This window comes from Microbacterium sp. Ld4, assembly GCF_045066555.1.
Taxonomy (GTDB): Bacteria; Actinomycetota; Actinomycetes; order Actinomycetales; family Microbacteriaceae; genus Microbacterium.
Genome location: NZ_JBISHE010000008.1, coordinates 1 through 112,353, shown reverse-complemented (window position 1 = coordinate 112,353; position 112,353 = coordinate 1). Strand labels below are relative to the sequence as shown.

Genomic DNA, 112,353 nt, shown 5'->3' with positions numbered 1-112,353 from the left:
TTCTTCGCCCACGTGCGGAAGCCGCACGAGCCGTCCATCGGCGAGTCGGCTCGCTGGTCGGCCTTCTACATCGGTCTCGCGCTGCTGTTCGGCGTCGGGATCGGCATGGTGTCGGGATGGAGGTACGGCGGTGAGTACTTCGCCGGCTACTTGACCGAGAAGGCGCTGTCCGTCGACAACCTCTTCGTCTTCCTGATCGTCATGACCGGGTTCGCCGTCCCGAAGATCTATCAGCAGAAAGTGCTGATGATCGGCATCGTCATCGCACTGATCATGCGCGGTGGTTTCATCGCGATCGGTGCGGCCCTCATCGCCAACTTCTCCTGGGTCTTCTACATCTTCGGCGCCCTCCTCCTCTTCCTCGCGTACCGCCAGGCGTTCGCCCACGGTGAGTCCGACCCGGCCAACGGCCGCTTCATGAAGTTCGTCCGCCGCCACCTCCCGGTGACCGACGACTACCACGAAGACAAGCTCACGGTGAAGAAGAACGGCCGACGGTTCGTCACGCCGATGCTCCTCGTCATCATCACGATCGGTTTCGTCGACCTGATCTTCGCGGTCGACTCGATCCCCGCGATCTACGGTCTGACCGAAGAGGCGTACATCGTCTTCACGGCCAACGCATTCGCCCTCATGGGCCTGCGCCAGCTGTACTTCCTCATCGGCGGCCTCCTCGAGCGCCTCGTGTACCTCGCCCAGGGCCTGGCCGTCATCCTCGCCTTCATCGGCGTGAAGCTCGTCCTCCACGCGATGCACGTCAACGAGCTGCCGTTCATCAACAACGGCGAGCCGATGCTGTGGGCTCCGGAGATCCCGATCTGGCTCTCGCTACTCGTGATCCTCGCGACCATCACGGTCGCCACCATCGCGAGTCTCTACAAGACCCGCAACGACCGCCCCAAGAAGAACCGCGATGAGATCCGCGGCGAGGAGATCACGACGGCCGAGGACTCGCCGCGATGAGCGGCGATCTCCTCTGGAACATCGCACTCGTCTTCATCTTCGTCCTCGTCGGCGGCGTCTTCGCTGCCACGGAGATGGCGCTGGTCACTCTTCGTGAGAGTCAGATCAACGCCATCTCCGCCCGCGGGAAGCGGGGGGAGAAGGTCGCCGCGCTCGCGCGGAACCCGAACACCTTCCTTTCCGCCGTTCAGATCGGTGTCACCGTCGCCGGCTTCGCGTCGGCGGCGTACGGCGCCACCTCGATCGCACCCTCGGTCGCCCCCCTCTTCGTCGTCTGGGGGGCGGCCGAGCCGCTCGCGCTCACGATCGCGACGCTCGTCCTCACGCTGATGATCGCGTACCTCTCCCTCGTGCTCGGTGAGCTCGTGCCCAAGCGACTCGCCATCCAGCGGAACGTTCAGTTCGCCTACGCGATCGCGCCCATCCTCGACCGGTTCGCCCTCGTGATGCGACCGGTGATCTGGCTGCTGTCGGTGTCGACCAACGCGCTGGTGCGCCTGCTCGGCGGCGATCCGCACAAGGCGAGCGAGCAGCTGAGCGATGAAGAGGTCCGTGACATCGTCGCGACCCACGAAGGTCTTCCCGAGGACGAGCGGCGCATCCTCGACGATGTGCTGTCGCTCCGCGGCCGGCAGATCAGCGAGGTCATGCGACCCCGCCCCGAGGTGACGGCACTGGACGAAACGGCGACGATCGCCGAGGCCGTCCTCCAGGTGCGGGAGCTCCCGTTCTCGCGGTACCCGGTCGCCGATCAGTCGATCGACGACATCACCGGTTTCGTGCATGTCCGCGACCTGTTCGAGCTCGTCGCGGTGGAGCCGGAATCGTCGCTGACGCGCGTCCTCCGCCCGATCTCCTACTTCCCGTCGACGGCGCGGGTTCTGCCCACCCTGACGCGCATGCGCGCGGAGGGCCACCAGATCGCAGTCGTCGTCGATGAGTACGGCGGCACCGACGGCATCGTCACGCTCGAGGACCTGGTCGAGGAGGTCGTCGGCGAGATCTTCGACGAGTACGACCCCGCCGCCGTGCCCGCCTCGGCCGAAGGCCTCGTCGACGGGCGGTTGAACCTGCAGGAGTTCGAGGAGCGCACCGGCGTGGAGCTCCCCCGCGGCTCGTCCGACACGGTGGCCGGCTTCGTGACCGAACGTCTCGGACGCCTCGCCGTGACCGGCGACACGGTGGATGTCAACGGGGCGGTCATCCAGGTGACCGCGATGGATCGCCGACGCATCGCCGAAGTTCGCGTGTCACCTCGAACCGACACCGACGAGACCCCCGACTGAGCCTGGCCCCTCCGCCGACGAGCCGGGTCAGCCGATCGACGGTGGCGCGGTCGATTCCCGCCAGACGACGCCCGTCAGCAAGGGCTCGGGCTCCCCGGAGGGCGCGTTCGAGCGCACCGCTGCGATGAGACGGCGCATCGCGTTGCGCCCGAGACCTTCGAGGTCCACGTCGACCGTCGTCAGGCTCGGCACGCCGAACTGCCCGAGCACGTGATTGTCCCAGCCCGTGACGCTGAGATCTCCGGGCACGGTCCATCCGCGTTCCCACGCGCCCCGGATGACACCGGCTGCGACCACGTCGTTCGCGGCGATCACGGCGGTCGGACGGTGCCGTTCATCCATCGCGCGAACCGCGCGGATTCCCGATTCACCGCTCCAGTCACCCTCGTACACCGCTGTCACCTCGAGTCCGGCCTCCTGCACCGCGCGAGTGAAGGTGTCGGCGCGAGCTCGCGCCGAGGCGAACTGGGGCGCTCCTGCCACATGGGCGAAACGGGTGTGGCCCTGGGCCGCGAGGCCCGCGACGAGCTCGACGACAGGCGAGGCGTCGGCCAAGGCGCTCACACCGCGCATCTCCTCGTCGAAGTCGTCGCTGACGACGACCGGCACCGCGGTGTGCGCGGCCGACGACGACCCCGCAAGCGGCGACAGAGACAGCACGCCCTCCACCTGACCTGAATCGGCCAGCTCCAGCGCGCGCTGCGTGCGCTCCGCCGCGCCGCCGACGCTCACCACCTCGATCCCGAAGCCGGCCTCCGCCGCAGCGGCGGCCGCCCCGGCCACCATGCGCGCCGGGTCGTACGTCATGCGCGGCAGAACGACGGCAAGGCGTCCGGTTCGGCGGGTCCGCATCGAGCGGGCAACCAGGTTCGGCCGGTAGTTGAGCTCGTTCACCGCGCGGTCGATGCTCTCCCTCGTCGCCGGACGGAGGCCGCCTTCCGCGCGGAGATATCGGGAGACCGTCTGATGCGAGACCCCCGCCAGCCGCGCGACCTCCATCATGGTCGGTCGCTTCGCGTCTCGCGGCTGAGCCTCGGTCATGTCCTGCATCCCTTCGACGGCTCGGAGCGTCGCCGATGTGTCCCCAGACTAGCGGCGTGCGCGGTCCGGAGCGGCACGCACGACCGGCCTCACGACGCCGCCCCGCGTGGGGGTCACCGCGCGCATGAGCCCGGTCACCGGATCGACGTCGAGCCGGTCGATGGCGGTCTCGCGGTGCATCCCGTCACCGTCGGCACCGGCGAAGCGGTGGTAGACGATGTACCACTCGTCGGTTCCCTCGACGCGGAGGATGGAACTGTGTCCCGTGCCGAAGATCCCTGCATCGGGGCGCTGTTCGAGGAGGACACCGCGATAGGTCCAGGGCCCCGAGAGACTCGTCGCCGTCGCGTATCCGACCCGATACTCCTTCCAGCGCGTGTCTCCGATCGAATAGGTCAGGTGGTAGATCCCCTCCCGATAGTTGACGAAGATGCCTTCGCTGAACAGTTCCAGACCCGCCGGCTTCATCAGCGTCTCCGGCCGGATGCCTCGGAGATCATCCGTGAGCTCGGCGAAGATGGCATCGGTGTTCCCCCAGAACAGGTACGCCTGCCCGGTGACCGGGTCGACGAACGCCGCCGGATCTATCGCGTGACCGACCCGAACCTCCTCGGTGTTCGTGACGAGCGGCTCGGGATCGGCGATGAACGGACCGAGCGGGGAATCGGCGGTCGCAACGCCGATGCAGTGATCTCCTCGCCGTGGATCCATTCCACAGAAGTAGAAGAAGTAGGTCCCGTCCCGCTCGAGGATCGTGGGAGCCCAGGCCTTTCCGGACGCCCACGGGACGTCGCCCCCGGGCCCGAGGCGCAGCACCGGCTCCGGGGTGCGATGCCAGGTCTGCAGGTCGTCCGACCACCATGCGAAGAACTCGGTCGCACCCCATTCCGCGACACCATCGGTCGTCGGGTAGATGTAGAAGCGACCATGGAACTCCGCGATGTTCGGGTCCGCCCACAACCCGGGCAGGGCCGCTCCGGCGCGCGAGGGCTCGCTCACTTCAGACCTGTCGTCGCGATGCCTCGGATCAGGAAGCGCTGACCGAAGAGGAACACGAGGAAGACGGGGATCAACGTCACCACCGACATCGCGAACAGCGATCCCCACGAGGCACCGCTCGTCGAGTCGACGTAGTTGCGCAGGGCCACCGTCGCGGTGATCATCTCCGGCTTGGTGAGATACACCAGCTGCGAGAAGAAGTCGTTCCACGTCCAGATGAACGTGAAGATCGCCGTCGTCGCCAGGGCGGGGACCGACAGCGGCAGGAGGATGCCGAAGTAGATCCGCCAGTACCCGGCCCCGTCGATCTTCGCTGCCTCGTCGATCTCCCGCGGGAGCCCACGGAAGAACTGCACCATCAGGAAGATGAAGAACGCGTCGGTCGCCAGGAACTTCGGCACGATCAGCGGAAGGAACGTGTTGACCCACTCGAGGTTCGCGAAGATCACGTACTGCGGGATGAGAACCACTTGAGCCGGGAGCATGAGGGTGATCAGCATGACCGCGAAGGCGATGCCACGCCCCCGGAACTCGAGCCGCGCGAAGGCATACGCCGCCATCGAGCAGGTGAGCAGATTTCCCAGGAGGCTCCCGAGGACGATGATCGCCGAGTTCATCAGGTAGAGGCTGAACGGGTGCGAGAGCGCCTCCCATCCGTTCGGATAGTGGCTGAGGTCGATCTCTGCCGGCAGAAGCGACGGGTCACGGAAGATCAACGCGTCGGGTTTGAACGAGCTCGACACCATCCACAGGAGCGGATAGATCATCACGATGCCGAAGACGATCAGCAGCGCGTGCTTGACGATCGCCCGGACGCGTCCGACCCGGCGGCGCGGCCTCATCCGTCCGCCCACGGCATCCGGCTTCGGAGGGGTCACAGTCTCTTCGAGCAGATCAACGGTCACCGTAATGCACCCATCGCTTGGAGAAGTAGAAGTTGATGGCCGTGAACACCGCGATGATCACGAGCAGCAGCCACGCCATCGCAGAGGCGTAACCCATGTTGAGTCGTCCGCCGAAGGCCTGGTCGTAGAGATACAGCGAATAGAACAGCGTCGAATCCGACGGACCGCCGGTACCGCCGCTGACGACGAAAGCCTGTGTGAACGTCTGGAACGAATTGATCACGCCCAGCACGAGGTTGAAGAAGATGATCGGCGTGAGCAGCGGCAAGGTGATGTGCCGGAACTGACGCCACTCGTTCGCACCGTCGATCGCGGCCGCCTCGTAGTACTCCTCCGGTATCTGACGCAGACCGGCGAGGAAGATCACCATCGACGCGCCGAACGTCCAGACGTGGAGCACGATGATCGTCATGAGCGCGGTGTCGGGGTTCGACACCCAGCCCGGGCCTTCGATCCCGAAGAGGGCGAGGAACTGGTTCACGAGCCCCTCTTTGCCGAAGACCTGACGCCACAGCACGCCGACGGCGACCGAGCCTCCCAGCAGCGAGGGAAGGTAATAGACGGAACGGTAGAACGCGAGACCGCGCACACCCTTGTTCAGCAGCAGCGCGAGCGCGAGCGCGACGATCAGGAGCGCGGGGACTCCGATCAGGACGTAGAGGAACGTGACGCCGAGCGCGGTGTGCAACCGCGTATCGGCGAGCATCTTCGCGTAGTTGTCGAGGCCGAGCCACTCGGGTGCGCTGAGCAGGTTGTAGTCCGTGAACGAGAAGTAGAGCGAGGCGATCATCGGGCCGACGGTGATCGCGACGATGCCGATGGCCCAGGGCGCGAGGAAGCTCCATGCCGCGCGCTCCTCGGCGCGTTTCATGCGGGAACGGGCGGGTCGCCGCGGCGCGGCGGTCGCCCGCGGAGCGGGGGCGGTGACAGTCATGAGGGGGTCTTCTCCTTCGAAGGGAGCGGGGCATGGATGACGGCAACGCCTCGCACGGCAAGCGTCAGGATCGATCCCGCGGCGTAGGTCGAGTCGGTGAGCAGGTCGAGGCCGCCGCCCGCCAGCGGCACGTCGACCGGCGAGCCGCGGTGGTTCAGGAAGAAGGTGAACGTCTCCTCGCCGTTCCGTCGCTCCACCACCTCGACATCCGCCGGTGCGGCGTGGGGCGCGCGGACGTCCGCCTCGGCGAGGAAATCGCCGATCGTCGCATCCAACAGTTCCGGCGAGAGCTCGGTCCCGAGGTAGGTCACCTGACCGAGCCCGCAGCGATGCACGAGTACGGCGGGTTCGCCGAGGAGGTCGCCGTCCGCGTACTCCCAGAGGACCGTCGCCTCGTCGAGCGCGAGCTCCTCCTGCCAGCGCGTGGCGTGACGCCCCGGGGCCGCCGGAACGCCGCCGGGTGCCCGAAGCGCCAGCACTTCGCCGTCAGGACGAGCGGCCAGGTCGAGGATCCGTGCGCCGATGAGAGGGCGGAGGCCCGGCGCGTAACCGGGCAGTTGGACGCGGTCGTTCTCATCCACGATGCCCGAGAAGCTGCCGAGGAGGATGTGCCCGCCGCCCTCGACGTAGCGCTGCAGCGCCGCCCGCCGGTCTTCGGAGAGCAGGTACTGATTGGGAACGACGATCGCGCGGTAGCGGGAAAGATCGCCCTCCCAGCCGATCACATCGACGCCGATGTTCCGCCGCCACAACGACGAGTGGTACTCCCGGACGAGCGCCCGGTAGTCCACGTCGTTGCGCGGATGGGCGACGCCTTCCACCGCCCACCAGTTCTCCCAGTCCCACACGATCGCGGTGTCGGCGGATGTCTCGGAACCGGCGACGGACTCGAGACGCTCGAGCTCCGCGCCCAGCTGTTCGATCTCCCGCCAGGTGCGGGTCTGCGTGCCACCGTGGGGCAGCATCGCGGAGTGGAACTTCTCGTGTCCGGCGCGCGACGCGCGCCATTGGAAGAACATCACGGCATCCGCCGCATGGGCGACTGCCTGGAGCGATCCCTGTCGCATCTGGCCGGGGCTCTTCGCGACGTTGACCCGCCACTGGGCGACACCGCTCGGAGCCTGCTCCATCAGCATCCATGGCCGCCCCTCGCCGAGAGAGCGCATGAGGTCGAACTGGAGCGCGGCGGAGACGTGAGACCCGGGCACGCCCGGGTCGGGGTAGGAGTCGAACGCGACGACGTCCCAGGCGTCTGACCACCTCCGGTAATCCCCCAGCGGATAGTTCTGAAGCAGGTTCGTCGTCGTCGGGATGCCGGGTGTCGCCGCCTGGAGGATCGCACGCTCCGCCCGCACGAGGTCGGCCTGCACGTCCGACACGAACCTCGAGAAGTCGAGCTCGCGCGCCGGGTTGACGCTCCCCCGCACGGGGCGGGGGACGTGGACCTGGTTCCACTCGCTGTAGCGCTGACTCCAGAACATCGTCCCCCACGCCTCATTGAGCGCAGCCAGAGACTCGTACCGACTCGCCAACCACTCTCGGAAGGCAGCGTCGCAGAGGTCGCAGAAGCAGTGGGCGTGGTACTCGTTGCCGATGTGCCACATCGCGAGAGCCGGATGCGAGCCGTACCGCTCTGCGAGCGCACGTGCGATGCGGCGACTGCGATCGCGATACACCGCCGACGACGGACAGAAGTGTCCGCGACTCCCGATCGACACTCGCGTTCCGGAGCGCTCCACGAGCAGTGTCTCGGGATGCCCCTCAGCGAGCCACGGCGGGGGCGCGGCGTTGGGTGTTGCCAGGTTCACAGAGATACCCGCGTCACCGAGCAGTCCCATCACCTCGTCGAGCCAGCCGAAATCGAACTCGCCGTCGCGCGGCTCGAGCGCCGCCCACGAGAACACTCCGAGGCTCACCAGGCGCACCCGAGCGCGTCGCATGAGTTCGACGTCCTCGCGCCACGTCTCCGGGCCCCACTGCTCGGGGTTGTAGTCGCCGCCGTAGACGATGCCGGGAAGCCGGCGGCGGAAAGCCGCCATCGGTGCGCCGTCGGCCGCGCGGCTCTGATCGAATTCCCCCCTCGTCACGGCGACGTCACATCTCGGCGCGAAGCTCGGCGATGAACTGCTCCGCCGCCTGCTTCGGGGTCAGACGGTCGAAGAGCACGTCCTGGTTGAGGCGGGCGAACGTCGGCGATGCGATCGCACCCGCGTCGATGTTGGCGCGCGAGAACGGTGCCGGATCCTGCTCCTCGATGCGCTGCATGTACTCCGCGACGCGCTGCTCGGCCTCACTGAGCTCGGGCGTGATCGCTTCGAGAACGTCGGCGTTGGCCGGAACGCCGCGGTCGAACTTGAACAGTTCTCCCACCTCGGGAGAGTTCGCCAGGTAGTCGACGAGCATGGCCGCTTCCTCCGGGTGGTCGCTGCCCGCCGACACCCCGTAGAAGAGCCCCGGCTTGGAGAAGATCCCCGTCGACTCCGCCTCCGCCTCGCCCGGGAAGAAGAGAAGTCCGACTTCGTGTCCGACTGCTTCCTCGAGGAGAGCCTGCTGTCCGCTGAGCCCGATCTGCATGGCTCCGACCTGCGTACCGATGGCCGACTGCTCGACGCTTCCGCCTGCCGATTGCCGCTCGATCGATTCCTCGACACTCGGCACACCGCCGTTGTCCCGCAGGTCCAGCAGCCACTCCCAGTACGCGGTGGCCGTCTCGGCGGTGAATCCGACGTCGGTGGAGTCGCCGTTCCAGAAATCCTCGCCTTGCTGTCGGATCCAGACGGTGAAGGTCTGCTCGTCGAGCGGCAGCGCGCTCCCCTCGATGTCGGGCAGCGCCTTCGTGATGTCGGCGGAGATGTCGATCCAGTCCTGCCACGTCCACGTCTCGTCATCGGGGAACTCCACCCCGGCCTTCTCGAACAGGGTCGGATCGGCCGACACACCGAACGCGGTGAGTCCGGCCGGCACGCCGTAGATCCCGCCATCCGTCTCCACGAAGGAGAGCGCCTGCTCGGTGAATCCGTCGAGCGGGAGCTGCTCGGAGACCGTGGTCAGGTCCAGGAGCTGGCCGTTGTCGATGTACGAGTACATGAAAGGGTCGACGATCTGCAGAACGTCGGGAAGATCACCCGAGGCGGCACCCGTCGACAGCTTGTTCCAGTAGTCGGCGTAGTTGGAGTACTCGGCCTGGACGGTGATGTTCGGATGTTCCTTCTCGAAGAGGTCGATAGCCTCCTGCGTCAGGGCGTGACGCGCATCGGATCCCCACCAGTTGAATCGCAGGGTGACCTTCTCCTCACCCGAGCCGCTCGAATCGGCGGCGGCGCATCCCGAGACCAGGACGGCAGCAACGCTGCCCAAGGCGATGAAGGATGCCGCTCGGCGGCGCTGACCATGACGCATGATGCTCCTTTGCTTGACGTGCGTCCCTATAGTGAACGTTCACTATTCTGGGTGCGAGCAACGATAGTGAACGTTCATCTTCGTGTCAACGGATCTCCGACGCGAGCGCACTGGACGACCCCGGGAAGGTGACGGGCCCCCCGATAGACCGCGTCTGGGTCCGGGGCGGAGCGACGGCGCGGGACGATCGACCCGAGTGGACCTGGCGCCGCCGGGTCACGCCTCAGGCCGCGGTGGGCCTCCGAGCCGGGGGGACGCTCAGTCGCCGACCGTACTCGCCGGCTGGGCGCGGCGGCGCGTGAAGACCAGCACCGCCACCCCGAGGACGATGGCCACCAGGCCCAGGATGCCGAGCGGGAACACGTCTGGCGCGAAGAGGTTTCCGCCGCCCCCTTCGCGGTCGACTCGATCAATCTGGGCATAGATGTTGACCTGCACCAGGACGAGGAGAGCGAGACCGATAACGATGAGGACCACTCCGCCCGCCATACCGAGCACCTTGTTCATGTCGTCCCCCTCTCGTCGCCGCACGCTCCGCATATCCCCACGCGATGCCGCCTGTCCTGTGATCGGATGGTACTCGTGGCGAGTCGTCAGAGGTAGCAACTCTCACAGGGACTCCCGGATCGAGAGCCTCGTCCGCGGCGCGGAGCCTTTCGGATGGAGACCGCTGTGAGTTACTCTCGCGCAATGCACCCCCGCCTCGCGGCTCCCATCGCCATGGTCCTTCTTGCGACAATGGCTCTGACCGGCTGCGTAGCAGATACCGGCACATCGCCGTCGAATGCACCGACACCGTCACCCTCCATCACCTCTGAGGCGGGAATCGACGCATCGCCGTCGAATGCACCGACACCGTCACCCTCCATCACTTCTGAGGCGGGAATCGACGCATCGCCATCAAATGCACCGACACCGTCACCCTCGATCACTTCTGGGCCGGTGCAGCCCGACACAGGGCAGATGATCGCGGACTGCGTCGCGAAGGCGTCGGAGGCTGGACCAGGTCCAGCCTCGCAGTTCGTTCGATCGGAACTCCTGTCTTCGGAGGTCCGCACGGCGTTCAGACCAGACGACCTCTGGTACTTGTCGGTTCCCCTCGACGATCCGATGGCCCCCGGAGATCAACTCGACGAGCTGCAGTGCCTGCTTACTCCCGAGGGCGTTGTGGACACGGCGTTCGTGCGCGCGAAGCCGGCCGTTGACGACTTCGACCTATGGGCCTCGGCGCAGAATTATGAAGGCGGGCTGTGAACGGCGGACGCGTCCGCGGTCTCGGTGCCGGCTACAGGACTTGAACCTGCAACCCCCGTATTACAAGTACGGTGCGCTACCAATTGCGCCAAGCCGGCAAGATCGCCCAGTCTACCGACAAGGCGCTGCGGTCACGGTGTCGCGGACGGCGTGGGAGTCGGCGTCGCGAGCTCGGCCTGTTCCTTGTAGAACCGGTCGCTCGCACTGGTGAGCACGAACTGCGAGAACTCTGCGGCATCCGTCAGAACGCCCATGTACGGCTGACCGTTGACGAGGATCATCGGCGTGCCGGTGAGGGTGAGCCCGTCGGTGTCGGGGATCCCCTCGATCGCGCGCTCGGTGGCATCCTTCGCCCACTCGATGAAGTCGCCGTCCTCGATGCAGCTGCGCACCTCGTCGGGGTCCGCGGCGCCGATCGCCTGCGCGATGTCGGCGAGCTCCGCGTCGCTGAAGCCGTCGGAATCGATGGCCGGCTGCCGCGACAGGAGTTCGCTGTTGTATGCGAAGTAGACGTCTTCGGCGTGCGAGGCGACGCAGGCGGATGCCGCGGCGGCTCGAAGCGAGTACTTCGTGCCGTTCGACTTCGCCGTGAGCATCGAGACCGGGTGATACGTCAGCGTCGCCGCGCCTTCGTCGACCCAGGTCGACAACTGCTGGACGTTGGCGAGGTGCCATTCGCGCGCGCCGGGCGAGAGGTAGTCCACGTAGACCCGGATGTCGACGGGTGCGGCGGTGGTCGCGCTCGGGTCGGGAGTGGGCGTCGGCTTCGTTTCGCCCTCGGGAGTCGGGCTCGGGTCGGTGATGACCGCCTGATCGGAGGTCGCGCCGGCGACCGAATCGATCGCGAAGCCGTCGGCAGTGATGTTCTCGGGCGAGAGATCGCGCCCACCCATCGTCGACATAACCGACCACGCCACGACCGCGACGATCGCCGCGACGGCTCCCGCTGCCAGGGCGCTCAGCCCGATCCGGCGTGCGAGACGGGCACGCGACTGGCGCGCTCGAACGAGCTGGGCCTTCTCTCGTACGGCCTCGCGTCGGTCGGGTGCAGCCGGCGTGGGCTCGCCAGAGTCAGTGGACATGGAACCTCGGGTGTTCGGTGGAGCGGCCGGATCGCGGCCTGACGCCCGGGCGTGCCGGACCTATCGATGGTAGCCACGCGGGCTGGAAATACGCTGACGGGACGCGACGGACAGCGCACGACCACCGTGTGCCGCCGTCCGGCGCATCATGCCATACTGAAGACGCACCCAATGATGGGTGTGCGGGGAGACCCCCGCTCGCTTCACAACGGATCGTCCGGCACGTACCTGCCGGTGAAGGAGAAGAAACGATGGCGTCCGTCACATTCGACAACGCAACCCGCCTGTACCCCGGTGGCACTCGCCCTGCCGTGGACAAGCTGAACCTCGAGGTCGCCGACGGCGAATTCCTCGTCCTGGTCGGACCTTCCGGTTGCGGTAAGTCCACCTCGCTGCGCATGCTCGCGGGCCTCGAAGAGGTCAACGCCGGCTCGATCCGCATCGGCGACCGCGACGTCACCGATGTGCCGCCGAAGGACCGCGACATCGCGATGGTGTTCCAGAACTACGCGCTCTACCCCCACATGACGGTCGCCGAGAACATGGGCTTCGCGCTCAAGATCGCGGGCATCGGCAAGGAAGAGCGCGCCACCCGCGTTCTCGAGGCAGCCAAGCTCCTCGACCTCGAGGAGTACCTGACCCGCAAGCCGAAGGCTCTCTCAGGTGGTCAGCGTCAGCGCGTCGCCATGGGCCGCGCCATCGTCCGTCAGCCCCAGGTCTTCCTCATGGACGAGCCGCTGTCGAACCTCGACGCCAAGCTCCGCGTCCAGACGCGCACCCAGATCGCGTCGCTGCAGCGTCGCCTGGGCGTCACGACGGTCTACGTGACCCACGACCAGACCGAGGCCCTCACGATGGGTGACCGCATCGCGGTCCTCAAGGACGGTCTCCTCCAGCAGGTCGGCACGCCCCGCGACCTGTACGAGAAGCCGAACAACGTGTTCGTCGCCGGCTTCATCGGCTCCCCCGCCATGAACCTGTTCCCGGCCGACCTGGCCGAGGGCGGCGTCCGCTTCGGCACCGAGGTCGTCCCGCTCGACCGCGACACCGTGGGCCGCGCCCATGGCAGCCAGGTCACGGTGGGCGTGCGCCCCGAGGACATCGAGGTCGGACCCTCCGACGGCAAGGGCCTCACGGTGCAGGTCGACCTGGTCGAGGAGCTCGGCGCTGACGGCTACCTCTACGGTCACACCGACATCAACGGAAAGCGCGCCGACATCGTCGCCCGCGTCGACGGCCGCAACCACCCGAACGCGGGCGAGACCGTGACCCTGGCTGCGAAGCCGGGTCACGTCCACGCCTTCGACCTCGAGTCGGGCGAGCGTCTCAACGACAAGGCGATCGCTTCGGCCTGATCGTCATCAGCAGCAGTGTCGCGGCGCGGGTAGGTCCTCGGACCTCCCGCGCCGCGGCGCGTCACCGGAAGGCCCACGAGTGGTCACCTCTCTGAGCATCACCGCCAGCAGCGTCGACGCCGGTCTCCTGGCCCTGCCCTGGTCGACCCCGCTGGGTGAATGGCCGAGCGAGACGATCGTGTCGCTGCCCAAAGGCCTCTCTCGCCACCTCGTCAGGTTCGCGAACCTGTCGGGTCGCGTGGTGGCCGTGAAGGAGACGACGGCTGAGATGGCCCGTCGCGAGTACGAGATGCTCGGCTCCCTCGCCCGTCTCGACGTTCCCTGCGTCGGTCGCGTCGCGGTGATCGACGGACGGCGGTCGCCCAAGGGCGAGCCCCTGCCCGCAGCGCTCGTGACCGCGCACCTCAAGTTCTCGCTGCCCTACCGCGCACTGTTCACCCAGGTGCTCCGCCCCGACACGGCCAACCGCCTGGTGGACGCCCTCGCGGTGCTTCTCGTGCGGCTGCACACGGTCGGCTTCTTCTGGGGCGATGTGTCGCTGTCGAACACGCTTTTCCGACGGGATGCCGGAGCTTTCGCGGCGTACCTGGTCGACGCCGAGACGGGCGAGCTGCACGAGAGCGGCCTGACGCGCGGACAGCGCGAGCACGACCTCGACGTCGCGCGCACCAACATCGCCGGCGAGATCATGGATCTCGAAGCGGGCGGCCGCCTCGAAGGCGGCATCGACGCCGTGGCGATCGCCGACGGCATCATGTCGTCGTATCGGTCGCTGTGGAACGAGCTCACGAAGACCGAGGTGTTCGCCGCAGACGAGACCTGGCGCATCACCGAGCGGGTGCAGCGCCTCAACGGACTCGGATTCGACATCGGCGAGATGTCCATCGACGGTACGGCCGACGGCGCGACGGTCCTGATCCAGCCCAAGGTCGTCGACGCCGGTCACCACCAGCGGCGACTGCTGCGGCTCACCGGACTCGACGTCCAGGAGAATCAGGCCCGCCGGCTGCTCAACGACATGGACGAGTTCGCCGCGCGCGTGTCACGCCTCGGCAGCGACGAGGAGATGGTCGCTCACGAGTGGTTGACCCGCGTCTTCGAACCCGTGATCAAGGCGATCCCCTGGGATCTGCGCGCGAAGCTGGAGCCGGCCGAGGTGTTCCACCAGGTGCTCGAGCACCGCTGGTACATGTCGCAGGCGCGCGGTCGGTCGATCCCGATCGCCGAGGTGCTGTCGTCGTACATCGACGACGTGCTCCGCCATCGCCGTGACGAGGCGACAGTCATGGGGCCGCCGACGGAGACCTCCGCGCTCCCCGTGATCACCGGCGACGTCCCCGTCAGCGAGGCGGACGAGGACGTCGACTGGCGCGATCTCGTCTAGTAACCGACGGTGAAGCGCTCCCGGCTGTGCTGGGGCGATTCGATCTCGTCGACGATGGCGACCGCCAGGTCGGGCCCCGAGATGAAGGACTCGCCCTTCTCATCGGTGACGAGCACATCGCCGCCGTCGCGGTACGAGCCGGTGCGCTCTCCGGGAGCCCACACGCCGAACCCTCCGGCGGGGTGGATGTAGAACCAGTCGTGGCCCTTGTCGTCAGCCTGGAGGTCTTCCAAGATGCCGATGGCTTCGAGTGCCTCGGGCTTGAACTCGTCAGGGAAGTCCGTGTCGATCAGACGCGGACCACCGGGGGCGACGAGACTGCCGCCCGCGCCTCCGATGACGCCGACGCGAACCGTGTCGGGGAGGAGCGCGACGACCTGGGCGATCGACTCGCGCATCTTGCCGGCCATGTCGCCGCGGGGCGAGGTCGCGAAGACGACGACGTCGACCCCCTCGAGCTCGGCGACGAGCGCGGGCGCGTCGAGGAGCGTTCCCTCGACGTATGTCGCACCCTCGACGCGTTCGGCTGCGAGCTTGCGTGAGACGGCGACGACGGTGTGACCGCGGGTGACGGCCTCGGTGACGATGTGACCGCCGGCGTAGCCGGTGCCGCCGATGACAGCGATGCGTGACATGGGGGGTGTCCTTTCGGTTGTGTCTGCGAGTGTGGCAACACTCCCTATGCGGACACTATCCCCCGGCTGTCACTCCGCGGCGGCTCTGAGGGTGGTGACCTGGTACAGCGCGACGGATGCCGCGATGCCGGCGTTGAGCGATTCGGTCGCCGCGGTGATCGGGATCGAGACGATCTGGTCGCACGTCTCGGTGACCAGGCGCGACAGGCCCTTGCCCTCGGAGCCCACCACGATGACGACGGGGCGGTCGGCGAGCTGGAGCGCCGGCAGCGACACGTCGCCTCCGCCGTCGAGTCCCAGGACGAACACGCCCTGCTTCTTGAACTCCTTGAGGGTCGTGGTCAGGTTCGGAGCGATCGCAACGGGGACGCGCGCGGCAGCGCCGGCGCTCGTCTTCCATGCCGCCGAGGTGACGCCGGCGGAGCGGCGCTGGGGCACGATGACGGCCTGGCCGCCGAACGCCGCGGTCGACCGGATGATCGCGCCGAGGTTGCGGGGGTCGGTGATGCCGTCGAGTGCGACGAACAGCGGCAGCTGACCCTTGTCGATGACCTCTTCGAGCAGGTCCTGGGGGTGCGCGTACTCGTACGGCGGCACTTTCAGGGCGACGCCCTGGTGCACGCCGTCGAAGCCGGCCATGCGGTCGAGCTCCTGACGGGTGACTTCGAGGACGGGGATGCCGCGGTGCGTCGTGATGGACAGCATCTCCTTGACGCGGTCGTCCATCTCCACCCGCTGGGCGATGTAGAAGGCCGTCGCGGGGATCTTCGCGCGGAGCGCCTCGAGCACGCTGTTGCGGCCCGTGACTGTCTCGGTGTCATCGGCCTTCGACTTCGGGGAGCGGTTCACGTTGCCCTGTCGGGGGGCGGACTTGCCGCCTGCCGCGGCGAATCGCTCCTGGGCGGCCTTGCGTTTGCCGGCGGGGTGCCAGGCGCGATCTTCCGCCTTGGGGGTCGGGCCGCGACCCTCCAGCGAGCGACGGTTCTTGCCGCCGGTGCCCTTGAGGGGGCCCTTCTTGCCGCGTCCTGCGGAGGGGTTTCCAGGCTTAGCCATTGTTCAGACTCCAATGGGTCCCGTCGGGACCGTCTTCGAGGACGAGGCCGGCCGCCGCGATTGCGTCGCGGATGCGGTCGGCTGCCGCCCAGTCTTTCTCCGCGCGGGCATCCGCGCGCTGAGTGATCATGGTGGTGACGAGGCGGTGCAGCGCCCCTGCTGCGGAGCGCGCCACGGGTGCGCTCCATTTCGCGTTTGTCGGGTCGATGTCGAGGATGTCGGCCATCGCCGCCACCTGACGGAGGGCGATCTCCGTCGCGTCGTCGTCACCGGCGTCGAGGGCGGCATTGCCCGTACGCACGGCGTCGTGGAGGGCGGCGAGAGCTTGAGGAACGCCGAGGTCGTCGTCCATCGCGGCCGCGAAGCTCGCGGGGAGGTCCGACGCGAACGAGCCGAACGAGCCGCCGCGCTGCCGGATCGCCCGCTGCAGGAACGATCGGATGCGATCCAGCGCCGCCCGCGCCTCGGTGAACGTCGTCTCCGAGATGTCGAGGCTCGAGCGGTAGTGCGCGGCGATGAGCGCGTACCGCACGACCAGCGGGTCGTTCTGAGCGAGGACGTCGGAGGCGAGGAGGAAGTTGCCGAGCGACTTCGACATCTTCTGATCGCCCACGGTGACGAGGCCGTTGTGCACCCAGTAGCGCGCGAAGGCGTCTCCGGCCGCGGCGGACTGCGCCAGCTCGTTCTCGTGATGCGGGAAGCGCAGGTCGAGGCCGCCGCCGTGGATGTCGAACTCGGGCCCGAGATAGCGCCTGCTCATCGCAGAGCACTCGATGTGCCAGCCCGGCCGGCCGGTGCCCCAGGGCGACGCCCATGCGGCATCCGCGGGTTCGTCTGCTTTGGCGCCCTTCCACAGGGCGAAGTCGCGAGGATCGCGCTTGCCGCGCGGATCGGCGTCGGCGGCGGGCTCCATGGCGTCGATCGACTGATGGGTCAGGGCGCCGTAGGCGGGCCAGGAGCGCACGTCGAAGTAGACGTCGCCTTCGGCCGCGTACGCGTGGCCGGCGTCGATCAGGCGCTCGATGAGCTCCTGCATCTGGGGGATGGACGCGGTCGCCCGGGGCTCGTAGGTCGGCGGGAGGACGCCGACCGCGGCGTACGCCGACGAGAACTCGAGCTCCATGCGGTACGCCAGCGCCCACCAGGGCTCGTCGGGCGTCGCGTTCGCGATGACCTTGTCGTCGATGTCGGTCACATTGCGGACGAAGGTCACCCGGTCGTACCGGTGGGCGAGCCAGCGGCGGAGGACGTCGAACCCCAGCGCGGCGCGGACGTGCCCGATGTGCGGCCCTGATTGGACGGTCGGGCCGCAGACGTAGATGGAGACGTTCGACGGGTCGACGGGCGCGAAGTCGCGGAGCGCCTGCGCCTGGGTGTCGTAGAGCCGGATCGTCACTCCCCCAGCCTACCGGCGGGTCCCGCTCGTCGTGGTGCGGCCGGGTGCCCTCGTTGCCGGTAGAAATGAGGGATGCTGCCCGTGATCGCCGTCCTCGTCGCGGCGCTGCTGTTCGGGACGACCGGCACCGCTCAGGCGCTCGGACCCGACGGCACCACTCCCCTCGCCGTGGGCGTCGCTCGGATGGTGGTGGGCGGCACCGCCCTGGCGCTCGTCGCCTTCGTCCTCGCGGCGCGCGCCCGGCGGCGCGGCGCGGCGCGGCCCGCTCTCACGGCGCGCCCGCTGGTGCTGATGGCGGTGACCGGCGTCGCGCTCACCGTGTATCAGCCCCTCTTCTTCCTCGGCACGGAGACGAACGGCGTCGCCGTGAGCACCGTGATCGCCCTCGGCTCGGCTCCCGTCATCGCGGGCCTGGTCGAGTGGGCGTTGACCCGCCGCGTCCCCTCGGGGGTGTGGCTGAGCGCTACGGGCCTCGCGACGGCGGGCGTCGTGCTGCTCGGCATCGGCGGCGGCGAGGCCGGTGCCGCCGACCCCGTCGGCGTGCTGGCGGCCGTCGGGGCGGGCGCCTCCTTCGCCGTCATCGCGAACGCGCAGCGCGCACTCCTCGACGACGGGTGGGATCCGTTCACCGTCGTCGGCGCGATGGGAGCGTCGTCCGCGGCCTTGAGCGCCGCCGCCGTCCCGTTCGTCGACCTGGCATGGGTCGCGGACCCCCGCGGCATCCTGATGACCCTCTGGCTCGGCGTGGCGACCATCGCCGTCGCCTATGCGCTGTTCACGTGGGGGCTTCACGGCCTCACCGCCGCGACGGCCGCGACCCTCACCCTCGGGGAGCCGCTCACCGCCACGATCCTCGGCGTCGCCGTTCTGGGCGAGCGACTGTCCCTCCTTGCGATCCTCGGGCTGGTCGTCCTGGCCTTGGGGCTCGCGACCCTCGCCTGGGGATCGCGTCGCGCCCGAGACCCGATCCCCTTCGCCGTCGAAGGATGATCCCGCCGGCACGAAGGAGACCCTCGGCATGACCCCACTCACCATCCGCCGCGACGACCTGACCGGCCGGGACACCCTCGAGCTGATCGAACACCATCTCGCGGGAATGCGCGGCCAGACGCCGCCGGAGAGCGTCCACGCACTGGGTGCGGCTGAACTGCGGAGCCCCGGGGTCACGGTGTGGTCGGCCTGGTCGGGCGAGCGCATCGCGGGCGTCGCCGCCTGGCGGAGATTCGGCGACTCCGATGCGGAGATCAAGTCGATGCGGGTCGCCGACCGCTTTCTCGGCACTGGGGTCGGTCGCGCGCTCCTCCGGCACCTCCTCGCAGAGGCCCTCAGTACGGAGGTGACCCGCCTGTGGCTCGAGACGGGGTCGGGCGATGACTTCCGCGCCGCCCGCGGCCTCTACGCGAGCGAGGGATTCACCGAGTGCGCGCCGTTCGGCGACTACCGCGCCGACCCGCTGTCCACGTTCATGACGCGGGCCGTCTGACACCGCGCAGCGGGGATCCGCGTCAGACCGCCACGACCAGAGCGACCGCGAACGCCGCGACGCCTTCGCCGGCACCGGTGAAGCCGAGCCCGTCGGTCGTCGTCGCCGTCACCGTCACGGGTGCGCCGAGCGCCGCCGTCAACACACCCTCGGCCTCGGAGCGACGTGCCGAGAAGCGGGGACGGTTCGCCTGCACCTGCACGCTCACGTTGCCGATCGCGAAACCGGCGTCGGCGAGCAGCTGACGCGTCCGCTCCAGGAATGCGGGCGCGTGGGCACCGGCGTACTCGGGCTGAGCCGTTCCGAAATGGGTGCCGATGTCACCGAGCCCCGCGGCGGCGAGCAGGGCGTCGACGATCGCATGCGCAACCGCGTCGCCGTCGGAGTGTCCTTTCAACCCGGACTCCCCCGGCCACTCGAGCCCGGCCAGCCACAGCGCGCCGTCGCCGCCGTAGGCGTGCACGTCGGTGCCGACGCCGACCCGTGGCAGTCCGAGCACGGCGCGAGGCGGCGCGAGCATCGCTCGGGCTCGGGCGAGATCGGACGGCGTCGTGATCTTGAAGGCGCGCTCGTCGCCGGCGACCGTCCGGACGGATCCGCCCGCGGCCTGCACGAGAGCGGCGTCGTCGGTGTGACCCGCGGCAGCGTCGCGGTAGGCGGCATCGAGCACAGCTCGGCGGAACCCCTGCGGAGTCTGCGCAGCCGCGAGCGTGTCACGATCGACAGCCGCCACGACGGCGTCGGCGTCGACCTGCTTCAGCGTGTCGATGACCGGAACGACGGGGATGACGGCGTCGGACCCTGCCTCGACCGCCTCGACGACACGCTCGAACACCGCAGGTGGGGTGAGGGCCCGCGCCGCATCGTGGACGAGGACGACCTCGACGTCCGGCCAGACAGCATCCAGCCCCGCCGCGACGGACTCCTGACGGGTGCTCCCGCCGGCGACCACCGACACCAGGTCGCGCCGCTCCCCCGCCGCCTCGAGGGCCTCCGTGAGGGCATCGCCGACACGCTCGGCGGGCGCCACCACGACGACCTGAGCGGAGGGAGCAGAGAACACCCCGGTCAGGGCGTGGCGAAGGATGCTCCGGGCGTCGATGCCGACGAACGCCTTGGGCGCCCCGCCGTCCAGCCGGGTGCCCGAGCCCGCCGCGACGATGATGACGGCGACGGTCGGCACGGGGATGAGGCTCATGCGTCCGAGCGTACCGACGGGCGCTCACGAGTCGGCCGCGCCCCGCGCAGAAGAACCACCGCCAGCGCGAGGCTCACCGCCCCGCCCACGGCGATCCACACGTCGAGGAACCACTGCATGACCGCGAACGGCGGCGCGAACGCGAGCAGCCAGCCGCCTGCGACCTGGGCTCGAGAAGGAGTCGGGCCGAGCCGGCCGAGGCCCTCCCACCGGGCGATCGCCAGGGAGAGGGAGAGAAGGACGGCGAGGACCGCGACGAACATGACCGGCCGGGTGTTCCACCATGCCGCCGATGCCGGGCTCGGGGCGGCGCCCGGGATGAGGAGGCTCAGCCCCGTGAGGGCGAGCATGACCGGCAGATGCCAGAGGTAGATCGTCATGAGCCGGGAGCCGAGCACGAACACGATCCCGCGCATCGGTCGCGTCGCCATCAACCGGCCGAGCGCGGGTCGCGCGAGACGGAGCAGACATGCCTGAGCGACACCGAGGATGACGAGCGGGAGGGTCGGCGGGTTGAGGTTGCCGAGCATGCTGGCCGAGTAGGGGCCCCACGCCGTCAACGGCCAGAGCAGGAGGTAGCACGCGGCGGCGATGCCGAGCAGGGTGAGCGGATGCCGTCGGTCGAACCAGCCGTCGGCGTACCAGAACCCGAACTGCTGGATCAGGGGCCAGACGAAGAGGAGGTTGAGGAGCCCGACCTCGGGGATCCCGCTCCCGAAGCGGGCCGCGTCGACCACGATCACACCGACGACGAGCAGCGCGAGCGTCCGCCGGGGCGCGGCGGCGTGAGCGGCTGCCGACCATGGCACCGCCGCCTGGCAGATGAGGTAGGCAGCGAGGAACCAGAGCGGTGATCCGGCGCCGACGGCGGCGTCGGCCACGAGCTGCGGAGCGAGGTTCAGCAGCGTCGCCGCGACGAGGACCACGGCGAAGAAGACGAAGAGGGGCAGGGCGGGCTGCGCGAGACGCAGCGCCCGGGTGCGGACGAATCCCGCGGCGTCGCCGCCTTTCGCCGTCCAGGAGCGCCAGCCGGTGGCGGCGGCGAAACCGCCCACGACGAAGAACAGCGGCATGATCTGGCCGGCCCATGTCGCCCCGGTGAACCACGGTTGCTGTTCCGCGGGTCGCGACGAGACGAGTGCGCCGTCCGGGCCGGGTCCGATGCCGATCTGCACCAGGTGGACCACGATCACGAAGAGAACGCAGACCACGCGAGCGAGGTCGAGCGTGAGATCGCGCTTCGACAGGTCGATCTGCGGCATCGTCTCGCGAGTGGTCATCGCCTCATCATGGCGGCCCCGCCGCGTCGATGCGACCGGAAATGCCGAACGGCCGGGGGTACCGGCCGTTCGGGGAGTCTCAGGAGGCGAGGACCTCGTCGAGAACGGCTGTCGCCTTCTCTTCGTCGGCCTTCAGGGCCAGGGCGATCTCGGAGGTGAGGATCTGACGCGCCTTGGCCAGCATCCGCTTCTCTCCGGCCGACAGGCCACGGTCCTGATCGCGGCGCCAGAGGTCGCGGACGACCTCGCTGACCTTGATCACGTCGCCCGACGCCAGCTTCTCGAGGTTCGCCTTGTAGCGACGCGACCAGTTGGTCGGCTCCTCGGTGAAAGGTGCGCGCAGGACGTCGAAGACCTTCTCGAGCCCGTCCTTGCCGATCACATCGCGGACACCCACCAGATCGACGTTGTCCGCAGGGACCTCGATGACGAGGTCTCCCTGAGTGACGTTGAGCTTCAGGTATTTCTTCGTCTCACCCTTGATGACGCGATCTTTGACCTCGATGATCGTCGCGGCGCCGTGGTGCGGATAGACGACTGTTTCGCCAACCTCAAAAAGCATGCAGTTGTGTCCTTTCGGCAACCTCCAGAATACCACAGGGGACATGCGCTAGAGTTCGCCGCCCCGTCTGCGCGAGACCCCTCGACCGCATAGGATGACAGGGATGCCGTTCGCTTCAGCTGGAGGATCTGTGAAATCGCGTTTTGCCGCGTCCATCGCCCTGGGTGCCGCTGTCATCCTGGGTGCCACGGGATGCAATCTGGTCGCTCCGCAGGCCACCACGATCGACTACTCCGCGTCGGACGGCCGCAACGTCCCCGAATCGGGACCGCTCAAGATCCGCAACGCCATGATCATCGCGAACGAGGACGGCTCTCTCGGCAACCTCATCGCGGGGATCGTGAACCCGACCGATGACGTCGTGACGCTGAATGTCGGCGTCGACGGCGCCCTCCAGACCGTCGAGGTGCCCGCCCGCGGCACCGTCAGCCTGGGCGTCACGTCGGCCCCCATGCTCTTCGAGGGCCTGGGATCCAAGCCCGGCTCCGACGTCGAGGTCTCGTTCCAGTCCGGCGAGGGAACCGGCGTCGCCGTGGCCATCCCGGTGCTCGACGGCACGCTGCCCTACTACGCGCCGTTCGTGCCCACTCCGCTTCCGACGGCCACGCCGCTTCCGGCGCCGACTCCGGCCCCGACGGCCACATCGGCCGGCTGACACGGCTCGCACGTCACGGCGAACGCCCCTGCGGATTCCGCAGGGGCGTTCGTCATCTCACGCGATCAGGCTTCGAAACGGTAGCCGAGACCGCGCACCGTGAGGAGCATGGTCGGTTCGCTCGGGTTGACCTCGATGCGCGAGCGGATGCGCTTGATGTGCACGTCGAGGGTCTTCGTGTCGCCGAAGTAGTCGCTCCCCCAGACGCGATCGATGAGCTGACCGCGGGTGAGCACCCGGCCGGCGTTGCGCATGAGCAGCTCGAGGAGCTCGAATTCCTTGAGCGGCATCGCGATCTCGGAGCCGCCGACGGTCACGGTGTGGCGATCGATGTCGAGCGTGACACGGCCGCCCTCGATGATGCCGTCGTCGATGTCGAGCTCGTCGACGTCGCTGCGACGGATCACGGCGCGCATGCGGGCGAGCAGCTCGCGTGAGGAGTACGGCTTCGTCACGTAGTCGTCGGCGCCCAGCTCCAGGCCGACGACGATGTCCACTTCGCTGTCCTTCGCGGTGAGCATGATGATCGGCACCCGAGAGGTGGTGCGGATCACGCGGCACACCTCGGTGCCGGGCATGCCCGGCAGCATGAGATCGAGGAGGACGATGTCGGCACCGCGGGCGGTGAAGGCGTCGAGGGCGATGCCGCCGTCCTCCGCGATCTCCACCTCGAAACCTTCTCGGCGCAGCAGATACGCCAACGGATCGGCGAGGTCGGGTTCGTCTTCGACGATGAGAACGCGGGTCATAGTGCTCCCCTGTCGGCCGACGCTCGCGCGCCGGGGGCCTTGGTCTTCTTGATCTTCTTCTTCGCTCCCGGGAGGGGCTCAGGAGCCCCGACCAGCGGCAGACGCACCGTGAAGGTCGAGCCGCGCCCCGGGCGCGACCAGAGCTCCACGGAGCCGCCGTGACGCTGCACGGCGTGCTTGACGATGGACAGCCCGAGCCCGGTGCCTCCGGTGCGGCGCGACCGGGCCTGATCGGCGCGGTAGAACCGTTCGAAGATGCGCTGCTGGTCTTCCTCGGCGATGCCGATGCCGTGGTCGGCGATCGCGATCTCCACGGCGCCGTCGGCCTCGCGCACGCCGACGCCCACCTGGGCGCCCGCGGGAGAGTAGGCGATCGCGTTGGCGACCAGGTTGCCGACGGCCTCGGTCAGGATCTGCGGATCGCCTCGGACGTAGAGGCCGCGCTCGCCCCCGCGGGCGACCGTGATGCCGGATGCCTCGGCGGTGATGCTCTGCGATTCGATCGCCGTCGTGACCACCTCGTCTATCGACACGTCGCGCATCTCGGTGATGTCGTCGGAGGACTGCAGTCGCGAGAGGTTCATGATCCGGGAGGTCAGCTGGCCGAGGCGCGACGCCTCCCCGGTGAGCCGGCCGGCGAAGTGGCGCACCTGATCGGGGTCGTCCGCGGCGGACTCGATGGCCTCGGCGAGGAGCATGACCGCGCCGACCGGCGTCTTGAGCTCGTGCGAGGTGTTGGCGACGAAGTCGCGGCGCATCTGGGCGACCCGCTCGCGTTCGGTGATGTCTCGGATGACGATGAGGGTGAGGCGCGGAGTGATCACGCTGGCGCGCGCGGCGACCAGGCGCGGTTCGACGCCGCGGTTGAGCTGCATGGTCTCGGTGCTCGCCGCGCCGCTCGCACGCACCGACCGCACCAGCGCTCTGAGCTCGTCGGCATGGAGGGTGTCGCCGACCCGGAGCGAGAAGACCTCTGCGGGCGCCGACGAGGCGAGCACGAGCAAGGAGGCATCGACGATGACGGCCGCATCGTCCATGCCCTGGAGCACTGCACCGGTGCCGTCGGGGACCTCGACCGACGTGACCCGCCTCGTCTGGTCGCGCGACCGGACGGCGAAGACGATGAGGCCGACGGCGAATGCGCCGATGATCGCCCCGACGATGAGGGCGAGCAGCGCAAGCTGCGTCGAATCCATGCCCCCAGCGTAGGGTGGTCGCAGACCCGCCACCGGACGGATTCGACTCGGTGAGGCGTCGATGGCCGAGTGTTCACCACGTCGGCACCGTTCGTTAACCTTCGCGCGGGAGGATCGCCGAGGCTTCGGTGCGTTTCATCGCGCCCCTGGTTCTCCCGCCCCACGCTCCCAGAAAAGGTGCCCAGATGCGTGAAGTTTTCCACCAGTCCCTCGAGGACGTGCAGACGCGCCTCGTCGAGATCGCCGACCTCGTCGCGGTCGCCATCGACAGCGCCACCCGCGCCTTCGGCACCGGTGACGTCGCCCTCGCCGAGGACGTCATCGAGAAGGACGACGTGATCGACGAGAAGGCGATCGAGCTCGACGAGCTCGCGATCGAGATCCTCGCGCGTCAGCAGCCCGTCGCCCGCGACCTCCGCATCGTCGTGGCGGCGCTCCGCGTCAGCGCCTCCCTCGAGCGCATGGGTGACATCGCCGAGCACATCGCCCAGCTGACCCGCATGCGGTTCCCCGAGCGCGCCGTCCCGAAGGGCCTCAAGGGCACCTTCGCGAAGATGGGCGAGATCGACGGTGAGGTCGCACGCACGCTCGCCGACCTCCTCCGCACCGAGGACCTCTCGCTCGTCAACCGGCTGCACGAGCTCGACGACCAGCTCGACGCGCTGCACCTGTCCGTCTTCGAGAAGGTGCTCGGCGACGCCTGGCAGGGCGAGGCCTCGGCCACAGTCGATGCCACGCTCGCCTCCCGCTACCACGAGCGGTTCGGCGACCACGCCCTCTCCGTCGCCAAGAAGGTCTCCTACCTCGCGACCGGCACCTGGGCCGCCGACATCGAGAACACCGACCCGCAGATCTGACCCCCTCGGGCCCGGCCCGGAACGACGAAGAGCGGATGCCGACCGGCATCCGCTCTTCTCGTTCGTGCGTGAGAAGGGTTACTTCTTGCCCTGCGAGGCGACGGCGGCGGCTCCCGCGGCAGCGGCCTCGGGGTCGAGGTACTCGGCCGGCTCGATCGGGGTGAGGTCTTCGCCGAGGCGGTAGACGAGCGGGATGCCGGTGGGGATGTTCAGCGCGGCGATGTCGTCGTCGCTGATGCCGTCGAGGTGCTTCACGAGCGCGCGGAGCGAGTTGCCGTGGGCGGTGACGAGAACCGTCTTGCCGGAGGTCAGGTCGGGGACGATCGACTCCTCCCAGTACGGCAGCAGACGGTCGATCACGATCTTCAGCGACTCGGTGCGGGGCACGTCGCCGTCGACGCCGACATAGCGCGGGTCGTGGACCTGCGTGAAGGGGTCGTCGTCGGAGATCTCGGGCGGCGGCACGTCGAAGGATCGGCGCCAGAGCATGAACTGCTCCTCGCCGTACTCGTCGAGGGTCTGCGCCTTGTCCTTGCCCTGAAGAGCGCCGTAGTGGCGCTCGTTGAGGCGCCACGAGCGCGTAACCGGGATCCACAGGCGGTCGGCGGCGTCGAGCGCGATGTTCGCGGTCTGGATCGCGCGCGACAGGAGCGAGGTGTGCAGGATGTCCGGCAGGATGCCCGCTTCGCGCAGCAGCTCGCCGCCGCGCTGGGCCTCGGCCTTGCCCTGATCGGTGAGGCGCACGTCCACCCAGCCGGTGAACTGGTTGGACTTGTTCCACTCGCTCTGACCATGACGGAGGAGGATCAACGTGTACGGGGCTGTCATACCCGTCATCCTACCGGCGGAGCCGGTGGGATCATGGGGTCATGACGCGCACCGGGACCGTCGTCGGCCAGGTCACGCGGGGCACGACGAACACGAATCGCCTGCGCCGCGTCGATCGCTGGATCGCCCGGCATCCCGTGCTCCGGCGGGCCGATGATCCGCTCGTGATCGACCTCGGATACGGCGCCAGCGGGGTCACCGCGTTCGAACTCGAGGCCCGTCTCCGACGCGCCCGCCCCGACGTCGAGGTGCGCGGACTCGAGATCGAGGCGTCGCGCGTCGAGAGGGCTCAGCACCAGCTCGCGCAGGTCCGTGCCGGCGCGACGCCGTTCGCCGCCGATGCCCGGGTGTCGTTCGGGCGCGGCGGGTTCGAGGTCCCCGTGCACGGCGGGCGGCGGCCCGCCGTCATCCGCGCGTTCAATGTGCTACGCCAGTACGACGAGGCCGACGTCGCGGACGCCTGGGGCCGGATGGCGTCGCGCCTGCAGCCGGGCGGGCTGCTGGTCGAGGGCACGTGCGACGAGCTCGGCCGGGTGTCGACCTGGATCGCGGTCGGCCCGGATGCCGCGCCCCGAAGCCTGACCATCTCCCTCCGGCTCGCCGGTCTCGACTCTCCCTCGATCGCCGCCGAGCGCCTGCCGAAGGCCCTCATCCACCGCAACGTCGCCGGCGAGCGGGTGCACGACGCCCTCGCGGCTCTCGACGCGGAGTGGACGCGGGCCGTCTCGGCATCCGCGTTCGGACCGGAGCAGCGCTGGCGAGCGGCCCTCGCCGCACTCGTCGCCGCGGGGTGGCCGATCGGCGACCGCAGCAGGTGGCGTCTGGGTGAGCTCACCCTGCCGTGGAGCGCCGTCGCCCCGCGATGAGCCGCGCCGGCAGGAGCGGGGCTCCGGTGCGCGCGGCCGCGATCAGGCTCGGGGCAGGAACGCGCGCGCCTCGGAGGAGGTGAGCCCGGTCGCGGTGAGCAGATCGGTCGCGAGCGGCCGCAGGGCACTGATGAGCGTCTGATCGCCGATCGACCCGTCGGGCACGAGTGCGACCGGATCGAGCCGTCCTGCCACGGCGCGGAGCGCTTCGCGGGCGAGGGGCTCGTCGGCGATGTCGCGGAGCGACGAGGCGAGCAGGTCGGCGCCGCGCGCGAGCTGCACCAGCAGATCGGCAGCGACCTCGCGCGGGACGCCGTCGTCGCTGAGATAGGTGGCCCGGCGCGCGACGACCCGGAGGTTGCGCACCGCGAGGTCCATGCTCGCGCGAATGCGCTCCTGGCGCTCGAGCTCGGTGCGCTGACGCCGCGCGAACGGCGAGATGCGCGCGATGGCACGGCCGGACTCGAGGGACGTCCGCCACTCGTCGAGCGGCTGCTGCAGGTCGCGGGCCTTCTCGAGCCCTCGCTCCGTCCGCACCCGGCTCCCCCGCCGGAGCCCCTGCACGAGGGTGCCCGCGGCCGCGTCGAACGCGGCGAACAGACGCGCGGCGTCGGCGAGGGCCGTGCGCATGGGGCTCCTCGGGATGAGCGCCGTGACGAGCAGGGCGACCGCCCCGCCGATCGCGCCGTCGATGAGTCGGAGGAACGGCGCCGTGGCGGGCACGATCACGACGATCACCGATTGGATGGCGGCGGCCGTCGCGAAGCTCGCCTGCGGAGACACGAAGCGCGCGACCGAGAGGCTCGCGGCGATCGTGACGCCGATCTGCCACCAGCCGCTTCCGGCGGTGAAGACGACCAGCTCGGCGACGAAGATGCCGAGGATCATCCCGATGACCGTTTCGAGCACGCGCACGGGCCGGGCGTCGCGGACGAGACCGAGGCTCGTGATCGTCACGGTCGCCGCGAGCAGCGGCGCAGGGTGACCCAGCCCGTAGTGCGCGATCGCGAACGCCGTCGTCGCAGCGATCGCGATCTGCGCGATCGCGACCCCCGATCCGGCGACGCGGCGCAGACCCGCCCGCGGGAAGCGCTGCGCCGACCACCGCGTCGGCACCGGTCCGGTCGGCGGTGGCGCGCTCGTCATCGTCAGCGTCGCTGCGACAGCCGGGGCAGTCGCGGGATGGATGCCGCGCGTCCGGCATCCGGGGGCACGACGACCTCCTGGGCCGCGGCGATCGCACCATCGTGCACATCGACGGTCAGCGGCGCGTCGACCGCGACCGAGCGCTTCACGATCGCGAGGGCGATGGGGCCGTCCTCGTGGTGGCGGGCGGCCGAGGTGATCGCGCCGACCTCGACGCCGTCGAGGCGGACCGCTGCGCCGGGCACCGGGAGCTCGGCATCCGAGCCGTCGAGCTGCAGCGCGACGAGGCGCCGGGGCGGATGACCGAGGTTGTGGACCTTCGCGACGGTCTCCTGGCCGCGGTAGCAGCCCTTGTCGAGGTGCACGGCGGTGCGGAGCCAATCGACCTCGTGCGGCAGCGTGCGGCCGTCGGCCTCGGCCGCGGCACGGGGACGCCAGGCGGCGATGCGGAGCGCCTCGGCGGCAAGGTAGCCGGCGAGCGGCTGCTCGCCGCGGACGGCGGCTGCGGCCAGGTCGTCCAGAGCGGCGACCGGGACGATCGCCTCGGCCCAGTCGCGGCCCAGCCCGGGGTGCGGATCTGCCGGCGAGTAACCCCAGCCGCCCTGAGCGACGTACGGCCACGGGTCCTGCCAGACGGCCGCGGCAGGCAGCTCCGCGACGGCGCCCCGGGTTCCGCCGACGACGGCGAACTGCTCCGAGACGTCCTGCGGGTCGACTCGGAGCCGGAACCGCATGCGCCGGAGCCAGCCCACGAGTCCCTCCGCGCGGGGCCCGTCCACGATCATCCAGGCACGCTCGCCGTCATCGACGACGGATGCCGCGTACTCGACGTGACCCTGCGGGTCGAGGACGAGCAACTCGGTCGCGACCCCGGGGGTCAGCGCCGTGAGAGCCTGCGACGTGATCGAGTCAAGCCAGCTGAGGCGATCTTCGCCGGCGACCGTCAGCACGGCGCGGTCGAGGAGCGGCGCGAGGGCGCGGCCGGAGATCAGGTCGCGCTGTTCGCGCACCGGGCTGCCGAGGTGGGAGAGGCCATGCTCGTCGACGACGGCTCCGGGCACACCGGCGAACACGGCGGCCGGCGAGCCGGCGACGTCGCTCACTGCATCCTCGCGAGGCGGGCGGACGCGTGCGAGCCGAGCTCGCGGCCGAGGGCGGCGATGTCCCACGCCCACAGCAGGTGACCTTCGACGAGCCCGTACATGCGGGTGGCTGCGGAGTAATGCTTGGCTCCGACGGGGCGGACGACCGCATCTGTCGCGATGTCGATGCGAGGTCCGCGGACCTGCCCGAGGTAGAGCTCGCTGATGCCGTCGGAGTGGACCAGGGCGACCTCGATCTCGAACCCGCCGGAGTCGGCTCGGAGCGCCTCCACGTCGTCTGCCGTCCGCGGAGCACCCGCGGTCACGGCCGGAAGCAGGGCCGGCCCGGCATCCGCGTCGGTCGACGGCCGCGAGAGACGCCAGAATCCCGTCTCGGCGACGAGGTCGCGGCGGGCGCCGTCGGCATCCTGCATCCAGGCCGTCGCCGAATAGTTCAGCGCATTGCCGCCGTCATGGCTGAAGCTGACGCGCTGGGCGAATTCACCGGTGAAGGTGCGACCGCCCGCCTCGTACTCGATCACGCCGGTGCCCTCCCAGACCCCGAGGAGCCAGGAGAGCGGGACGAGGTCGGCGGGGAGATCGGTCGGAAGGTCGATCACGGTGTCAGCGCTGGCCGCGGTAGAGGTTCCACACGACGACGCCGGACACGAACGCGATGGCCAGCGAGGCGAGACCGAGCAGTCCGACGAAGAAAAGCTCGAGAGCGATGAGGTCCATGTCCGCCACTTTACCGGCCCGCGGGCCGCGCGCGGCGAGCCGGGGCCGTCAACCCGCGAAGAGTGCGGCCAGCGCGAAGCCGGCGCTCACCAGACCCATCACGACCATCGCCCCGAGGACGCTCGCGGCAACCCGGATGATGAACCCCTGCGAGCGCCCGTAGGCGAGCTGCGTGGCGAAGGAGAGGAAGAAGCAGACGCCGAGGCCCACCGAGAGCCAGGCGCCGCGCCAGTCGGGTTCGGCGAACACGCCGATGGCGAGCGCGATCACGCCGGCGATACCCCAGACCACCAGCACGCCGCCGATGCGAGTGCGCGGCAGGGCGTGGGGATCGGTCATAGCGTCCATTGTTGCGCACGGCCCGGCCCGCCGCACCGGCAGCGCACCGCGACATCCGGCATCCCGCTGCGCCCCTAGGATGAGATCGGTCCGTATCGGGAGGGATCCCCTTGGCACAGCTGCTCGTTCTGAGCTCCGCCGCACCTGGCGATGCGGTGCTGCCTGCGCTCGAACTGCTCAGTCACCGCGTCCGGCAGATCCCCGCCGTCCCCGCGCAGCTGGTCAACGCGCCGAGTGCGGACATCGTCTTCATCGACGCCCGCGTCGATCTGGTGGGCGCCAAGTCGCTCTGCAAGATCATGAACACGACAGGGCTCGACTCGCCCCTCGTCCTCGTCGTCACCGAAGGCGGGCTCACCGCCGTCTCCCCCGACTGGGGCATCGACGACGTGATGCTCGTGACCGCAGGCCCCGCCGAAGTCGACGCGCGCATCCGGCTCGCGATCGGACGTGCGTCGAAGGAGCAGGTCTCGACGCGCATCCAGACGTCCGGGATCACGATCGACGAGTCCTCGTACTCGGCCAAGGTCCACGGTCGCCCGCTGGATCTGACGTACAAGGAGTTCCAGCTCCTCCACTTCTTCGCCACGCACCCCTCACGGGTGTTCACCCGCGAGCAGCTGCTCAGCGAGGTGTGGGGCTACGACTACTTCGGCGGCACCCGCACGGTCGACGTGCACGTCCGGCGGCTGCGCGCCAAGCTCGGCGACCTCGAGCAGCTGATCGGCACCGTCCGCAACGTCGGCTACCGGTTCAACGTCTACGAGGACGACCAGCTTCCGGGCTCACCCGCCTGATCTCCGCGCGCGGCGCGTTCACGCGGACGACACCTCCCCCTGCAATGATGTGGAGATGATCGACACCCAGGTTCACGACTCCGGGCTGGGCGACGCCGACGACGATGACTTCGACGGCGCCGTCGAAGCGTACGACTCGCAGCTGCCCGACAACCGCTACCTCGACCGCGAGCTCAGCTGGCTCGCCTTCAACAAGCGGGTGCTGGAGCTGGCCGAGGATCCCGATCTTCCGGTACTCGAACGCGCGAACTTCCTCGGGATCTTCGCGAGCAACCTCGACGAGTTCTTCATGGTCCGCGTCGCCGGCCTCAAGCGCCGCATCGTGACGGGCCTCGCGATCCCGACGAACGTGGGCCGCTCGCCCCAGGACGTCTTGTCCGACCTCTCCACCTCCGCCCACACGCTGCAGGTGCGCCACGCGCGCGCCTGGTCGGAGCAGGTGCGTCCGGCGCTCTCCGACGCCGGCATCGAGGTCGTCTCGTGGGCCGATCTGTCGGATGCCGAGCGCTCGGCGCTGTACGACTACTTCCAGGGCCAGGTGTTCCCTGTCCTGATGCCCCTCGCGGTCGACCCCGCGCACCCGTTCCCCTACATCTCGGGGCTGTCGCTCAACCTCGCGATCCGCATCCGCAATGCCCGGACGGGCCGCCAGGAGTTCGCCCGGCTCAAGGTGCCGCCGATGCTGCCCCGCTTCGTCGAGGTCCTCAAGGACGGCACCCGCGTGCGGTACCTGCCGCTCGAGGAGCTCATCTCGGAGAACCTCGCCGACCTCTTCCCGGGAATGGAGATCCTCGAGCACCACACGTTCCGCCTCACGCGCAACGAGGACATGGTGATCGAGGAGGACGAGACCGAGAACCTCATCCAGGCCCTCGAGGCCGAGCTCCTGCGCCGCCGCTTCGGCCCGCCGATCCGCCTCGAGATCACCGAGGACATGGACGACGTGACGCTCGACCTCCTCGTGAACGAGCTCGACATCAGCGAGGCCGACGTCTACCGTCTGCCGGCGCCGCTCGACCTGCGAGGACTCTTCGCCCTGTCGCAGATCGACCGGCCCGAGCTGCGCTACCCCAAGCACGTCCCGAAGACGGCGGTGGCCTTCCAGCCGGCCGAGCAGAACGGCCGCGCCGATCTGTTCGCCGCGATCCGCGAGCACGACGTGCTGGTGCACCACCCGTACGAGTCGTTCACGACGAGCGTCGTCGCCTTCCTCGAGCAGGCCGCGCGCGACCCGCACGTCCTCGCGATCAAGCAGACGCTCTACCGGACCTCCGGGGACAGCCCGATCATCGAAGCGCTCATCAACGCGGCCGAAAACGGCAAGCAGGTGCTCGCCCTCGTCGAGGTGAAGGCGCGCTTCGACGAAGCTGCGAACATCGTCTGGGCGCGCACGCTCGAGAAGGCCGGCGTGCACGTCGTCTACGGCCTCGTCGGGCTGAAGACCCACTGCAAGCTCCTCCACGTCATCCGCGAGGAAGACGGCGTGCTCCGCAGTTACAGCCACATCGGCACGGGCAACTACAACCCGAAGACGAGCCGCATCTACGAGGACTTCGGCCTCTTCACCGCGAACGAGCAGGTCGGCCGCGACCTGACACGCTTGTTCAACGAGCTCAGCGGCTACGCGATCGAGAAGAAGTTCAAGCGCCTCCTCGTCGCGCCGCTGCACCTCCGGAAGGGCCTGCTGCGCCTGATCGACGGCGAGCGCCGCAACGCGCTTGCCGGCAAGGACGCGCACATCCGCATCAAGGTCAACTCGATGGTCGACGAGCAGATCATCGACGCGCTCTACCGGGCGAGCCAGGCCGGCGTGAAGGTCGACGTGTGGGTGCGCGGCATCTGCTCACTCCGCACCGACCTGCCCGGCGTCAGCGACAACATCACCGTGCGGTCGATCCTCGGCCGGTACCTCGAGCACTCGCGGATCTTCGCGTTCCACCGCGACGGCGACCCGCACATCTTCATCGGCAGCGCGGACATGATGCACCGCAACCTCGATCGCCGCGTCGAAGCGCTCGTCCGGATCGTGGAGCCGGTGCATCTGAAGGAGATCACCGACCTGTTCGACTTCGCGATGTCGGATGCCACGAGCTCGTGGCGCCTCGGAGCGGAGGGCGCCTGGACGCGTCACAGCCACGACGAGGAGGGCGCGCCGCTGATCGACCTGCAGGACAAGACCATGGCGCAGGTCCTCCGCCGCCGGCGCGCGCGAGCGGTGCGATGACGGCGACAGCCGTCTACGCCGCCGGCGGCGTCGTCTGGCGCCTCGTCGATGGCAAGCTGCACGTCCTGGCGATCCATCGCACGGCCTACGCCGATGTGACGCTCCCCAAGGGCAAGGTCGAGCCCGGCGAGACGCTCGCCGAGACCGCGGCGCGCGAGATCTTCGAGGAGACCGGCATCCGGGTCTCGCTCGGCATCCCCGTGGGCATCTCGAAGTACCGTCTGCCCAGCAAGCGGCAGAAGATCGTGCACTACTGGAGCGCCGAGGCGACGGAGAAGGCGATCCGCGCGTCGGCGTTCGTGCCGAACAAGGAGGTCGCGGCGGTCGAGTGGATGACCCCGCGGAAGGCGCTCGACCGGCTGAGCTATCCGGTCGACATCGAGATCCTTCAGAACTTCCTCACCTTCGTGGACGACGGCGTCCTCGCCACCTTCCCCGTCGTCGTGCTCCGCCACGGCAAGGCGCTCGCCCGCGAGGACTGGGACGGAGCGGATGCCGACCGCCCCCTGACCGAGCGGGGTCTCCGCCAGGCATCCGCCGTCGTCGGACCGCTTCGCGCCTTCGGCATCCGGCGCGTGGTCTCGAGCACCGCCGAGCGCTGCCTCGAGACGGTCGCTCCCCTCGCCACCGCGCTCGACACGGATGTGCGCACGACGGATCTCCTCTCGCAGGACGCCTGGGAGGCGGGCACGGCGGATGTCCGCCGCGTCGTCGGCAAGAGGGTCCGCGCGGGAAAGCCCGTCGTCCTCTGCTCGCACGGCCCGCTGCTCCCGGCGCTGATGCGCGAGCTCGCCCTCGCCACCGGCACATTGCCCGGTGCCTACATCGGGAGCTCGGCGGACCTCGAGACCGGCGCCTTCTCCGTGGCCCACCTCTCGGCGACGAACCCCGGCTCGGGGATCGTGGCGATCGAGACGCACCAGCCGAAGGTCTGATCGGTCAGGCAGAACCGTTCGGACGTGGTCCGTTCACCTGTCGTTCACCTCGAGACCGGAGTCTGGTCATCGGCGGACTTTAGCGTCGAGCCAGCTCCTGCACCAGGGGCGTTCCCGATCATCCGAAGGATTACACGTGAAGCTCAACCGCATCGCCCGTCTGGGCGCTGTCGCAGCCGTCGCCGCTCTCTCGCTCACCGCTTGCGCGGCCAACGAGCCGGCAGCGAACCCCTCGCAGGGCGGCTCGGAAACCACGACGCTTTCCGGCACCGTCAAGGCGACCGGCGCGTCGTCGCAGGGCGCCGCGCAGCAGGCATGGACCGCCGAGTTCCAGAACACGCACGGTGACGTCACCATCAACTACCAGCCGACCGGTTCGGGCACGGGCCGCGACAACTTCCTCGCCGGCTCGAGCCAGTTCATCGGCTCCGACCGCGCCTACGACGCCGACGAGCTGGCCGCGGGCGGCTTCGGCGCGTGCGCGACGGACGAGATCGTCGAGGTTCCGGCTTACATCTCCCCCGTGGCCGTCGTCTTCAACCTCGAGGGCGTCGACACGCTGAACCTCACCCCCGAGCTGATCGGCCAGATCTTCGACGAAAAGATCGAGAAGTGGAACGACCCGGCCATCGCCGAGGTCAACGACGGCGTCGAGCTGCCCGACCTGCCCATCACGCCCGTCTACCGTGGCGACTCGTCGGGCACCACCGGCACCTTCACCGAGTACCTCGCGTCGGTCGCACCCGACGCCTGGCCCTACGAGGATGGCGACGAGTGGCCCGTCGACGTGACCCGCTCCGAGGCAGCACAGCAGACCTCGGGTGTGGAGTCGGCCGTCAACGGCGGCCAGGGCACGATCGGCTACATCGACGCCTCGCGCGTCGGTGACCTCGGCTCCGCCGCCGTCCAGGTCGGCGACGAGTTCGTCGAGTTCTCGGCCGACGCCGCCGCACAGCTCGTGTCGGCATCGCCGCTCGAAGAGGGCCGCGGCGAGGGTGACCTCGTCTACGCCATCGACCCGGCATCCGCACCGGCCGGCTCGTACCCGATTGCGCTCGTCAGCTACCTGATCGGCTGCGTCGACTACGAAGACGCCGCCGTCGCCGACGTCGTCCGCGAGTACTTCGCGTACATCGTCAGCGAAGAGGGCCAGGCTGCATCGCAGGAGGCCGCCGGCTCCGCTCCGCTGGCCGACGAGGTCCGCACGCAGGCCGAGGCAGCGATCGCTCTGATCGGCGCCGCCGAGTAATCCCCTCGCTGCTGGTGTCTCCCGTGCCCGCGGGAGACACCAGCAGCAGTCACGTCCCGCCCGCTTCCAACCCGAGGACTGCGATGCCCCCCACCCCTGCCACGGTCGAAGACCAGGCACCCCCGAGGCGAACCGTCCGCCGCCGCGGAGACCTCGTCTTCTCCAGCAGTGCGCTCGGCGCCGGCATCATCATCCTGATCGTCCTCGCCGCCGTCACCGTCTTCCTCATCGTCGAGAGCATCCCGGCACTGACCGGCGATCCCGACGAGACCCAGTTCCTCAACGGCAACCCCTTCTGGGAGTACGTCTGGCCGTTCGTCTTCGGCACCCTGTGGGCGTCGCTGATCGCCCTCGCGGTCGCCACGCCCCTGGCCATCGGCATCGCGCTGTTCATCTCGCACTACGCGCCCCGCCGCATCGCCGCCCTGCTCGGGTACATCATCGACCTGCTCGCGGCGATCCCCTCCGTCGTCTACGGCCTCTGGGGCGCGCTGGTGTTCTCGCAGATGCTGAAGCCCTTCTACGTCTGGCTCAACGACAACCTCGGCGGCATCCCCCTCTTCGCCGGTGCGGTCTCGCAGACCGGCCGCACGATCCTCACCGCATCGCTCGTACTCGCCGTCATGATCCTGCCGATCATGACGGCCATCATGCGCGAGGTCTTCCTGCAGACCCCCACCCTCCACGAGGAGGCTGCCCTCGCCCTGGGCGCCACGCGATGGGAGATGGTGCGCATGGCTGTCTTCCCGTTCGCCCGCGGCGGCATGGTCTCTGGTGCGATGCTCGGCCTCGGCCGTGCGCTCGGCGAGACCATGGCCGTCACGATGGTGCTCTCGGCCACGGGTGCGGTGACGTTCCAGGTGCTCACCTCGAACAACCCGACCCCCATCCCCGCGAACATCGCCCTCAACTTCGGTGAGGCCTACGGCGACGGCGTGAACGTCCTGATCGCCACCGGCCTGATCCTGTTCATCGTCACCTTCGCGGTCAACGCGATCGCGCGCTGGGTCGTCAACCGCCGCGCCGAGTTCTCGGGAGCCAACTGATGACCACCCTCACTCGCACGCGCACGGCTGCGCCGGTGGGCAACTCGCTCACCGCCGGTCAGCTGCCGAAGTGGATGCCGTGGGCCCTGCTGCTGGCGAGCCTCGTCCTCTCGGGCGCGGTCTTCGCCATCATCAACTCGGGCGGAGAGGTCGCCGACTTCAACATCGCCGGCGCGGTGGTCGTGGGCGTCGTCGTCTTCGCGATCGTCCTCGTCGCTCTCTCGAGCGTCGTCGAGACCCGCCGCCGGGCGACCGACCGTCTCGCAACGGTCCTCGTTTCGATCGCCTTCACGATCGCACTGCTGCCGCTCATCTCCCTGCTGTTCACAGTCGTCGCCAACGGCATCGCCCGCTTCGACGGCACGTTCTTCTCCTTCTCGATGCGCAGCATCGTCGGCGAAGGCGGCGGCGCGGTGCACGCGATCTGGGGAACGCTCATCGTGACCGGCTGGGCAGCGGTCATCTCGGTGCCGATCGGCCTCATGACGTCGATCTACCTCGTCGAGTACGGCCGCGGTCGGCTCGCGAAGCTCATCACCTTCTTCGTCGACGTGATGACGGGCATCCCGTCGATCGTCGCCGGTCTGTTCATCGTCGCCGTCGCGGCGCTCGTACTCGGCCCGGGCGTCAACACGGGCTTCATGGGTTCGCTGGCGCTCTCGGTGCTCATGATTCCCGTCGTCGTCCGCTCCAGCGAGGAGATGCTGCGCCTCGTGCCGAACGAGCTCCGCGAGGCGGCGTATGCGCTCGGCGTGCCGAAGTGGCTCACGATCGTCAAGGTCGTCCTCCCCACCTCGATCGCGGGCATCACCACGGGCATCATGCTGTCGATCTCGCGCGTCATCGGCGAGACCGCTCCCCTGCTGCTGACGGCCGGCTTCACGCAGTCGCTCAACCTGGACGCTTTCAACGGCCCGATGATGACCCTCCCGGTCTTCGTCTTCGACCAGTTCCAGAACCCCGGCACCGACGTCGCGGCCTACCTCGACCGTGCCTGGGCCGGCGCGCTCACCCTCATCATCATCGTCATGGCCCTGAACCTCATCGCGCGCTTCGTCGCGAAGCGGTTCGCGCCCAAGTTCGGCCGCTGAGCGGCATCCGACAGAAAGCACCCGACGTGTCCAAGAGCATCGAAGTCAACGACCTCAACGTCTACTACAGCGAGTTCCTCGCCGTGGAGGGCGTCTCCCTCGACATCGAACCCCGCAGCGTGACGGCCTTCATCGGCCCGTCGGGCTGTGGCAAATCCACCTTCCTCCGCACCCTGAACCGCATGCACGAGGTCATCCCTGGCGCACGCGTCGAAGGCGAGGTCCTGCTCGACGGTGAGGACCTCTACGGCCAGGGCGTCGACCCCGTGTTGGTGCGCCGCCAGATCGGCATGGTGTTCCAGCGTCCGAACCCGTTCCCGACGATGTCGATCCGCGAGAACGTGCTGGCGGGCGTCAAGCTCAACAACGCGCGCATGTCGAAGTCCGACTCCGACGGCCTCGTCGAGAAGTCGCTTCGCGGCGCGAACCTCTGGAACGAGGTCAAGGACCGTCTCGAAAAGCCCGGTTCGGGTCTCTCCGGCGGTCAGCAGCAGCGTCTGTGCATCGCGCGTGCGATCGCCGTCTCGCCCGACGTGCTGCTGATGGACGAGCCGTGCTCGGCCCTCGACCCGATCTCGACCTTCGCGATCGAGGAGCTCATCCAGGAGCTGAAGAAGGAGTACACGATCGTGATCGTGACCCACAACATGCAGCAGGCGTCGCGCGTCAGCGACAAGACGGCCTTCTTCAACATCGCGGGCACCGGCAAGCCCGGCAAGCTCATCGAGTACGACGAGACCGGCACGATCTTCACCAAGCCCTCCGTGCAGGCCACCGAGGACTACGTCTCGGGCCGCTTCGGCTGAGCCCCCTCTCCGGCTGAGACCGGAGTGCCGCCGCGGTCGGGCCGCGGCGGCAGACCCACCTCGCGTCCGGGTCGGGCCGCGACGCCGGGTGGACGCGATGCGCCGGTGTGGAGTCCACTCCACCGGCGCATCGCCGTATCCGGGACCAGCTCGACGGGCATGGTCTTACGTGATCAGCCCGCCGGGCTACCGACGAGCTCAGTCCCGCGGACTCAGCAGGTAGGCGTTGAAGGATGCCGTGAGCTCTGCGTCGACGGCGAGGTCGCGGTCATCGACGGCGGTGACCGGGGCGGCGAGCCGCACGCTGGAGACGAGCCACGCGGCATCCGCGTCGTGCAGCGCCTCGACCGGGACGGTCTCGTATGCGGTCGCGAACCCGCGCGATTCCAGGTGCTCGAACAGGCTCAGCTGCGTCGTGCCATGGAGGATGCCGCCGTTCGGGGCCGGCGTGACGAAGGTGTCTCCCCGCCGGATGATGAGCGACGCGGTCGGCGCCTCGAGCACGAAACCGTCGGAGCTGACGAAGACGGCGTCGTCGGCGCCTCGCCGCTTCGCCTCGCGGATGGCCGCCATGTTCACGGCGTACGAGAGGGTCTTCGCGCCGAGCAGGAGCCACGGCGCGCGCGCTGGCAGGTCGATGCTGTAGCCGCGGTCGAGGACGGCCACCCGGATGCCCGCGGTGCGCGGCCGGGTGAAGTCGGCCGCTGTCGCCACCGTGACCCAGGCGGTCGGCGTGGGACCATGCTCCACGCCGCGGCTCAGGATCAGCTTGATGACGGCTTCACCGTCGCCGCTGGCGGCCTGCGCCTGCGCGACGGCCTCGCGCCACTGGGCGAGGTTCGGCGCGGGCAGTTCGCAGATCTCCGCGGAGTGTGCGAGCCGCTGCAGATGCGCTTCGACCTCCTGCGCGTGCCCGTTCACGACCCCGATCGACTCGAAGATACCGTCGCCCCGCTGGGTGCTGAGCTCGCCCACGGTGAGCGCGGGCGCCGAGGGGTCGACCTCCGAGAACGTGTCGGAGAAGTCGGTGCGAGTGTCGTCCGACCCCGCCGGGTCGATCATGAGAGCGAAGCGCCAGGCCATGGGGATGAGCCTACGCTCGGCGCCCCCGTGACCGGGCTCGGCACCGGCCGCGACACGCCCGAACCCGTTTCAGGGGCCATCTCCGCGGAATACCTCGGCGCTGCATCCGTTAAACTTGACGTGCCGGGCCGCAGTAACCCCGGGCTCCATCTTCAGCCGCTTCGAGCGGCCACGCGCCGAGAGGCGTTCTGCGGCCCGGCACTTCTCTGCCCGGATGCCGGTGCCTCCAGGCCCCTCCCCGAGTGCGTCAGCGGCAGATGGCTCAGGTCAGACCTTCCCGTCGCCAGAGGCCGGCGGCCGACACGAGGTCACCCGCGTAGGTGTCGAGCCGCAGCGCTCGCGTCGTGAACTGCGAGGCACGGCCGGGCTCCGATTGGTCGTAGTCGTCGGCGAGGTCGGTGGCGCCCGCCGCGACGACGCGCGAGAAGGCGGCAGCACGTTCGAGGGCGAGCGCGAAATCGCCCGCGAAGACGCCGCGGAGGATCTGATCGATCAGGGCGACGAGCTCGTCCGGTCCTGCGGGGGCGGGCGCTCCCGCCACGACGACGTCAACGGACGCCAGTCGTAGCCGTCCGCGCTCGTAGAGCAGGGCGGACGTCTCGGCATCGTCGTGGATCATCAGCTGCAGCAGATAGAGCCGCCAGAGTGCGCCGGGGAGCGAACGCGCGGGCGAGTGAGACCAGAGCTCGGCGATCGTCGCGATGCCGTGCGAGTCGGTGAAGCTCACCAGTCGCTCGATCACGTCGTCGGCGGGAGCCTCGCGCACGCGTGACAGGAGTGCCGACGCCGTCGCATGAGCGACTCGACTCGATTCGGCGGGGTCGTCGGCGGCGAAGTTGCGGTCGAACGAATCGGGTGAGCGGCGGACCGGTTTGTGGAAGTCGCGGGACGCGTCGGACATCGTTCCAGGCTACCCGCGCCCGGCCTGCCGGGACCTGATCAGAGGTCGCCGGCGTCGGTCGGGATCGCGACGATGGGGGCGGTGGTGGGCACGCCGTCGGGTGAGCCGCCTGCCGCCTCGACCGTGACCGCGATGAGGTCGCCGGCCTGCATGTCGCCGTCGAGAAGAGCGGTCACCTCGTCGCCGGGCTCGAAGGTCCCGGCGGAAATCGGCGTCTCGTCGCGGACGTACCAGAGTTCGAAGGTCCGGTCCGCGTCGATCTGCGGGGCGTCGTCGGTGGTGAGAACGGCCTTGCCGACAGACGCCGACCAGTGCACGACGGCTTCGCCGCCATCGGCGAACTGACCGCTCGCCGACTGGGCGTCGGGAGCCGCTTCGATCTCGTCGAGGGCCTGCACCGAGACCGGTGTCCGCAGTTCCTCGACAACTGTTCCGACTCCCCAGCCGATGCCGACGAGCAGAACGACGGATGCCACGAGGGCGAAAAGTCCGCGGGTCCACGAGCGACGCTGAATGGTCTGCACCATGTCGGTCGGCGGGTGGTCGGGAACCGTGTCCGAGTCGCCGGGAGCCGGCGGCTCGGACGCGGGGGCCTCCGAAGCGGAGACCTGGTTCGATGTCCCGGCCGGAGCGGCATCCGTTCCCTGCGGGAGAGAAGCGATCTGCTCGAGCAGGTGAGCACGCAGTGCCGGCGGCGGGGTCTCTTCGGCCGCACCTTCGCCGAGGAAACCGGCGACCTGCGCGTCGGCGACGACCAGCTCATCCCATTCGGGGTGGGCGGCCAGCGCCTCGGTGTAGGCGCGTTCATCCTCGGGAGACAGCGCATCGAGTGCGTGTCCGGCCGAGAGTTCGGCAAATTCTTTCTCGTTCACAGTGTCACCCCCATTTCCTGACGTAGACGGGTCAGACCGTCACGCATTCGCGTCTTGACGGTTCCGAGCGGCGCTCCCACCAGCGCCGCTATCTCACTTTGGCTGTATCCCCCGAAGTAGGCGAGAGTCAGAGCTTCGCGCTGCGGGTCGGGCAGAGTTCCGAGGGCTCGCACGACTCGGCGGCCTTCGATCCTCATCTCGACCTGCTCCGCTACCCCTTCCTGGGGAGTGTGTGCGTCTCGCGATCCGATACGCACATCCCGGTCTGCGCTCGCTTGTGACGCTCGCACCCGGTCCACAGCCCGACGATGCGCGATCGTCAGGATCCAGGATCTCCCTTGGCCCTTATTCGGAGCGAAGGAGGATGCGGATTGCCAGACTTCGAGAAAGACCTCCTGGAGGACTTCTTCGCTCTGCGAGGCGTCGACCAGCACCCGTCGGATCAAGCCGAAGACCCGTGCGGAGAGCATGTCGTAGAGCTGCGCGAAAGCGGACTGGTCACCGTCGGCGACGCGCACCAACAGCTCAGCAGCAGTGTCTGCCGCCGCCCCCTCTTCGGGAACTTCTAAACCGTCGATGACCATCTCGACAAGCATGCCCTATCAGGCCGTTCTCAACCGAACGTGACCGAGGTGACTCGCCGCCTCGGAGGCGCCTCGAGAGCGACGATCACGCGGGTCGGCCGTACCCCTGAACATCTCGTATGAGTGCGGGCAGCGGGCCCGTCGCCGGCCTTCTCCGCCACGGACGACGGAGCCACTCGAAGGGAGGGGCCTTGAGGCAGAGTGGCGCACCCCGGGAGCATCCCCATAGATAGCCCCCCGCGGCATCCCTATAGAGGGAGTGCGGCGGAGCCGGAATTGCACCGCGATGAGCCCACAAAACAGGCGTCTTCGGATTGATTGCAAACTATTTCTCGTTTTCTCCCATCCGTTTGACGTGGGGTTCCGAATCCCTTGCATCACCGCCCCGAAAGGCGGACAGACAAACCGGAGGCAATCATGCTCAGCACGAAGAAGAAGATGACGGCAGCACTCACCCTGACTCTCGCCGGAGCCTTCGCGCTCTCGGCCTGCTCGACGGGTACGACCGGCGGCACGGCTGAAGAGTCGACCGCCCCCAGCACTCCCATGGAGACCATGGCCCCCGAGGCCACCGAAGACGCCATGGACCCGGCGGCCAACCTCGTCGGCGCCGGCTGCGCCGACTACGCCGAGGCCGTTCCGGACGGCGCGGGCTCGGTTGCCGGCATGGCAGCGGACCCGGTGGCAGTCGCGGCATCCAACAACCCGCTGCTGAAGACGCTCACCGCTGCGGTCAGCGGCCAGCTGAACCCCGACGTCGACCTCGTCGACACGCTGAACGGTGACGAGTTCACCGTCTTCGCTCCCGTCGACACGGCGTTCGAGAAGATCCCCGCCGAGACCATCGAGGGCCTCAAGACCGACGCCGACACCCTGTCGTCGATCCTCACGTACCACGTTGTCCCCGGCCAGATCGCGCCGGACGAGATCGCTGGTATGCACACCACCGTTCAGGGCGGCGACCTCGAGGTCACCGGCTCGGGCGACGAGCTCATGGTCAACGACGCCAAGGTCATCTGCGGTGGCGTCCAGACCGCGAACGCAACCGTTTACCTCATCGACACGGTGCTGATGCCCCCGATGTGATGACGGTCATCTAGACCGGCGAGGCCGCGCGACTTCTGGGGGAAGTCACGCGGCCTCGCCTATTTGTGCGCCCGGAACTCCCCCACGCGACGGATGCCGTGGGCACGAGGCGTGCGTATCGTCGCCCGCATGGACAGCGACGAGAAAGACACCTCAGGGTCGGGTACCGGCATCGCGATGGGGATCGCGCTCGGCCTTCCCCTCGGCGCCGCGATCGGCATGCTGGTCTTCGACAACATCGCCCTCGGCGCCGGCATCGGCATGCTCGTCGGCATCGTCGCGTGGAGCATCGCCGGCCTCTGGAAGAAGCCCTGACGTGCGGATGCCGCCCGTGCGAACTATTAGGCTTGTCTGCTGAGGGCCTCTAGCTCAGTCGGTAGAGCATCGGACTTTTAATCCGCGGGTCGTGGGTTCGAGCCCCACGGGGCCCACCTCTGGAGTAGCGTCGATTTTCCTGATTTTCCGGGGAAGTTCGGATGCTTGACCGCCTGGCGGCTACAGCGTGACAACAAAATGACAACAGCTCAGACACGTCGGATGCTGGTGCCAACCATCGATTCGCAGTACATCAGGTCGCCCATGTCGTCGCTAGCATCCATGGCATGGAGCCCTACACCCCGAAAGAACTCGCTCGGCTACTCGGTTACCGCAACGAAGATCGGCCAGGGCTGGTCGTCCGGAACTATCTGCGCGCGACCTACCCCGATCACGAGAAGTGGTCCCGCTGGGAGCTGAGTGAGGCGCAGGCAGCCGACATCCTCGCGAACGTGCCCCGTTTCACCGAGGCCTGATCAGCCGCGATTGAGTACGTCGCCAATCCCCGCATTCTCCGTAGCACGGTCGAGCGCGTCGGCAACGTTGTCGAGGTCATCGTCGAACAGATCCGCATAGGTATCGAGCGTCATCGCCGCGGACGCGTGTCCGAGCATCCGCTGCACGGCCTTAACGTTCGCTCCCGCGCTGATCGCGAGCGATGCGGCTGTATGGCGGAGGTCATATGGTGTCACCCGCGGGAATGGATCGGGCGGCCGCTCCCCCACACCCGTCGTAACTTTGATTCGCTCCTGCGTCTCACGAACGATCTGCATGACCGCGCTGTTGAACTATCCCGTCGTCGCCTTGGCCCTACGGATGAAGTAATCACCGTCGCCGAATAGCCACGCGTCGCGCGGACGCGTGGCGACGAGGTGCTCGATCGTCGGCGCGAGGAACGCCGGGTATCGCACCTGGCGCTCTCGTGCGTCTTCGGCGTCCCGACGATGACCTGGCTGCCGACCTCGACGGCGTTCTCCTCGACGCGCACGCGGCGCCGTGACGTGTCGACGTGCTTGATGCGGAGCGCAGTCGCTTGTCCCCTTCGGAGTCCCGGTAGGCGAGAAATACCAAGAGGTCGGGATGCTTCGCGATTGCAGCGAGCTGAGCGACGTGCGTATGGCTGAGGTACGCGCGCTCCTTCCCGACTTTCCTGGGAAGCTTGATTTCCCGTGCGACGTTGCGAGCGAGCCGACGGTCGAGAAGTGCAACTTCGAGCAGGCTGGCAAGCACTTCGTGGCATCGCCGAACGGTCGTGGCGCTGTGGGTCTTGGAGAGCTTCGCAACTCAGTTTTGGATTTCCGGGTGGCGGATGGACCCGATCTGCCGGTCGCTCCATTTCGACTCGACGTGGATCCGCCACGGGGACTGAATAGTGCGTTGCGTCGAAGGCTTGAGATCTCCGGATCGAGAGTCGATCCGTAACCAGGTTGTCACTCTCGACCTCTGCTCACAACGCACCCGCAAACCCCACTGGAAGGTGCCTGCGTGCATACCGACTCGAGCTATTTCTGCGCTCTGGCGAATCGTGCTCGAGATGAGGCCCGAGCGGTGATCGGGGCAGTAATGGTGTTCGGCATGCGAGACACGGCTCAAGTCCGTACCTCGAATGAACGAACTGATGACTCGACAAGCCCCGCAATTAGCGCGCCGGAGCGCGAACGGCTCAGGTCCGACATTCGGATGTACCTGAACTCAGCCCGCTCTCCTCATCAGTTCTCGATAGAGCCTCTCCAAACCCGTCGGAACTGCCCGTCAGCTCACCCGACTCCACCGCTGCGGCGTTGGATACTTCTGCAGCCGTACTCGCCTGCCCTGAAAACATCTTGTGCAGACCCGACTGAGCGATATCCGACCAGTCAATGACGTCCTTATATTCATCAATCGCTCTGTGAACGTTGAACATCAACGAAGCCGAGTTCAGCGTGTCGTCGTCATAAAGCATGAAGTGGACGGATGAGTTTTTCTGAAAACCGCGAAGACGTTCATGGTTCTCCTTCCAGTCATCCGACCAGAAGCCCTCGAGCGCTGACTCGAGAGATCGGGACAGGTAGTAGACGTCGCCGAGCGTCTTCGCCTTCGTGTATAGCAGGGACAGCGCGATCGACTTCGAGATCACGGCGCGCAGAGGTACCTTCTCCCTCATGCCTATCGAGGTCACTCCGCTGTCAGGAATGCGCCAGCGCCTCTTCCGCGACGACAACTTGAGTCGACTCCGCCCAGCGACACGTGCTGCTGCTCGCAGCTCGATAACGCCCTTTGGACTGGGGCGATGTGAGCGGACCAGATCCCAGTAGTTCACCAAGAGGGTGACGACGTCGCTCGGCTCGATGCGGAACTGGTCGCCTTCGGCGTAGACCCGCTCGCTCTCTTGATTGGGAGGACGGATTGGAGTCGGGACGCTCGTGTGGCGAACCCGGCGGCGCCACCATCTGTCCTTCTTCCTCCTGCCGAGCCATCGGAAACCAATCTCGTAGACCGTCATAGGGTTGCGGCCGGCGTTCTCGATGACGATCTCTGCGAGTTCGATCACTTCACCGGGATCTGGCTGTTTCAACGCCGCCCCCTGGCTCATCGTGGGGATCGGCCACTGGCCACCGTGATAGGTGATGTGACCGTTGAACAGCCCGACGTTGAACAGGACCGGACGAACGCTGACCTTTGCGCGGGGCCCATCGAGATAGCGAAGGAAGACCGTGACCAGGATGCCAACGATCGAGAGGGTGAGCGCGATCCAAGCGGTGGGGTCGAAGTCGCTCGCGGAGCCGGCTGAGCCTCCTGCCGCTCCCGCGCTTCCGCTGCCTCCTTGAGCGTCAGCAATCACTCCCAGCACCGCACCAAACATGCAGATCCCTTCTTTCTTCTCTCGGAGACTGGCAGACACCGGCTACGCTCATGCGCGTGACGCGCGCGAGGGTGGACTCCACTTCAATCCTCGTGGGGCATGTCACAACGCGCTCTCGGGCGGCTGGGTTAGCTCTCTGCCGGCCCGCTCTGACTCGCGGACCGCGCGTAGCGCACCCCCATCGCAGGACGGCTATAAGAGCGGTGCACGCGCTCAAGGGGCCTGGGGCAGGCGACCTGCGAGGAGAGCCTGCTCACGCTCCGCGCGCTGCGCACCCACCGTCTGCTCCGCGATGAAGAATTCCGAAAGCTCTGTGACCACGACTGAAGCGATGCCGGCGACGAGTCCCGTTGTGAGCGACCCAAGCCACGCGGAGCTCGGATCGATTTTCAGCACTGGCCACGCGATAAGCACGAGCGCGAATGAGACGCCCAGTGCCGCGATGGGGGTCCAGAATCGCCACCGACGCACGAGCCGCTGATCGGTTGCGTCCCAGATGTTTAGGTCTTTAGCGAGCGCTGTTAGCGTGATGCCTAGCTTCGTCCGCTCATTTGAGACCGGGAGAGCAGCATGCGCTTGACCGAGCACCCGTATGCGCGCCAATAGACGCCCTTCCTTGGTCCACCGCGGCCCCACCCAGCCGACGACAGCGATGAGGGCAACTGCTACAGCGCCGAGCACTGAGCCAAGTTCGATTGTCACGATCCCACGCTATCGATACTGCCCGACTCGGCGCCAAGCCAACGCCCGCAAGCGCTCGATGAGCTGTCGAGCTCATCACTGCGACCCGCGCCGACGTCGAAAGATTCCACCCTTCACACGTCGGCTCGGGTCGCCAAAGTAGTTTGGAACCTCGATCTCCTCGCGCCCGTCTACCGCCTGTGCGAGGACTTCCACACAGGCCCACAGAGCGTCATACTCTGCGCGGAGTTGGAGCTCCGTATTGCCGCGAACTCTTTCCTGCTGGTCCTGCAGACGGAGCTTGATCAGGTGCAGCGATTCCTCGAGACTCATATCAAAACCTAAGCATGGGACTCCTAGCCGCATCAGACTCCTAGCGTGTTCGCGAGGCCACCTTCGAAGCGCTTCTCGCGAGGTAAGCGGTACAAGCAGGTGCGAGTCCATCGGATGATGCGCCGCTCTTGTTCGACAGCGCAAACGCGGTCATCGGTGCACCACGTGCAGACACCGTATTGACGTCGCGACAGCGATCCCAGTTGCAGCCGCCTTCTTGCTCCACGCACGCCAAGACGACTAGTACGAGAAATCTCATCAAGCGGCTCGCGAGGACACGAGAACGCCCGCCTTGCGCCGGAGAGAACACGCCGCCGACAATCACGTCGATAGTGTTGGCACGTTCGACAGCTTGATACATGGGGGACTTGTGCGACTGGAACGGCTTGAGATCTCGGGGTTTCGCGGCCTCGACACCGTCATCGACTTCAGCTCACAGCTTTCACTGCTTGTGGGAGCGAATAACGCGGGCAAGTCTCGGACAATCGACGCCCTCCGAACGCTTCTGCAGCCCTTCTCGGACGGCGCCGGCAATCGATGGATCAAACCCCACGACTTCACTCGTCCGATGGATGGTCAGCCTCACCTCGATATAGAGATCACCGCCGTCTTTGCGGAAGTACCGAACGAACACCTCGGGTCGTTGATCTCCATACTCGCTCCATCGCTGGGCCCTGCTCGCGTTCGGCTCCGCTTGCACTCAAGGCTGAGCCAAGAGGGCCGACCGTACACACGGTGGTATGGCGGTGACCTCGGCCAGAACGAGGTTGAGCAGATCGCGCGCGATTCCATCCGCTTTATCTATCTCCCCGCCCTTCGTGATGCCGCTGGCGAGCTCACACCGGGACCAGGCAATCGTCTTGCGCACCTCGTTTCATCACTTGCCCCCGTTGGTCACGCAGACCGGGACGCACTGGTTGACATCATGAAGCGAACCAACACGGAACTGGAGACCGTGGGCAGTGTGGTTGCCGCAGCGGGGGCGATCGCAGAGCGCCTGGGGCGAATCACGGGTAGCGGTCCATACGCGCACGCATCATCCGTGAAGTTCTCGGAGTCGCGATTCGAGCGGATTGTGTCGAGCCTCCAGGCTCTCGCCGGGTCGGGCAGTGATCTCGGGCGGCTGATCGACAATGGCCTCGGATACAACAATCTACTGTTCGTTGCCGTGTTGCTCTCCCTTATTGAGTCCGACGACGCTGTGCCACTCAATCTCCTATTGGTTGAGGAACCGGAAGCACACCTTCACCCGCAATTGCAGTCCTTGCTCATGAGATATCTCGAGTCGCTCACGGACGCGAGCACGCACGTCATCGCGACAACCCATTCACCACAGTTTGCCTCCGCCGCCGAGGTCCGCCGCATTACCGTCCTCCGGCGCGGTCGCGGCAGTGACGCCCCCTCTGCTCATTCGCTCGCCGACGCCCCACTCGGATCGAAAGGCTTGGCGCACCTGCGCCGTTTTCTCGACGCAACGAAATCGACGTTGCTCTTCGCCGAAAGCGTGATGCTGGTCGAAGGGATAGCCGAGCTCCTACTGATCCCACATCTCGCCTACCTGAACGGGATCGACCTCAAAGCGGCGGGGATCTCGGTTATATCCGTGGATGGCCTCGCGTTCGACCCGTTTATCGCCTTGTTTGAGCCGGGCGGGCTGCCTCAGACATGCGTAGTGCTAACCGACTCCGATCTGTCCATCGACGACGACGGGGAAGAAGTCGTCTCTGCGACAGCGGACGCGTTGATCGCGCGCGCCTCTGCGAACGTTAGCGTGCACACGTCGGAGCGAACGTTCGAATGGGAACTCGCGAAAGTGAATGCAGCGAACCCGCAGCTCCTGCTTGACGCATTGCGCGGCGTGAAGCCTCGAGTGGCAGCCCGTCTCGAGGCTTCGTCTGGATCCACGCCCACAGTTTTCGCAGATGACTTCCTGGCCGCAGTTAGGGACGTGAAAGGTCGCTTCGCGCAGGAGTTAGCGGACTTGATCGCTGGCGGGCGGTCTGATCTGACTGTCCCGGCCGGGGCCGCCGCAGCCATCTCAGCCGCAGTTCCGCCCGCCGATTCCGACATCGACGAATCGACGGAGGGCGGTCAGCAAGATGTCGAAGTTTGACTACTCGCTGAGTGCCGCACAGACGGCGGCGGTGATGGGCGGCTCAAATATCTTCCTGCGAGCATGCCCGGGCGCCGGCAAGACTCGCTCAGTCGCTGCCCGAGCGGCAATGCTGGCGGATGCGGGCAAGTCGCTCGCACTGTTGTCATATACCCGCGTCGGTGCATCCGAAATAGGCGGGACCATCGTTCAAGAGTATGGCGTCCCCTTGTCCGACCGACATTTCATTGGCACCCTCCACTCATTTCTCACTCAGTACATTCTTCGCCCGTACGGTCACTTGATCACAGGATCGGTCGACGCGATGTCGATCGATGAGGATGCGGTTACCCGGCAAGCGCCGGTAGGGCTCAACCCCAACGAGTTCCAGTACGGGATTGATGGTGTGATGACGCGAACACGGGGATCGATTTCGCGCCCCGATGAGCTGACAGAAATGGCAGCGTTCAGACGCGATCTTGCACGGAGCGGGGTTGTCAATTTCAACGACGCGATCTCGATCTCGCTTCAGGTACTAACAAAGTTTCCCGTCATTGCGCGCGCCCTCGCCGACCGCTTCGACGAAATCCTGATCGATGAAGCGCAGGACACAAACGAGCATCTCCTCGCTTGTGTGAGGGCGATTGTCAACGCGGGCCTCAAGTCCCTTGTTCTAGTGGGCGACTACGACCAGGCGATATATGAGTTCATCGGGTCCGTTCCCACAGGATGCGAGAACCTCGCTTCGGACGTCGGAATGGAGACTCGCGAACTACGAGAGAACTTCCGATCCTCACAGTTGATCTGCAACGCGGCCGCCGAAATGCGAGGTGGCGGCGATCCGGACATCGCAGCCGGTCCGTACCGAGATCTCACAGTTCCGCCTTTGGTGCTGCGTTACGACCCCGGCTCGCAACACGAACTCCTTGATCGCTTTCAATCTCTCATGGCTCGCACTGGACTGACTATCCAGACGTCAGCGGCATTGGTGCGAAAAGCGGGGTTTGCCGAGACCCTCGACGGATCCGCTCGACCATCGGTCCCAAGTGGGTTGAAGGCGCTTGTCGCAGCGGTTTCTGGCCGGGCGCTAACGCTTGACGACTATAGGAATCTTGAGGACATCATCATTCAGCGATCCTTCCCGAGCATCCGGCGGCCGACGGGCCTAGACAGATCCCTCATCAGAGCACGCGCAGTTCAACTGGTCGCCGAACTGCCAACGCTCTCCGGGGACCTCGCGACATGGGCAAGAAGCGCTACCGACTCCCTCGATCGCGTCGCGCGAGAACTCTCTCCGCTCACAACGTCCAACCTTGCGCCGATTCCTACGCCACACCGCTGGAGCGGCGTGGATGCCTCGCGGCTTCGCGTTGAGGAACAGCAGAGGGTGGAAGTGCTCACGATCCATTCGGTAAAGGGTCGATCAATCGATGCCGTCATGCTCGTCGCTCAGCCACCCGAGCGGGCGTTCCATACTTCTAATGCGGACAGTTGGAGTAATGGCATCGGGCGTCCCCGCGCGGCTATGACTGAGGAACTCCGTCTCGGCTACGTTGCGGTGACCAGAGCGCGAATGCTCGCTGTAGTTGCCATCCCGTCAAACACTCCGCAGCACATCGCTGACAGATGGCTCCGCGCTGGATTTCAACCCGAGGAGAGCGTCAGCGCACGACGGTCATGACGTAGTCGACGCCGCCGTGCGTGGATCATCTGCTCCCTTGGCACAACGTCGCAAAGTGAAGTGATCGGACACGACGCCGGGTGTGACGTGCGCCACAGCAGCAATGCCTCGAAACAACCGCCGCTGTTGCTACATTATGGCGTCTTGAAGTCTTCCGACGCGCCCGTCCGGAAGCGAATACATGGGGGTCCTGGATTGGCAACTGCGAGCGAGCGCTACCGTCGCCACAAGGTGTGGGAATCACTTCGACTGAAGCGTGAGTCACTTAGCGCTGCGAGATTTAGTGAGCTGCAGCTTGAGCAACACCGACGAGATATTATCGAATGGTTGACCGAGGCCGAGAAGACGAAGGCGACGCGGCAGCCGGCGCTATATCTGGGAGTTCTCGACGAGTTGAGCACTGCGCTGAACGCCCTTCAGACAACGCACCACGAGTTCGCGAGATTTCTCTCCTCGGGCCACCAGCAGCAGCTGGTCTCGGCACTACGCGCATTGCCCCTTCCGTCGCCAAAAGACCTCAAAGACTCGTATGTCGCACTCTTAGATATCGAGATCGAAACCCGGACCTCTCGACTTGACGAGCTAGAGCGCCGTGTCGCGGCGACAGAAGAATCTTTGCGCGCACGACAAGCCACGCTCGAAGAGCTCGAGAAAAGGGCGGTCGCCGTCACATCAGCCGTAGATGCAGAACGTGCATCGATCAAAGAGTTGACGGCGGACGTCAGGAGCGAGCTCGGCAGGGACTGGGGTGAGATGCTCCACGACTGGCGGGAAGCGCGAAGTGAGTTCGACGAGAAGCAGAACGCGGAAATTCTCGCACATGCGGCGTCCCTCGCTGCGACTGCGCGCGCGGGAGAGGCACTTGCAGAGCACGCCGCGGGAAGTTTGAGCGCGGCAGACTGGAATGGACGAGCGAAGCGCGAACGGAAGGCTGCGCAATGGATTCGGTTTGGGGCAGCAGCCGCCTTTGTGTTCGCCGGATCTATTGGATGGTTCATCGTAAGTGAGGCCATTGCCAACAACTTCGACCTGACTGTTGGTGACGGAATCCTGCGAGCCAGCGTCGCCGCGGTGGTTGGCGCCTTTGGTGCCCTTCTGCTTCGCGAGTCGGGCCGCCACTTCCGCGAGGCTGACACAGCGGAGGACGTCGCGCTCTCCCTGAAGGCGCTAGCGCCCTTCTACGCCAGCTCTGGTGACACGGTTCGCCTCGCTGCGAGGATCGAAGTCGGAGACGCGGTGTTCGTGAAGAGCGTCCTCTCCCGGTTTGCGCACCGTGATGCCGCGAAGCACGCAGGTGAGATAAACACGAGCGAACTGCCGAAGCTCGTGGACGAAGCAGCAAAGGCGCTTGGAAAGGCCGAGTCGTCAGGAAGAGCCTCCTGAGGACTCCACGTCTCCGCAAGTCGACCCGTGAAGGTGCAGCGCACTCCTGACGCCGAGGCAATTTGCGGCGTTGTCATTCGAACGCCCCCGGAACCGCGGATACGCTCTAGCGCGTTCGCCCCGCGCCGCGGATATATGTCACGGACACAGAATGTGGACACTCATCCTGATCGATCGCCAGTTGACGGATCAATAACCATTCGCTGAACATCAGAGCCCCTGGTCCGCGAAAGCCGCCTGACTGCCGCCGGCCGAGTCCCCGACCAACGCCTCGCCTACGCGAGACGCCGATTCACGACGCGTAATCACCCGCTGTCTGACTGTTGACGAGCGAACCGCATCGGAGCTGCTGCGATACCGCCGGCGCGCTCTTGCGGTCCGACAATCCCGCTAGATTTCACAGGCGCCCCCGACGCTCGCGACTGGCACGCCAGCCCCGGTGTCAAGGAGAGCTTGTGACAACACGGTGACAACAAACGCTCGGATCGAGGCTGTCCGCCGTGATCGAACTGGAACATCAGGGCCCGGAAAAGCAGCGATCCTGACCGAGCGCGACCCGACTGATCACCCATCGGCCGAGTTCGAGCCCCACGGGGCCCACCTCTGAGTGACCGTCGGGCCGATTCGCGATCTTTCGCTTTTTCGCGTGCCGATCCGGCCGTGCGATGTCAGGCTCTCTGCATGACTACGACGCGGCGAGCACTTGTTCTCAGCATTGCGCTTGTCACCGGCATTCTCTCGTGCACCGGATGTGTCGCCGGCCAGGACGACGCATTCACGGCTCCGGCGAGTGGGGCGGACGTGCTCCCCAGCTCCACCGAGGAAGTGCTGCCCGGGATTGCCGAAGACACGGTGAGGTTCCTCGGGGAAGACTCCGTCGGGTGGCGATACTTCGCTGCGAAGGCGGCCGTCGATGGAGAACGCGACAAGACCTGTCTCGTCATCGACGCCCTCACCCCGCGCCCAACCGTCGCCTGCGGGCCGGACGAGCTCCCCGGCGAGGTTGCAATCGGCGATGTGGCCGTGACCGTCACGGACGGCACGGCAGCCGTAGCCGGGACCGGCGAGCAAGTCGGCGACTACCTGTTCGTGCAACGGTGACAACCGTTCTCGCCAGCGCGAATCACTGAGCGCGGCTGAGGCTCCGGAGGGCTTCCCACACCAGCTCGGGGCGTTCGACTGCAGCGAAGTGGCCCGCTGACCCGATCCGCCGGTATGTGATGTCCTGGACCAGCTCCCTGAGGACATCTTCGTCTGAGTCCCGCACGAACACGTCCTGCTCACCGCGCAACGCGACGACCGGGCAGGTGATCGCTCTCCAGATCGTTTCGTCGTACCGTGCCGCCGCGCGGGCGGCATCCACGAACGCACGAGGTCTGATCTCCGCCGCGACGGCGTCGATGACGGTGTCGTGCACCGAACGCGGCGACGCGAACAGCGGCGCGCTGAGCGCCCGGAGGAGACCGATCCTCTTCAGGGCGGGGACGGTGGCCTCGCCGACGGCACGGAGACCCGACAGCATCCGCATCGCGAGCAGCATCCCGGCGAACCACGGCAGCGCAGCCCCGCCTCTGAGGGGCCGGCGCACCGCATCGATAACGGCGGGGCCCGATGGGGAGATGAGCAGCACGGCGTCGGTGGCATCGGGAGTTCGCGCCGCGATGTCGAGGGCGAGCAGGCCGCCGAGCGAATGGCCGACCACGATCCATCGCCGATAGCCCAGCGCCTCGGCGACCTCCCGCACGGCGAGACTCAGCTGGGCGACGTCGAGGCCATCGGTCACGATGTCGCTCTCACCCCATCCGGGCAGGTCGACGGCTACGACGTTCGGCACCGGCTCGCCGGCCTCGCGCGCCGCGCGAAGGAGGGGGGTCCACGTCGTCCACGAGCCGGCGGCGCCGTGCACGAAGATCGTGGCGGTGTCACCCGCACGCGCGCCGGCTCTCACGACCACGCCGCCGAGCGACGTCTCGACGACCGACCGGGCCAGGCCGAGCGACGCCTCATCTGAGGTGAGCGCCGTCCGCGGATCTCGCGTCGGGTGTCGGCTGGCGCGGAGGGTGTGGGTCACGGGTGTTATTCGCTGACGCGCCGTGATCGGATCGGTCTGGTCGGGATGCATTCGACAGCGACCAGCCCGTGCGATCCCCGCTGGCCACGCATCTGCGATAGCTTCGCGACATGGGGACCTGGAGCGCAGAACCGTTCGGCAATGACAGTGCAGCGGATTGGGCATTCGAGCTCGACGACGCCGAGGACTGGACGCTCGTCCGCGTCGCGCTCGACGATCTGCTCGCGATCGACGGCCCCGACCAGGACATCGAGACGATCGCGATCGCGGCCGCCGAGGTCGTCGCGCACGGGCTGGGCAAGCCGACCCAGCAAGACCCGTACGTCGAGTCGGTCGACGAGTTCGTCTCGCGAGCGGGTCAGCCGCCGGTCGACCTGCCCGCCCTCGCGATGCGCGTGCTCGACCGCGTGGCATCCGAGTCAGAACTCGAGGAGCTCTGGGAAGACGACGTCGACGAGTGGAAGGCGGCTCTCGCACGCCTCCGGGCGGTCCTCTCCCACTGAGCGGGCTCCGACCGACGGAGTCGCGGTGCGACGCACGCCGCACCGCGACACGGCGTCAGAGGCTGAAGCCGCCCGAGAGCTCGATGCGCTGGGCCGTGGCCCACGAGCTCTTCGACGTGAGCAGGGATGCCACGAACTCACCGATGTCGGCGGGCTGGCCGATGCGACCCAGCGCCGCCTGGGAGTCGAACGAGGCGAGCACTTCGGAGGGCAGGTTGTCCATGCCACCGCCGAAGTCGGTCGCGACCGGTCCGGGAGCGATCGTGTTCACGCTGATCCCGCGGCCGCCGAGCTCGGCGGCCCAGTAGCGGACGAGCACCTCGGTGGCGGCCTTCATCGCTGCGTAGGCCGAGAACGGCGGCGACACGAAGCGGGTGAGGCCCGACGACACCGCGAGAACCTGACCGCCGTCACGCAGGAGCGGTGCAAGCTCCTGCGTGAGGAGGAAGACACCCTTCACGTGGACGGCGTAGAGGTGGTCGAGGTTCTCAGCCGTCGTGTCGCCGAGTGGGCTCGGGTCACCCGAGACTCCCGCGTTGTTCACGAGGAAGTCGAGATCGGCGCGGCCCCAGGCGTCGCCCAGCGCGGCGGTGAGATCGGCGCGGAACGCCGGGAATGAGGCCGCGTCGGAGACATCGAGCTGCAGCGCGCGCGCCACGCCACCGGCATCCGTGATTCGACTGACGAGCTCGAGCGCTTCGTCGGCGTGGCGGCGGTAGGTGATGACGACGCCGACGCCGGCATCTGCGAGGGCGAGGGCGATGCCGCGGCCGATGCCGCGGTTTCCGCCGGTGATGAGGGCGACGGACGAGGTGTTCTCGGGCATGAGTGGGCTTTCTGTCGAGGTTTCGCTGGACGGGCATCCGGCAAGGGCGAGGCGGGTAGCATGGGATTATCCGGAGGCCGCCTCCGTTCTGACCCTATACGGAGATTGTCTCCGTTTGGGTCGAGGTGTCATTACTCATAGCGAGAGCAGAGGGAGATCGATGAGCACTTCTCCGCGACGCCCGCTCCGCGCCGATGCGCAGCGCAACTACGACGCCATCATCGACGTCGCCCGGTCGACATTCGCCGAACGCGGCACCGGAGCATCGCTCGACGACATCGCCTCGCGCGCCGGCGTCGGGCCGGGCACGCTCTACCGCCACTTCCCCACCCGCGAGGCCCTCGTCACCGCGGTGCTCGAGCGTCCCGTCGACACACTGGTCGACTGGGCTTCGGGGCTCGCCTCAGGCCCCGAGGAGCCCCGACACGCCCTCGACCTCTGGTTTCTCGCGACGGCACGCCACATGCGAACCTACGACGGGCTCCCCGACCTCATGACCACCGCGCTCGCACAGCCCGAGTCGCCGCTCCACGAGCAGTGCCGACGCTTCGCCGACGTGACCGAGACGCTGGTCGAGCAGGCGAAGAAGGCCGGAACGATCCGGCCCGACGTGGATGCCGACGACCTCGGCGCACTCGTCGGATCGATCGCCTGGGCCAGCGCCCGTCGGAACGACTCGGATGAGAGCCTGCAGCGCCTGCTCGCGCTCGCGACGGAGGGACTCGGCGCGGAGCGGTAGGGCTCTGGGTGGAGCGCTGGGGCTGGGTTTGCGCTCAGCGGTTTTGGGGGTCTCCGACTCGCTCCTGGAGGCTCTGCGATCATGCATCATCGCTCACTCCAGAGATGAGGTTTTTCTCATCTGATCTGGCCTGTTATCGCGTTCCGGGGCCGGGGGAATGTCGTACCCCCTCGTCAGAATGAGGGTATGACCGAAGCCACCGATGCGATGTCGCAGGGCGCCTATCTGGTGTCGCTGGCGAGCATCGTGGCGGGTGTGGAAGCCACCGAACGGCAGGTCGCGGCGGCGCAGATCGCGCAGTTGCGGGTGCTGGCAGCGGCGGGACGGTTGGCGGAGGCGCAAACTGTCGGGACCGATGCGCGCGTTCGGGCGCATGACATGGCGCTCCGGTCGATCGCTGCGGAGGTCGGCGGTGTCCTGCGCACCACCGACCGGACCGTGCAGCGGCGCATCGACGAGGCCTGCACCATCGTCGAGGGGTACCCGGCCGCGCTGTCGGCGTGGGAGATGGGGCGGATCACCCGCGGTCATGTCCTCGTGATCGTCGATACCGGATCGGCGGTGCCGCTGGAGGTTCGTGCCGAGTTCGAGGCGGCCGCGATCGAACGATGCGAACACGACACCCCCAACCGGGTCCGCGGCGAGCTTGAGATCCTCGCGCAGCGGATGCACCCCCGCTCCTTCACCGAACGCCACGCCGAAGCCGCATCGGCGCGGAACGTGCGGCTCGTTCCGGGGAGGGACGGGATGAGCGAGCTCATCGCCGCGCTCCCCACAGTGATCGCCGCCGGCATCCACGACCGCCTCACCCAGCAAGCCCGCGCCATCATCGACACCCGCACCGAACGCGGCCACGCCGAACGTGCCGGTGAAGACACGGAATCCGCACAGGTCGCCGCGAGCGACCGGCGCACCACCGATCAGGTGCGTGCCGACGTGTTCGCCGACCTGCTTCTTGCCGGCACCCCCGCGCTCGATGACACCCGCGACACGAGCGCCGGCCCGCTCGGCGCGATCCGGGCGCGCGTGCAAGTGCTCGTTCCCGCCGCGTGCCTCACCGGCAACGACGACGGGCCGTGCGACCTCACCGGTCGCGGGCCGATCGACGCCAGATCAGCACGCGCCCTCGCCGGCGCCACCCACATCTGGGAACGCCTGTTCCACGACCCGACCACCGGAGTCACCACCCTCACCGACTCCTACCGCGTCCCCTCCGGCATGCGCCGGTTCCTGCAAGCCCGCGACCAGCACTGCCGATTCCCCGGATGCCGCGTCGCAGCCATCCGCTGCGAGATCGACCACACCCACGATCACGCCCTCGGCGGCACCACCGAACTATCGAACCTGGCCCACCTCTGCCAACGACACCACTCCATGAAACAGTTCACCGCCTGGCGAGTCCGACAACACCCGGGTGGCGTCCTCGAATGGACCTCACCCCTCGGCAAGACCTACCGCGAAGACGCCCCCACCCCAGCCGTCGCCTTCACGCTTGCCGCAACGCCCACCCCAGCCGTAGCCTTCGCCTCTGCCGCACCCTGAAACCGGCCACCGGTATCGTCGAGCCATGCGCGCGATCCCCACCGAGCTCGATCCGATCATCGTCACAGAGATCGACCGGCGACTCACCGCAGTGACACATGACCACGACGTACGCATCCCCTGGGCGATCGAAAGCGGCAGCCGAGCGTGGGGCTTCCCTTCGCCCGACAGCGACTACGACTGCCGATTCATCTACGTGCGACCCCGTGAGGCGTACCTCTCGCTCTGGCCCGACCGCGACGTCATCGAGACACCCCTCGACGAGATCTTCGACGTCAACGGATGGGACCTCGCCAAGACCGTCCGGCTTCTCGCGAAAGGTAACGCGACCGCTATCGAATGGCTCCGCTCCCCGATCATCTACACGGGTGACGCGGACTTCCGGAACGGACTCCTCAGCCTCGCCGACGCGATCGCCGAACGCAGCGCCATCGGACGCCACTACCTCCACGTCGCCGCGCAGCAGCGCCTCGGTCCTGCGTCGCTGAAGCGGTTCTTCTACATCCTCCGGCCCGCGGCCGCGCTGCGCTGGCTCGACACCCACCCGGCATCCGCGATCCCGCCCATGGACCTGCCCACCCTCATAGAAGAGGGCGACGTCGACCGTGATGTGCGCACCGCCGTCGACGACCTCATCGCCGAGAAATCCCGCACCCGCGAACTCGGCGCCGGCACCCCGCCGAGCGTGCTCGAACGCTTCGTCTCGACCCAGCTCGAGCGAGCCGCCGTCTACGAGACCATGGCACCGGCGCACTCCCCCGATCACACCCGGTCGGTCGCCGACGACTACTTCGCCGCGCTGGTCGGCTGATCGAGAGCCGGCCCCTCACTTCAGACCGGTCATCGCGATCCCCTGCACGAAGTAGCGCTGCAGGAAGAGGAACAGGATCAGGATGGGCGTCACGACCAGCACCGATCCTGCCATCAGCAGACCGTAGAACGTGCCGTTCGACCCGACCGAGTACAGCGAGAGCGCCACGGGCAGGGTGTACATCTGCTCGGTCTGCGCGATCACGAGCGGCCAGAGGAAGTTGTTCCACGACCCGAGGAAGGTCAAGATCGCCAGCGTCGCGATCGGCGGACCGCACTGCGGCAGCACCACCCGCAGGAAGATCCGGAACTCCCCCGCACCGTCGATCCGCGCCGCCTCGATGAGCGCGTCGGGCACCCCCATGATGAACTGCCGCATGAGGAAGACCCCGAGCGGCCCGGCCAGGAACGGCAGGATCAGCGCCGGATACGTGTTGACCAGACCCATGTTCGCCACCAGGACGAACATCGGCACGAGCGTCACCACACCCGGCACCATCAGTGTCAGCAGGACGAGCCCGAACAGCACCTTCTTGCCGGGGAAGTCGAGCTTGGCGAGCGCGTAAGCGACCATCGAGCAGAACACGATGTTGCCGACCACGACCACCAGCGCCACGACCACGGAGTTGAAGAAGAACTGCCCGTAGTCGAGCTGCGTCAGCCACCTCGAGTAGTTGTCGAGCGTCGCCTGCTCCGGCCACCACGTGATCGGCCGCTGCAACAGCTCGCCCTGCGTCTTGAAGCTGCCCAGCAGCATCCAGATGAACGGCATCAGCGTCATGACGAGGCCGATCGTCAGCGCGATGTACGTCGCGCCGCGCGACCAGCTCATCGGCCGATGCCGGCGTCGAGGCGCAGCATCCGTCGTCGTGGCAGCCTTGTCAGGCTCGGTCACCGTCGCAATGGCCATCTCAGTTGTCCTTCGATCGCAGCAGCCGGAACTGCACCGCCGAGAGCGCCGCGATGAACGCGAACAGCACATAGGCGGCAGCGGAGGCCAGCGAATAGTCGCCGTACCCGAACTGGTTGTAGACGTAATAGCTGATCGTCAGGGTGGAGTTCAGCGGACCGCCCTGCGTCATCACGAACGGCTCCTCGAACACCTGGAGGAAGCCGACCGACAGCAGCACGGCGCCCAGCAGCAGCGTCGGACGCATCAGCGGCAACGTCATGCTCGTGAACCGACGCCACGCGCTCGCACCGTCGACCTCGGCCGCCTCGTACACGTCACGCGGAATCGCCTGCAGACCCGCCAGGAAGATGATCATCAGGGTGCCCATGTTGCGCCAAGCCCCCATCGCGATGATCGAGGGCATCGCCCAGAAAGGATCGTTGAGCCAATCGGGTCCGTCGATCCCCACCCAGGCGAGCACCGTGTTCATCAGCCCGGAGTCCTGCAGGATGAACCGCCACACGACCGCGACCGCGACGATCGACGTCACGACGGGGGTGTAGAAACCCACCCGGAACACGCTCCTGAAGCGCTCGATCCCCGAATTCAGGGCGACGGCGAGCAGAAGACCCAGCGCCATCGTCAGCGGGATGCCGACACCGACGAAGTAGAACGTGTTGACGATCGACTTCACGAACAGCTCGTCCTGGAACAGCGTGACGAAGTTGTCGAGGCCGATCGCATTCACCGAGAACGGCGAGCGCAGATCGCGCACCCCCAAGTCGGTGAACGACATCGCGAACGACGCGAGCAGCGGCCCGAGCATGAACACCGCGAAGATCACGAGGAACGGCAGGGCGAAGACCCACGCCACCACCGCGGTACGGCGCCGCTGGGCGGCGAATCCTCCTCGCCGCCCAGCCGCGCTCGTCGAAGCGAGCGCCATGGTGGTTACCAGCCCGTGCCGAGCGACTCGGCCTTCTCTACGATGGCGGATGCCGATTCCTCGGCGCTGCTGCCGTTGGCGACCTTCTCGGCCTCCGTCTCGATGAACGCGGACATCTCGTTCCAGCTGGGCACCGACGGCGGGGCCACCGTGTTCTCGAGCTGGTCGTTGAGCACCGACAGGCGCGGGTCGGAGGTGAACGGCTCCGCGTCGAGCGCCGAGGTCACGGCCGGCAGGGCGTTGACGGTCTCGAACCAGGACTGCTGCGTCTCGGGCTCGGAGAGCCACCGGATGAGCTTCCATGCGCCGTCGGCGTTCTCGGCATCGGCGAAGACGCCGAGGTGGCCGCCGCCGAGGTACGAGTCGTTGTTGTCGGTTCCGGCAGGAACCGGAGCCGTGCCGACGTTCTCCTCGACCCACTCCGGCGACTCCTGATCGCCGAGCACCGACACCATCCACGGTCCCGAGATGAAGGCCGGGTTGGAGCCGTTGGCGAAGGCGGCCGTCTGCGCGTCGCCGTATCCCGACATCGGGGCGAGATCGCCCGTGAAGAACGAGGCGTAGTAGTCGAGGGCCTGCGCGAGCGCGGCCTCGTCCCACTCGTAGGCGGTGCCGTCGTCGTTGAGCACGTCGCCCCCGGCCTGCGCGTAGAACGGCAGGATCACCTGCGTCGAGTCCTCCGCGTCGCCCATGGGCAGCTGCAGACCGTACTCCGCGCCCTGGTCCTTCATCGCGGTGGCGAACGCGGTGAGGTCGTCCCAGGTCTTCGGCGCCTCGAGGCCCGCCTTCTCGGCGAGGTCGGTGCGGTAGTACATGACGCGCGTCTCGACGTACCACGGCACCGCGTACGACGTGCCCTCGACCTCGGTCGATTCGGCGGCGGTCTCGTTGAAGGCGTCCTCGTCGACGAGGTCGTCGGGAACCGGGGCGAGCCCGGTGGCCGCGACCATCGCGGGCAGAAGGGATGAACCGATCATGATCGCGTCGGGCACGGTGCCGGCGGCGACCGCCGTCTGGTACTTCGTCATCACATCGGCCCACGGGATCGAGGTCACCGTCACCGTCGCATCGGGGTTCGCCTCGACGAAGGCGTCGGCGAACTCCCCGAGGTTCTCGCCCTCCTCGCCCATCGCCCAGACCTCGATGTCACCCGTCGCCGGGGAATCGTCGACGGTCGCCGCCTCAGCGGCGCCACCGTTCTCGCCGGCGTCTTCTGCCCGGCCGCAGCCGGCCAGCGCGAGCATTCCGACCACACCGATGGCACCGAACGCGAGTGCCCTGTTCCGCATCTTCACGGGATCCTCCTCATTGAGTCTTGACGCCGCGGCAGTTGGCGGGAAAAGTAACTTAGCAACTGCTCGCTTAGTTTGTTGAGCATAAGCTAGCGGCAATCCCCCTCGCAAGAGAGAAGGCGCATGAGCAACGCAGCCACCCGCCCCGCCGAGTCCGGTGACGAGACCTCCGGCGTCCGCCCCGACCAGCGCAAGGTCCGCGGTGACAAGCGGCGGAGCACGATCCTCGCCACCGCCGTCGAGGTGTTCGGCGAACAGGGCTACCGCGGCACCTCGGTGCGTGAGATCGCGCGTCGCGTCGGGATCTCGGATGCCGGTCTGCTCCACCACTTCGGGTCGAAAGTGGGCCTGCTCGCCGCCACGATCGCCGAGCGCGACGACATCGACCGGGTGCGGCGCGAGGCGGCCGAGGCTGCCGGGGCGACCTTCGTCGACACGATGCGCGACCAGGTCGCGCGCAACACCCGCTCCCCCGGCCTCGTCGCGTTGCATGTCGTGCTCTCCGCCGAGGCCACCGACCCGCAGCATCCCGCCCACGACTCGTTCCGCGAGCGGTATCGCCACCTGCGCCACCAGGACGACGCGTCGTTCTCCCGGCTCCAGCAGGACGGCGAGCTGCGCTCCGACCTCGACCCGCGGCGGGTGGGGCAGCTCGTCACCGCGATGATGGACGGCCTGCAGCTGCAGTGGCTGCTCGACCCCGACGGCGTCGACATGGAGGGCCTGTTCGAGGACTTCCTGCACCTGCTCGAGATCCCCGCGCGGAGCAGCGGCGCCGCACCCTCGGCCCCCGCCGAAGACGCGACGCCGCCGAACTGATCAGGCGACCAGCGACAGGGCGAACACCCACACGCAGACGAAGGCCAGCATCCCGAGGCTGTACTTGATCGACGCCCGCAGGATCTCGCTCTCGCGGCCCGTGAGACCCACCGCACCCGCCGCGATCGCGATCGACTGCGGCGACACGACCTTGGCGACGGTGCCACCCGCGGTGTTCGCGGCGACCAGCAGCGTCGGGTCGACGCCGATCCCCTGCGCCGTGACGGTCTGCAGCTGGGCGAACAGAGTGTTGTTGTTGACGACCGACCCCGTCACGAAGACGCCGAACCAGCCGATGATCGGGGCGAGCAGCGGGAAGACGACCCCGACCGCCGCCAGCGCGTTGCCGATGCTCGCCGAGCCGCCCGAGAAGTTCGCGATGTTCGCGATCACGAGGATCAACGCGATCAGGACGATCGGCTTCCACAGCATCCGGAACGTCGCCGCGAGTTCTCCGACGAGCACCCGGGCCTTCACGTGGGGCATGGTCCAGAACGAGATGAGCACCGCGATGAGGATCGCCGTGCCGGTCGCGTTCACCGGGGTGAACATCCACGTCGTCGCGACGGCGGCATCCGCCCCCGCGGGCACCACGACGCCCGTGATCCCCGGGATCGGAACGGCGACCGTCAGCCAGGCGAGCGGACCGCCCACCGCGAACAGCGCCTTGAACGCCGGGATGCTCCAGACGAAGATCACGGCCGTCAGGATGTAGAACGGGCTCCACGCGACCACGATCTCGCGGAACGACTGGCGTTCGACGACGGGCGCCTCACTGCCGCCCTCACGGTAGATGTGGCGGGGACGCCAGAACCGCGAGATCACGAAGATCGCGACCATGCCCACGAGTCCCGGCACGATGTCGGCGAGCTCAGGCCCCAGGAACAGCAGGATGCCGGCCTGCGCCGCGCTGTAGACGACGGCGACGCCGAGCGTCACCGGCCACGTCTCACGGAGTCCGCGGACGCCGTCGAGGATCATCACCAGAATGAACGGCACGCTGAACGTCAGCAGCTGCAGCACGAGCACCATGTCGACCGACAGGTCGGCCAGCGAGACGCCGCCGATCTGCGCACCGACGATCACGGGAATGCCGATCGCGCCGTAGGCACCGGCTGCGACGTTGGCGACGAGCGACAGCATCGCCGCCTTGATCGGCCCGAAGCCCAGCTGCACGAGCAGCGCTGCACAGATGGCGATCGGCACGCCGAAGCCTGCAGCCCCCTCGAGGAACGCGCCGAACGCGAACGAGATCAGCAGCACCTGCACCCGCTGGTCGGGAGAGATCCCCGAGATGCTCGAGCGGATGACGTCGAACCGGCCGCTCGCGACCGCCAGCCGGTAGAGCCACACCGCCATCAGGATGATGTAGGCGATGGGCCAGAGCGCGGTGAGGATGCCGAGGAGTCCGGCTCCAGCGGCGGAGCCGAGCGGCATCCCGAACGGCCAGACCGCGACGACGACTTCCAGGACCACCGCTATCGAGGCGGCGACCAGGCCGGTCAACTTGAACACGAGCAGGCAGATCAGGAAGACGGCGATGGGCATCACCGCCAACAGCGCGGAAAGCCACAGCTGGCCGGTGGGATCGATGACCTGGGTCCACATGGGGACGCCCCCTCAACTCGATGTCGAGTTCAGGCTAGCGAGGCCCGAGCCCTGAGCGGAGGCCTTCGCGCCGGGGATAACCGGCGGCGTCGATCAGCGGCGGACCGGCACACGAAAGTCACCGAGCGCGAACTCGCCGCCCGGTGACCTTCGCCTGTCCCGGTCAGGGAGTCGGCATACCGCCGTTCACGTTGAGCGTCTCACCGAGCACGTAGCTCGACTCGGCAGACGCGAGGAAGACGTAGGCCGGCGCCAGCTCGGCGGGCTGTCCGGCCCGTCCGAGCGGCGTCTGCTCGCCGAACTCCTCGATGGCCTCCTGGGGCTGGCCGTCCGACACCTGCAGCGGCGTCCAGATCGGGCCCGGCGCCACGGCGTTCACGCGGATGCCCTTGGGCGCGAGCTGCTGGGCGAGCGCCTTCGTGAAGGCGTTGATGGTCGCCTTCGTCGAGGCGTAGTCGACCAGGATGTCCGACGGCGAATACGCCTGGATCGACGTCGTGTTGATGATCGTCGAGCCTGCCGGGAGGTGCGGTACGGCGGCCTTCGTGATCCAGAACATCGCGTCGACGTTCGTCGCGAAGGTGTCGTCGAACTGCTGGTCGTCGAGCGTCGTGATGTCCTCGTTGAAGACCTGCTTGCCGCCGTTGTTCACCAGGATGTCGAGGCCGCCGAGGCCCTCGACGGTCTTCGCGACCAGCTCCGTGCAGTAGCCCTTGTCGCGCAGGTCGCCTGGGAACGTGAGGACGGTGACACCGGCCTCACGGACGATGCCCGCGATGCGGTCGGCATCCTCCTGCTCCTCGGGCAGGTACGACAGTGCCACGTCGGCGCCCTCGCGCGCGAACGCGATCGCCGTCGCGGCCCCGATGCCCGAGTCGCCGCCGGTGATCAACGCCTTGCGCCCCGTGAGGCGCCCGGTGCCGCGGTAGGTGTCTTCTCCGAGGTCGGCCTTCGGCGACATGTCGGCGTCGAGGCCGGGTTCGGGCTGGTAACCCTTCTTCGGCTGGATGTCGGCGTAGAGCTCGACGGGGTTCGTGAACGTGTACTGATCACGCGTCATGATTCCTCCTCTGGATGGTGGTCGGTGGGTGGGGGTCAGCGGGTGTCGGCGTCGTCGCCGACGAGTTCCCGGATGAGCAGGGCCGACTGGATGAGCGCGAGGTGGCTCAGCGCCTGCGGGAGATTGCCGCGGAAGGATCCGTCGGCGGGGTCGATCATCTCGGCGAACATGCCGACGTCGTTTCCCGACGCCACGAGCTCGGTCATCGCGGCGACGCCCTCGTCGTGCCGGCCGACGCAGACGAGCGCAGCGGCCCGCCAGAAGCTGCAGGCGACGAACGTCGCCTCCTCCTCGCGCATGCCGGTGTAGCGGTAGAGGTGCGGCCCCTCGCCGAGTTCGGCCGACAGGGCGTCGATCGTGCGCGACATCCGGTCACCGCGATCGAAGCCGCTGAACGCGTGGAGGAGGACGGAGGCGTCGAGATCGCGACTCCCCTGCGCCATCACGTAGGCGCCGCGCGACTCGGACCAGCCGAACTCGTCGACCCACGCCCTGATGCGCTCGGCCTCTTCGCTCCACCGCGAACTGCGCCCGGGGATCTGCCCGAGCTCTGCCAGGTGCACCGCGTCGCGCAGCGCCTGCCAGCATCCCATCTTCGACGAGACGTAGTGCTTCTCCTCGGGGAGCTCCCACATTCCCGAATCGGGATTGCGCCAGATGTCGCAGGTCATGTCGGCGAACATCGACAGCATCCGCCCCGTCTCGACGTCGAGGATGTTGCCCGCGTCGACGTAGGCCCGACAGATCGCGAACAGATCGCCGTACACGCCGAGCTGGAGCTGCTCGCGCGCCGGGTTTCCGGTGACGACCGGACCGATCCCGCGCCAGCCCGGCACGTCGTACGTGCGCGCTCCACCATCGAGGTCGCCGTCGAGGGTGTACATCACGTGGAGCTCGGGGCCGTTGGCCCGGATCGTCCGGAGCAGCCACGAGATCGCCGCGTGCGTCTCCTCGCGGAGCCCGAACCCGATGAGGGCATCGACCGTGTACGCGAGGTCACGGACCCACGCCAGCCGGTAGTCCCAGTTCTTGCCCCCGTCGAGGTTCTCCGGAAGAGACGTCGTCGCGGCGGCGGCGATCGCGCCGGTGGGGCTGTGGATCAGGAGCTTGAGCATGAGCGCGCTCCGCTGCACCGCGGCCGCCCACGGCCCGTCGTAGGAGAACTCCTTCGACCAGGACCGCCACGCCTCGATCGTGCGGTCGATGCCGCGATCGACGTTGTCGGGATCGGGAAGGTGCACGGGTTCGTCGTGCGTGCCGACGACGATCACCAGGTGGCGGCTGCCCTCCGAGGTGCGGAAGTGACCGCGCACCGAGGAGGTCAGACCCGCCTCCGACGGCGCGCCGTCGGGGCCGTGGTTCTTTCCGGTGACCCCGATCGTCGTCAGGCCCGAGCGCATGATGCGGCCGTCGTGCTCCGGGTCGTGCCACGGGGCGGCCGTCTTGAGCGACGTTCCCGGCTGCACACGCCAGCGGAACTCCACCTCGCCCTCGACGCCGTCCACGCGGCGCGCGAGCTCGGCCCAGGGAAGGCGTCCGGCGACTCCGGTCACGAGGGCGTCGGTGACCGTCGCCGTCCCCTTCTCGGTCAGGAAGGTCGTGACGAGCACGTTCGTGCGCGAGCTGTAGCGCCGGCGCACGCGATACTCGCCGACCGGCTCGAGTTCGATGCATCCACCCGCGTCGTCGTCGAGCAGCCGGCCGAAGATCGGGAGGTCGTCGACGCCGGGAAGCGGCATCCAGTCGATCTGTCCTCGCATGCCGATGAGGGCCACCGTCCGCCCGTCGCCGATCGGGGCGTAGTCGCGCAGGTCGGCGCCGGGCATCGCGTCAGCAGTGGAGTGCGGCATGCGGCGGGAGGTCTCCTCGAGAAGCGTCCCCGGCGGTGATCGCCGGAGACTTCGAGTCTCGCGCTCTCCGCACGCGGGGCCATCCCGGTTGACAGCCCCCGCCGCGTGTGATGAGGTCCGGCTACTCGCCGCCGAGACCGCCCGACAGACGGCCGTGGAAGTCCGTCGTCGCCGAATTCATGCCCCGGAACTCGACCTGTGTGCCGCGCTGGGCATACTTCGCCTGGATCGCATCGAGCGCCGCCACCGTCGAGGCGTCCCACACGTGCGAACGCGACAGGTCGATGACGACGCGGGCAGGGTCCCGGGTGTACTCGAACTGCGTCGTCAGGTCGTTGCTCGAGGCGAAGAAGAGTTCGCCGTCGACGGCGTAGTGCGCGACCTCGCCCTCGACGACCCGGGTGACGGTCGTGAAGTGCGCGACGCGACGCGCGAACAGGACCATCGCCGCGATCACGCCCGCACCGACACCGATCGCGAGGTTGTGCGTCCACACGGTGACGACCACGGTCAGCACCATGACGGCCGTCTCGCTCCGCGGCATCCTGCGGAGCGTGGAAAGGCGGATGCTGTGCCAGTCGAACGTCGCGATGCAGACGACGATCATGACCGCCACGAGGGCGCCCATCGGGATGATGGCCACGACATCGCCGAACACGAGGACGAGCACGAGCAGGAAGACGCCCGCGAGGAAGGTCGAGATGCGCGTGCGCGCCCCCGACGCCTTCACGTTGATCATCGTCTGCCCGATCATCGCGCAGCCACCCATGCCGCCGAACAGGCCCGACAGGATGTTCGCGGCGCCCTGACCCCACGCCTCGCGGGTCTTGCGCGAATGGGTGTCGGTGATCTCATCGACGAGCTTCGCGGTCATGAGCGACTCGAGCAGCCCGACGACGGCCATCGCCGCGGCGTAAGGGAAGATGATCGCCAGCGTCTCGCCCGTGAGCGGCACGTTCGGCAGGAACAGCGTCGGCAGGCTCTCGGGCAGTTCGCCCTGGTCGCCCACCGTCGGCACGGTGAGCCCGAAGACGATCGCTGCCGCGGTGACGACGACGATCGTCACGAGCGGAGCCGGCACGACCTTGGTGAGGCGCGGCAGGAGGAAGAGGATCAGCAGGCCCGCCGCCGTGAGGGGGTAGACAGCCCACGGCACGTCGATCAGCTGTGGGATCTGCGCGAGGAAGATGAGGATCGCGAGCGCGTTGACGAAGCCGACCATGACGCTCCGTGGGATGAAGCGCATCAGCTTCGCGACCCCCAGTGCCGCGAGGAGCACCTGGATGAGCCCGCCCAGCATGACCGTCGCGATGAAGTAGTCGACCCCGTGCTCTCGCGCGACAGGAGCGATGACGAGAGCCACGGCGCCCGTCGCCGCGGTGATCATCGCGGGGCGTCCGCCGAGGAACGAGATGGCGACCGCCATGATGAACGACGAGAACAGCCCCAGCCGCGGATCGACCCCGGCGATGATCGAGAACGCGATCGCCTCGGGGATGAGGGCGATCGCGACCACGAGCCCGGCGAGGGTCTCCCGTGTGAGAAGACGCGGGCTCCGCAGCGCCTGCAGAACCGTCGGCTCGATGCGGTAGCGCTCGGAATCGTCGCGGGTGGGGGTGACAGCGGTCATGGGGCTCCAGGGAACGGGCGAGGTCGCGCCGGCGTGCGCGCCTCGCGCAGCGGTTCACACTACCCGCCCCGTGCGCGGTCGCCGCTAACGTGGGGCCGTGACCGCAGCGTTCGAATCGGTCGGCCGGATCATCGTCGGCCGTGTCGCCGCACACCAGGCGCCGACCGCCGCCTCGATCCACGGCGAGGCCTCCGCCGCGGGGAGGCGGCTCCTCACCGAGGCGATCGCCGCCGCGGGCGAGCCCGGCGCCGTCGTGACCTCGCACTGCGACACGTGCGGCGGGGACGATCACGGGCGTCCCGTCGTGGCATCCGGTCGCACGGTCGTCAGCGTCGCCTATGCGGCAGGGCTCGTGATGGTCGCCGCCGCTCCTGCCGAGGCCGCGAGCGCGATCGGCATCGACGTCGAGACCGACCGCGGCGGGGCGCTCGACGAGCTCGCCGCGCTCTTCGCGCCGCACCCCGCCCCCGACGTGCGGCGCTGGACGCAGCTCGAAGCGGCGCTGAAGGCCGACGGGCGGGGCATCCGCGTGTCCCCCGAGCGCGTGGTCATCGCCCAGCGCGCAGGCCGCTCCTTCGCCGAGGTTCCCGGCCGGGACGGCCTCATCGAACTGTTCGACGCCCCCGCGCCCCTCGGTTACCGGGCGAGCCTCGCCGTCATCCCCCCAGCGCCGGGCTGAGCAGCACGGGGCCGGTGACGGGCGCCGGCTCTCCGCCCGGACCGGCGGGGAGCTCGGGCAACGCCGTGCGGTGCAGCCAGGCGGCGAACAGGCCGCCCAGCGGAAGCGCCGTGTGACGGGCGGCGGTCGCGATGAGATCGTCGGTCGTCGCGGCGCGGTAGGCGAAGGTCGACACCCACTCGCGCACGATCTCGAAGAACGCGGCGTCGCCGACGGTCAACCGGAGGGCATGCAGCGTGAGCGCGCCCCGCTTGTAGACGCGGTCGTCGAACATGAGCTCGGGGCCGGGGTCGGAGAGCACGAGGTCCTGCGGCAGGCCGCGGAGACGGGCGTGATGCCCGAGCGCCTTGGCGTGGGCGGTCGGACCGCCCGAGGCCTCCGACCAGATCCATTCGGCGTAGCAGGCGAAGCCCTCATTGAGCCAGATGTGCTGCCAGCCGGTGAGACCCACGCTGTTGCCGAACCACTGGTGGGCGAGCTCATGGGCGACGAGCCGCTCGAGCGAGCCCTCGCCGTCGATGTGGTTGGCCCCGAAGATCGCCATCGCCTGGGCCTCGAGGGGGATCTCGAGGTCGTCCGGCGTCACCACGACCGTGTACGCCGAGAACGGATAGCGGCCGAAGGCGTCGACGAACGTCGCCATCATCTCGGGCAGCCGGGCGAAGTCGGATCGCACCCGGCCGGTCATCGCCGCCGGATAGTGCAGGTGCCCGGGCACATCCCGCAGCATCATCGGCTCGTCGACGTACCGGCCGATCTGGAGGGTCATGAGGTAGGTCGGAGTCGGCGCCTCGATCGAGAAGTCCCACTCGACCTGGCGCCCCGACTTCGCCGTGGTCGCGGGCGTGGAGCCGATCACCGCATATCCGGGGTCGGTGGCGACCCGGACGCGGTAGGTGGCCTTGTCGCCCGGAAGGTCGTTGCAGGGGAACCAGCTCGGCGCACCGGTGGGCTGCGAGGCGATGATCAGGCCGTCCTCGAGCTCCTCCCAGCCGAGCAGGCCCCACCGGGTGCGCCGCGGCTGCGGGGCACCGGCATAGGTGACGGTGATGCGCGCCGTCTCCCCCGCGGCCAGCGGAGCCGACAGGGTCACCTTGACCTTGCGGTCGGTCTGACGGAAGGTCGCGCGGTCATCGTGCGCGACACGGACCTTGCCCACGCGCAGGCCGACGAGGTCGAAACGCACGCTCCGCAGCTCCTCCTCCGCACGGATGTCGATGACCGCGACCGCGCTCAGACGGTTCGTCGCGAGCCGGTAGTCGAGGGCGAGGTCGTAGTGGAGGGCGCGGTAGCCGGCGTCGCCGCTGTGGGGGATGTACCGATCGACCGTCATCCGTCGGCGTCCTGATAGGCGCGCACCTTGACGACGCGCCAGGGGCCGATCGGGTTGCCGCTCCACCGGCTGCCCGCGGGCACGGTCTCGCCCCGCATGACCAGGGATGCCGGGCCCACGGTGGCGTCTGCGGCGATCGTCGCCGCCGGCAGCACCACCGAGTGGGGGCCGAGCGTCGCGCCCGACTCGAGGGTCACCGTGTCGATACTCATCACCCGATCATGGAACAGATGTGTCTGAACGACACATCCGCGGTTCACCGTCGCACCGTCGCCGAGGGTCACGAGGTCGGGTTCGGGGAACCAGTAGCTGTCGGTCCACACCCCTCGGCCGATCTTCGCGCCCAGGGTCCGGAGCCAGACGGCGAGCGCGGGAGTCCCCGCCGCCGCGTTGGCGAACCAGGGCGCCGCGAGCATCTCGGTGAAGGTGTCGGCGACCTCGGTGCGCCAGACGAAGCTCGACCACAGGGTGTGCTCGCCCGGCCGGATCGGCCCGACGAAGACCCACTTCGCGGCCGACGTCACCCCGGCCGCCACGGCACCGGCGGCGAGGAGGACGGCCCCGGATGCCGCGACCGCGGCGGCGATCCCGGCGGCATCCACGATCGCTGACAGGACGAGGAGGACGGCGAGCCCCAGCGCGCACGTCGCGATGACGGGCACGATTCGCAGCAGCTCCCACAGGGCCCGCGCGACGCGCAGACGGGGATGCGGACGATAGGTGCGCTCGAGATCGGCTTCGTTGACCACGCGGCGGAGCCGGACCGCCGGCGAACCGAGCCACGACGATCCCGGCTTCGAGCGCTCGGGCGCGACCGAGAGCACCGCCACCAGGCCGTCTTTCGGCACGCGGTGACCCGCGGCGGCGAGTCCGGAGTTACCGAGGAAGGCGCGCTTGCCGATGCGCGCGGGGCCGAGCCGCATCCATCCGCCGCTGAGCTCGTACGTGGCCACCATGGTGTCGTCGGCGAGAAAGGCGCCGTCGTCGATCGTGGTCATCGAGGGGATGAGGAGCACGGTCGACGCCTCGACGTCGCGCCCCACCTGGGCGCCGAGGAGGCGCAGCCACACCGGCGTGACGAGGCTCGCGTACAGCGGGAAGAGCAACGTCCGGGCCGAATCGAGCACGCGCTCGGTGGTCCAGGCCTGCCACGCCACCCTGCCGCGGACCGGATGGACTCCGGCCACCAGCCCGATCGACAGGAGCCGGACGGCCGCCACGACGCATCCGCCGAAGACGAGGCCTGCCGTGACCACGCCGGGGACGAGCCAGGCCGCCAGCGCCGGAACCGCCGCAGCGAGGTCGTCGGCGCCGCGGGCGCCGCCCGCCACGACGAGCGCGCCGGCTCCGAAGGCGACGAAGGGCAGGGCGCCGAGCACGGTCGACGACGCTCCGTAGGCCCACAGCCATCGCCGGCCCGCGGGCGGACGACCCGGAGCGAACGGCATCGACCGGCCCCCGACGCGAGCGGCGGGCGAGCCCGCCCAGCGCTGGTTCGACCGCACCCGGCCGAACACGGCGGACCCGGGCGCGATCTCCGCCCCACGCCCGATCTTCGTCCCCGGAGCGAGGGTGCTCCGGGAGCCGATCGTCGCGCCCGCGCCGATGCGGATCGCCCCGATCCGCACGGTGTCGCCGTCGATCCAGTAGCCCGCCAGGTCGACCTCGGGCTCGATCGCCGCTCCTTCGCCGACGTAGAGCATGCCCGTCACCGGAGGCAGCGAGTGCATGTCGACGTCACGCCCGATCCGTGCGCCGAGGGCGCGCGCGTACCAGAGCACCCACGGCGCGCCCGCGAGGCCGACCGGGTCGATCTGGTGCGAGAGCTGCTCCGCGAGCCACAGCCGCAGGTGCACTCCGCCGCCTCGGCGGTAGTCGCCCGGTCGCACGCCCGACAGCAGCAGCCGAGCGGATGCCGCGGCGATCGCCATCCGCCCGAACGGCGTCGCGAAGAGCAGCAGCCCGCCGATCACGACGCCGAGCGGGGCGTCGGGGAGGAACGCGAAGCCGGGCACCCACTGGAGGAGCCACGAGGCGGTCAGCAGCCACGTGACCCAGCGCGCACCGCTGAGGATGAACAGGGGCACGCCGAGCGCGGTCTGCAGCACCTGCATCCGCCGGGGTGTGGGCGTCGCGGCGCTGTACTCGCGGTCGGCCGTCTCGCCCGCGGCATCCTCGACCGCATCCGCCATGCGCTGCAGGCGGGGACGGTCGTACACGTCGGCCATCGTGAACTCCGGCGCCCGGGTGCGGATGCGGGACACCAGCTGCGCCGCGGCCAGCGAGCCGCCACCGAGCTGGAAGAAGTCGGCCCCCTCCTCGTGGGGACGCACCCCCAGCACGGCGAACCACTGCTCGGCGAGCCATGCGGCGGTGCCCGACAGCGTCGAGTCGCCCGCGCCCGGGTCGTCGAGGGGCCAGGGCAGCGCCGCCTTGTCGACCTTGCCCGAGGTCCGCACCGGGAGGTCGTCGACCTCCGCCAGGAGCGGGATGAGCGGCGCGGGCAGCGCGACCGTCAGCTGGGCGCGGGCCGCCGCACGGTCGAAGCCCTCCCGGGGGACGAGATAGCCCACGAGCACAGCCGCCCCGGACGCCGTCTTCTGCACGACGACCGCCGACCCGGAGACGTGGTCGAGGTCCTGCAGGGCCGCCTCCACCTCGCCGAGCTCGATGCGGCGGCCGCCGATCTTGACCTGGTCGTCGACTCGGCCCTGGAAGACGAGGCCCGCCGCGTCCGCGCGCACCATGTCGCCGGAGCGATAGGCGCGGCTCCACCCGAGCGTCGGCATCGGGGCGTACTTCTCGGCGTCCTTCGCGGGATCGAGGTACCGCGCGAGCCCGACGCCGCCGATGATCAGCTCACCGACCTCGCCTTCGGGTACCGGCCGCCCCTCGGAGTCGACGACGGCGAGCGCCCAGCCGTCGAGCGGGAGACCGATCCGCACCGGGCCCTCGCCGTCCATGAGCGCGGCGCACGCGACGACCGTCGCCTCGGTCGGCCCGTACGTGTTCCAGAGCTCGCGCCCTTCGCCGACGAGCCGGGCGACGAGTTCAGGCGGGCACGCCTCGCCGCCGAAGATCAGCAGGCGCACGTTCTCGACGGTGTCCTGCGGCCAGAGCGCCGCGAGGGTCGGCACCGTCGAGACGACGGTGATGCCGTGGCCCAGAAGCCACGGGCCGAGGTCTTCTCCCGAGCGCACGAGCGACCGCGGCGCGGGCACGAGGCAGGCACCGTGCCGCCAGGCGAGCCACATCTCCTCGCACGAGGCATCGAAGGCGACCGACAGACCTGCGAGCACGCGGTCTCCGGGGCCGAGCGGCGCCTCTTGGAGGAACATCCGCGCCTCCGCGTCGACGAATGCGGCGGCGGAACGGTGCGAGACGGCGACGCCCTTCGGAACCCCGGTCGACCCCGACGTGAAGATGACCCACGCGTCGTCGTCGGGTGTCGGCTGCCCCGGGAGCGCGATCGGCGCCGTCGCCGGGTGGGCGTCGCCCTGCAGGATGCCGCCGCCGGGTGCGTGGTCGTCGCCGGATGCCGGGACGAAGCGGCCTCCCTCCCCCACGATTCCGCGCACCGCGGCCTCGGCGAAGACGAGATCGGCGCGCTCCTGCGGGTCGTCGGCGTCGACGGGTACGTAGGCGGCTCCCGCGGCGAGGACCGACAGGATCGACACGTACAGGTCGCGGCGGCCCGACGGCATCCGGATGCCGACACGGTCGCCGCGCTGCACACCCTGGGCGTGCAGCCGCGTCGCCGCCTGCCCGACGCGCGCCATCAGCTCGGCGTAGCTCAGGGCGCCGTCCTGGTCTTCGATCGCCGAGGCGTCGGGATGCCGCCGGGCGGTGTCCCGGAGCACGTCGATCAGCGTGCGGGCAGCCGGAGCATGCGCCACACGGTCGTATCCGGGGATCGCAGGGAGCACCAGTCGCCTCGTCTCTCTCTCGCCGTCCGCGGGGGCGCGCAGAGCCGGTCGGGAGCGCCACAGGGTAGCGGGTCGAGGGGAACGGGAGACGAACGCCCTCGTGTGACCGACTCTAGAGCGCGGCGGCGCTCACCCCGCGACCATCAGGGTCGCCAGCGAGTCGACGAACGCCGAGAGCCAGAGCACGAGCGCGATCAGCCCCACCAGGAGCCCGATCAGCCAGCCCCACAGCGGTGCGAAGCCGCCCCCGGTGGCGCGTCGCACGACCACGGTGCGGCCCACGATGTAGACGGCGAGCGTGGCGACGAACACGAGCGCCGACCAGCCCCACCCGAAGGGCTTCTCGACGCCGCGCCGGCGGAGCGAGCGTGCGTCGAGCCAGGCGAAGAGGACGGATGCCGCGAGCGAGAGGCCGTTGACGAACGCGAGGAGCAGGAGCCCGCCGAGCACCCAGCCGCGCGGTCCGGGGTCGAAGCCCGCCGGCAGCGTGAAGTAGCCGATGAGCTGCGCGCTCGTGATCGCGTCGATGAGGAGCGCCGAGCACAGTGGGAAGACCGAGAAGACGATCGCGAGCCACACCCAGACGGTGTTCGTGCGCGTTCGCGTTTTCGCACCCGCACTCGAGGGTCGCGGCGCCTCGGGCTGCCGCCCCGGAGCCGGAGCCGGGGCCGGGTTCGCCGCCGACCGCTCGATCACGTCCGCGGCATCTGCCGCTCCGGCTTCGTCGGCCGGGTCGGTCGGTTCGCGCGTTCCTGCCGGCGCCGAAGGATCCGAAGGCTCTGCGGGCGCGACCGTGTCAGGCGCCCACTCCGATCCGTCCCACCATCGCAGCTGTCCGGGGACTCCCGGATCCGCGTACCAGCCCGCGGGAGCGCCCCGGCTCACCGTCCGGGCTCGGCGGTCGGGGCGGATGCGCCCACGAGCTCGGCGCCCGCGTGGGCGAGCTCGGCGAGCGCCGCCTCGCTCGGAGCCGGCGCGACACCGGCGATCAGGCCGGTCAGCACGCGGACGTGACGCCCGTGCGCGATCGCGTCGAGCGCAGAGGCCCGCACGCAGTGGTCGGTCGCGATTCCCGTCACGTCGACGTCGGTGATGCCCTGGGCCGACAGCAGCTCGGCGACGGTCTCACCGGCATCCGTCGTGCCCTCGAAGAGCGAGTACGCCGGCCGGCCCTGGCCCTTCTTCACGTGATGGGTCACGGCCGTCGTGTCGAGGCCCGGATCGTAGTCGGCACCGGGTGTGCCGGCGACGCAGTGCACGGGCCAGGAGTCGGTGAAGTCGGGCTCGGCCGCGAAGTGGCCGCCGTTGTCGCCCTCGGCGTCGTGCCAGTCGCGCGAAGCGACGATCAGCGCGTAGTCACCGGCATGTGCCGCCAGGTGCGCGGCGATCCCCGCGGCGACGGCATCGCCGCCGTCGACACCGAGCGCACCGCCTTCGGTGAAGTCGTTCTGCACGTCGACGATGAACAGGGCTCGGCTCATGTGTCGAGCGTACGACGGTACTCCGCTCTGGTCATCTTCACGGCGTCATCGTTTCGGGGGTCGAGACGGGCCAGTTTCGACGGCCACCAGATCTTCGGGCCGATGTCGTAGGCGAGCGCGGGCACGAGCAGCGAACGCACGATGAAGGTGTCGAGCAGCACGCCGAACGCGACGATGAAGGCCAGCTGCACCAGGAAGAGGATCTGGATGACCCCGAGCGCCGCGAACGTCGCGGCGAGCACGAGCCCCGCCGACGTGATCACGCCGCCGGTCGCGACCAGTCCGCGCAGGATGCCGGGCCGCGTGCCGTGCTGGAGCGACTCCTCGCGCACCCGCGACATCAGGAAGATGTTGTAGTCGATGCCGAGGGCGACGAGGAAGACGAACCCGTACAGCGGCACTGCGGGGTCGGCTCCGGGGAACCCGAGCAGGTCGGTGAACACGATGCCGCTGACACCGAGCGCGGCGGCGAACGAGACGATGACGCTGAGGATCAGCAGCACCGGCGCGACGACGGAGCGCAGGAGCAGCATCAGGATCAGGAGGACCACCACGAGGATCACGGGGATGATCACCGTGCGGTCGCGGATCGAGGTGTCGTTCGTGTCGAGGTCGATCGCCGTCGTCCCGCCGACGATCGCGCCACTCGCATCCGAGGTGAACGCCGTGCGCAGATCGCGCACGGTCTGCTCCGCCGCAAGCGAGTCTGCGGCGTCGGCGAGCGTGCCGACGAGCATCACGTCGCCGCCGACGACGGTGGCGCCGGGCGCTGCCGCGCCGGGCGGCCCCTGCGCGGTGAGCACGAGCTCGCCCTCTTCGACGGATGCCGCGGCCTGCCCGGTCGGGGATTCTTCGCTGAGCACGGCGAGCGAGTCGATGCCGTCCTCCGCGGTCAGCACGGTGGCGGCGTCTGCCGCATCCGCCTCGGCGACGATGACGTAGAGCGGGCTGCCCGATCCGGCGGGGAAGTGCTCGCCGAGCACCGCCTGGCCGTCACGCGCCTGCGACTCCCCGAGCACGAGCTCGCTCGAGGAGACCCCGTCGGCCTGGAACTGGGTGATGCCGAGCGATGCCGCGAGAAGGACCACCGTCGAGGCGATCCAGACGATGCGCGCCCGCCGCGCGATGAACCGGGCGAGGCGGGCCCAGACGCCCTTCACGGGCTGCGTCAGGTCGTCGGGCATCGCCCGGGCGCCCACCTTCGGGATGAACGGCCAGAACGCCGCACGGCCGGTGAGGGCGAGGAGGGCGGGCAGGAAGGTCAGGGCCGACAGCATCGCGAACGCGATCCCGATCGACGCGATCGGCCCGAGCGCGCGGTTGCTCGCGAGATCGCTCAGCAGCAGGCAGAGGAGCCCGGCGATCACCGTGCCGCCGGATGCCAGGATCGGCTCGAAAGCGCCCCTCCATGCGGTCACGACGGCGTCCCAGCGCTCCCGGCCTTCGCCGATCGCCTCGCGGAACCGCGCGACGTAGAGGAGGGCGTAGTCCGTCGCCGCGCCGATGACCAGGATGAAGAGGATCCCCTGCACCTGGCCGTTGAGGACGAAGATCTCGGCCTTCGCGAGCCACCAGACGCTCAGCAGGGCGACGCACAGCGCGAACACCGACGTGAGCAGCACGAGGAGCGGCAGGAGCGGCGACCGGTAGACGACGATCAGGATGAGGAAGACGGCGCCGAGAGCGACCAGCAGCAGCAGCCCGTCGATGCCGGTGAAGCCCGACGCGAGGTCGGCCGTGAATCCGGCGGGCCCCGTGACCCACGCCTCGAGGCCGGTGGGGGTCTGCGCGTCGACGAGGTCCCTGATCTCGCCGACGATCTCGGTGACGTCGCCCGAGGTGTCGATCGACACCACGATCTGCGCCGCCTCGCCGTCGTCGGATGGGATGGCCGGGGATACCTCGTCGATGCCGTCGATCCCCGCCACCGACTCCCCCAGCGCCTGCACGCCCTCGAGCTGATCGGGGCCGAGCTCGACGCCCGCGTCGAACACGATAAGGGCGGGGATCGCCTCTCCGCCGGTGAAGTCGTCGAGGCGCTCCTGCACCTGCGTCGACTCCGCACTCTGCGGGAGGAAGGAGGACTGGTCGTTCGTGGAGACCTCGTCGACCTTGCCGAAGTACGGTCCGCCGATCGATCCGCCCGCGAGCCAGATGACGACGAGGACGAGCGGGAGGGCGATGCGCAGCCACCGCGACGGGGTCCGAGAACTCATATCGCTAGAATAGCTAGTTATACGCTTTTACAGCAAACGGATCATCCGCGCGTAAAGAGCGCTACGACCGACCAGACGACCGTGACCACACCCAGCACGAAGCCACCGGCGGCGAGACCCCAGAGAAGGCGGAGCACACCGGGCCGAGCGGTCATCCGCATCCGGTCGCGCCAGCCGTGCCGGTAGAAGATGTCGGCGCGGTCCTTGCCCTCGAACGCGGCGACGTCGTGGTCGGAGAGTCGAGCGGAGTTCACTTCGCCGTCGGCGTCGATCCACCGTGCCGTCGTGCCGTCGTCGTCGAGGTAGGCCTCCGCCGCGAGCCAGCTGCCGTCGGCCGCCCAGACGATCACGGCGGCGATGGCGAACGCGAATGCGGCGCCGAATCCCACCCACGAGAAGATCTCGAGAATCGCATCGAGGGCGTTTGCCACGTGTGTCCTCTGTTCTGGAGCCACCTAAGGGAATCGAACCCTTGACCTATTCATTACGAGTGAATCGCTCTGCCGTCTGAGCTAAGGTGGCGCGCTTCGCTCGCGCGTTGCACGATCATCGATCCTACAGGGTGCAGAGGGATGCCGCGAACCGCCCCCGCACAGGCGGGTGTCGGCGTGTTACGGCCGGCTTCGAATCCCGCGCGGGGAAACGTACCGTTGTCGAGGCACCGCGATGAGGCGAGCGCGGTCCCCGGCTGTGCTCGGCGCGTTCGCGCCCCGTCGGTGCCCTCGAACCACCAAGGAGCACCATGTCCAAGAAGATCCTGGCCGCCGCCGCGCTGGCCCTCCCCGTCGCCCTCCTCCTGAGCGCGTGCGCCACCCCCGGAGCCGGCTCGGCCGGTTCGGGCGAGACCGACGGCCCCGTGCGCATCGGCGTCGTCGGCGCGGGCGACCCGTACTGGGACGCCTACACCGAAGCGGCCGCCGCCGAGGGCATCGAGGTCGAGCTCGTCGACTTCACCGAGTACACGCAGCCGAACCCGGCCCTGACCGCCGACGAGCTGGACCTCAACCAGTTCCAGCACATCGTGTACCTCGCGACGTACAACGTGCAGTCGGGCGAAGACCTCGTGCCGGTCGGCTCGACGGCGATCTACCCGCTCGGCCTCTACTCGGCGAAGTACGACTCCGTCGAGGACATCCCTGCCGGCGAGACCGTCGCCGTCCCGAACGACGAGTCGAACCAGGCCCGCGGCCTGCTCGTGCTGCAGTCGGCCGGACTCATCGAGCTCAAGGACGGCGGCTCGATCTTCTCGACCGTCGCCGATGTGCTCGACACCTCGAAGGTCACCGTCGAAGCGCTCGACGCGGCCTTCACCGCGACCTCGCTGCCCGACGTCGCGGCCGCGATCGTCAACAACGACTTCGTCGAGGATGCCGGACTCACCCCCGAGGACGCGATCGCGACCGACGACCCGAGCGACCCGAACGCCCTCCCCTACGTCAATATCTTCGCCGCACGCGCGGACGAGGCCGACAACGAGACGTACCAGACGCTCGTGGAGATCTACCAGGACACGAAGGCCGTCCAGGACGGTGTGCTCGAGGCATCCGGCGGCACGGCGCAGCTCGTGAAGACCCCGGTCGACGACCTCGTGACCTCGCTGCACGACGTCGAGGACGACATCCGCGCCAACCAGTAAGTTCCGCTCCGATGCGGCTCGTCCCTCGTGGGCGAGCCGCATCGGCATGTGCTCGAGGAGCCGCACCCATGACCTTCATCCGCCTCCGCGGCGTCACCAAGTCCTTCCCGTCGACGACGAGGGGCGCAGCCCCTGTCGTCGCCGTCGACGACGTCTCGCTCGACATCGAGGCCGGCTCGATCACCGGGATCATCGGCTACTCGGGCGCCGGCAAGTCGACCGTCCTCCGGCTCGTGAACGCGCTCGAGAAGCCCACGAGCGGTTCGGTCGAGATCGACGGCCGCGACATCACCCGCTTCGGGGAGCGCGACCTGCGCACCCTCCGCGGCGACATCGGCATGATCTTCCAGCAGTTCAACCTCTTCGACTCGCGCACCGTGGCCGGCAACGTCGCCTACCCGCTCGAGATCGCCGGCCGCTCGCGGGCCGACATCCGCGCACGCGTCGAAGAGATGCTCGCCTTCGTCGGCCTGGCCGACAAGGCGCGCAGCTACCCGGAGCAGCTCTCGGGCGGTCAGAAGCAGCGAGTCGGCATCGCCCGTGCACTCGCCACTGAGCCCCGCATCCTCCTGGCCGACGAGGCGACGAGCGCCCTCGACCCCGAGACGACCCACGAGGTGCTCGGACTGCTGCAGCGGGTGAACACCGAGCTCGGCATCACCATTCTCGTCATCACGCACGAGATGGAGGTCGTCCGCACCATCGCCGACCGCATCGTGGTCATGGAGAACGGGCGCGTGATCGAAGACGGCAGCGTCTTCGACATCCTCTCCACCCCCCAGCACGCCGCCACCCGCCGTTTCGTGTCGAGCATCATCGACGAGGTGCCGTCGGGTGACAAGCTGCAGCACCTGCGCGACCGGCATCCGGGGCGGATCGTGACGTTCTCCGTCCGCGACGGCGACGTGGCCCAGGCCGACGTCTTCACTGCGATCGCGGCGCACGGCGTGCGCTTCGAGCTGATCCACGGCGGCATCAACGACATCGGCGGGCGGGTCTTCGGCCACCTGTCGCTCTCGCTGACGGGCGACGCCGACGCCGTCGACCGCGCGATCGCCGCGGCGCGAGAACACGCGCCCCTGACTGAGGAGGACTCCCGTGGATAGGCTCATCGATCTGCTCCCAGACCTCTGGGATGCCACGTTCGAGACGCTCTTCGTGGTCTCGTTCGCACTCATCCTCGGCGGCGTGCTGGGCCTGCTGCTCGGTCTGGCGCTGTACGCCACGCGCGACGGCAGCCTGTTCCCGAACCGCGCCGTCTTCGGCGTGCTGAACGTCCTGGTGAACTTCTTCCGCCCGATCCCGTTCGTCATCCTCCTCGCGGCCGTGCAGCCGTTCGCGCGCGCTCTCGGCATTCCGGGCATCGGACCGAGCTTCGCCGTCTTCGCGATCACGCTCGCGTCGCTGTTCGCGATCAGCCGCATCGTCGAGCAGAACCTGCTGACGGTGCGCCCCGGAGTCATCGAGGCTGCGCGCGCGGCGGGGGCCAGCCGCAGCCGGGTGCTGTTCCGCCTCGTCCCGCGCGAGGCGCTCGGCCCCCTCGTGCTCGGCTACACCTTCATCGTGGTGGCGCTCGTCGACATGACGGCGATCGCGGGAGCGGTCGCCGCCGGCGGTCTCGGCGAGTTCGCGATCGTCTACGGGTTCAAGCAGTTCAACCCGGTGGTCACCTGGGCCGCCGTCCTCGTCATCATCGTGATCGTCCAGGTGGTGCAGTTCGTCGGCAACGGCCTCGCGCGCCGCATCCTCCGCCGGTGACGACGCCCGTGGCGGCGCTCACTCGCAGGTGATGTCGGCGTCCGGCACCGTACCCGACACGAAATACGCCTCGACAGTGTCATCGATGCACGCATTGCCCTTGTTGTAGCCGAGGTGCCCCTCGCCGACGCGGGTGAGCAGGATGCCGGAGTCGAGCTGCTCGGCGAGGGCGGCCGACCATTCGTAGGGTGTGGCGGGGTCGTTGGTCGTGCCGACGAGGAGGATCGGATCGGCCCCCGACGCGTGGATCTCGCCGCGGGTTCCTGTCGGCGGGTAGGGCCACGAGGCGCAGAGGTCGACGCCGGTCCAGTAGGGCGCGATCGTGGGCGCCTTCTCCTCGACGAGGGCGTCGGCGGCGTCCTGGGCGTCGACCGGATCGGCCGGGTAGTCCATGCAGTTGTATGCCGTGAACGCCTCGGTGGAGTTGTCGAGGTACTGGCCGTCGATGCGGTTGTAGTACGTGTCGACGAGGATGAACATCGGGTCGGCGTCGCCTTCGAGGGCTGCGGTGAGGGCCGAGGTCAGGTAGGTCCAGTTCTCCTCGCTGTAGAGCGCCGTGATGATGCCCATGACCGCGGCGTCGCCGCCGAGCTCGCGCCCGTCCGTCGCCGTGAGCGGCGACTCGTCGATCGCGGCGAGGGCATCGGCCAGCTGGGTCATCGCGGCGTCGAGCGAGCCCTCGAACGGGCAGTCCTCACCGGACTCGAGGCATGACGCCATGTAGGCGCGGAGAGCCGATTCGAAGCCGACCGCCTGACGCGCGCCCACCTCGCTGCCCGGCACCGAGGGATCGATGCCGCCGTCGAGCACGACGCGACCGACCCGCTCGGGGAACAGCTCGGCGTAGGTGGCGCCGAGGAACGCCCCGTACGAGTAGCCGAGGTAGTTGAGCTTCTCGTCGCCCAGCACGCCGCGGAGCAGGTCCATGTCGCGCGCGGCGTTCGCTGTCGTGATCTGCGGCAGGATGTCGCCGCTGTTCTCCGTGCACGCTTCGACGAACGTGTCGGCGCGCTCCGTGAGCTCGCCCTCCCAGGCCGCACTGCCGCGGGGGGCCGCGGGCACGTCGAACAGGTACGCGTCCATCGCTTCGGGGTCGAGGCACGTGACGGCCGTCGATGCGCCGACGCCGCGCGGGTCGAACCCGACGACGTCGTAGCTGCCCAGCAGCTCCTCTCCCACGGCGAAGGATGCCGATCCGCGGACCAGGTCGACACCGCTGGCACCCGGCCCGCCGGGGTTCACGAGCAGCGAGCCCTTCGATTCTCCGGAGGCGACACGCACGATCACCGCGAGCTCGAGGTCCTCCTCGCCGGGCTTCGCCCAGTCGACGGGGGCCGTGACCGTCCCGCAGAAGAAGTCGCCGTCGCCGCCGCCCTCGCACCGCTCCCAGCCGATGTCCTGCGAGTAGTAGTCGACCAGCTCGGCGGGGACCCCGTCGGTCACCGGCGGTCGGTCGGGCGCGTCGCGTCGCTCTTCGGGCGCGCACGACGTGAGCGCAGCCACCGCGGTGATCGCCACGACGGCGGGGACGAGGGCGCGAAGGAGGCGCCTCACTGCCGACGCCCCGTGGCGACGGTGATGAGCATGCTCTCGAGGGCGAGCGCGGGGGCGGCGTTGCCCTGCAGGTTCGTGCGGGTCTCGGCGATCGCGTCGAGAACCGTGAGGGTCCGCTGCGGAGCCCATGCGGCCGCGAGCGCGTCGATGTCAGGTTCGAGCTCGCGGTTGATGAGGTCGGTCGCGCGACCGAACTGCCGCATGAGGGTGTCGCGGTACAGCGACTCGAGGTCGGTGAGCACTCGGTCGATCCCATCTCTCAGGCTGCGCGTCGCGCGGCGCTTCTGGTCGTCTTCGAGGGCGCTGACCTGGCTGCGGACGGCCGGAGGCACAGCGCCGCCCGGAGTAACGCCGAGGGTGTGCAGGAGCGCCGTGCGCTCGTCGTCGTCGCGCGCGGCGGTGAGCGCCTTGGCATCCTCCGTCGCCAGAGCGACGATGCGCGCGGCGATCTCGACCGCGTCTCCGACCCCGCGGACCCCGAGCACCGAGCGGAGCGTCTGCTCGCGTCGATCGCGTGAGGCCGCGTCCGTCGCGAGGCGCTGCGCCATTCCGATGTGACGCTGGGCGAGGCGCGCCGATTGCTCCGCCACGGCGTCACTCACTCCTGTGCGTGCCGAGATCAGCCGTGCAACGTCGGCGACGTCGGGCTCGCGGAGGCGCAGGATGCGCACGCGCGAACGGATCGTCGGCAGGAGGTCGGCGTCGCTCGGGGCGCACAGGATCCAGACGGTGTTCTCGGGCGGCTCCTCGAGGGCCTTCAGCAGCACGTTGCTGGTGCGCTCGACCATGCGGTCGGCGTCTTCCATGACCATGACGCGGTAGCGGCCGAGCGACGGCGAGAAGTACGAGCGCTCGACGAGGGCGCGCGCATCCTTGATCGAGATGATGACGCCCTCGGTGCGCAGCGCCGTGACGTCGGGGTGCGTGCGGGCGATCACCTGACGCATCGCGTTCTCGTCGCCGGGCTCGGCGATGAGGGCGGCCGCGAAGGCGTATGCGAGGGTCGATCGCCCCGATCCGGGCGGGCCGGTGATCAGCCAGGCGTGGGCGAGCTGGCTCGGGTCGGATGCCGCGGCGCTGAGCTGCTGCACGGCGTCGTCCTGGCCCCAGACCTCACCCCACGGCAGCGTGGCGGGGGCGGCGGTCGTCATGTCGACAGCCTACGGCGTGGCGCCGACGCCGCTCTGCGCGTCGAGGGCCGCGGCGACCCGGGCGCGGACGACCTCGGCGATCTCCGCGACCGGCGCGGTCGCGTCGACCACGACGAAGCGGCCGGGTTCGGCGTGGGCGAGCGCGAGGAACGCCTCGCGGACGCGCTCATGGAACGCGCTCTTCTCGGCCTCGAGCCGGTCGAAGGGTTTGTCGGCGGCGTCGAGCCGGGCGCGGGCGACCGCGGGGTCGACGTCGAGCAGCACGGTCACATCGGGAAGGGCGCCCTCGGTCGCCCAGAGCGACAGATCCCGGATGCCGGCTCCGTCGAGCACACGACCGGCACCCTGGTAGGCGACGGACGAATCGAGGTAGCGGTCCTGGATCACGACCTCGCCGCGCTCCAGCGCGGGACGCACGAGCGTTGCCACGTGGTGGGCACGATCCGCCGCGTAGAGCAGCGCCTCCGCGCGGGGCGCGATGTCACCGCGATGGTGCAGGACGATGTCGCGGATCAGCACGCCGACCTCGGTGCCGCCGGGTTCGCGTGTGCGCACGACCGACCGCCCGGTCGTCCGCACCCACTCCTCGAGGAGGCCGGCCTGGGTGGTCTTCCCCGAGCCGTCGCCTCCTTCGAGGGTGATCCAGAGCCCGCGGGTCACTTCTTCTTCGCGGCGGGCTTGCGGGCGGCGGGCTTGCGGGTCGTGCGCTTGGGGGCAGGGCCCTTCGCGCGCTTGTCGGCAAGCATCTGCACGGCGACCTCGAACGTGATGTCGTCGGGCGTCTGACCCTTCGGGATGGTGACGTTCGTCGTCCCGTCGGTGACGTAGGCGCCGAAGCGACCGTCCTTGATGCGGATCGGCTTCTCGCTGACCGGGTCGGCCTCGAACTCCTTGAGGGAGGTCGCGGCACGGTTCGCGTACTTCGGCTGCGAGTAGATCTCGAGCGCCTGTTCGAGGGTGATGTCGAAGATCATGTCCTCGCTCGCGATGCTCCGCGAGTCGGTGCCCTTCTTGATGTAGGGACCGTACGGGCCGTTCTGCGCGGTGATGGCGACGTTCGACTCGGGGTCGACACCCACCTCGCGCGGCAGGGACAGCAGCTTGAGCGCCGTCGCGAGGTCGATCGTCTCGGGCGACATGCTCTTGAACAGCGAGGCCCGCTTGGGCTTGGGCGGCACGACCTTCTTGGCGCCGCGCTTGGGCTTCGCCTCGGGCTCGGCGGGTGCCTCCTCCTCGGGAAGGACCTCTTCGAGGTAAGGACCGAACCGGCCGTCTTTGATCACGACGTCGCGACCGTTGTCGGGGTTCTGCCCGAGCACCCGGTCGCCGCCGACCGGCGCGTCGATCAGTTCGCGCGCCTTGGCAGGCGTGAGCTCATCGGGGGCGAGGTCTTCGGGGACGTTGATACGACGCGGTGTCTCGGGGTCGTAACCGGGGACTTCGAGGTACGGTCCGTAGCGCCCGAAGCGGAGAACCGCGACGTCGCCGATCTTCGTGGAGTTGATCTCGCGCGCATCGATGTCACCGAGGTTGTCGATGATGTTGCGCAAGCCGACGTGGCCCTCCGACCCGAAGTAGAACTCCTGCAGCCAGGCCGCACGGTTCTGCTCGCCGCGGGCGATCGCGTCAAGATCGTCTTCGAGGGCAGCCGTGAAGTCGTAGTCGACGAGATCGGCGAAGTGCTCCTCGAGCAGGCGCACGATGCTGAACGCGAGCCAGCTCGGCACCAGGGCCTGGCCCCGCTTCGAGACGTACCCGCGGTCGAGGATCACGTCGATGATGCTCGCGAACGTCGAGGGGCGACCGATGCCCTTCTCCTCGAGCGCCTTGACCAGGGATGCCTCGGTGAACCGCGGCTTCGGGCTGGTCGCGTGCCCCTTCGGCTCGATGTCGCGCAGGGTGAGCGCGTCGCCCACGCTGAGCGCCGGGAGCGACTGGTCGTCGGTGCGGTCGTTGTCGTTGCGCTTCTCGTCGCGTCCCTCTTCGTAGGCCTCGAGGAAGCCCTTGAAGGTGTAGACCGTGCCGGATGCCGTGAACGTGGCTGTCTGGCCCGCGGCATCCGCATCGATCGTGACCGTCGTGGTCTCGTACTTCGCGTCGGACATCTGGCTCGCGATCGCGCGCTTCCAGATGAGGTCGTAGAGCCGCAGCTCGTCGCGGTCGAGCCCGGACGAGACGTCCTGGGGCTTGCGGAAGACCTCGCCCGAGGGACGGATCGCCTCGTGCGCCTCCTGCGCGTTCTTCGCGTTGTTGCGGTAGCTGCGCGGGTTGGCGGGCACGGCCTTGTCGCCGTAGAGCGCCACCGCCTGCGAACGCGCGGCCGTGACCGCCTGGGTCGACAGGGCGGTCGAGTCGGTTCGCATATACGTGATGTACCCCTTCTCGTAGAGTCGCTGCGCGACGCCCATGGCGTGCTTGGCGCTCATCGAGAGCTTGCGACCGGCCTCCTGCTGGAGGGTGGAGGTCGTGAACGGGGGCTTGGGGCTGCGGGTACCGGGCTTGGCCTCGACCGCGGTGACCGATGCGGCGCCGGCGGCGGTGAGGGCCTCCGCCAGTGCGCGGGCCTGGTCTTCGGTGAGCACGACGACGGCCTTCTTGAGCGAGCCGGTGTCGTCGAAGTCGGTGCCGCGCGCGAGCGGTGCACCGTCGAGGCGGGCGAGGCGGACGGCGAACGCGTCGGCGCCCTTGATCGCGGTCGAGTCGACATCCCAGTACGAGGCGGAGACGAACGCCATACGCTCGCGTTCGCGCTCGACGACCATGCGGGTCGCGGCCGACTGGACGCGGCCGGCGCTGGTGCCCTGGCCGACCTTGCGGCGCGTGACGTCGGAGACGTCCCAGCCGTAGAGGCGGTCGAGGATGCGACGGGTCTCCTGGGCGTCGACGAGGGCGTGGTCGAGTTCGCGGGTGTTGTTCACCGCGGCCTGGATGGCGTCCTTCGTGATCTCGTGGAAGACCATCCGCTTGACGGGGACCTTCGGTTTGAGGGTTTCGAGCAGGTGCCACGCGATGGCTTCGCCTTCGCGGTCTTCATCAGTGGCGAGCAGGAGCTCGTCGGCGCCCTTCAGGGCGCGCTTGAGCTCGGTGACGGTCTTCTTACCCCGATCGCTCTCCACATAAAGAGGGGTGAAGTCGTTCTCGATGTCGATGGAGTACTTGCCGACCGAGGTCTTCTTCAGGTCAGCGGGGATGTCCTTCTTGTCGGCGAGGTCTCGGATGTGCCCGACCGAGCTCATCACCTCGTAACCGTCGCCCAGGTATCCCTGGATTGAGCGCATCTTCGTCGGAGACTCGACGATGACGAGCTTCTTGCCGTGTGCCACGTGGCGTCCTTTCTTCGTTGCACACCATACACACCGCTTTTGTCAAGAGTGCCCGGCGGCGGGACACCGGGCGCTCACCGGGCGCCGGGTGGAGGGCCCGCGCGCGCCTTCGCCCGGGCCGAGAACGCGCCGAACGGAACGGTGATCTGGACGGTCGCGACGAGCCCCGACAGCGTGCAGCTCTCGACCGACGCGCCGACGCGTTCGGCGACCTCCGCAGCGCGCGCGCACGGGACGCCGACGACGAGACCCGAGGCGGTGTCCGCGGCGGCGAGCGCGGCGGCATCCGCTGCTCCTGAGGCCCGCGCAGACGTCGCCGAGGCCAGTCCGGCGGTCGTCAGTCCGACGGCCAGCGTCGCGACGACCGCGACGGTGCCGACCGTCATCGCCGTCCCCGCCATCAGAGCTCCTCGGCTGCGAGCGCGCACGAGCGTGCTCGGAGTTTCGGCAGCGGAAGAGCGGTTCCGTCGTCGACGACCGCGTCGACGCAGACGAGTTCGCCGTCGCGGCGAACGGTCACCGCCGCGCCGTCCAGCAGCGTGCGCGCGATCGCCGCCACCCGATCGCCGGGCTCGTCGCGCGCCGCCCACCGAGCCGCCTGGGCGGCCGCCTGCTCGAGACGCACCTGCCTGCCTCCGACGGACAGTGCCGAGACGGCGAGGACGATCACGAGCACGACGGCGGGGACGACGACGGCGAACTCCGCCGTCACCGACCCCCGCTCGTCGCGCCTCATGACACGGTGAGGGCGCGCCGGACCAGATCGGTCAGGATGCCGCGCACCTCGTCCGATCTCATGATGATGACGAGCAGCCCCGCGAAGGCGACGGCCGCCATGGTGGCGATGGCGTATTCGGCGGTGGCGGCACCGCTCTCATCGGTGAACAGGTCGGCTGCGCGTCGGCGCGTCAACGGCGGGAGATCGATGTGGGTCATGGTTCCTCCTGGGTGTGATGTGGGTGGGCACGAGATGGTGGGTACGACAGGGCGCACCGGGACTGAAGGCCTCCGTCAGAGCGTCAGCGGAGTGGTCGTGAGCACGGACAGCAGCATGGGCCCCACGCCGAGCAGCAGGAAGGCGGGCAGCGTGCAGACGCCGAGCGGCAACAGCAGCCGGCTCGAGAGGGCCGCTGCGCGCAGCCGTCCTTCGGTGCGGGCGGCCTGGCGCCTCGCCGCGGCGTCGGCGCGGAGGAGCTCGACGGCGGGGGCGCCCGCCGATCGCGACAGGTCGAGCACGGCCGCCGTGTCGGCATCCGTCTCCGATCCGGCCGCGGACTCGACGACGGCGAGAGCGCGCGGAATCGAGACACCGCCGGCGAGGGCGATCGCGACGACCTCGGCGCGGAGGCCGGGGATGTCGTCGCCGGGCTGAGCTCGCGCGACGAGGGCCCGCGTCCAGCGGTGCGTGATGAGCATGAGCAGCACGCCGGCGACGATGCACGCGACCCCCACGGGATGCGTGAGCGCGCGGAGCGGATCGAAGCCGAGCGCCGCGCCGAGACCCACGGCCACGAGCGGAAGCCAGCCGATCAGGCGGGCCGTGGTCTGCGGCTCGGCGAGCGCGGTGCGGACGTCGTCGCGGGCCTGATGCGCATCGCGGAGCGCATCGGCGAGCCCTCGAAGACTGTCCGCGAGCGGCGCGCCCACCGTGATCGCCACCTCCCATGCGACCCCGATCTGGGCCCACGCCTCCCCTCGCGGCCGCAGAGCACTCGCCACCGATCCGCCGTCGCGGCCGGCCGTCACGACCGCGGCAGCGGCAGCGTCACCGGCGTCGGCCAGGTGCTGCCAGGCGCGCACCGGCGCGACGCCCGCCTGGAGCAGGACGGCGAGTCGGTGCACGGTCGCGGCGACCGCGGCGACGTCGACGCCCTCCCGGGTCACGACAGCACCTCGATGCCGAGGCGGTCGCCGTCTGCCACCGGGCGTGCGATGCCGGTGACGCGTCGGATGCCGTCGCTCCCCCGCGCGACGTGGACGACGGCCCCGATCGCGCTCGCGACCTGGCGCGCGAGCGCGCGGTCGCCCATCCCCGCCAGCGCCCCGAGCGCTTCGAGGCGCGCCGGGACGTCGGCGAGCCCGCTCGCGTGCATGGTCCCCGCGCCGCCGTCATGGCCGGTGTTGAGGGCGGTGAGGAGCTCTCGGACCTCTTCGCCGCGGCACTCTCCGACGATCAGCCGGTCGGGACGCATCCGCAGCGCCTCCCGCAGGAGTCGGGCGAGGGAGACCGCTCCAACCCCCTCGAGATTGGCCTGCCGCGCCTCCAGCCGCACGTGGTGCGGGTGCGCGATGCGGAGCTCCGCGACATCCTCGATCGTGACGATCCGCTCTTCCGCCGGCACCCGTCCGAGGAGGGCGGCGAGCAGCGTCGTCTTGCCCGCTCCGGTCGCGCCGGTGACGAGGATGTTCGTCCGCTCCTCGATCAGCCGCTCCAGACGCGACCCCAGGGCCGCGTCGAAGGCTCCGCGGCGTCCCAGCTCGTCGAGGTCCGGCATCCCCACCCCGGGAAGACGGATCGAGATCGTCGCACCCTCGCACGAGATCGGCGACAGCACCGCGTGCACGCGCACGCCCTGCTCCCACCGGACGTCCACGCAGGGCGTCGCGTCGTCGAGGTGGCGCCCTCCGAGGGCGATGAGACCGACCGCGAGGTCGCGGACGGCGACGTCGTCGGCATCCCATCCTGCGACCGGTTCGGGCCCCCGACCTCGATCGACGAACAGCCCCGACGACCCGTTCACGAACACGTCGGTGACGGCGGGGTCGGCGAGATAGGCGCGGAGGGGCTCGACGACCGGGTGCGCCGGCACGGGCCGGAGCGCGGCCGCCGGCGTGCCACCCCGGGGTGCGATCACGAACGGCTGCGACATAGCCCGACGCTAGGGCGGCGTGCGCCCGCTCCTTCGACGTCCGCGATGAGCCGTGGAGACGCGGCGTCCGCTCCGCCCTGGGGAGAGGATCCCGGGCACCCCTGATCGGGGCCCCGGAGCAAAAGAGAAGGGCGGCATCCTTTGGGGGGAAAGGATGCCGCCCACGCAGCCGCGCGTCAGGGGGGATCAGCGGGCCGCGAGACCGAAGCAGATGTTCGGGCAGTAAAGATTCTACCCGCCCTCGGGCCCTCACCGCGACGCGACATCACCACGACATCGCGCCGTGTCCGTGGCCCCGACGCACCCCCACTATCGGCGGTAGTCGGCCGCGCTTCGCGGAACCTACAGTGCAGGGATCGCGGTGGCACGGATGCCGCCGCGAGGGCATCATCGTCAGACGCAAAGGAGCGCCGCATGAGCAGCCAGATCGACCATCTCCTCTCCGAGACGCGGCGGTTCGCGCCGCCCACGGATTTCGCCGCGAAGGCCGTCGCAGACGCGGGCCTGTACGAGCGAGCGGATGCCGACCGCGAGGCGTTCTGGGCCGAGCAGGCCCGCGATCTCCACTGGCACACGCCGTTCACCAAGGTCCTCGACTGGTCGAACCCTCCGTTCGCGACCTGGTTCGAGGACGGCGAGCTGAACGTCGCCTACAACTGTCTCGACCGGCACGTGGAGGCCGGCAACGGCGACCGCGTGGCACTCCTCTGGGAGGGTGAGCCCGGCGATCAGCGGAGTGTCACCTACGCCGAGCTCACCGACGAGGTGAAGCGACTCGCGAACGTGCTCACCGATCTCGGGGTCGAGGCGGGCGACCGCGTGGCGATCTACATGCCGATGATCCCTGAAGCGGTCGCCTCGATGCTCGCCGTGGCGCGACTCGGCGCGATCCACTCCGTCGTCTTCGGAGGGTTCTCCGCCGACAGCCTCCGCGCGCGGCTCGACGATGCCGGGGCGAAGCTCGTGATCACGAGCGACGGCGGCTACCGGAAGGGCCGGGTGTCGCCACTGAAGCCGGCGGTCGACCAGGCGCTGGCCGATCGCGGCACGGGTCCGCAGGAGTCGGTCGAGCACGTGCTCGTCGTGAAGCGCACCGACAACGAGGTGTCGTGGACCGAGGGACGCGACGTCTGGTGGCACGACGCCGTGCCCGCGGCATCCGCCGAGCACGAGGCGCAGCCGTTTCCGGCCGAGAACCCGCTCTTCATCCTCTACACGTCGGGGACGACGGGTAAGCCGAAGGGGATTCTCCACACCTCCGGCGGTTACCTCACCCAGGCGGCGTTCACGAACAAGGTGGTGCACGATCTGCACCCCGAGACGGACGTCTTCTGGTGCACGGCCGACATCGGCTGGGTCACCGGCCACAGCTACGTCACCTACGGTCCGCTCGCCAACGGCGTGACCCAGGTGATGTACGAGGGCACCCCCGACAGCCCGCACCCCGGGCGCTGGTGGGAGATCGTCGAGAAGTACGGCGTGACCGTGCTCTACACGGCGCCCACCGCCATCCGCTCCTTCATGAAGCTCGGCCGGGCCATCCCCGAGAAGTTCGACCTGTCGTCGCTTCGGCTGCTCGGCTCGGTCGGAGAGCCCATCAACCCCGAGGCCTGGATGTGGTACCGGAAGGTCATCGGCCACGATGAGACTCCCATCGTCGACACGTGGTGGCAGACCGAGACGGGCGCGATCATGGTGTCCGCCCTCCCGGGTGTGACGGAGACGAAGCCCGGGAGCGCGCAGGTGCCCCTCCCCGGCATCGGCGTCGATGTGGTCGACGATGCCGGCGAGAAGGTCGGCAACGGGGGCGGCGGACTGCTCGTGCTCACCGAACCCTGGCCGAGCATGCTCCGCGGCATCTGGGGCGATCCGGAGCGGTTCAAGGAGACCTACTGGGACAAGTTCGGGGCGCAGGGCTTCTACTTCGCCGGTGACGGCGCCCGCCTCGACGAGGACGGCGACGTCTGGTTCCTCGGCCGCGTCGACGACGTCATGAACATCTCCGGACACCGACTGTCGACGACCGAGATCGAATCGGCGCTCGTCGGCAATGAGGCCGTGGCCGAGGCGGCGGTGGTCGGCGCGTCCGACGAGACGACCGGCCAGGCCGTCGTCGCGTTCTGCGTCCTGAAGGAGTCGTACCTCAAGGCGCACGCCGTCGAAGGGGTCGTGGACACACTCCGGAAGTGGGTCGGCGACCAGATCGGCCCCATCGCCCGACCGCGCGACGTGTACATCGTGACCGAGCTTCCCAAAACGCGATCCGGCAAGATCATGCGACGCCTCCTCCGCGATGTCGCCGAAGGGCGCGAGGTCGGCGACACGACGACTCTCGCCGACACCATGGTCATGAGCGCGATCAAGGGCCAGGTCACCGGCGCATAGTCTCCGCCCGCGTGCCCCGCTGCGGTAGCGTCGGGGCACGCGGCCGCCAGCGTGGCGACCGCCAACCGGGACGGGGAATGATGTCGGAGCACACGAAGGCCACCGCGTCTGCCACCTGCTCCGCCGCTTCAGCGACGGCGTTACTCGTGGCGGGAATCGCACTGGCGGTGTATCTACTCGTCCCCGACGAAGGCGTATCCGAGTTGATCGTGGTCGCTGCGGCGAGCGCCGCCGCGGTCGTCGCGGGTCTCGTCGGTGCGTGGCTTCACCGTCTCACCCCCCTCGTGTCGATGCTGACGACAGCGGGGCTCCTGGCCATCGGATCCGTGCTCATCGTCGGCGCCGGGGGAACGCTTCAGGCGTACGCCGAGGGCGGTTTCAACAACATCGGCGCGGGCATTCTCCTCATCGTCGGGGCGATCATGCTGCCTCCCTCGATCGCTCTCGCGGTGCTGCTGGCAGCCTCGTACCGAAAGGCAGGACTCAGCGTTATGGCGTGATGCGTCACGGTCACTCGCGCGCACTTGCGTAAAGCGAGCTTTACATGAGAGTCTTTCCTCAAGAGTCAAGCGAACTTTACACGAGAGGACATCATGACCGAGGACAGCATCGACGACGCGGCGACCGTGGACGACACCCGGAGCCGTTTCGGCCGGGTCAAGTTCGGCGGCGGCCGCTGGCCTGCCCTCTGGACGGCCCTCCCGTTCGGCCTCCTCCTCGCGATCGGGGCAGGGGCGATCGCCGTCGCCACCGGCGTCGCCGGCCCCCGCCCCGTGTTCGGCGGCATCGCGTTCGTCTTCGTGATGCTCTGGCCCTGCACGGGCTTGGTCTGGGCGTTCCTCGTCGACCGCAACACCCTCCGCGGGACCACCCCCCACCCGGAGCAGTCGATCGAGTCGGCCTGGTACGACCGTGCCGCCGCCGGCGCGTTCAGCGACATCCTCCTCGTCGTGGGCCTGTCGACCACGGCCGTCGCCCTGTCGGGCATCGAGGTCCCGACCTCGCTCGCGCTGGCGGGCGTGGTGGTGTTCGCGATGGGGGCGTTCGGCATCCGCTACTTCGTCCAGCAGCGTCGCGGCTGACCGATGCGAAACGCCCTCCCCGACCTGCGGCGCGAGCGAGGCTGGTCTCAGCAGCGACTCGCCGACGAGCTCGGCGTCTCGCGCCAGACGGTCATCTCGATCGAGCGCGAACGGTTCGACCCGTCGCTGCCCCTCGCCTTTCGCCTCGCCCGCGTGTTCGGACGGCCCATCGAGGAGATCTTCCTCGAGACCGAGTAGACGGCAGGCGGGTCAGCCCGCGGCGCTCGTCGGAACGACGTCCCAGTGCTCGCGGATCAGTCCGCCGTCCACACGGAAGATGTCCGCAGCGACGAACGAGTCGTCGGACGCGTCGACGCCCTGCGAGATCGTCCAGACCAGATCGCCGTCCGCGAGCGAGATGACCGATTCGTTCGGCGGGAACTGCGCTCCGCTCCCGAACAGCTGCTTGAGGGCTTCCGTGCCGTTCGGGGCCACCAGGTTGTGCTGCAGATAGTCGGGGTCGAACGCCGAATCGAGGATGCTCGGGTCCTGCTCGCGGAACAGGGTGTCGTAAGCCGAGACGGCGAACTCCCGATTCTTCTCCTCCTGCGCCTCGGTCGGTGCCGGTGCGGCGGCGTCGGGCTCGTAGAGGTCGCTGAACATGGTGTTCGTGTTGCCGCTCGCGGGCGTGCCGGTGGGCACGGACTGGGTGAACGACCACCGCTCCACCACCTTTCCGTCTGCGAGCCGGAAGAGATCGACGGCCGCGTCGCCGGTGCGCTCGTCGGTCGCGTCGGCGGTGATCTGATAGTGGACCGCGACCAGGTCGCCGTCTGCCGCCATCCGCTTGACGACCGCCTGGCCGCCCGCCACCCGGGTGCCGTCGGCGGCGAACTCGTCGAGCAGACCCGAGGGTCCGTCCTCGGCGCCGGCCCCGTGCGCCGTGGCATCCGCGGCCACGAGTTCGTTCGCCGTCGCCACCGCCTCCGGGGACTCCGGCTCGGCGAACGTCTCGTCGAGCAGGCGCGTCACGACGGCCTCGTTGGCCTCTTCCGTCGCCGTGTCGGAGCGGTCGGCAGTCGTACCGCCATCCGAGGCGGACGCCGGTGAGGCGTCGCCGGCTGCGGGCGAGGACGACGGCGCGGAGGATGCCGGTCCAGCTGTCGCAGCCGGGGCGCACCCGGCCAGGAGCGAGGCTCCGGCGACGAGCGCGATGCCGGTGAGGAACAGGGATGCGGGGGGTCGACGTGTGCTCATGCACCCACCGTGAGTCCCGAGTCTAGGACGGGCCGAAGGAGCGCTTATGCGGATCCGATGGGATCGCGCAGGCCGGTCCGGTCAGGCGTGGGTGAAGACGACCTCGACCTCGACGGGACTGTCGAGCGGAAGCACGGGCACGCCCACGGCGGAGCGGGCGTGACGGCCCGCGTCGCCGAAGACCTCGGCGAGCAGTTCGCTGGCGCCGTTGATGACGCCCGGCTGTCCGGTGAAGCCGGGCACGGATGCCACGAACCCCGTCAGCTTGAGCACTCCCGTCAGGCGGTCGACGCCCCCGACGGCCGCGGCCGCTGCGGCGATCGCGTTCAGAGCGCTCTGGCGTGCGAGCCCGTAGGCGTCGGCCGCAGGGACCAGACCCGCTTCGTCGCCGACTTTGCCGGTGGCCGGGAGCTCCCCCGAGATCATCGGCAGCTGACCGGCCGTGTACACGAGGTCGCCATGGACCTTCGCGGGAAGATAGGCCGCGACGGGAGGAACGACCGAGGGAAGATCGATCCCGAGCTCCGCCAGCCGGCCTGAGATCGACATCAGCCCTGACCGAACTGACGAGCCGCCTGCGCCGCTGCACCGAGCGCCGCATCGTTGGAGGCTCCGCCGCCGCTCGGTCGCTTGAAGTAGCCGACGAGACCACCCTCGGGGCCGGTGACGACCTGCACGAGCTCCCAGCCCTGCTTGCCCCAGCTGTTGAGGATCGCCGCGGTGTTGTGGATCAGCAGCGGTGTGGTCATGTATTCCCACGTGGTCATCTGGGCTCCCGAGGATCGTGGTGGACCAGCCCGGAGGCGTGGCGATCGGGTGAGTCACCGAGCCATCGCCCAGCTATCTCCCTTAGCATCACCCTATGCCCCACTCGAAAAGGACAACCACCGGCGTGCTCGGAGGGGTGCTCGGCCTCGTCGGCCTGAGCACTGTCGCCGGTCTGCTGGTGACGGCAACCGTCACCCCCGCGATCGCGGTGTCCGGCTATGCGGCGTCGAGCGCGATCGAGATGTTCGACAACATGCCGAGCTATCTCCAGATCGACAAGCTCATGCTGCCGACGAAGCTGTACTCCAAGAACAGCGACGGCGACTGGAAGCTGATGACGGAGTTCTACGATCAGAACCGCATCCCGGTGAAGTTCGAACAGGTGAACCCGGTCGTCTACGACGCGATCCTCTCGAGTGAGGACAAGAACTTCTACGCGCACGGGGGCATCGACCTGGTGGGCACGATCAGCGCGCTGGCCCGAAACGCCAGCTCAGGATCGAACCGCGGCGGCTCGTCGATCACTCAGCAGTACGTGAAGAACGTGCTGCAGCAGAACTGCGAGGCAGAGGCAGCGGATGCCGAAGGCGTCCGCAAGTGCTTTGAAGAATCGACGGCGAACACCGGCACCGAGGGGTACGAGCGCAAGCTGCAGGAGATGCGCTTCGCGATCCAGCTCGAGAAGCGGTACTCGAAGGACGAGATCCTCATCGGCTACCTGAACATCGCGCACTTCGGCGGCTCGGTGTACGGCATCGGCGCCGCGGCGAAGCACTACTTCGGCACGACGGTCGACAAGCTGACCATCGCCCAGTCGGCCGCTCTCGCCGGCATGGTCGTGGAGCCCAACGTCCTCCGCGTCGACCGACCGGAGCGAGGAACACGCACCGCGTCGGACGGAACCCCCCGCAACACCGCGGCCGACGGGTACTCCCTCACGAAGGAGCGCCAGGTCTACGTCCTCGGGCGCATGCTCGCAGACAAGAAGATCACGAAGGACGAGCACGACGCCGCCGTCGAGGCCAAGATCGAGCCGAAGATCACCAGCCGCCCCAGCGGGTGCGCGGAGGCGGAAGGGGCAGAGTTCTTCTGCGAGTACGTCGTCTCGACGATCCGCACCGACCCGGCCTTCGGCGAAGAGCCCGACGACCGCAACGCCGCGCTGCGCCGCGGCGGGCTCAGCGTCTACACGACCCTCGACCCGAAGCTGCAGTCGGCCGCCCGCGAAGCTGTCTCGATCGTTCCGGCATCCGTCGACTACATGGACCTCGGTTCGGCCGGCGTGCAGGTGGAGGTCGGCACCGGGCGCGTCCTGTCCATGGCTCAGAACCGCCCCTACGCGGTCGACGCCGACGGCAAGAAGACCACGGAGATCAACTACAACGTGCGTCGCCAGATGGGCGGCGGCAACGGCTTCTCCGCCGGCTCGACCTACAAGCTGTTCAGCCTCGTGAACTGGCTGCAGGAGGGCCACTCGGTCAACGAGAACATCAACGGCCGCACGGGCGTGAAGAACATCGAGACCTGCGACGGCGCGCGCGTGCAGCAGAACGCCGACAACTCGGGCCGCACGAACCACATCGGCAACTTCGAGAACAACCGGGGCTACAACGGCTCGGTCTACCGCTTCACGAAGGACTCGCTGAACTCCGGCTTCCTCGCCATGGCCGAGAAGATCTCGATCTGCAGCACGAACCGCGTAGCCATGGATATGGGTGTCATGCGCGGTGACGGCAGCCCGCTCGACGAGGTTCCGGCGAACTCCGGCCTCTCGCCGAACCAGCCGTATAACGTGCTCGGCGACGCGAACGTCGCTCCCCTCGACATGGCTCAGGCCTACGCGACCATCGCGTCGAACGGAGTCCACTGCGAGTCGAAGGTCATCGACAAGGTCGTCAACGCCGATGGAAGCGACCACCCGATCCCCGAGACCGAGTGCAAGCGAATCCTCAGCACGGCCGTCGCCTCCACCGCCGCGTACGCGCTGCAATCGGTCATGCAGTCGAACGGAACGGGTTCGGGTGCGCGCACGTTCGACGGCACACCGCTTCTCGGCAAGACCGGCATCCACCAGTTCGAGCAGACCTGGATGGACGGCGCGAGCTCCGAGGTCGCGACCGTCGTCTGGGTCGGCAACGTCGACAAGAAGAAGGTCGGGGAACGCTCGCGCTTCATCCGTCTCGACGATCACTGGGAGAAGGGCTACCGTCTCTCTCGGATCCGCAATGCCATCTGGCCCGACATGCAGCGCGCCGCGAACGCGGAGTACGGCGGGAAGGCCTTCCCGAAGCCGGACAAGGAACTGACCAAGCGCACCTACGTCACCCTGCCGAGCGTGATCGGTCTGTCCGTGGACGCGGCCAGCGACCGTCTGCGCGACGCCGGCTTCAGCGTGTCGGTCGGCGACGCGGTCAACGCGACCGAGGCGGAGGGCACGATCGTCGAACAGAGCCCCGGCGCGGGCCGTGTCGTGTCGGGTTCGACCGTCACGATCCGCCCGAGCAACGGCGAGGGGGTCGTCGTGCCCGGCGTCGGCGGCACTCCGGCGGACGCCGTCGCCGCACTTCAGGGAGCGGGGTTCTCGAACTTCGCCGCGTCGTGCACGCAGACCGAAGGCGCACCGCCGGAGGGTGTGGTCACCGGCACCGACCCGGCAGCGGGCACGGCGGCTGGTCGCGGCGACACGATCACCGTCCAGTTCCAGGCCGCTGACTGCAGCGCGGTCGGCGGGGCGCCGGCGCCCGGGAACGGCAACGGCAACGGCAACGGCAACGGCAACGGCAACGGGAACGGTCCGTGACCCGCACAGAACGTCGCGCTCGCACCGCCCTCACCACGCTCGGCGTGGTGGGGGCGGTCGGCGTCGGCGCGAGCGTCTGGGGCGTCGGCATCGAGCGCTACCTCTTCACAATCCGTCGACACGATGTCGCCGCACTCCCCGCCGGCTCCCCCACGCTGACCGTGCTGCACCTGTCCGACGCCCATATGGCGCCCTGGCAGCACCGCAAGCAGCGGTGGATCGCCGACCTCGCAGACGACGTCCAGCCCGACCTCATCATCAACACGGGCGACAACCTCGGCCACGAGAACGGCCTCGAGGGCATCCGCACCGCCTTCTCCCCGCTCCGTGGCGTGCCCGGGTTCTTCGTGCACGGCTCGAACGACGTCATCGCCCCGAGCGGACGCAATCCGATCCGCTACTTCACCGGACCGTCCGAGCAGCACGCTCGCGCCACGTACCTCGACACCGACGCGCTCGACGCCTTCATGGGTGAAGAGCTCGGCTGGACGACGCTCAACAACACCGCCGCGAGCGTGAACGCCGGCGGCATCCGCATCGACGCACTCGGCGTGGACGACGCGCACCGCGACTGGGACGACCTCGACGCGGCTGAGGCGGCGTTCTCCGCGCTCCCCTCGTTCCGCGGGCGGCGGCTGCAGATCGGCGTCACACACGCCCCCTACCGCCGCGTCCTCGATCGATTCACGGATGCCGGTGTCGCGGCGATCTTCGGCGGTCACACGCACGGCGGTCAGGTCCGCATCCCGTTCGCGAAGAAGGCGCTCGTCGCCAACTGCGACATCCCGTTGGATCAGGCACGCGGCCTCAGCACGTGGTCGCACGGCGGCCGCACCATCCCCCTGAACGTCAGCGCCGGCCTCGGACACTCGATCTACGCGCCGGTGCGCTTCGGGTGTCTGCCCGAAGTCTCCGTGCTCACCCTCCGCGCCGGATCGGCGCCCGATTCGCCCGAGGACACCCGAAGAGGGTAGACTCGGAGGGTTGCCACGGGGTGTGGCGCAGCTTGGTAGCGCGCGTCGTTCGGGACGACGAGGCCGCAGGTTCAAATCCTGTCACCCCGACAGCAGAAAGGCTCCGCCGAATCCGGCGGGGCCTTTCTCATCCCTCCCCGGCAAGACCGGATGCGGAGGGGCCGTCGCTCGAACTCCACGAAACGGAGCCCGCCCAATGACCTCTCCCCGCCTCGTCGCCTTCGACCTCGACGACACCCTGGCGCCCTCCAAGAGCGCGATCGATCCTCGAGTCGGCGACCTCCTGATCGCCCTCGCCGAGCGCGTGCAGGTCGCGATCATCTCGGGTGGCCAGCTGCAGCAGTTCCGTGCACAGGTCGTCGAACGCCTTCCGCAGACGACGCCCGACATCCTGGCGAACTTCCACCTCATGCCCACCTGCGGCACCCAGTACTACCGCCTCAGCGCCGATGGTGTCGACACGGTCTACGCCCACGCGCTGACGGAGGACGAGAAGGCCCGCGCCCTGTCCGCCGTCGAAGAGGAGGCCCGTCGCCTCGGCGTCTGGGAGTCCGAGACCTGGGGACCCATCCTCGAAGACCGCGGCTCGCAGATCACCTTCTCCGCCCTCGGGCAGAGCGCGCCGCTCGACGCGAAGACGGCCTGGGATCCGTCGGGCGAGAAGAAGAACACGCTGCGCGAGGCCGTCGCCACCCGCATCCCCGACCTCGAGGTGCGTTCGGGAGGCTCGACGTCGGTCGACATCACCCACCGCGGCATCGACAAGGCCTACGGCATGCGCAAGCTGGCCGAGCAGACCGGCATCCCCCTCGAGGACATGCTGTTCGTGGGCGACCGTCTCGACGAGAACGGCAACGACTATCCCGTGCTCGCCATGGGCGTCGAATGCCACGCCGTCGAGGGCTGGGAAGACACCGCCGCGTTCCTCGACGAGCTCATCCCGACGCTCCCCGCACGCTGACCGTGCGGGCACGGCGCCTCAGCGGAGCCGGCCACCCGATTCGCGCAGGTAGCAGTTCGCGCACATCGACTCGTAGGTGACGCGCTCCGCGGACAGCTCGTCGATGGCGACCTGATCGCCGTCGAACACGAACCGGCCTCCGACTAGGCGTGCGTTGAAGAGCGCCTTGCTGCCGCACCGGCAGATCGTCTTCAGCTCCTCCAGGCTGTGGGCGAGCTCCATAAGCCGCGCTGAGCCCGGAAAAGCCCGGGTCTGGAAGTCGGTGCGGATTCCGTAGGCGAGGACCGGGATGTCGTCGCTCACGGCGATACGGAGCATGTCATCGGCCTGCTCGGGCGTCAGGAACTGCGCCTCATCGACGAGGAGACATGCGACGTCCGCCCGCTCCTCCGGGATCAGCGCCTCAGCGGCTTCGCGGCGCACGCGACCCCGCTCCGCGCCGAACAGCGCCCGCGCGTCGTCGCCCGGTCCGATCAGGAAGTCCACCGTGCGCTCGACACCGAGCCGGCTGGAGATCTGATCGGCGCCCTTCGTATCGATCTCGGGCTTGGCGAGCAGAACGCGCTGACCGCGCTCTTCGTAGTTGTACGCCGCCTGCAGCAGGGCCGTCGACTTCCCGGAGTTCATCGCGCCGTAGCGGAAGTACAGTTTGGCCACGTGTCGATCAGACGTTGATGTGCAACACGGATGCCGTCTTCTGCAGCACCTGCTCGGCCTTGGCCGGCTCCGTGTTGAGCGTCTCGCCGTACGTGGGGATGAGCGAGCGCAGCGTCGGCTCCCAGCCGGCGATGCGGTCGGGGAAGCAGGTGCGGAGGAGCCCGAGCATGATCGACGCGCCCGTCGAGGCTCCCGGCGACGCGCCGAGGAGCCCGGCGATGGACCCGTCTGCCGAGCTGACGACCTCGGTGCCGAACTGGAGCACCGGGCCCTTCTGCGGGTCCTTCTTCATCACCTGGGCACGCTGACCGGCCTGGAGCAGCTCCCAGTCCTCGTCGCGCGCGCTCGGGACGAAGTCGCGCAGGGAGTCGACCTTCTTGCCGTGGTTCTTGAGCAGCTCGCTCACGAGGTACTTGATCAGACCCGGGTTGTCGACGGCGACCTTGAGCATCGTGACGATGTTGCCCGGGCGGACCTGGGCGATGATGTCGGTCACCCGACCCTGCTTGAGGAACTTCGGGCTGAACGTCGCGAACGGACCGAACAGCAGCGACGCCTCTCCGTCGACCACGCGGGTGTCCAGGTGCGGGACGGACATCGGCGGAGCGCCGACCGACGCCTGCGAGTAGACCTTCGCCTTGTGCTGGGCGACGAGGTCGGGATTGGAGGTCTTCAGCCACTGTCCACCGATGGGGAACACGCCGTATCCCTTGATCTCGGGGATGCCGGAGCGCTGCAGCAGCTTGATAGCCCAGCCGCCGGCGCCGACGAAGACGAACTTCGCGTCGATCGATCCCGGGGTGCGGCCCAGCAGATTGCGGAAGTCGACCTTCCAGCTGCCGTCCTTGCGCTGGGTGAGGTTGCGGACCTCACGGTTGACGGCGACCTCGACGCCCTGCTCTTCGAGGTGGGAGAAGAGCTGGCGGGTCAGCGACCCGAAGTCGACATCGGTCCCGGCGGGGACGCGCGTGGCGGCGAAGGGCTCGCCCTTGCGCCGGTGCTGCATGAGCAGCGGCGCCCACTCGTTGATGACCCGCGAGTCCTCGGAGTACTCGATGCCGGCGAACAGCGGCTGCTCCTTGAGCACCTCGTAGCGCTTCTTGAGGAAGGCGACGTCCTTCTCCCCGCGTACGAAGGTCATGTGCGGCGTCGCGTTGATGAACGTCGAGGGCTCATCGAGCACGCCCTGCTCGATCAGCGCCGACCACAGCTGGCGGGACTGCTGGAACTGCTCGTTGATCCCGACAGCCTTCGACGGGTCGATCGAGCCGTCCTTCGCCTCAGGGGTGTAGTTCAGCTCGCAGAGCGCGGCGTGACCCGTGCCGGCGTTGTTCCAGGCGTTCGACGACTCCTGCGCGACCTCGGAGAGTCGCTCGAACACGGCGATCTTCCAGTCCGGCTCGAGCTGCTTCAGGAGGGTACCCAGGGTGGCGCTCATGATGCCGCCACCGATGAGAACGGCGTCGTACGTGTCAGTAGTCACGATCACCCAGTTTATCCCGCTTATGAGGGCATTCTCCGCGTCGAGCCGACTCGCCCGATGAAGTTCCGCGATTCTTTCGTCGCGGCCAAGTCATGACCGCCGCCGCCGCCGGACGCGGAAGGTCAGACCCGGGCGTGCAGACGGTCCGCGACAAGCTCGGCGATCTGCACCGCGTTGAGGGCGGCACCCTTGCGAAGGTTGTCGTTGCTGATGAACAGCACGAGACCCTTGCCCTCGGGGGCGGACTGATCGGCGCGGATCCGGCCGACGTAGCTCGGGTCCTTGCCTGCCGCGTGGAGCGGGTTCGGCACGATCGCGAGCTCGACACCCGGCGCGGCCGCGAGCACCTCACGGGCACGATCGGGCGTGATGTCGCGGGTGAATTCCGCGTGGATCGACAGCGAGTGCCCCGTGAAGACCGGCACCCGCACGCAGGTTCCGGCGACGCGAAGATCGGGCAGCTCGAGGATCTTGCGGCTCTCGTTGCGGAGCTTCTTCTCCTCGTCGGTCTCCTCCTCACCGTCCTCCATGAGGCTCCCGGCGAGAGGGATCACGTTGAAGGCGATCGGGGCGACGTACTTCTGCGGTGCCGGGAAGTCCGCCGCCGAGCCGTCGTGGACGAGGTCGAGCGTGTTCCCCTGGGCGAGCACGCCCTCGACCTGCCCGAGGAGCTCCTCGGCGCCGGCGAGACCCGAGCCCGAGACGGCCTGGTAGGTGCTGACCATGAGACGGACGAGGCCGCTCTCGAGGTGCAGGGGCTTCAGGACCGGCATCGCCGCCATCGTGGTGCAGTTGGGGTTCGCGATGATGCCCTTCGGCAGATTCTCGATCGCGTGGGGGTTCACTTCGCTGACGACGAGCGGGACGTCCGGGTCCATGCGCCAGGCGCTGGAATTGTCGATCACGACCGCGCCGGCGTCCGCGAAACGGGGAGCGTGCGCGCGTGATCCGGTGGCGCCCGCCGAGAAGAGGGCGATGTCGATCCCGGCCGGGTCTGCGGTCGCGACGTCCTCCACCACGATGTCGTGACCGTCGAACGAGATCGTCGAGCCCGCCGAGCGCGCCGTCGCGAACAAGCGCAGGCTTCCGATCGGGAAGCTGCGCTCGATGAGGATCTGGCGCATCACCGTGCCCACCTGGCCGGTGGCGCCGACGATGGCGACGGAGGGTCCGGAATCGGAGATGACGGTCATGGCAGATCCTTGCGTTGCGGTGAAGCCCTCTGCACCGGGACCGGCGGCGAGGGCGACACAGCCCGAAACGGGCAGCGGATGGCGGGTTTTCGCGATTCTATCGCGGCGGCTCAGGGGCCCGGCGGCGTGTTGCAGCGCGCAACCGACGATGGTCGGCGGCATCCTGCCATGTCGGCCGAGCCCGGTCAGGACCAGAGCGTGAGTTTGTCGGGGTTCCGCATGATCCACACGTCGGTGACGCGGTCGGCATCCGTCGCGAAGGTCACCACCCCGGCGATCGCGCCGCCGAGGCGGATGACGAAGCCGGCGCCGTCGCCGGTGACCATCGGCGCGTATTCCGCCTCCGGCTCCTTGCGCGCAAGGCCCTGCAGGAATCGCGCGACGTGATCGGCGCCGTGCACGGGACGACGAGCTGCCGAGATCCGGCCGCCGCCGTCGGCGCGGAGCGTGACGTCGGGGGCGAGGACGCGGATGAGCGATGCGAGCTCCCCCGTCGCCGATGCCGCCGCGAACGCGGCGACGAGCTCGTCGTGGCGACGGCGGCTCACGCCTCCGCCCGCGCGGGCGCCGACGTGCCGACGAGCGGATGCCGCCAGCTGACGACATGCGGCGGCGGAACGACCCGTCGCCTCGGCGATCTCCGAGAACGGGACCTCGAACACCTCTCGCAGCACGAAGACCACCCGCTCCGCCGGGGTCAGTGTCTCGAGCACGAGCAGGAGAGCCGTGGAGACGCTCTCGCCGACGATGACACGAGCCAGCGGATCGAGATCGATCGCGGCGAGAGGCGAGGCGCTCGGCACCGGCTCGGGCAGCCACTCGCCGACGTAGATCTCCCGGCGCGCACGCGCAGAGCCGAGCATGTCGAGGCAGATGCGGCCGACCGCCCGCATGAGCCAGGCTCCCGGCGAGGCGACGGCGCTCCGATCGGCGGCGTCCAGCCGGAACCACCGGACGTACGCTTCCTGCACGGCGTCGTCGGCGTCCGCGACAGTCCCGAGCATGCGGAAGGCGGCGCCTCGGAGCACGCCGCGGTGGGCGTCGACGCCGGGGACGGTCTCGGTCGACGGACTCACGTCTCCCCCTCCGGTGCCGGCGGGTTCCGGCATCCACCTCACATTCTGGTGGGCTGCGTCGTCAAAGGAGGGAACCCGAGGAAAGGTGAACCATGAAGATCGCAGTCGCAGGAGGAACGGGCACGGTCGGTCGTCACATCGTCGCCCAGGCACAGGCCGACGGGCACGCGGTGTCGGTCATCGCACGGTCGACGGGAGTCGACCTCATCACCGGAGCGGGCGCCCAGGCCGCCGTCGACGGCGCCGACGTCGTGATCGACGCCGCCAGCACCGGCACCCTGAACGCGGCGGCGTCGGTGGAGTTCTTCCGCCGGTCTTCCGCCACGCTGCTGTCGGCGGCCCGCCGCGCCGAGACGCCCCATGTCGTCGTGCTGTCGATCGTGGGCATCGACGACAACCCGAACGGCTACTACGCGGGGAAGGTCGCGCAGGAGCACGCTTACGCCGAGAGCGGCCTGCCCTGGACGCTCGTCCGGTCGACGCAGTTCCACGAGTTCGCCGGCCAGGTCGCCGCGCAGGCCGCCGTCGGACCGATCCAGCTCGCGCCCCGCGCACGGACCCAGCCGATCGCGGCGGCGACCGTCGCCGCTCACCTGCTCGAACTCGCCGCCGGCGCTCCGGCGGGCAGGAGCGAAGACATCGCCGGACCGCGCGAAGAGCAGCTCTCCGACATGATCCGCGCGTGGGCGCGCCACACCGGCCGGCGCCGCCCGGTGCTCTCCGTCGCCCTCCCGGGAGCGCAGATGCGAGGACTCCGCGCCGGGCTCGCACTGCCCGGCCCCGGCGCGCGGCTCCTCGGGCCGACATTCGCCGAATGGCTCTCCGGCCAGCCCGCCCGCTGAGAGGCCGCTACGACGCGACGATCTCGCGGAGCACATGCAGGGAGTGGGCGGCGATCGCGGGACGGGTCTCGCGGTAGTAGGGCAGCGCGATGATCGCCTGAGCGAGCGCCCACCCTCGCCCTCGCAGCCACGCGTCCTCGTCGAGCTCGAGCAGGGAGCTGAGGCGCGCCCGCCCGGCCCCGTCCAGCAGACTCCACGCACTCATCAGATCGCAGGCAGGGTCGCCGGCCCCGGCTGCCTCCCAATCGATCACGGCCGACAACCGGCCGGCGCCGTCGAGGAGGACGTTGCCCGCCAGCAGGTCGCTGTGCGTCCACCTCGGCGCATCGCTCCACGCGGGGACCTGCAGCGCGCCGGACCACACCGCGCGGAGAGTCGCAGCGTCGATGCCGTGATCGGTGAGGATGCCGTCCGCCTCCGCGAATGAGTGCGCGACGGCATCCCGGTGCCGCTCGAGGCTCACGCGGTACCCCGCCCGCGCGCCCGCTGTCGGGATTGTCCACAGGGCGCGCAGGAACGCGGCCAGGTCGTCTGCGAGCTCGGCGCCTCCGTGTCCCGGGCTCGCCGGATCCCCCTCGATCCAGTCGAGCAGCAGCCACGACTGCCCGTAGCCGGCATCGGGGCGGCCGACGTGCAGCACCCGCGGAACCCGCACGGGCAGGTGCGGCGCGACGACCCGCAGGGTGGCCGTCTCTGCCGCGACGTCGCTCCACGCCGCCATGATCGGCAGGCGGGCGAGCGCGTCGTCGCCCACACGGAAGACGGCGTTGACGGTGCCGGTCGAACGCACCGGGACGACCCGATCGAGCGCCCGAGGCGGGCACTGGTCGGCGAGCAGCCGCCGGACGTCGTCCGCTCCGACGTCGAGCTGGTCAGGGTGCAGCCGCGGCTGCACCACCGTCAGCGCCCGGTGCCGGCGTAGATGACCGCTTCGGTGTCGCCGTCGAGGCCGTAGGCGGTGTGAACGACCCGCGCCGCTCCGGCGAGGTCGTCGCCACGCACGACGACCGAGATCCGGATCTCGGAGGTCGAGATCATCTCGATGTTCACCCCGGTCGTCGACAGCGCTTCGAACAGGGTCGCCGAGACGCCCGAGTGCGTGCGCATGCCCGCGCCGACGACCGAGAGCTTGCCGATCTGATCGTCGTGGACGAGCTTGCTGAAGCCCACCTCGCCCTGCTCGCCCGCGAGAGCGCGCAACGCCGTCGAGGCCTCCGCCTTCGGAAGGGTGAACGAGATGTCGGTGCGTCCGGTCGCCGCAGCGGAGACGTTCTGCACGATCATGTCGACGTTCGCGCCCGACTTGGCGACGATCTTGAAGATGTCGGCGGCTTTGCCCGGCACGTCGGGCACGCCGACGACCGTGATCTTCGCCTGGCTGAGATCGGTGGCGACACCCGTGACGATGGGCTCTTCCATCTCTTCTCCCTCTTGATGATCGGGGGCGGTCATCCCGGCCCCGAGGACGTAGGTGCCGACACCCGAACTGAACGTCGAGCGGGCATGGATCATGACGCCGTGGCGGCGAGCGTACTCGACCGCACGGATGTAGAGGACCTTCGCACCGTTCGCGGCGAGCTCGAGCATCTCCTCCGCAGTGACGGTGTCGAGCTTGCGCGCCTTCGGGACCACACGCGGGTCGGCGGTGAAGATCCCGTCGACGTCGCTGTAGATCTCGCAGACGTCGGCACGGAGCGCGGCGGCGAGAGCGACGGCGGTGGTGTCGGACCCACCACGGCCGAGGGTCGTGATGTCGCGGGTGTCGCGGCTGAAACCCTGGAAGCCGGCGACGATGACGATGGCCCCCTCGTCGAGGGCCTCCCGCACGCGCACCGGAGTGACGTCGACGATCCGGGCGGCACCGTGGGTGCCGTCGGTGATCATGCCGGCCTGGCTGCCGGTGAACGAGCGAGCCTCGAAGCCCATCGAGTTGATGGCCATCGCGAGCAGCGCCATCGAGATGCGCTCGCCGCTGGAGAGCAGCATGTCGAGCTCGCGCGGAGCCGGCAGCGGGGAGACCTGCGAGGCGAGGTCGAGGAGCTCGTCGGTCGTGTCGCCCATCGCGCTGACGGCGACGACGACATCGTTTCCGGAGCGTCGCGCGTCGACGATGCGCTTCGCGACCCGTCGGATGCTCTCGGCGTCGGCGACGGACGAACCACCGTATTTCTGGACGATCAGGGCCATGTCGAAACACTCCAGGAGGGATGCCGGTACGGGCCGGCGGGCAGCGGTCACGCCCGAACCCCCATCCTAAGGAGACACGCATGCGAACGCCGCCATGTGACGGCGACGAAGGCGCATCTCGCGTGGCTAGGCTGGCCCGATGGCTCGCCGTCGTCCCTTCTTCACGTCGCTGCAGGCGATGGTCCGCAGCTCCGACGCGGCGGCTCCCGCAACCGAGATCCTGCCCGTCATGGACGACGCCTTCACGGTGCGCGTCCTCGACCTCGCGATCCGGATCGGCGAGACGATGCTCGTCGCCGGCGGGTCCGCGAGCGACGTGACGGTGACGATCGTGCGGGTCTCGGGCGTCTTCGGGCTCGACCCCGTGCACGTCGACGTCACCTACAACTCGATCACCGTCGCGCATCACCGCAGCGGCGCCGACCGCCCGGTGACCCTCATGCGGGTGGTCCGCGGTTCGGCCCCCGACCACGCCCGACTGCAGCGGCTTCAGGCCCTCGTGACCGACATCCGCGCAGGCCTCGGGATCGACGCGGCCGGCGCAGCGTTCCGCGAGATCCGCCGTACGCCGTTCGCCTACCGGGCGCCCGTCGTCGTGGTGGCTCAGGCCCTCCTCGCCGTGGGCGTCGCGGTGATGTTCGGGGGCAACCTTCTCGTCATCGCCCTGTCGTTCTTCGCGGCCGGCGCGGCCGCCGTCACGCAATCGATCCTCGCCCGCGTGCGCGTGCCGTTCTTCTTCAGCCAGATCGCCGGCGCGTTCGTCCTGACGCTGGTCGCGGCCGCCGCGCCGCTGCTCCGTCTCACGGGATGGGAGTTCGCCGACGGCATCCGTCCGTCCGTGATCGTCGCGTCGGGCATCGTGCTGATGCTCGCCGGACTGACGGTGGTCGGCGCCGCCCAGGATGCGATCGACGGCTTCGCCCTGACCGCGATGGGGCGGATCCTCGAGCTCATGACCCAGACGCTCGGCGTCGTCATCGGCATCCTCATCGGGCTCGAGACCGCGCGCGTCATCGGCCTCGGGATGACCGCGCCGAGCGCGTCGCTGCCGCTCGGCCCGCTCCCGGTGCAGTTCGTGGGAGCCGCGCTCATCGCCCTGGCGGTGACCGTGTACAACGGCGCGGGACTCCGGATCATCGTGGTCAGCGTCACGCTGAGCCTGGTCGCCTGGCTGGGGTACGTGACCGCCTCGGCCGTGGGGTTCGAGGTGTCGGCGGCGAGCGGGGTCGGGGCTTTCGTCGGGAGCGTCGTGGGCATCGTCGTCGCCTATCGACTGCACGTGCCGTCGGTCGCCGTCACCACCGCCGCCATCTTGCCGATGGTCCCCGGCGCGGCGGTGTTCCGGGGCCTGCTGGGCATCGTCGAATCGGGCGACAATCCGCTCGTGCTGCTCACGGGGTTCAGCACGCTCGCATCGGCAGGCACGGTCGGCATCGCCCTGGCGGTCGGGGCCTCGCTCGGCATCTACCTCGGTCAACCGCTGCGCGCGTCGCTCGGGTCGGTCATCCGCAGCCGTGCCCGGGTTCGGGTGTGACAGCAGGCTTCGCACGTGCGGGCGACCGGCCCGCCTAGGCTCTAGCCATGGCTGCTCTGACGGACGAGATCTGGGACCGCGCGCTCGACTATGACCAGGTCCTCACCCGCCCAGGCGACATCGCCCTCCGGAACGCCCTGACGTTCGACGGTCTCGTCCAGAACGGCGGCCTCTGGTACGCCGTGGAGGTCTACGCCGTCGACGAGGAGTATCCGATCGACGCGATCATCGAGGGGTATCGCACCCTCGGCCTGGAGTCGACGGCATCCGCGATCGAACGCGCCCACGCCGAGTACGAGCAGACCTACGGCATCGGCGACGAGGAGGCGTGGGGCGACGCCGAAGAGCGCATCACCGACGAGTACCCGATCGACACCGACGACATCGACGCGGCGCTCGCGCGCACATACGCCCAGGAGCCGGAACTGTTCGCTCCGGCCTGATCGGAGCCCGCGTCAGACCGCGCGGCGCCCTTCGAACGCACGGCCGAGGGTCACTTCGTCCGCGTATTCCAGGTCGCCTCCGACGGGGAGGCCCGAGGCGAGGCGGGTGACGCTGATCTCGAGGGTGTGCAGCAGGCGGCTGAGATACGTCGCGGTCGCTTCGCCTTCGAGGTTCGGGTTCGTCGCGAGGATGACCTCGGTGACGGTGCCGTCGGCGAGGCGCTGCATGAGCTGCGTGATGCGGAGGTCGTCGGGGCCGATGCCGGCGATCGGGCTGATCGACCCGCCGAGCACGTGGTACAGCCCGCGGAACTCGCGGGTCCGCTCGATCGCGGACACGTCTTTCGCGTCCTCGACGACGCAGATGAAGCTGCGGTCGCGCCGCGGATCGCGGCAGATGCTGCACTGGTCCTGCTCCGACACGTTGCCGCAGATCTCGCAGAAGCGCACGCGCTCGCGCAACTCGGCGAGCAGATGCGCGAGCCGAGTCACGTCGAAGGTGGGTGTCTGGAGGATGTGGAACGCGATGCGCTGGGCCGACTTGGGTCCGATGCCGGGAAGCCGGCCGAACTCGTCGATCAGGTCTTGAACGATGCCGTCATACATGGGTCAGTTGAACCTCGTCGGAGGTGTGTAGGGCTCTTCGCGCACGAAGCGGGCGCCGAGGAGCTGGCGGACGGCCGCCTCTCCGACGCGTTCGATGCCCACCCGGCCGGCGGCGGGCCGCTCGGCGGGAGCGCGCGCGGCGGAGCGCTCGGGCGGTGCCGGCGGGGCCGCGGGCTCCGGGGCGATCCGCACCGGGATCGGAGCGTCGGCGTCGACCGGGGGCGGAACGTCATCGTCGTCGGTGTCCCGCTCGGGAGCATCGACCGAGATGACCTCGCCCTCGCGCGGCGCGGTGAGGGTGCGGACGGCGACCGGTGCGACGTCTTCGGGCTCGTCATCGACGGCCAGCGCGGATGCCGCCGGGTCGCCGCCGGGGATGGGTGCGACCGCCCACTCGGTGACCGGAGTGTGCGATGCGGGAGCCGACGAGGTGCGCGGCGCGGCCGGGCCGGATGCCGGCGGGCGGGCTGCAGGCAGCCGAGACGCCGAGGGTGCGCCGGGGCGAGCCGGCGGGCCGGCGGGACCGGGGTCGCCCGGGTCTCCGGGGTATCCCGGATCGCCCGGGTAGCCGGGGTCGTCGTCCTCGGGCGGCGGGGGCGCGTCGTGGCCCACTCCCCCGGGCGGCGGCGGGGTGGGGTCGGTGTCGTGCCGGGTGAGGTACTTCACCCGCACACCGAGCACTGAGCGCACCGCGGTGCGGAGGTCTTCGCTCGGGCCCTTGCCCGCCGTGAGCTTCTTGAACGACTGCACGTCGGCATGGCTCTGGAACGACAGCGTCAGCACGTCGTCGTCGCTGTAGGCGACAGGCCGGGACGCACTCGCGATCATCCACGACGTGCGACTGAGGTCTTCGAGGCGGCGGAGGACTTCCGGCCATGCATCGCGCACCTGGGGGAAGGTCACCGGACCGGTCGGAACCGGAGGCTCGGGGAGATTCGGCGTCGCGGGGGCCGCGGGCTCCCCGGGGGCGGCGCTGTCCGGCGC

105 protein-coding genes, 4 tRNA genes and 1 pseudogene (1 of these 110 only partly in view) are annotated in these 112,353 nt (G+C 68.9%); 45 read left to right on the top strand and 65 right to left on the bottom strand.

Annotated features, from left to right (window positions below; translation table 11 throughout):
- Positions 1–963, top strand: partial view of a TerC family protein gene (locus tag ACJJV7_RS03510; RefSeq protein WP_405372533.1) — the 3' portion only. It extends 66 nt beyond the left edge of the window; only the last 963 of its 1,029 coding nucleotides appear in the window; its start codon lies beyond the left edge, outside the window; its stop codon occupies positions 961–963.
- Positions 960–2,249, top strand: a complete 1,290-nt coding sequence (locus ACJJV7_RS03505) for a hemolysin family protein (RefSeq protein WP_405372531.1) — start codon at positions 960–962, stop codon at positions 2,247–2,249. Before ACJJV7_RS03510 ends, ACJJV7_RS03505 begins: the two co-directional genes overlap by 4 nt.
- 27 nt (positions 2,250–2,276) lie before the next feature.
- Here the strand turns inward: ACJJV7_RS03505 and ACJJV7_RS03500 are convergent, their stop codons facing one another.
- The 7 genes from ACJJV7_RS03500 to ACJJV7_RS03470 form a co-directional block, all read right to left on the bottom strand.
- Positions 2,277–3,290 carry a LacI family DNA-binding transcriptional regulator gene (locus tag ACJJV7_RS03500; RefSeq protein WP_405372529.1) on the bottom strand — a complete coding sequence of 338 codons (1,014 nt, stop codon included), beginning with the start codon at positions 3,288–3,290 and terminating at the stop codon, positions 2,277–2,279.
- 48 nt (positions 3,291–3,338) lie between these two features.
- Entirely contained in the window at positions 3,339–4,289 is a 951-nt protein-coding gene (locus tag ACJJV7_RS03495) for a family 43 glycosylhydrolase (RefSeq protein WP_405372527.1), read from the bottom strand.
- Positions 4,286–5,131: a carbohydrate ABC transporter permease gene (locus ACJJV7_RS03490; protein ID WP_405372625.1), complete on the bottom strand. Its 846-nt coding sequence runs from the start codon at positions 5,129–5,131 to the stop codon at positions 4,286–4,288. The genes ACJJV7_RS03495 and ACJJV7_RS03490 overlap by 4 nt, the downstream gene beginning before the upstream one ends.
- 52 nt (positions 5,132–5,183) lie before the next feature.
- On the bottom strand, positions 5,184–6,065 hold the full coding sequence (locus tag ACJJV7_RS03485; protein ID WP_405372624.1) for a carbohydrate ABC transporter permease: 882 nt from the start codon (positions 6,063–6,065) through the stop codon (positions 5,184–5,186).
- A 59-nt stretch (positions 6,066–6,124) separates the two neighbouring features.
- Positions 6,125–8,167, bottom strand: coding sequence for a beta-galactosidase (locus tag ACJJV7_RS03480; RefSeq protein ID WP_405372525.1), 2,043 nt, complete (start codon positions 8,165–8,167; stop codon positions 6,125–6,127).
- Positions 8,168–8,222: 55 nt separating this feature from the next.
- Positions 8,223–9,527: an ABC transporter substrate-binding protein gene (locus ACJJV7_RS03475; protein ID WP_405372523.1), complete on the bottom strand. Its 1,305-nt coding sequence runs from the start codon at positions 9,525–9,527 to the stop codon at positions 8,223–8,225.
- Positions 9,528–9,785: 258 nt separating this feature from the next.
- Positions 9,786–10,034, bottom strand: a complete 249-nt coding sequence (locus tag ACJJV7_RS03470; RefSeq protein WP_405372521.1) for a hypothetical protein — start codon at positions 10,032–10,034, stop codon at positions 9,786–9,788.
- Between the two features lie 183 nt (positions 10,035–10,217).
- On the opposite strand from ACJJV7_RS03470, the gene ACJJV7_RS03465 reads away from it, so the two are divergent.
- Positions 10,218–10,781, top strand: a complete 564-nt coding sequence (locus ACJJV7_RS03465) for a hypothetical protein (RefSeq protein WP_405372519.1) — start codon at positions 10,218–10,220, stop codon at positions 10,779–10,781.
- A gap of 25 nt (positions 10,782–10,806) precedes the next feature.
- On the opposite strand, the gene ACJJV7_RS03460 is transcribed toward ACJJV7_RS03465, so the two are convergent.
- Positions 10,807–10,879, bottom strand: a tRNA-Thr gene (locus ACJJV7_RS03460).
- A 33-nt stretch (positions 10,880–10,912) separates the two neighbouring features.
- Positions 10,913–11,863: a DsbA family protein gene (locus ACJJV7_RS03455; RefSeq protein WP_405372517.1), complete on the bottom strand. Its 951-nt coding sequence runs from the start codon at positions 11,861–11,863 to the stop codon at positions 10,913–10,915.
- Between the two features lie 251 nt (positions 11,864–12,114).
- Between ACJJV7_RS03455 and ACJJV7_RS03450 the strand changes: the two genes are divergently transcribed.
- Both ACJJV7_RS03450 and ACJJV7_RS03445 read left to right on the top strand, forming a co-directional pair.
- Entirely contained in the window at positions 12,115–13,218 is a 1,104-nt protein-coding gene (locus ACJJV7_RS03450; RefSeq protein ID WP_405372515.1) for an ABC transporter ATP-binding protein, read from the top strand.
- Between the two features lie 79 nt (positions 13,219–13,297).
- A complete protein-coding gene (locus ACJJV7_RS03445) occupies positions 13,298–14,602 on the top strand; it encodes a DUF4032 domain-containing protein (protein ID WP_405372513.1) in 1,305 nt (434 codons plus the stop codon).
- On the opposite strand, the gene ACJJV7_RS03440 is transcribed toward ACJJV7_RS03445, so the two are convergent.
- The 3 genes from ACJJV7_RS03440 to cysS all read right to left on the bottom strand — a co-directional run bounded on the left by ACJJV7_RS03440 (position 14,599) and on the right by cysS (position 17,686).
- Positions 14,599–15,237 carry an NAD(P)-dependent oxidoreductase gene (locus ACJJV7_RS03440; RefSeq protein ID WP_405372511.1) on the bottom strand — a complete coding sequence of 213 codons (639 nt, stop codon included), beginning with the start codon at positions 15,235–15,237 and terminating at the stop codon, positions 14,599–14,601. The two genes, ACJJV7_RS03445 and ACJJV7_RS03440, sit on opposite strands and share 4 nt — an antisense overlap.
- A gap of 69 nt (positions 15,238–15,306) precedes the next feature.
- Entirely contained in the window at positions 15,307–16,290 is a 984-nt protein-coding gene (rlmB, locus tag ACJJV7_RS03435) for a 23S rRNA (guanosine(2251)-2'-O)-methyltransferase RlmB (protein WP_405372509.1), read from the bottom strand.
- Positions 16,283–17,686 carry a cysteine--tRNA ligase gene (cysS, locus tag ACJJV7_RS03430; protein WP_405372507.1) on the bottom strand — a complete coding sequence of 468 codons (1,404 nt, stop codon included), beginning with the start codon at positions 17,684–17,686 and terminating at the stop codon, positions 16,283–16,285. The genes rlmB and cysS overlap by 8 nt, the downstream gene beginning before the upstream one ends.
- 72 nt (positions 17,687–17,758) lie before the next feature.
- Between cysS and ACJJV7_RS03425 the strand changes: the two genes are divergently transcribed.
- Positions 17,759–18,676 (top strand): DMT family transporter, encoded by a 918-nt coding sequence (locus ACJJV7_RS03425; protein ID WP_405372505.1) that lies wholly within the window; start codon positions 17,759–17,761, stop codon positions 18,674–18,676.
- 28 nt (positions 18,677–18,704) lie between these two features.
- Complete coding sequence (locus tag ACJJV7_RS03420) at positions 18,705–19,169, top strand: GNAT family N-acetyltransferase (protein WP_405372503.1); 465 nt, start codon at positions 18,705–18,707, stop codon at positions 19,167–19,169.
- A 22-nt stretch (positions 19,170–19,191) separates the two neighbouring features.
- Here the strand turns inward: ACJJV7_RS03420 and ispD are convergent, their stop codons facing one another.
- From ispD to ACJJV7_RS03405, 3 genes are all read right to left on the bottom strand, one after another.
- Positions 19,192–20,367, bottom strand: a complete 1,176-nt coding sequence (ispD, locus tag ACJJV7_RS03415; protein WP_405372502.1) for a 2-C-methyl-D-erythritol 4-phosphate cytidylyltransferase — start codon at positions 20,365–20,367, stop codon at positions 19,192–19,194.
- On the bottom strand, positions 20,364–21,647 hold the full coding sequence (locus tag ACJJV7_RS03410) for an acyltransferase (RefSeq protein WP_405372501.1): 1,284 nt from the start codon (positions 21,645–21,647) through the stop codon (positions 20,364–20,366). The genes ispD and ACJJV7_RS03410 overlap by 4 nt, the downstream gene beginning before the upstream one ends.
- A gap of 79 nt (positions 21,648–21,726) precedes the next feature.
- Positions 21,727–22,209 carry a CarD family transcriptional regulator gene (locus tag ACJJV7_RS03405; RefSeq protein ID WP_405372499.1) on the bottom strand — a complete coding sequence of 161 codons (483 nt, stop codon included), beginning with the start codon at positions 22,207–22,209 and terminating at the stop codon, positions 21,727–21,729.
- A gap of 130 nt (positions 22,210–22,339) precedes the next feature.
- Here ACJJV7_RS03405 and ACJJV7_RS03400 point away from each other — a divergent pair, with 130 nt between their 5' ends.
- Positions 22,340–22,864, top strand: a complete 525-nt coding sequence (locus tag ACJJV7_RS03400; protein ID WP_405372497.1) for a DNA modification methylase — start codon at positions 22,340–22,342, stop codon at positions 22,862–22,864.
- 65 nt (positions 22,865–22,929) lie between these two features.
- Here ACJJV7_RS03400 and ACJJV7_RS03395 read toward each other — a convergent pair whose 3' ends face one another.
- Both ACJJV7_RS03395 and ACJJV7_RS03390 read right to left on the bottom strand, forming a co-directional pair.
- Positions 22,930–23,613 carry a response regulator gene (locus ACJJV7_RS03395; protein WP_405372496.1) on the bottom strand — a complete coding sequence of 228 codons (684 nt, stop codon included), beginning with the start codon at positions 23,611–23,613 and terminating at the stop codon, positions 22,930–22,932.
- Positions 23,610–24,809: a sensor histidine kinase gene (locus ACJJV7_RS03390; RefSeq protein ID WP_405372494.1), complete on the bottom strand. Its 1,200-nt coding sequence runs from the start codon at positions 24,807–24,809 to the stop codon at positions 23,610–23,612. The genes ACJJV7_RS03395 and ACJJV7_RS03390 overlap by 4 nt, the downstream gene beginning before the upstream one ends.
- 185 nt (positions 24,810–24,994) lie before the next feature.
- On the opposite strand from ACJJV7_RS03390, the gene phoU reads away from it, so the two are divergent.
- On the top strand, positions 24,995–25,666 hold the full coding sequence (gene phoU / locus ACJJV7_RS03385; RefSeq protein ID WP_405372492.1) for a phosphate signaling complex protein PhoU: 672 nt from the start codon (positions 24,995–24,997) through the stop codon (positions 25,664–25,666).
- A 78-nt stretch (positions 25,667–25,744) separates the two neighbouring features.
- On the opposite strand, the gene ACJJV7_RS03380 is transcribed toward phoU, so the two are convergent.
- Positions 25,745–26,494, bottom strand: coding sequence for a phosphoglyceromutase (locus ACJJV7_RS03380; protein WP_405372491.1), 750 nt, complete (start codon positions 26,492–26,494; stop codon positions 25,745–25,747).
- 41 nt (positions 26,495–26,535) lie between these two features.
- Here ACJJV7_RS03380 and ACJJV7_RS03375 point away from each other — a divergent pair, with 41 nt between their 5' ends.
- Entirely contained in the window at positions 26,536–27,360 is an 825-nt protein-coding gene (locus tag ACJJV7_RS03375) for a class I SAM-dependent methyltransferase (protein WP_405372489.1), read from the top strand.
- 42 nt (positions 27,361–27,402) lie between these two features.
- Here the strand turns inward: ACJJV7_RS03375 and ACJJV7_RS03370 are convergent, their stop codons facing one another.
- The 4 genes from ACJJV7_RS03370 to ACJJV7_RS03355 all read right to left on the bottom strand — a co-directional run bounded on the left by ACJJV7_RS03370 (position 27,403) and on the right by ACJJV7_RS03355 (position 30,665).
- A complete protein-coding gene (locus ACJJV7_RS03370; RefSeq protein WP_405372487.1) occupies positions 27,403–28,506 on the bottom strand; it encodes an FUSC family protein in 1,104 nt (367 codons plus the stop codon).
- A 2-nt stretch (positions 28,507–28,508) separates the two neighbouring features.
- A complete protein-coding gene (locus ACJJV7_RS03365; protein ID WP_405372485.1) occupies positions 28,509–29,609 on the bottom strand; it encodes a YgfZ/GcvT domain-containing protein in 1,101 nt (366 codons plus the stop codon).
- On the bottom strand, positions 29,606–30,208 hold the full coding sequence (locus ACJJV7_RS03360; RefSeq protein ID WP_405372484.1) for an FABP family protein: 603 nt from the start codon (positions 30,206–30,208) through the stop codon (positions 29,606–29,608). Before ACJJV7_RS03360 ends, ACJJV7_RS03365 begins: the two co-directional genes overlap by 4 nt.
- A 166-nt stretch (positions 30,209–30,374) precedes the next feature.
- The gene (locus tag ACJJV7_RS03355) at positions 30,375–30,665 is read right to left on the bottom strand and encodes a hypothetical protein (protein WP_405372482.1); all 291 of its coding nucleotides are present in this window, start codon (positions 30,663–30,665) and stop codon (positions 30,375–30,377) included.
- A gap of 110 nt (positions 30,666–30,775) precedes the next feature.
- On the opposite strand from ACJJV7_RS03355, the gene ACJJV7_RS03350 reads away from it, so the two are divergent.
- The 7 genes from ACJJV7_RS03350 (at position 30,776) to pstB (ending at position 38,813) form a co-directional block, all read left to right on the top strand.
- Positions 30,776–31,462: a winged helix-turn-helix domain-containing protein gene (locus ACJJV7_RS03350; protein WP_405372480.1), complete on the top strand. Its 687-nt coding sequence runs from the start codon at positions 30,776–30,778 to the stop codon at positions 31,460–31,462.
- Between the two features lie 55 nt (positions 31,463–31,517).
- Complete coding sequence (locus ACJJV7_RS03345; RefSeq protein WP_405372478.1) at positions 31,518–33,686, top strand: RNA degradosome polyphosphate kinase; 2,169 nt, start codon at positions 31,518–31,520, stop codon at positions 33,684–33,686.
- Positions 33,683–34,621 carry an NUDIX domain-containing protein gene (locus tag ACJJV7_RS03340; RefSeq protein WP_405372476.1) on the top strand — a complete coding sequence of 313 codons (939 nt, stop codon included), beginning with the start codon at positions 33,683–33,685 and terminating at the stop codon, positions 34,619–34,621. Before ACJJV7_RS03345 ends, ACJJV7_RS03340 begins: the two co-directional genes overlap by 4 nt.
- A gap of 136 nt (positions 34,622–34,757) precedes the next feature.
- On the top strand, positions 34,758–35,870 hold the full coding sequence (locus ACJJV7_RS03335) for a phosphate ABC transporter substrate-binding protein PstS (RefSeq protein WP_405372474.1): 1,113 nt from the start codon (positions 34,758–34,760) through the stop codon (positions 35,868–35,870).
- Positions 35,871–35,953: 83 nt separating this feature from the next.
- Complete coding sequence (gene pstC / locus ACJJV7_RS03330) at positions 35,954–36,916, top strand: phosphate ABC transporter permease subunit PstC (protein ID WP_405372473.1); 963 nt, start codon at positions 35,954–35,956, stop codon at positions 36,914–36,916.
- Positions 36,916–38,007: a phosphate ABC transporter permease PstA gene (gene pstA, locus ACJJV7_RS03325; protein WP_405372471.1), complete on the top strand. Its 1,092-nt coding sequence runs from the start codon at positions 36,916–36,918 to the stop codon at positions 38,005–38,007. The genes pstC and pstA overlap by 1 nt, the downstream gene beginning before the upstream one ends.
- A 26-nt stretch (positions 38,008–38,033) precedes the next feature.
- Positions 38,034–38,813: a phosphate ABC transporter ATP-binding protein PstB gene (pstB, locus tag ACJJV7_RS03320; RefSeq protein ID WP_405372469.1), complete on the top strand. Its 780-nt coding sequence runs from the start codon at positions 38,034–38,036 to the stop codon at positions 38,811–38,813.
- Positions 38,814–39,011: 198 nt separating this feature from the next.
- Here the strand turns inward: pstB and ACJJV7_RS03315 are convergent, their stop codons facing one another.
- The 4 genes from ACJJV7_RS03315 to sigK all read right to left on the bottom strand — a co-directional run bounded on the left by ACJJV7_RS03315 (position 39,012) and on the right by sigK (position 42,265).
- Positions 39,012–39,896, bottom strand: coding sequence for an aminodeoxychorismate lyase (locus ACJJV7_RS03315; protein ID WP_405372467.1), 885 nt, complete (start codon positions 39,894–39,896; stop codon positions 39,012–39,014).
- 262 nt (positions 39,897–40,158) lie between these two features.
- Positions 40,159–40,797: a DNA-directed RNA polymerase subunit beta gene (locus tag ACJJV7_RS03310; protein ID WP_405372465.1), complete on the bottom strand. Its 639-nt coding sequence runs from the start codon at positions 40,795–40,797 to the stop codon at positions 40,159–40,161.
- 38 nt (positions 40,798–40,835) lie between these two features.
- Positions 40,836–41,669 (bottom strand): anti-sigma factor domain-containing protein, encoded by an 834-nt coding sequence (locus ACJJV7_RS03305; protein ID WP_405372463.1) that lies wholly within the window; start codon positions 41,667–41,669, stop codon positions 40,836–40,838.
- Positions 41,666–42,265, bottom strand: a complete 600-nt coding sequence (gene sigK / locus ACJJV7_RS03300; protein ID WP_405372462.1) for an ECF RNA polymerase sigma factor SigK — start codon at positions 42,263–42,265, stop codon at positions 41,666–41,668. The genes ACJJV7_RS03305 and sigK overlap by 4 nt, the downstream gene beginning before the upstream one ends.
- Before the next feature lie 405 nt (positions 42,266–42,670).
- Between sigK and ACJJV7_RS03295 the strand changes: the two genes are divergently transcribed.
- The 4 genes from ACJJV7_RS03295 to ACJJV7_RS03280 all read left to right on the top strand — a co-directional run bounded on the left by ACJJV7_RS03295 (position 42,671) and on the right by ACJJV7_RS03280 (position 44,130).
- Positions 42,671–43,339: a fasciclin domain-containing protein gene (locus ACJJV7_RS03295; protein WP_405372460.1), complete on the top strand. Its 669-nt coding sequence runs from the start codon at positions 42,671–42,673 to the stop codon at positions 43,337–43,339.
- Between the two features lie 129 nt (positions 43,340–43,468).
- Positions 43,469–43,654 (top strand): hypothetical protein, encoded by a 186-nt coding sequence (locus tag ACJJV7_RS03290; protein WP_405372458.1) that lies wholly within the window; start codon positions 43,469–43,471, stop codon positions 43,652–43,654.
- Between the two features lie 43 nt (positions 43,655–43,697).
- Positions 43,698–43,770 (top strand) — tRNA-Lys (locus tag ACJJV7_RS03285).
- A gap of 171 nt (positions 43,771–43,941) precedes the next feature.
- Positions 43,942–44,130 carry a hypothetical protein gene (locus ACJJV7_RS03280; protein WP_405372456.1) on the top strand — a complete coding sequence of 63 codons (189 nt, stop codon included), beginning with the start codon at positions 43,942–43,944 and terminating at the stop codon, positions 44,128–44,130.
- Here the strand turns inward: ACJJV7_RS03280 and ACJJV7_RS03275 are convergent, their stop codons facing one another.
- The 3 genes from ACJJV7_RS03275 to ACJJV7_RS03265 form a co-directional block, all read right to left on the bottom strand.
- Positions 44,131–44,427: a tyrosine-type recombinase/integrase gene (locus ACJJV7_RS03275; RefSeq protein WP_405372454.1), complete on the bottom strand. Its 297-nt coding sequence runs from the start codon at positions 44,425–44,427 to the stop codon at positions 44,131–44,133.
- Between the two features lie 890 nt (positions 44,428–45,317).
- On the bottom strand, positions 45,318–46,535 hold the full coding sequence (locus ACJJV7_RS03270; RefSeq protein ID WP_405372452.1) for a hypothetical protein: 1,218 nt from the start codon (positions 46,533–46,535) through the stop codon (positions 45,318–45,320).
- Between the two features lie 174 nt (positions 46,536–46,709).
- Positions 46,710–47,198, bottom strand: coding sequence for a hypothetical protein (locus tag ACJJV7_RS03265; RefSeq protein ID WP_405372450.1), 489 nt, complete (start codon positions 47,196–47,198; stop codon positions 46,710–46,712).
- A 682-nt stretch (positions 47,199–47,880) separates the two neighbouring features.
- Here ACJJV7_RS03265 and ACJJV7_RS03260 point away from each other — a divergent pair.
- The 4 genes from ACJJV7_RS03260 (at position 47,881) to ACJJV7_RS03245 (ending at position 53,767) form a co-directional block, all read left to right on the top strand.
- Positions 47,881–49,623 (top strand): ATP-dependent nuclease, encoded by a 1,743-nt coding sequence (locus tag ACJJV7_RS03260; protein WP_405372448.1) that lies wholly within the window; start codon positions 47,881–47,883, stop codon positions 49,621–49,623.
- Positions 49,610–51,283 carry a UvrD-helicase domain-containing protein gene (locus tag ACJJV7_RS03255; RefSeq protein WP_405372446.1) on the top strand — a complete coding sequence of 558 codons (1,674 nt, stop codon included), beginning with the start codon at positions 49,610–49,612 and terminating at the stop codon, positions 51,281–51,283. Before ACJJV7_RS03260 ends, ACJJV7_RS03255 begins: the two co-directional genes overlap by 14 nt.
- A 327-nt stretch (positions 51,284–51,610) precedes the next feature.
- The gene (locus ACJJV7_RS03250) at positions 51,611–52,666 is read left to right on the top strand and encodes a hypothetical protein (RefSeq protein ID WP_405372445.1); all 1,056 of its coding nucleotides are present in this window, start codon (positions 51,611–51,613) and stop codon (positions 52,664–52,666) included.
- 681 nt (positions 52,667–53,347) lie between these two features.
- Positions 53,348–53,767, top strand: a complete 420-nt coding sequence (locus ACJJV7_RS03245; protein ID WP_405372443.1) for a hypothetical protein — start codon at positions 53,348–53,350, stop codon at positions 53,765–53,767.
- A 22-nt stretch (positions 53,768–53,789) separates the two neighbouring features.
- Here the strand turns inward: ACJJV7_RS03245 and ACJJV7_RS03240 are convergent, their stop codons facing one another.
- Positions 53,790–54,737, bottom strand: a complete 948-nt coding sequence (locus ACJJV7_RS03240; RefSeq protein WP_405372441.1) for an alpha/beta fold hydrolase — start codon at positions 54,735–54,737, stop codon at positions 53,790–53,792.
- Positions 54,738–54,847: 110 nt separating this feature from the next.
- Between ACJJV7_RS03240 and ACJJV7_RS03235 the strand changes: the two genes are divergently transcribed.
- Positions 54,848–55,240, top strand: a complete 393-nt coding sequence (locus ACJJV7_RS03235) for a DUF4259 domain-containing protein (protein WP_405372439.1) — start codon at positions 54,848–54,850, stop codon at positions 55,238–55,240.
- 55 nt (positions 55,241–55,295) lie between these two features.
- Here ACJJV7_RS03235 and ACJJV7_RS03230 read toward each other — a convergent pair whose 3' ends face one another.
- Complete coding sequence (locus ACJJV7_RS03230) at positions 55,296–56,066, bottom strand: SDR family NAD(P)-dependent oxidoreductase (RefSeq protein WP_405372437.1); 771 nt, start codon at positions 56,064–56,066, stop codon at positions 55,296–55,298.
- 160 nt (positions 56,067–56,226) lie between these two features.
- Here ACJJV7_RS03230 and ACJJV7_RS03225 point away from each other — a divergent pair, with 160 nt between their 5' ends.
- The 3 genes from ACJJV7_RS03225 to ACJJV7_RS03215 all read left to right on the top strand — a co-directional run bounded on the left by ACJJV7_RS03225 (position 56,227) and on the right by ACJJV7_RS03215 (position 59,158).
- Positions 56,227–56,805, top strand: coding sequence for a TetR/AcrR family transcriptional regulator (locus ACJJV7_RS03225; protein WP_405372435.1), 579 nt, complete (start codon positions 56,227–56,229; stop codon positions 56,803–56,805).
- Positions 56,806–56,991: 186 nt separating this feature from the next.
- The gene (locus tag ACJJV7_RS03220; protein WP_405372433.1) at positions 56,992–58,347 is read left to right on the top strand and encodes a DUF222 domain-containing protein; all 1,356 of its coding nucleotides are present in this window, start codon (positions 56,992–56,994) and stop codon (positions 58,345–58,347) included.
- Between the two features lie 25 nt (positions 58,348–58,372).
- Positions 58,373–59,158: a DNA polymerase beta superfamily protein gene (locus tag ACJJV7_RS03215; RefSeq protein ID WP_405372432.1), complete on the top strand. Its 786-nt coding sequence runs from the start codon at positions 58,373–58,375 to the stop codon at positions 59,156–59,158.
- 15 nt (positions 59,159–59,173) lie between these two features.
- On the opposite strand, the gene ACJJV7_RS03210 is transcribed toward ACJJV7_RS03215, so the two are convergent.
- Genes ACJJV7_RS03210 through ACJJV7_RS03200 form a run of 3 tightly spaced genes read right to left on the bottom strand, consistent with a single transcriptional unit; the run spans position 59,174 to position 62,284 of the window.
- Positions 59,174–60,067 carry a carbohydrate ABC transporter permease gene (locus ACJJV7_RS03210; protein ID WP_405372431.1) on the bottom strand — a complete coding sequence of 298 codons (894 nt, stop codon included), beginning with the start codon at positions 60,065–60,067 and terminating at the stop codon, positions 59,174–59,176.
- 1 nt (position 60,068) lies between these two features.
- Positions 60,069–60,995 carry a carbohydrate ABC transporter permease gene (locus tag ACJJV7_RS03205; protein WP_405372429.1) on the bottom strand — a complete coding sequence of 309 codons (927 nt, stop codon included), beginning with the start codon at positions 60,993–60,995 and terminating at the stop codon, positions 60,069–60,071.
- Positions 60,996–61,000: 5 nt separating this feature from the next.
- On the bottom strand, positions 61,001–62,284 hold the full coding sequence (locus ACJJV7_RS03200) for an extracellular solute-binding protein (protein WP_405372623.1): 1,284 nt from the start codon (positions 62,282–62,284) through the stop codon (positions 61,001–61,003).
- A gap of 126 nt (positions 62,285–62,410) precedes the next feature.
- Between ACJJV7_RS03200 and ACJJV7_RS03195 the strand changes: the two genes are divergently transcribed.
- Entirely contained in the window at positions 62,411–63,106 is a 696-nt protein-coding gene (locus tag ACJJV7_RS03195; RefSeq protein WP_405372428.1) for a TetR/AcrR family transcriptional regulator, read from the top strand.
- Here the strand turns inward: ACJJV7_RS03195 and ACJJV7_RS03190 are convergent, their stop codons facing one another.
- The 4 genes from ACJJV7_RS03190 to ACJJV7_RS03175 all read right to left on the bottom strand — a co-directional run bounded on the left by ACJJV7_RS03190 (position 63,107) and on the right by ACJJV7_RS03175 (position 69,254).
- Complete coding sequence (locus tag ACJJV7_RS03190; protein WP_405372426.1) at positions 63,107–64,714, bottom strand: L-lactate permease; 1,608 nt, start codon at positions 64,712–64,714, stop codon at positions 63,107–63,109. It lies immediately after the preceding gene.
- Positions 64,715–64,877: 163 nt separating this feature from the next.
- The gene (locus tag ACJJV7_RS03185; protein WP_405372424.1) at positions 64,878–65,774 is read right to left on the bottom strand and encodes an SDR family oxidoreductase; all 897 of its coding nucleotides are present in this window, start codon (positions 65,772–65,774) and stop codon (positions 64,878–64,880) included.
- A gap of 35 nt (positions 65,775–65,809) precedes the next feature.
- On the bottom strand, positions 65,810–67,624 hold the full coding sequence (locus ACJJV7_RS03180) for a glycoside hydrolase family 15 protein (RefSeq protein ID WP_405372422.1): 1,815 nt from the start codon (positions 67,622–67,624) through the stop codon (positions 65,810–65,812).
- Positions 67,625–67,745: 121 nt separating this feature from the next.
- On the bottom strand, positions 67,746–69,254 hold the full coding sequence (locus ACJJV7_RS03175; protein WP_405372421.1) for a SulP family inorganic anion transporter: 1,509 nt from the start codon (positions 69,252–69,254) through the stop codon (positions 67,746–67,748).
- Positions 69,255–69,351: 97 nt separating this feature from the next.
- Between ACJJV7_RS03175 and ACJJV7_RS03170 the strand changes: the two genes are divergently transcribed.
- Positions 69,352–69,933, top strand: a complete 582-nt coding sequence (locus ACJJV7_RS03170) for a hypothetical protein (RefSeq protein WP_405372419.1) — start codon at positions 69,352–69,354, stop codon at positions 69,931–69,933.
- Here the strand turns inward: ACJJV7_RS03170 and ACJJV7_RS03165 are convergent.
- The 7 genes from ACJJV7_RS03165 to ACJJV7_RS03135 all read right to left on the bottom strand — a co-directional run bounded on the left by ACJJV7_RS03165 (position 69,911) and on the right by ACJJV7_RS03135 (position 79,411).
- Complete coding sequence (locus tag ACJJV7_RS03165; protein ID WP_405372417.1) at positions 69,911–71,266, bottom strand: M1 family metallopeptidase; 1,356 nt, start codon at positions 71,264–71,266, stop codon at positions 69,911–69,913. The two genes, ACJJV7_RS03170 and ACJJV7_RS03165, sit on opposite strands and share 23 nt — an antisense overlap.
- Positions 71,263–75,192, bottom strand: a complete 3,930-nt coding sequence (locus ACJJV7_RS03160) for a Pls/PosA family non-ribosomal peptide synthetase (protein ID WP_405372415.1) — start codon at positions 75,190–75,192, stop codon at positions 71,263–71,265. The genes ACJJV7_RS03165 and ACJJV7_RS03160 overlap by 4 nt, the downstream gene beginning before the upstream one ends.
- Positions 75,193–75,321: 129 nt before the next feature.
- Positions 75,322–76,077 (bottom strand): DUF2510 domain-containing protein, encoded by a 756-nt coding sequence (locus ACJJV7_RS03155; RefSeq protein WP_405372413.1) that lies wholly within the window; start codon positions 76,075–76,077, stop codon positions 75,322–75,324.
- Positions 76,074–76,673: an isochorismatase family protein gene (locus tag ACJJV7_RS03150; RefSeq protein WP_405372411.1), complete on the bottom strand. Its 600-nt coding sequence runs from the start codon at positions 76,671–76,673 to the stop codon at positions 76,074–76,076. The genes ACJJV7_RS03155 and ACJJV7_RS03150 overlap by 4 nt, the downstream gene beginning before the upstream one ends.
- The gene (locus ACJJV7_RS03145) at positions 76,670–78,889 is read right to left on the bottom strand and encodes an MMPL family transporter (RefSeq protein WP_405372409.1); all 2,220 of its coding nucleotides are present in this window, start codon (positions 78,887–78,889) and stop codon (positions 76,670–76,672) included. Before ACJJV7_RS03145 ends, ACJJV7_RS03150 begins: the two co-directional genes overlap by 4 nt.
- A gap of 41 nt (positions 78,890–78,930) precedes the next feature.
- The gene (locus tag ACJJV7_RS03140; protein ID WP_405372407.1) at positions 78,931–79,320 is read right to left on the bottom strand and encodes a hypothetical protein; all 390 of its coding nucleotides are present in this window, start codon (positions 79,318–79,320) and stop codon (positions 78,931–78,933) included.
- 15 nt (positions 79,321–79,335) lie between these two features.
- Positions 79,336–79,411: transfer RNA gene (locus tag ACJJV7_RS03135), tRNA-Thr, on the bottom strand.
- Between the two features lie 220 nt (positions 79,412–79,631).
- On the opposite strand from ACJJV7_RS03135, the gene ACJJV7_RS03130 reads away from it, so the two are divergent.
- The 3 genes from ACJJV7_RS03130 to ACJJV7_RS03120 all read left to right on the top strand — a co-directional run bounded on the left by ACJJV7_RS03130 (position 79,632) and on the right by ACJJV7_RS03120 (position 82,283).
- Positions 79,632–80,525: a MetQ/NlpA family ABC transporter substrate-binding protein gene (locus ACJJV7_RS03130; protein WP_405372405.1), complete on the top strand. Its 894-nt coding sequence runs from the start codon at positions 79,632–79,634 to the stop codon at positions 80,523–80,525.
- A gap of 68 nt (positions 80,526–80,593) precedes the next feature.
- Positions 80,594–81,631, top strand: coding sequence for a methionine ABC transporter ATP-binding protein (locus tag ACJJV7_RS03125; RefSeq protein WP_405372403.1), 1,038 nt, complete (start codon positions 80,594–80,596; stop codon positions 81,629–81,631).
- A complete protein-coding gene (locus ACJJV7_RS03120) occupies positions 81,624–82,283 on the top strand; it encodes an ABC transporter permease subunit (protein WP_405372401.1) in 660 nt (219 codons plus the stop codon). The genes ACJJV7_RS03125 and ACJJV7_RS03120 overlap by 8 nt, the downstream gene beginning before the upstream one ends.
- Before the next feature lie 18 nt (positions 82,284–82,301).
- On the opposite strand, the gene ACJJV7_RS03115 is transcribed toward ACJJV7_RS03120, so the two are convergent.
- The 9 genes from ACJJV7_RS03115 to ACJJV7_RS03075 all read right to left on the bottom strand — a co-directional run bounded on the left by ACJJV7_RS03115 (position 82,302) and on the right by ACJJV7_RS03075 (position 91,181).
- Complete coding sequence (locus ACJJV7_RS03115) at positions 82,302–83,837, bottom strand: alpha/beta hydrolase (protein WP_405372399.1); 1,536 nt, start codon at positions 83,835–83,837, stop codon at positions 82,302–82,304.
- Positions 83,834–84,988 carry a DNA polymerase III subunit delta' gene (locus ACJJV7_RS03110; RefSeq protein WP_405372397.1) on the bottom strand — a complete coding sequence of 385 codons (1,155 nt, stop codon included), beginning with the start codon at positions 84,986–84,988 and terminating at the stop codon, positions 83,834–83,836. The genes ACJJV7_RS03115 and ACJJV7_RS03110 overlap by 4 nt, the downstream gene beginning before the upstream one ends.
- Positions 84,989–84,997: 9 nt before the next feature.
- Positions 84,998–85,648, bottom strand: coding sequence for a dTMP kinase (gene tmk / locus ACJJV7_RS03105; protein ID WP_405372396.1), 651 nt, complete (start codon positions 85,646–85,648; stop codon positions 84,998–85,000).
- On the bottom strand, positions 85,645–88,311 hold the full coding sequence (topA, locus tag ACJJV7_RS03100) for a type I DNA topoisomerase (protein WP_405467814.1): 2,667 nt from the start codon (positions 88,309–88,311) through the stop codon (positions 85,645–85,647). The genes tmk and topA overlap by 4 nt, the downstream gene beginning before the upstream one ends.
- A 74-nt stretch (positions 88,312–88,385) precedes the next feature.
- The gene (locus ACJJV7_RS03095; RefSeq protein ID WP_405372393.1) at positions 88,386–88,712 is read right to left on the bottom strand and encodes an Rv3654c family TadE-like protein; all 327 of its coding nucleotides are present in this window, start codon (positions 88,710–88,712) and stop codon (positions 88,386–88,388) included.
- Positions 88,712–89,047: a TadE family type IV pilus minor pilin gene (locus ACJJV7_RS03090; protein WP_405372392.1), complete on the bottom strand. Its 336-nt coding sequence runs from the start codon at positions 89,045–89,047 to the stop codon at positions 88,712–88,714. The genes ACJJV7_RS03095 and ACJJV7_RS03090 overlap by 1 nt, the downstream gene beginning before the upstream one ends.
- Positions 89,044–89,247, bottom strand: coding sequence for a DUF4244 domain-containing protein (locus ACJJV7_RS03085; protein WP_405372390.1), 204 nt, complete (start codon positions 89,245–89,247; stop codon positions 89,044–89,046). Before ACJJV7_RS03085 ends, ACJJV7_RS03090 begins: the two co-directional genes overlap by 4 nt.
- A 75-nt stretch (positions 89,248–89,322) precedes the next feature.
- Entirely contained in the window at positions 89,323–90,195 is an 873-nt protein-coding gene (locus tag ACJJV7_RS03080; RefSeq protein ID WP_405372388.1) for a type II secretion system F family protein, read from the bottom strand.
- Positions 90,192–91,181 carry a TadA family conjugal transfer-associated ATPase gene (locus ACJJV7_RS03075; RefSeq protein ID WP_405372386.1) on the bottom strand — a complete coding sequence of 330 codons (990 nt, stop codon included), beginning with the start codon at positions 91,179–91,181 and terminating at the stop codon, positions 90,192–90,194. Before ACJJV7_RS03075 ends, ACJJV7_RS03080 begins: the two co-directional genes overlap by 4 nt.
- Positions 91,182–91,595: 414 nt before the next feature.
- Between ACJJV7_RS03075 and acs the strand changes: the two genes are divergently transcribed.
- From acs to ACJJV7_RS03055, 4 genes are all read left to right on the top strand, one after another.
- A complete protein-coding gene (acs, locus tag ACJJV7_RS03070; protein WP_405372384.1) occupies positions 91,596–93,566 on the top strand; it encodes an acetate--CoA ligase in 1,971 nt (656 codons plus the stop codon).
- A gap of 146 nt (positions 93,567–93,712) precedes the next feature.
- Positions 93,713–94,066, top strand: coding sequence for a hypothetical protein (locus ACJJV7_RS03065; protein WP_405372382.1), 354 nt, complete (start codon positions 93,713–93,715; stop codon positions 94,064–94,066).
- Between the two features lie 93 nt (positions 94,067–94,159).
- Positions 94,160–94,648: a hypothetical protein gene (locus ACJJV7_RS03060; RefSeq protein WP_405372380.1), complete on the top strand. Its 489-nt coding sequence runs from the start codon at positions 94,160–94,162 to the stop codon at positions 94,646–94,648.
- A 3-nt stretch (positions 94,649–94,651) separates the two neighbouring features.
- Positions 94,652–94,846: a helix-turn-helix transcriptional regulator gene (locus ACJJV7_RS03055; RefSeq protein WP_405372378.1), complete on the top strand. Its 195-nt coding sequence runs from the start codon at positions 94,652–94,654 to the stop codon at positions 94,844–94,846.
- Positions 94,847–94,858: 12 nt separating this feature from the next.
- Here ACJJV7_RS03055 and ACJJV7_RS03050 read toward each other — a convergent pair whose 3' ends face one another.
- From ACJJV7_RS03050 to ACJJV7_RS03040, 3 genes are all read right to left on the bottom strand, one after another.
- Positions 94,859–95,845, bottom strand: a complete 987-nt coding sequence (locus tag ACJJV7_RS03050; RefSeq protein WP_405372377.1) for a nuclear transport factor 2 family protein — start codon at positions 95,843–95,845, stop codon at positions 94,859–94,861.
- A gap of 81 nt (positions 95,846–95,926) precedes the next feature.
- Complete coding sequence (locus ACJJV7_RS03045; RefSeq protein ID WP_405372376.1) at positions 95,927–96,394, bottom strand: RidA family protein; 468 nt, start codon at positions 96,392–96,394, stop codon at positions 95,927–95,929.
- Complete coding sequence (locus ACJJV7_RS03040) at positions 96,394–96,612, bottom strand: hypothetical protein (protein WP_405372374.1); 219 nt, start codon at positions 96,610–96,612, stop codon at positions 96,394–96,396. Before ACJJV7_RS03040 ends, ACJJV7_RS03045 begins: the two co-directional genes overlap by 1 nt.
- Positions 96,613–96,707: 95 nt before the next feature.
- Here ACJJV7_RS03040 and ACJJV7_RS03035 point away from each other — a divergent pair, with 95 nt between their 5' ends.
- The 4 genes from ACJJV7_RS03035 to ACJJV7_RS03020 all read left to right on the top strand — a co-directional run bounded on the left by ACJJV7_RS03035 (position 96,708) and on the right by ACJJV7_RS03020 (position 101,348).
- Positions 96,708–99,413, top strand: a complete 2,706-nt coding sequence (locus tag ACJJV7_RS03035) for a transglycosylase domain-containing protein (protein WP_405372372.1) — start codon at positions 96,708–96,710, stop codon at positions 99,411–99,413.
- Positions 99,410–100,387 carry a metallophosphoesterase gene (locus ACJJV7_RS03030; RefSeq protein WP_405372370.1) on the top strand — a complete coding sequence of 326 codons (978 nt, stop codon included), beginning with the start codon at positions 99,410–99,412 and terminating at the stop codon, positions 100,385–100,387. Before ACJJV7_RS03035 ends, ACJJV7_RS03030 begins: the two co-directional genes overlap by 4 nt.
- A gap of 16 nt (positions 100,388–100,403) precedes the next feature.
- Positions 100,404–100,477, top strand: a tRNA-Pro gene (locus tag ACJJV7_RS03025).
- Positions 100,478–100,583: 106 nt separating this feature from the next.
- Complete coding sequence (locus ACJJV7_RS03020) at positions 100,584–101,348, top strand: HAD-IIB family hydrolase (RefSeq protein WP_405372368.1); 765 nt, start codon at positions 100,584–100,586, stop codon at positions 101,346–101,348.
- Between the two features lie 18 nt (positions 101,349–101,366).
- On the opposite strand, the gene ACJJV7_RS03015 is transcribed toward ACJJV7_RS03020, so the two are convergent.
- The 4 genes from ACJJV7_RS03015 to sigJ all read right to left on the bottom strand — a co-directional run bounded on the left by ACJJV7_RS03015 (position 101,367) and on the right by sigJ (position 105,790).
- Positions 101,367–102,005, bottom strand: a complete 639-nt coding sequence (locus tag ACJJV7_RS03015; RefSeq protein ID WP_405372366.1) for a thymidine kinase — start codon at positions 102,003–102,005, stop codon at positions 101,367–101,369.
- A gap of 7 nt (positions 102,006–102,012) precedes the next feature.
- Positions 102,013–103,488 (bottom strand): malate:quinone oxidoreductase, encoded by a 1,476-nt coding sequence (locus tag ACJJV7_RS03010; protein ID WP_405372364.1) that lies wholly within the window; start codon positions 103,486–103,488, stop codon positions 102,013–102,015.
- Positions 103,489–103,610: 122 nt separating this feature from the next.
- On the bottom strand, positions 103,611–104,681 hold the full coding sequence (locus ACJJV7_RS03005; protein ID WP_405372362.1) for an aspartate-semialdehyde dehydrogenase: 1,071 nt from the start codon (positions 104,679–104,681) through the stop codon (positions 103,611–103,613).
- Between the two features lie 185 nt (positions 104,682–104,866).
- Complete coding sequence (gene sigJ / locus ACJJV7_RS03000; RefSeq protein ID WP_405372360.1) at positions 104,867–105,790, bottom strand: RNA polymerase sigma factor SigJ; 924 nt, start codon at positions 105,788–105,790, stop codon at positions 104,867–104,869.
- A gap of 59 nt (positions 105,791–105,849) precedes the next feature.
- Here sigJ and ACJJV7_RS02995 point away from each other — a divergent pair, with 59 nt between their 5' ends.
- Positions 105,850–106,599 (top strand): SDR family oxidoreductase, encoded by a 750-nt coding sequence (locus ACJJV7_RS02995; protein WP_405372358.1) that lies wholly within the window; start codon positions 105,850–105,852, stop codon positions 106,597–106,599.
- Between the two features lie 7 nt (positions 106,600–106,606).
- Here ACJJV7_RS02995 and ACJJV7_RS02990 read toward each other — a convergent pair whose 3' ends face one another.
- Positions 106,607–107,497 (bottom strand): aminoglycoside phosphotransferase family protein, encoded by an 891-nt coding sequence (locus ACJJV7_RS02990; protein WP_405372357.1) that lies wholly within the window; start codon positions 107,495–107,497, stop codon positions 106,607–106,609.
- A 2-nt stretch (positions 107,498–107,499) separates the two neighbouring features.
- A complete protein-coding gene (locus tag ACJJV7_RS02985; protein ID WP_405372622.1) occupies positions 107,500–108,786 on the bottom strand; it encodes an aspartate kinase in 1,287 nt (428 codons plus the stop codon).
- A gap of 139 nt (positions 108,787–108,925) precedes the next feature.
- On the opposite strand from ACJJV7_RS02985, the gene ACJJV7_RS02980 reads away from it, so the two are divergent.
- Both ACJJV7_RS02980 and ACJJV7_RS02975 read left to right on the top strand, forming a co-directional pair.
- A complete protein-coding gene (locus ACJJV7_RS02980; protein ID WP_405372356.1) occupies positions 108,926–110,320 on the top strand; it encodes a threonine/serine exporter ThrE family protein in 1,395 nt (464 codons plus the stop codon).
- Positions 110,321–110,367: 47 nt separating this feature from the next.
- A complete protein-coding gene (locus ACJJV7_RS02975) occupies positions 110,368–110,763 on the top strand; it encodes a hypothetical protein (RefSeq protein WP_405372355.1) in 396 nt (131 codons plus the stop codon).
- Positions 110,764–110,775: 12 nt separating this feature from the next.
- Here ACJJV7_RS02975 and recR read toward each other — a convergent pair whose 3' ends face one another.
- Both recR and ACJJV7_RS02965 read right to left on the bottom strand, forming a co-directional pair.
- On the bottom strand, positions 110,776–111,369 hold the full coding sequence (gene recR, locus ACJJV7_RS02970) for a recombination mediator RecR (protein WP_405372353.1): 594 nt from the start codon (positions 111,367–111,369) through the stop codon (positions 110,776–110,778).
- Positions 111,370–111,372: 3 nt separating this feature from the next.
- Positions 111,373–112,353, bottom strand: a pseudogene (locus tag ACJJV7_RS02965) (hypothetical protein); the annotation flags it as partial.

Excerpts from the sequence above, each read along its gene's own strand:
- ACJJV7_RS03505 (WP_405372531.1), top strand. The coding sequence starts at position 960 with ATGAGCGGCGATCTCCTCTGGAACATCGCACTCGTCTTCATCTTCGTC.
- ACJJV7_RS03500 (WP_405372529.1), bottom strand. The coding sequence starts at position 3,290 with ATGACCGAGGCTCAGCCGCGAGACGCGAAGCGACCGACCATGATGGAG.
- ACJJV7_RS03490 (WP_405372625.1), bottom strand. The coding sequence starts at position 5,131 with ATGAGGCCGCGCCGCCGGGTCGGACGCGTCCGGGCGATCGTCAAGCAC.
- ACJJV7_RS03485 (WP_405372624.1), bottom strand. The coding sequence starts at position 6,065 with ATGAAACGCGCCGAGGAGCGCGCGGCATGGAGCTTCCTCGCGCCCTGG.
- ACJJV7_RS03480 (WP_405372525.1), bottom strand. The coding sequence starts at position 8,167 with ATGGCGGCTTTCCGCCGCCGGCTTCCCGGCATCGTCTACGGCGGCGAC.
- ACJJV7_RS03475 (WP_405372523.1), bottom strand. The coding sequence starts at position 9,527 with ATGCGTCATGGTCAGCGCCGCCGAGCGGCATCCTTCATCGCCTTGGGC.
- ACJJV7_RS03470 (WP_405372521.1), bottom strand. The coding sequence starts at position 10,034 with ATGAACAAGGTGCTCGGTATGGCGGGCGGAGTGGTCCTCATCGTTATC.
- ACJJV7_RS03465 (WP_405372519.1), top strand. The coding sequence starts at position 10,218 with ATGCACCCCCGCCTCGCGGCTCCCATCGCCATGGTCCTTCTTGCGACA.
- ACJJV7_RS03455 (WP_405372517.1), bottom strand. The coding sequence starts at position 11,863 with ATGTCCACTGACTCTGGCGAGCCCACGCCGGCTGCACCCGACCGACGC.
- ACJJV7_RS03450 (WP_405372515.1), top strand. The coding sequence starts at position 12,115 with ATGGCGTCCGTCACATTCGACAACGCAACCCGCCTGTACCCCGGTGGC.
- ACJJV7_RS03440 (WP_405372511.1), bottom strand. The coding sequence starts at position 15,237 with ATGTCACGCATCGCTGTCATCGGCGGCACCGGCTACGCCGGCGGTCAC.
- rlmB (WP_405372509.1), bottom strand. The coding sequence starts at position 16,290 with ATGGCTAAGCCTGGAAACCCCTCCGCAGGACGCGGCAAGAAGGGCCCC.
- ACJJV7_RS03425 (WP_405372505.1), top strand. The coding sequence starts at position 17,759 with ATGCTGCCCGTGATCGCCGTCCTCGTCGCGGCGCTGCTGTTCGGGACG.
- ACJJV7_RS03420 (WP_405372503.1), top strand. The coding sequence starts at position 18,705 with ATGACCCCACTCACCATCCGCCGCGACGACCTGACCGGCCGGGACACC.
- ispD (WP_405372502.1), bottom strand. The coding sequence starts at position 20,367 with ATGAGCCTCATCCCCGTGCCGACCGTCGCCGTCATCATCGTCGCGGCG.
- ACJJV7_RS03410 (WP_405372501.1), bottom strand. The coding sequence starts at position 21,647 with ATGACCACTCGCGAGACGATGCCGCAGATCGACCTGTCGAAGCGCGAT.
- ACJJV7_RS03405 (WP_405372499.1), bottom strand. The coding sequence starts at position 22,209 with ATGCTTTTTGAGGTTGGCGAAACAGTCGTCTATCCGCACCACGGCGCC.
- ACJJV7_RS03395 (WP_405372496.1), bottom strand. The coding sequence starts at position 23,613 with ATGACCCGCGTTCTCATCGTCGAAGACGAACCCGACCTCGCCGATCCG.
- ACJJV7_RS03390 (WP_405372494.1), bottom strand. The coding sequence starts at position 24,809 with ATGGATTCGACGCAGCTTGCGCTGCTCGCCCTCATCGTCGGGGCGATC.
- phoU (WP_405372492.1), top strand. The coding sequence starts at position 24,995 with ATGCGTGAAGTTTTCCACCAGTCCCTCGAGGACGTGCAGACGCGCCTC.
- ACJJV7_RS03380 (WP_405372491.1), bottom strand. The coding sequence starts at position 26,494 with ATGACAGCCCCGTACACGTTGATCCTCCTCCGTCATGGTCAGAGCGAG.
- ACJJV7_RS03375 (WP_405372489.1), top strand. The coding sequence starts at position 26,536 with ATGACGCGCACCGGGACCGTCGTCGGCCAGGTCACGCGGGGCACGACG.
- ACJJV7_RS03370 (WP_405372487.1), bottom strand. The coding sequence starts at position 28,506 with ATGACGAGCGCGCCACCGCCGACCGGACCGGTGCCGACGCGGTGGTCG.
- ACJJV7_RS03355 (WP_405372482.1), bottom strand. The coding sequence starts at position 30,665 with ATGACCGATCCCCACGCCCTGCCGCGCACTCGCATCGGCGGCGTGCTG.
- ACJJV7_RS03345 (WP_405372478.1), top strand. The coding sequence starts at position 31,518 with ATGATCGACACCCAGGTTCACGACTCCGGGCTGGGCGACGCCGACGAC.
- ACJJV7_RS03340 (WP_405372476.1), top strand. The coding sequence starts at position 33,683 with ATGACGGCGACAGCCGTCTACGCCGCCGGCGGCGTCGTCTGGCGCCTC.
- pstC (WP_405372473.1), top strand. The coding sequence starts at position 35,954 with ATGCCCCCCACCCCTGCCACGGTCGAAGACCAGGCACCCCCGAGGCGA.
- pstA (WP_405372471.1), top strand. The coding sequence starts at position 36,916 with ATGACCACCCTCACTCGCACGCGCACGGCTGCGCCGGTGGGCAACTCG.
- ACJJV7_RS03315 (WP_405372467.1), bottom strand. The coding sequence starts at position 39,896 with ATGGCCTGGCGCTTCGCTCTCATGATCGACCCGGCGGGGTCGGACGAC.
- ACJJV7_RS03310 (WP_405372465.1), bottom strand. The coding sequence starts at position 40,797 with ATGTCCGACGCGTCCCGCGACTTCCACAAACCGGTCCGCCGCTCACCC.
- sigK (WP_405372462.1), bottom strand. The coding sequence starts at position 42,265 with ATGCTTGTCGAGATGGTCATCGACGGTTTAGAAGTTCCCGAAGAGGGG.
- ACJJV7_RS03295 (WP_405372460.1), top strand. The coding sequence starts at position 42,671 with ATGCTCAGCACGAAGAAGAAGATGACGGCAGCACTCACCCTGACTCTC.
- ACJJV7_RS03290 (WP_405372458.1), top strand. The coding sequence starts at position 43,469 with ATGGACAGCGACGAGAAAGACACCTCAGGGTCGGGTACCGGCATCGCG.
- ACJJV7_RS03280 (WP_405372456.1), top strand. The coding sequence starts at position 43,942 with ATGGAGCCCTACACCCCGAAAGAACTCGCTCGGCTACTCGGTTACCGC.
- ACJJV7_RS03275 (WP_405372454.1), bottom strand. The coding sequence starts at position 44,427 with ATGCAGATCGTTCGTGAGACGCAGGAGCGAATCAAAGTTACGACGGGT.
- ACJJV7_RS03255 (WP_405372446.1), top strand. The coding sequence starts at position 49,610 with ATGTCGAAGTTTGACTACTCGCTGAGTGCCGCACAGACGGCGGCGGTG.
- ACJJV7_RS03245 (WP_405372443.1), top strand. The coding sequence starts at position 53,348 with ATGACTACGACGCGGCGAGCACTTGTTCTCAGCATTGCGCTTGTCACC.
- ACJJV7_RS03235 (WP_405372439.1), top strand. The coding sequence starts at position 54,848 with ATGGGGACCTGGAGCGCAGAACCGTTCGGCAATGACAGTGCAGCGGAT.
- ACJJV7_RS03230 (WP_405372437.1), bottom strand. The coding sequence starts at position 56,066 with ATGCCCGAGAACACCTCGTCCGTCGCCCTCATCACCGGCGGAAACCGC.
- ACJJV7_RS03225 (WP_405372435.1), top strand. The coding sequence starts at position 56,227 with ATGAGCACTTCTCCGCGACGCCCGCTCCGCGCCGATGCGCAGCGCAAC.
- ACJJV7_RS03220 (WP_405372433.1), top strand. The coding sequence starts at position 56,992 with ATGACCGAAGCCACCGATGCGATGTCGCAGGGCGCCTATCTGGTGTCG.
- ACJJV7_RS03215 (WP_405372432.1), top strand. The coding sequence starts at position 58,373 with ATGCGCGCGATCCCCACCGAGCTCGATCCGATCATCGTCACAGAGATC.
- ACJJV7_RS03210 (WP_405372431.1), bottom strand. The coding sequence starts at position 60,067 with ATGGCCATTGCGACGGTGACCGAGCCTGACAAGGCTGCCACGACGACG.
- ACJJV7_RS03205 (WP_405372429.1), bottom strand. The coding sequence starts at position 60,995 with ATGGCGCTCGCTTCGACGAGCGCGGCTGGGCGGCGAGGAGGATTCGCC.
- ACJJV7_RS03200 (WP_405372623.1), bottom strand. The coding sequence starts at position 62,284 with ATGCGGAACAGGGCACTCGCGTTCGGTGCCATCGGTGTGGTCGGAATG.
- ACJJV7_RS03195 (WP_405372428.1), top strand. The coding sequence starts at position 62,411 with ATGAGCAACGCAGCCACCCGCCCCGCCGAGTCCGGTGACGAGACCTCC.
- ACJJV7_RS03190 (WP_405372426.1), bottom strand. The coding sequence starts at position 64,714 with ATGTGGACCCAGGTCATCGATCCCACCGGCCAGCTGTGGCTTTCCGCG.
- ACJJV7_RS03185 (WP_405372424.1), bottom strand. The coding sequence starts at position 65,774 with ATGACGCGTGATCAGTACACGTTCACGAACCCCGTCGAGCTCTACGCC.
- ACJJV7_RS03180 (WP_405372422.1), bottom strand. The coding sequence starts at position 67,624 with ATGCCGCACTCCACTGCTGACGCGATGCCCGGCGCCGACCTGCGCGAC.
- ACJJV7_RS03175 (WP_405372421.1), bottom strand. The coding sequence starts at position 69,254 with ATGACCGCTGTCACCCCCACCCGCGACGATTCCGAGCGCTACCGCATC.
- ACJJV7_RS03165 (WP_405372417.1), bottom strand. The coding sequence starts at position 71,266 with ATGACGGTCGATCGGTACATCCCCCACAGCGGCGACGCCGGCTACCGC.
- ACJJV7_RS03150 (WP_405372411.1), bottom strand. The coding sequence starts at position 76,673 with ATGAGCCGAGCCCTGTTCATCGTCGACGTGCAGAACGACTTCACCGAA.
- ACJJV7_RS03145 (WP_405372409.1), bottom strand. The coding sequence starts at position 78,889 with ATGAGTTCTCGGACCCCGTCGCGGTGGCTGCGCATCGCCCTCCCGCTC.
- ACJJV7_RS03130 (WP_405372405.1), top strand. The coding sequence starts at position 79,632 with ATGTCCAAGAAGATCCTGGCCGCCGCCGCGCTGGCCCTCCCCGTCGCC.
- ACJJV7_RS03125 (WP_405372403.1), top strand. The coding sequence starts at position 80,594 with ATGACCTTCATCCGCCTCCGCGGCGTCACCAAGTCCTTCCCGTCGACG.
- ACJJV7_RS03110 (WP_405372397.1), bottom strand. The coding sequence starts at position 84,988 with ATGACGACCGCCGCCCCCGCCACGCTGCCGTGGGGTGAGGTCTGGGGC.
- ACJJV7_RS03095 (WP_405372393.1), bottom strand. The coding sequence starts at position 88,712 with ATGGCGGGGACGGCGATGACGGTCGGCACCGTCGCGGTCGTCGCGACG.
- ACJJV7_RS03090 (WP_405372392.1), bottom strand. The coding sequence starts at position 89,047 with ATGAGGCGCGACGAGCGGGGGTCGGTGACGGCGGAGTTCGCCGTCGTC.
- ACJJV7_RS03085 (WP_405372390.1), bottom strand. The coding sequence starts at position 89,247 with ATGACCCACATCGATCTCCCGCCGTTGACGCGCCGACGCGCAGCCGAC.
- ACJJV7_RS03075 (WP_405372386.1), bottom strand. The coding sequence starts at position 91,181 with ATGTCGCAGCCGTTCGTGATCGCACCCCGGGGTGGCACGCCGGCGGCC.
- acs (WP_405372384.1), top strand. The coding sequence starts at position 91,596 with ATGAGCAGCCAGATCGACCATCTCCTCTCCGAGACGCGGCGGTTCGCG.
- ACJJV7_RS03060 (WP_405372380.1), top strand. The coding sequence starts at position 94,160 with ATGACCGAGGACAGCATCGACGACGCGGCGACCGTGGACGACACCCGG.
- ACJJV7_RS03055 (WP_405372378.1), top strand. The coding sequence starts at position 94,652 with ATGCGAAACGCCCTCCCCGACCTGCGGCGCGAGCGAGGCTGGTCTCAG.
- ACJJV7_RS03050 (WP_405372377.1), bottom strand. The coding sequence starts at position 95,845 with ATGAGCACACGTCGACCCCCCGCATCCCTGTTCCTCACCGGCATCGCG.
- ACJJV7_RS03045 (WP_405372376.1), bottom strand. The coding sequence starts at position 96,394 with ATGTCGATCTCAGGCCGGCTGGCGGAGCTCGGGATCGATCTTCCCTCG.
- ACJJV7_RS03040 (WP_405372374.1), bottom strand. The coding sequence starts at position 96,612 with ATGACCACGTGGGAATACATGACCACACCGCTGCTGATCCACAACACC.
- ACJJV7_RS03035 (WP_405372372.1), top strand. The coding sequence starts at position 96,708 with ATGCCCCACTCGAAAAGGACAACCACCGGCGTGCTCGGAGGGGTGCTC.
- ACJJV7_RS03020 (WP_405372368.1), top strand. The coding sequence starts at position 100,584 with ATGACCTCTCCCCGCCTCGTCGCCTTCGACCTCGACGACACCCTGGCG.
- ACJJV7_RS03005 (WP_405372362.1), bottom strand. The coding sequence starts at position 104,681 with ATGACCGTCATCTCCGATTCCGGACCCTCCGTCGCCATCGTCGGCGCC.
- sigJ (WP_405372360.1), bottom strand. The coding sequence starts at position 105,790 with ATGCCGGAACCCGCCGGCACCGGAGGGGGAGACGTGAGTCCGTCGACC.
- ACJJV7_RS02995 (WP_405372358.1), top strand. The coding sequence starts at position 105,850 with ATGAAGATCGCAGTCGCAGGAGGAACGGGCACGGTCGGTCGTCACATC.
- ACJJV7_RS02985 (WP_405372622.1), bottom strand. The coding sequence starts at position 108,786 with ATGGCCCTGATCGTCCAGAAATACGGTGGTTCGTCCGTCGCCGACGCC.
- ACJJV7_RS02980 (WP_405372356.1), top strand. The coding sequence starts at position 108,926 with ATGGCTCGCCGTCGTCCCTTCTTCACGTCGCTGCAGGCGATGGTCCGC.
- ACJJV7_RS02975 (WP_405372355.1), top strand. The coding sequence starts at position 110,368 with ATGGCTGCTCTGACGGACGAGATCTGGGACCGCGCGCTCGACTATGAC.
- recR (WP_405372353.1), bottom strand. The coding sequence starts at position 111,369 with ATGTATGACGGCATCGTTCAAGACCTGATCGACGAGTTCGGCCGGCTT.